Source organism: Arthrobacter sp. efr-133-TYG-104 (assembly GCF_030208915.1).
Lineage (GTDB): Bacteria > Actinomycetota > Actinomycetes > Actinomycetales > Micrococcaceae > Arthrobacter.
On record NZ_JARVTA010000001.1, the window covers coordinates 170,877 to 286,219 of the forward strand.

Sequence of the window (115,343 nt, forward strand, 5' to 3'; positions counted from 1 at the left end):
GGATCTTTGCCGATGAGCTTGGAGCGGTGGCTGCGGTGGAGGTCCTCGTTGCCCAACCATGGCGGCATGACGATCCTGGCGGCGTAGTCAGGGTGCGCGGCCTGGGGTGCGAATTCGGCGATGTTGTCCCGCGTGTTGTCCGGGTGGCCGCGTTCCATCCATTCGTCCGCCATGGCCAAGCCGTACATGGTCAACGCGGGGACGTGCCCCATCCACATGCGGACAGCGGGGTGGGACTGCCAGCCGTACTCGGGAATCACGAGCGCGCGGAGAACTTGCAGAGCTTCGACGCGCTGCTTGCCGAGCCTTGAGGTGTCGAGCGCGGCGGCGCTCTGACGGAAATCGGCAAAGGGGAGGAAGGTCTGCATCCTTTCAGTTTGACGGTGCTGCGCCTGAGAACCAAGTTGAGTGCTCCGGGACACGTCCGCGGATGGGGCCTAGAGTTGTCGGGTGGAAACTTTTGGCGAGAAAACGACGACGACGGCGCCCCCGGTTGCCGAACTGCACCTGCACATCGAAGGGACTCTCCAGCCGGAGCTGATCTTTGCCCTGGCCGAACGCAACGGCATCGACTTGCCCTACGAGGACATCGACGAGCTCCGGGAAAAATACGAATTCACGGACCTGCAGTCCTTCCTGGACCTCTACTACGCCAACATGGCAGTCCTGCGGACTGAGCAGGACTTCACCGACATGACGCGGGCCTACCTGAAGCGGGCAGCCGCCGGGGGAGTGCGCCATGCCGAAATCATGATGGATCCACAGGCCCACACCTCGCGCGGCGTTGCATTGGAAACGTGCGTCAATGGTGTGGCCAATGCCTTGGCGACATCCGAGGAAGACTTTGGTGTTTCGACGCTCCTCATCGCCGCTTTCCTGCGCGACATGTCCGAGGACTCGGCACTAGAGGTACTGGACCAGCTCCTGGCCATGCACGCACCGATCGCGGGTATAGGCCTGGACTCCGCGGAGGTGGGCAATCCGCCGTCGAAATTCGAGCGGCTTTACCGGCGGGCCGGCGAAGCGGGGCTTCACCGAATCGCCCACGCTGGCGAGGAGGGGCCGGCGTCGTACATCACCGAGGCCCTGGACCGTTTGCACGTTGAAAGGATCGATCACGGCATTAGGTGCATGGAGGATACGGCCGTTGTCCAGAGGCTCGTGGCCGAGCAAGTGCCGCTGACGGTCTGCCCGCTCTCCAACGTCCGTCTCCGTGCAGTGGACAAACTCGCTGACCATCCGTTGCCCGCCATGCTTGCCGTTGGCCTGAACGTTTCGGTTAATTCGGACGATCCCGCGTATTTTGGTGGTTACGTGGACGATAACTTCAAGCAGATGGGGGAAGTCCTCGGCTTTTCCGTGCCGGAACAGGCAACGTTGGCGGCAAACTCCATCAGGTCCTCGTTCGCCAGCGACGCCCGAAAAACCCAGCTGCTCGATGAGGTGACGCGGTGGGTCCTCGCCGCTAGCTGAGAGGCGTGAACCACTTGGGCCCGTTCTGATGTCACACTCGGTCACGACACACGGTGTTTACGTTCCGTAGGCGCGGGAATTAACAAATCATTGGCAAACTGCTGTGGAGTATCCACCGTTGAAGGAGAAGCATGGGCGCGAACACCGCCGAAAACACCACCCTTCGTCTGAAGGCCGTTTTGGACATCCTCGCTGAAAGCGTGTGGGCCGGAACGACGCTGAACGCCGGGGAGGTACTGGCTGAAGCGACGGCCCGGGTCCCGTTCAATGACCACGAAGCCGAGTTGCTCAGCGGTGGCATCCCGCGGGGCCACAAGACCCTGACGTCGGCTTCGGCTAAGTTGGTCAAGGCCGGCTGGCTGGTCAAGGGCCGCTCCGGCTGGACCATTCCGGAGGACGGACTGCGTGCCACGGTCGCCTTCGCGGATCCTGCGGCTTTTGCAGCAGCGCTCGACGCCGGAACACCGGTTCCTGCCGACACCCCTGTTCCGACCGCCCCGCCGGTGAATGCCCAAGCGAAGAAGGCTGCCACCAAGCGCGCCTCGGCCAAGAAAGTTGCCGCCCCCGCTACCGCCCCTGCCGAGGCGGCAACCGACGTCGCTGAGCCCAAGGTCGCCGCGGCCAGGATCTCCGCTCCCAAGGCCGCCGCTACCAAAGCTGCTGCCGCTAAGAAGGCTCCTCGCAAGGGGAGCGGCAAAGCCTCCGCGGCTTCCGCCGTCGGGACCTTGCCGCAGCCGGACGCCGTCGCCGTGGCGGGGGACTTCAACACGGTCCTGGGTGCGCCGGAGGACTGGGCGCCGCAGCATGACGAGGCCCAGATGACGTTCGATGCCACCGCGCAGGTCTGGACACTGACGGCTGACTTGCCGGCCGGGCACTACACGTACAAAATCGCGCTGAACCGCTCGTGGGACGAGAACTACGGTGCGTTCGGTGCCCGGGACGGTGCCAATCACGAACTGCACCACGACGGCGGTCCCGTCACCATCACGTACAGCCACGAGACCCGGGACATCGTGATCAGCTAGGTATTTTGTGGTCGAATCCGGCCCTTGTTCTCCCCGCCGCCTTTGAATGGTGAGTGGGACGAACAAGGGCCGGTTTCGTTGGTGCCCGGTTCCAACTCCAAATTTGCTCCAAGTTGGAGTTGGGACTTGGAGAAAGCTTGCCTTACGTGACATGGCACTGCGCGTTACATTGGCTCCATGGCTCTTGGGCATCACTCCAATATTGACGACTACTCCGTCCGGCTCACGGCACGCGTCTCGGGCGTCGTCCAGGGCGTGGGCTTCCGTTATTGGACGGCACGAAAAGCCGGGGAACTCAGGCTCAGGGGAAGCGTTTCCAATCGCACTGACGGCACAGTGGAGTTGGTAGCCGAAGGGCCTGCGCGCGAGGTTAGTGAGTTCACGGCCTGGCTCCACTCCGACCGGGCGCCCGGGCGCGTGGAAAACGTTGACTTCACGGTCTCTGACCCAACAGGAGAGTTCGACGATTTCCGGATAGTGGGGTAGCCCAGTGGGCTACGTGCCTGGGGACGTCGTCGTGATCCCAGTTTCCACGGCTGCAAGGAGTAACTCCGAGTCGTAAGCGAGCATACTGTCGGCCTGGAGCCGGATAGCTGTTGCCAGATGAATGGCATCAGCACTCCGAAGTTGTCTTGGCATGGCGGCGGCATACATAAGATCTGAGCGGGTCACATCCACCAAATTGATTCCGGCCAGCGCCGCATTTACGACCTCGAACGGGATGTGCCTGCGACGGGCCGCGCAATGCATTTCCGTGTAGAGGAGCATGGAAGCCACGAGGTGTCCGCCCGATCCAGCTACGTCGGAAAGGTATGCGGCGGTGGCGGACGATTCCCGCTCTTCGACTACCAGCTTCAGGAAGGCAGACGTGTCAATATAGAGGATCACCGATCGCCACGCAGATCGGCCAGGATGTCGGCTGTGGACATTTCGCTCTTGATGCGGGGAAGAATCGCGAAATCCACCGGAGCCTCGCTGGCTGGGCGGACGCTGCCTGCTTGGAGTAAACGCTCAAAGGGTGAAGCCGACGGCGGAATAAGCGTGGCCGCTACCTCGCCGTTGTTGGTGACGTCGATAACTTCGCCGTTCTTGACACGTTCCAGGATTTTACTGCTCTGGTTGCGTAGTTCACGGTGCGGGATAGTTGTCATGTTATCGCCTCCGTAGCAATCGTAGCACCCTGGTGCCGGAAGGCCTCTCAGTCTCTTTAGCCGAGCTCCTCTGCGGGGTGAGTCGCCTCGATATAGTGCGTCAGCGGCTTCAAGGCCGGCTGGGATGCCGCATCTCGAACGGCGTCCGCGCCCACGGCATTGGCGACGGCCAGGGCGTGCCCGTATTCCAGCCCGGGCTGGAGTGCCAGGACCAGCGCAGCGCAGAAAGCATCTCCGGCTCCGATGGTGTTGGCAATGTCTGTGACCTTCACCGCTGGAGCTTCGGCAACCCGTTCGCCGTCGACGAAGATAGCTGAGCCGTCGCCACCGTAGGTCACCGCGACCAGGGGAGCCTGTTTGAGGGCCGGGATCAGCTCATATTCCGTCTCGTTCACGATCACCAGGTCGCACCGTTCCAAGAGCCCTGGAATGAGTGGTGCTGCCGGGGCGGCGTTCAACGCGAAGAACCCCTTGCACTTGCGGGCGGCTTGGAGCACTACCTCCTGATCAACCTCCAGTTGGCAGAGGACGGCTTCATCGTCACTGAAAGAGACACCTTCCAAGCGCACGGAAGCATTGGCGCCGGGGCAGACGACGATCTGGTTTTCGCCGTCGCTGTCCACCAGGACCAAGGCCGTGCCGGTGGCTGCGTCCACCCGGCGCACGTCGCTGGTGTCGACGCCGGCGCTCGCCATCGCCGCAACGAGGCTCCGCCCGGCGTCGTCCTGACCCACCGCCCCCACCATCCGGGAACTGCCGCTCAGCCGCGCAGCCGCCACGGCCTGGTTGGCGCCCTTGCCGCCGGGCTGTTGCCGGAGGACGGCCCCGCCGACAGTTTCTCCCGGCGAGGGGAGGCGGCTGGCAGTGGCCGTGATGTCAAGGTTGATGCTGCCGACGACGGTCAGCGCGCAGGGCGAAATGGGCGCAGAAGGGTCAAGGGACTCAAGGTGCGTGCTCATGGAAAGATCCTTTTCGGGAGGAATGCGGCAGGGGATCAGGAGGACTGGATGACGGAGAGGTGGCCCGCCCGGGCAGCGACCAAGCATTTGGCCAAGTAGAACGGGGCGTTGTTTCGCCGGACATACTGGGTGAGGACCAGGACAGGATCCGAGGGCCGGAGCGCCAGCAACTTTGAACGGCTGGGCCCGGCCGTGCTCAGGCTGATCTCGCACTCGCCGGGGCCTAGGTTCACGCCAGCGAGACCGCTCAGCACTTCCAGCAGTGTGGAAGCCGGGAGGGTGGGAGCTTCGGCGGCCTCGGACAGCGCCGCCGCTTCAGGGATTGCTTGCGACACGTTTTCCTGGAGGTGGGCTACCGGTTCGCCGTTGCGGATGAGGACGCTTTCCCAGAACCAGACGTCGACGCCGGGCTCAACTCCGATGCCGGGCGCCACGAATTCCGAGGCTGGCTGCTTGATGGCAGCGACACGTTTGACCTGGATGTCCTGGTCCGGGCCGCCGAGCAGTTGGTCGAAGGGGCGGATGTGCTCTATCCCGATCCGGGGCAGGGAATCGGCCACGAACCGGCCCACTCCCCGCCTTGCCCGGGTAAGGCCGTCTTCCTCAAGCAACATCAGGGCTTCCCGGATCACGGTGCGGCTGACGTCCATCATGGTGCCCAGTTCGGTCTCCGTAGGGAGCAGCGAGCCCGGTGGCAGGACCTTTGTCCGGATGGCCTCGGCGATGCGGGAGTAAGCCGCGACGCGCAGGGGCTGACCGGGCGTGGTGGCGATGGGCCGGGACAAGAAGCGGACGGCGTTGTCGGTCAAGGGTGCCTCACAAGTATTTGGGTTACCGACACTGTACCGGATGCATGTGACAGGTTGCACAAGCACGTAATACATGCTTGTATAACAACTCACATCTTGTGGCGCCCACCGCGCCCTCGGACAAAGGAGTTTGATGTGAACATCCCCAACACCGCTGCAGCGCCGCCCACCGGCGATGAATACCTGGACGGCGTGAACCCGGGCCCGGTCAAGGTCGAGGGCCGACGCGCTGCCTTGCTCATCAGCACCTTGGTGCTCGCCGTCCTGGCATTCCAGCTCAACGCGAGCATGATCACCCCGGCGTTGCCCCACATCGGTTCCTTCTTCGGGGAAACGCCCGAGGCCGTGGCGCAGGTGCAGTCCATGTTCTTCCTCGCCGGCGCAATTGCGGGGCCAGTCATTGGAAGGTGGAGCGACTTCATCGGCCGCCGCACCGCACTCCTGTTGGTGCTGGGCATCATGGCCGCCGGAACCGTGCTCTGCATCTTCGCACCAAGCCTTCCGCTCCTTGTCGCAGGCCGCTTCATGCAAGGCGTCTCCAGCGCCATCTTCGCCCTCTCCTACATCATCCTTAACGAGTACCTGCCGGCCCGCCTCTTCGGGACATCCATCGGAATCATCGCAGCGATCAACGGCGGCATCGGCGGCGTGGATGGCTACTTCGGCGGCCTCATGGCTGAAACCCTCGGCTTCCAGTCCATCTTTGTCGCGATCCTTGCCCTGGCCGCGATCGCCGTCGTCTGCGTCATCAAAGTCGTCCCCGGCGGTAAGTCCGCCGTGGCACCCGGCCGGATGGACTGGTGGGGCGCAGGGTCCCTGTCCGTGTTCCTGGTTTTCATCACCTACTTCGTATCCACAGGATCTTCGGCCGGGTGGACCTCCCCGGCGGCCCTTGGCCTGCTCGCAGGAAGTGTCGCATCCTTCGCCGGCTTCTGGCTGATCGAAAAGAAGCGCTCAACACCGCTCGTTGCAGTACATCACCTGCGCTCGCGCCAAGTGTGGCCGGTCATCGCCACCACCGTGCTGACTCTCGCCGGAATTTTCGCCATCATCAACTTCACCGTGGTGCTGCTCAGCCAAGATAAGGCAAACGGCTTCGGCCTCTCCGCGTCCGTTGCCGCGCTTCTGTTCCTCACCCCGGCAGCGCTGATTGGTGTCTTTGCCGCACCCCTCGCGGGGTGGATTGCCGACCGTCGCGGTTGGATCAAGACTGTTCGCGTGGGCACGGCAACCAGCCTTGCCTGCGCCATCGTTGCAGCGGTCTTTGCCCACAACGAAGTGGCTGTCCTCATCGCCATCGCGGCGCTGGGAGTCTTTTATAACGGCCTCTTCCTCACAGCCATCAACGGTCTGTCCGTTTTGCTGTCGCCAAAGGAAGCGCCCGCCGCTTTGCCGAGCATCAACGGCGCATCGTTCGGTATCGGGGCGAGCCTCGGCGTCGTGGTGGTCGCACCATTCGCGGGCTTGGGTACCTCGGCCGGGTACTCGACGGCACTCTGGATCTCCGTGGCCATCACCGCCCTGGCTTTCGTCGTCAGCTTGTTCATCGCAGCACCAAAGGGCGAAAGGATCTAACGTTCGACGCCGACGCACGGCTTCCGTACCTGCCTCACCACATCCGCTCCACCTGAAACGAGAGACCCATGACCCAGCCCGCTCCCTTCTACCTCGACTGCGACACCGGCATCGACGACGCCTTGGCCCTGGCCTATCTCTTGGCTTCACCACGAGCAGACCTGGTCGGCATCGGCACCGTCAGCGGCAACGTCTCAGCCGCTGGCGGTGCCCGGAATACCTTGGATTTGCTGAGCCTCGCCGGCCACCCCGACGTTCCGGTGGCAATCGGCGCCCACGATCCCCAGGTGGGCACATTCCACGGCGGTGCACCGCACGTCCATGGCGAGAATGGCATCGGCGGGGTGGATCTTCCCGCCTCGGACCGGGAACCCATCGAGGCATCCGCGGCCGAGCTGTTGGTCCAACTCGCTCACCAGTACCCGGGGGAGTTGCAGGTGGTGGCCATCGGCCCGCTGACCAACATCGCCCAGGCCCTGCGTCTGGAACCCAAGCTGCCCCAACTCGTTGCTGGGATCACCATCATGGGCGGCGCCGCATTGGCACCGGGCAACATCACTCCAGTCGCTGAGGCCAACATCGCCAACGACCCGGAAGCGGCGGCAGAAGTTTTCGCGGCGGACTGGACCGTCACCATGGTGCCCTTGGACGTCACCATGACCAACGTCCTGGAGGAGCATCACAGGCAGGAGCTCCTCGCTGCCGACCACCCCGTCCCGCGGGCACTGGGTGAAATGCTGGGTTACTACTTCGGCTTCTATGTGGACATCTTCGGGAGGGCTTGCTCGGCGATGCATGATCCGCTCGCCGCAGCCATCGCCGTCGAGGGTGTCGACCTGGCACTCGCGCCCACCGTTCGTGTTCAAGTGGACACCACGGATGGGCCGGGCCGTGGCCAAACGGTATGTGACCTTCGCGGACAGTATGCAGGGTTCCCTGCCCAGCGCGGCGCCCGATGCCGTGTGGTGCTGGCCATCGGCGAGGACTTCGCTCCGCACCTTTTGGGAACCCTGCAGGCCGCGTGGCTACCCGCTACGCGTACATAAGGGAACCCGGCGTCGTGAGCGTTTCGCCTGTCTCGAGCCAGGTTTTCAAGCCGGAGAGGATCATAGGCCAACCGCCGTAGAGCTGCTCATTGGCGCCCTCGCGGAGTTGATCGTGTGTGACGGTGAGATGGCACGAATCTCCCACCGGCTCGATCTCCCAGGTGATCCGGGAGGTTCCCTCGGCCTTCACGTCCTCGCCCCACAGCGCTCGCATGGTCTGGACGAGCCTCCGCGGCGGGTCCACTTCGATGTTCTCGCCCTCGCCCAGGGGCGCGTCGGCTTTGCCGTTGTGCATCTCGAAGTGGCCGCCCGGGGTCCAGTCGGCGGTGAGGGTGTTCCCGAACTGGTACTTGCTGCGGATCTCACTGGTGGTGATGGCCTCCCACAGCAACTCAGGGGTGGTCTTGATGTAGATCTCGAAAATTCTTTCCATGGGACTTTCCAATCTGGATTTGAGGTCGCTGAGGGCAGCGGCCCATGGTTCTGCATATTTGCTCACCCAGCGATCGTGGATGAGGCGGATGGGGACCGGGTTCAGGAAATGCAGCTTTTCACGCCCCCGACGGCGCGTGACCACCAGTCCGGCGTCCTCGAGCAGTTTGAGGTGCTTGGCGATGCCGAACCGGGTCATCTCGAACCGGGCTCCCAGGGCCGAGGCGGATTGTCCGTCTTCGCTGAACAGCTCATCAAGTAGTTCACGACGGGTTGGGTCGGCCAAGGCCTTGAACACGGTGTCCATGGCTTCAGGATAGGTGACTATTTGGTCACGTGTCAACGGATTTTGGTCTGCGTGCGCGCCTGGGTTTCTCTGCGTTGCCTCAGGGTTTTAGGCACGCGTGGACAGGATCTGTTCCCGCAAAATATCCGCATGGCCGCAATGCTGGGCCAACTCGCGGAGCATGTGCAGGTACACCCAGCGTAGGGGTAGCGGTCCGCGGCGATTGCCCATCACTAAGTCGTCCAATCCCAGCGGTGCCGCGGCCAGGCGGGACGCCTCGCACGCCTCGCGGTGCGCTTGCCGGATGCCGGCAATGGTGTCGCCGTCGTCAAGGATGAACGACTCGTCAGGGGTTGCGGGGATGCCGATCTCGGCACGGGTCCTGCAGTTGATGGCTTCGTCGAACCAGACCCTTTCGACGAAAATGGCATGTTTCACCAAGCCGAGCAAGGTGGTCCGCGACGGCACCAGGGATCGCCGAGCCTCCTCTTCCGTCAGCCCCTCCAAGGACGCGTTGAGCATCTGGCGGTGGTCGTCCAAGAAGGTGTCCAGTTGCGTGCGGAGATTCTGGTTGAAGGTATCGGCGGTCATTGCCTTGTGCTGGTCCATAGGGGACATGTTAACTACCCGGTACCGCTCCGGTCAGCCCTGTTGAGCACCCGTCCGCGCCGGTGGGAGGATGAACTTGTGCATGACTTCTTCGACTTCCTTGGGCGTTTTTGGTGGCTGATCTTTCCTATCGGTGGCATGGCCGGCGGGTGGGCGCGGTCGTGGTCACGGGCTACCGAAGAGCGGCACCGCCGCAAAGTCGAGTTGTACAAGCTCAAAAACCAGCTGGCCGTTCACGAGGAAGCCAACCAAGCCGAGGTCGTCGCCCTGATGGCGGCGCACGATGCCGTGAACCGCAAGTGGCTGGAATACGAGCTCGACGTCGGAAACCTCATCGACTTCCCGCTGATGACAGACGTCCGGGAACCCCTCACCGTCGCCTTCCTGCGCGCCAAAAAAGAGGCAGACGGGTTACGGCCCGCCGCCGCGGAAGAAATCACGACGCCGGCAAGGCTGGCCGAGTACCGGGCCGCAGTCCACGGATTTGAAGTGGCCTTCGATGTTGCCGAGCGCGAGGCCAGGCGCATCAAGGACGGGAAGTTCACCGGGCCAGAGCGACAACGTTTGGCCACGGCCCGGAAACTCCTGCGCATCGCCGAGGATTCAGCGGCGACACCGGCCGAACGGCAGACTGCCTATAAGCGCGCCCGCAAGGAATTGGACGGCCTTATCGTCCTGCCGGAGGCCACTGTGGCGGCGCTGGAAGGCAAGATTGCGGGGATGTTGGCTTAGCTGCCTTTCCCTTGGCTCGGCGCTTTGGTGCTTAGCGCTTTGGTGTCTAGCCTCGGCCCATGCTCGTGGATGGGTCTCCGCCGCCCTCCGAGGGATCGGCCCGCAGGTTGTCGGGATCACCACTTGGCAGGCCAGCCGGACCGGCTATGTCGCCCGAGGCTATGTCGCCCGAGGTGACAGGGGCGTCGTCGTCGGTCGATTCATCCTGGTGGGTTCCACCGTCGTTAGCTTCGGCTTGGCCCTGGGGTTTGTGGTGCTCCGTGTGGGGAGTGTCCTTGGGTGAGAGGTCCTCGTCCATGGCGTTGGAACCCTCGCTAATGGAGGAGTGGACCTGGATGTCGTCGTCTTTCTCGCCGGGATCGGGCACCTCGGCGTCGTTCACGGGTTTGGACGTGCCGGCCAGATCTTCCATAGCATTTTCTGCAGCGTTCCGGATGCTGTCTTCTAAGCCCATCAGGTGACTCCTTTCGCCAAACGGTCCGGCGGTCGGATCCGCTTCCCATTCATAAGCCTACTTAGTTGTTGCCGGATGTGACACCCCGCAGCACCAGACGGTGGGCGCCGGTTCAGCTGCGTGCGCGTCAAGCAGTGGGCTGAACTTTGTACCGTTGATCGTTGGGCGATAAGGTATTGCCAGACCGTTTTGCAGAGGGCGGCAATATTCGCTCCTTTGGTGTCTGCTGGGGACGCATTTCAGTCAGTAGGAACGTGTCAAATGGTTAACCCCCGTCCCGAGCAGGAAGCAATCCAGAACGGATACTTCCTGGACCTCGTCTTGGGCAGTGAAGATGTCGAGGCTTTCCTCAGCGACCTCGCCGCTTTCTCCGCAGAGAGCCTGTCCGAACCTTCGGCTCCGGTCTTCTGCGGCATCACAGTGTTGCGCCGCAAGAAATCGGCCACCGCGGCAAGCAGTGACGAGCGTGCCCGCGTGATGGACGAGCTGCAAAGCACCTTCGAAGGCCCCTGCCTCACGGCTATGGACAAGCTGTCTGCCGTCCTGGTTCCGGATCTCCAGAATGAACTTCGCTGGCCCGACTACGTCCAGGCAGCCGCGCAGCAAGGGCTGCGCTCGATCCTCAGCGTGTCTCTCCTTGTGGAGGAAGAGACCCGCGCCGCGCTGAATCTCTACTCCGAGCGACCCAATGCTTTCGACCAGAGCGACGTGGAACGCGCCGAAGTCTTTGCCTCCCATGCCGCGAAATCGCTCCGGCTTGCCCTGAAAATCGCCCAGCTCAGCGACGCGCGCAATGACCTGGCGGCGGCAATGCAGTCCCGCACGGTAATTGACTTGGCTATCGGCGCGATCATGGCCCAGAACCACTGCAGCCAAGACGAGGCCTTCACCATCTTGCGGACGGCATCCAGCAACCGCAACATCAAACTGCGCCATCTGGCCCATTCGATCATCGCGGCCGTCTCCTCGGGCAAAGTCAGCACCCACTTCGAGGAGTAGGGCCTCCTTTTTCGGGCCCATAATCACGTATCCGACATATTGGATATCTTCTGCGCGTTTTTTGCTGGATCATCGATTCACGCTTGCCCAGCGCCCGCGGGATGACGCGGTGGCGGCGCATCGCCGCGTGCGATGATCCAGCAAAATCTTGCTGGCTCCCGTTTCGTAACCCAAGGCAACCATGTACCAGACTGAGAACGTGACGAACAACAAATCCCGCCCAGGCCTCGCCATCGCCGCTTTGAGCCTGGGGACGGCGCTGAACCCCCTGAACTCGTCCATGATCGCGGTCGCGTTGGTGGTCCTTCGGGAGCATTTCTCGCTCGACGTCGCTACGGTCACCTGGGTGATCACCTCGTTCTACCTTGCCTCGGCTGCGGGGCAGCCACTCATGGGCCGGCTCGCGGACAGATTCGGCCCCCGCCGACTGTTCATCTTCGGCATGGCATTGGTGGCCTTGACCTGTGCGATCGCGCCGTTCCTGCCTAACTTCGCCCTGGTCTGCGTTGCCCGCGCCCTCATGGCCGTGGGGACCGCGACGGCGTACCCGTCCGCCGTCGTGATGGTCACCGAACTGAGCCGCCTGGCCAACTTGCCGCCTACCCGTCCGCTGGGCCGGATTCAGATGGCGACCACGTCCGCTGCTGCTATCGGGCCCGTGGTGGGTGGCCTCTTGGTGAGCCTGGTGGGATGGCAGGCCCTGTTCGCGATCAACGTACCGCTGGCGCTGATCGCTCTGTTTGCGGTGCGCCAGACCGCGCCCGCCGACTCGGGCCGTGAGAGCGGCAGGCTCGGTCAGTTGGTGCGCGACTCGGACGTGCCTGGCATCCTCGCGTTTATCGCGTCCTTGATGCTTGCGATGATGGCCCTGCTCAACGTTGCGCCGGGCTATCGCTGGTACCTGTTGGGCGCAGCCGTTGTGATCGCTGCGCTCTTCGCCGGGCGTGAGCTTCGCTTCAAGCCGCCATTCCTGGACCTGCGCTTGCTCGGGGGAAACCGCCCGCTCCTGTTGGTCTACTTGCTGTTCGTGGTGTTTAGCGGCGTTTACTACTTTGCTTTCTTCGGCCTTCCGCAGTTGCTTCAGGAAGCAGGCCATTACGACGCCGGCGTGGTCGGCCTGCTCATGCTTCCCCTTGCTGCGTTATCGGTGGTGGTGACCCCGGTGACCGTGCGGAAGATCGAGAAGCACGGCGTACGTCCCGTATTGATCGCCGGAGTGGTGGTGCTTGCGGTTGCCTCTGGAGCTCTGGGTATTTTGACGGTCTCGCTCTGGGTGCCCGTGGTGTTCCTGTTGACCGCGCTGATGGGGGTCCCATACGGCCTGGTGAGCACGGCCTCGAACCAAGGCTTGTACGTTTCAGCGCGGCCCGAGGAAAGGGGAGTGGCCGCTGGGATCTTCCAGACATGCCGCTACCTCGGCGCGATCACGGCGACCGTACTGATCGGCGTTTTCTACGGCCCCGGGGTCAACCAGGCGAATTGGGGATTGATGGTGTTGGTGATGCTAGGACTGAGCGCGCTGGTGCTGGTGCTGGCCCTGATGTGGCGGAAGCCCGCTGTTTAGTGGGCTGATCCTGCGTTGCGGGGCCTAGTCTGCAGGGAATTGTGGGGTTTGGGCGTGTAGAGCGGGCCCCACAACGCATGGGCGAGCCAGCGGCGCCCTTGACGAAATAACTGAGCGTACTCATAATTGAGTTAACTCAGTTATTTCAATCCAGGAGAGCCCATGCGAGCGTTCGCGATCACCAAGTACAAAGAACCGTTGCGGGAGGTGGATGTCCCCGAGCCCGCGGTGGGTGATCATGACGTGCTCGTGCAGGTCTACGCTGCTGGACTGAACCAGTTGGACGAGAAGATCCGGTTGGGGGAGTTCAAGCAAATCCTGCCGTACCGCATGCCGTTGATCCTGGGCAACGACCTGGCCGGTGTGGTGCTCAGCGTCGGTTCCAAGGTGACACTGTTCCAGCCCGGTGACGAAGTGTTCGCCCGCCCTGACAAGGGCAGGATCGGCACCTTCGCTGAGCGGATCGCGGTGGCGGAAGCGGATCTGGCCATCAAGCCCGCATCCATCAGCATGGAAGAAGCAGGCGCCCTTCCGCTGGTCGCTTTGACGGCCTGGCAGGTATTGGTGGAACGGGGCCACGTGGGTCCGGGATCCAAGGTGCTCATCCACGCCGGCGCTGGGGGAGTGGGATCTATCGCGATCCAGTTGGCCAAGTATCTCGGGGCCACGGTAGCCACCACGGTGAGCGCCGCAAACGGGGACTTCGTACGTGACCTGGGTGCCGACGTCGTGATTGATTACCGCGCGGAGGACTTCAGCGAGAGCCTGCGCGACTACGATCTTGTGCTCGACAGCCTCGGAGGCGAAAACCTGGAACGTTCCCTCAAGGTCCTGAAGCCGGGCGGGAAAGCGATCGGCATTTCGGGGCCGCCGGACGCCGGATTTGCCCGTGAACTGGGCGTGAACCCTGTGCTGCGCGGAGTGATGTCGGTGCTCAGTTCCGGCATTCGGCGCAAAGCGCGCGCCCTGGGGGTTACGTACGAGTTCCTCTTCATGCGTGCCGACGGCGGCCAGCTCCGCCAGATTGCCGCACTCATCGACGCTGGCCACATCAAGCCCGTTGTAGGCCGCGTGGCGTCATTCGATGAGACGCCAGAATTGCTCACCGCTCTGGAAAAGGGTGGCGTCCGCGGCAAAACCGTCGTCACCCACAACTGACACCGAACCTCAGGAAGAACATTATGAACACTGCATACAAGGACGCACCCACCAACACCATCACCTCCGGCGGCATCACCTACGCCTACCGCGAGTTGGGGCCGAAGGGCGGGGTGCCCGTGATTTTCCTGGTCCACTTGGCCGGGAACATGGACAACTGGGACCCGCGGGTCATCGACCCTATCGCTGGGAAGCATCACGTCATCACTTTCAGCAACAGGGGAGTGGGCTCGTCCACGGGAACCGTCCCGAAGTCCATGGAAAGCATGGCCGACGATGCCGTGGCCTTCATCAAGGCCCTTGGTTACGAGAAGGTGGATATCTTCGGGTTCTCCATGGGGGCGATGATCGCCCAAGCGTTGGTGCTGAAGCATCCCACGCTGGTCCGGAAGCTGATCCTCGCTGGAACAGGCCCTTCCGGTGGGAAGGGCATCAGCAAAGTGGTTGTCACCACGTATTACGACATCCTCCGTGGCGCGTTGACCAGGCAGGATCCCAAGGAATTCCTTTTCTTCAACCGCAATGCCACCGGCAAACCGGCCGCGAAGGCGTTCATCGAGCGGCTCAAGGAGCGTACCGACCACCGGGAAGCGCCGGTCACCATCAGGGCCCTCCAGACGCAGCTCACGGCCATCAGGAACTGGGGGCGCTCGCAGCCGAAAAACCTCGCCGCCATCACGCAGCCAACCCTGATCGCCAACGGTGACAACGATCGCATGGTCCCGTCCATGCTTTCCAACACCATGCACCACCAGATCCCGGGCAGCGAGTTGGTCATCTACCCGGATTCCGGGCACGGCGGGATCTTCCAGTTCCACGAGAGGTTCGTTCCCGTCGCGCTTGAATTCCTGAGCCGCTGAGCAGCGGGCACTGAGTAGCCGCCCGCTGGTTGCGGGCCGCTGATACGGTAGCTAGATGCAGCCAGCGCCCCAGACCCTTGGCCGACGTGAACGGAACAAGCAGGAAAAGCTCCAGCGGATAACCGCCGCTGCCCGGGAACTCTTCACCCAGCACGGCGTGGACGAGGTCACCACCCAGCAGGTGGCGGAAAAGGCCGACGTCGCGTCGGGCACCTTGTTCCTGTACGCAAAAACAAAGGCCGAGCTGCTTCTCTTGGTACACAACGCCAAATACGCCGAAGCCCTCGACGCCGGCATTGCAGCTGCGGCCAAGGAGAAGACCCCGATCGACGCCGTGATGGCCATCATCCGTCCCATCATTGAATGCAACCGGGTGCAGATCGAGAACGGCAGGACCTACCTGAAGGAAATCGTCTTCGGTGATCCGGCTGAGCCGCACCACGCAGAAGCGATCGCCCTGACCCAACAGACGGAAGCCGCCGTCGTCGATGTCCTGAAACGGGACCCTAAACTGGCGGAACGCGAACCCGCGAAGCTCGCCGCCATCATGTCCGCGGTGATGTTCATCAGCATGACGTCCGCCGCCAACCTGGCCCTCACGGACGCCGAAGTTGGCGACGAAATACGCGGCCAGATCAGCGTGCTTCTTGGCTAGCGAAATGTAGCATCTGAAGGAGACGGTGGAGCGCCGTGTCCTTCCGAGAAAGCAGAATTTCGATGACAACCAGTCCCGAGGGAACCGCCACCACTGTCAGCAAGACGTTCAGCCGGAGTACCCAGGTGGCCACCACCATCGATGCGGCCCCCACGACGGTATGGCGTCTACTAACCACGGCATCGGAGTATCCGCAGTGGAACTCCACGGTCGTGTCGCTGAAGGGCGAGATCACTCCCGGCTCCAGCATCCAGCTGGTGTCCACACTTGATCCCAGCCGCACGTTCAAGCTCAAGATCAAGGAGTTCGAGCCTCCGCGCCGGCTCGTGTGGGGCGATGCACTCGGCGCCCGCGTCTACACCCTCACCGAAACCAATGGCGGGCAGACCCTGTTCGACATGACTGAGCGCATCGGCGGCCCCGTCTTCCCGCTGTTCGCCAACAAGATCCCATCCTTCGACGCCAGCTTTGAACAGTTCGCCGCCGACCTCAAAGCAGCCGGGGAAGCGATCACCGAATAAAGGGGCACGACGGCGGCGGTCACCTCGTGCGTCACCTGCCTGGGGCGCTGAAGGTTAGCGGTTCAGGAACGCCTCATGCTGCCGGTGTGCCTCGGCCACCTGCTCGCGGATCTTTTCGACGTCCTTGGCTTTGTTCCGGTATTTGAGCGGCATCTGCACGATCTGCGCTTCCTCCGCTGTCAGCGCGCGGTAGATGCGTTCGCGCTCGTTGGCGTCGGCGGTGTAGTCGAGATCGAGGTAATCGACGGCGTGGCGACGCGCGTTGTTGATGGCGGTCTGGGCCTTCCCCGCGGGGCTGAGCAGCGAGAGGATCACCGTGATCACCAGCGCGCCGATGATCACTGCCAGCGAGAGGCCGGTGGTGATCTCGACGACGTGAACCGGGTCGCCGTCGTTGATGAACGGCAGGTTGTTCTCGTGCAGGGCGTGCAGCACGAGCTTGACGCCGATGAACGCGAGGATGGCAGCCAGGCCGTAGGAGAGGTAGATGAGCCGGTCCAGCAAGCCGTCGATCAGGAAGAAGAGCTGGCGCAGGCCCATCAGTGAGAACGCCGTGGCGGTGAACACGACGAACACGTTCTGCGTGAGGCCGAAGATCGCGGGGATGGAGTCGAGCGCGAATAGGATGTCCGTGCCGCCGATTGCCACCATCACCAGCAGCATGGGTGTGAGCGCACGCTTGCCGTTGAGGGTGGTGAAGAGTTTGTCGCCGTCGTACTTATCTGTGGTGTGGAAGAACTTCCTGGCCACCCGGATGATGAAGTTATCCGCCTGGTTGTCCCCGTGGTCATCGGGCTTGAGGAGATTGCCGGCGGTGATCAGCAGGATCAGTCCGAAGAGGTAGAACACCCAGGCGAACGAGTTGATCAGCGCGGCGCCGAGGAAAATGAAACCGGTCCGGGCGAGAAGTGAGAAGACGATGCCGAACAGCAGGACTTTCTGCTGGTCTTCACGAGGGACCCGGAAGCTGGACATGATGATGAGGAAGACGAACAGGTTGTCCACCGAGAGGGCCTTCTCGGTGATGTACCCGGCGAAATACTCCGAGCCCATCTGTCCCCCGCCGAAAACCAGGACCCCGATGCCGAATAGCACGGCGATGCCTACGTAGATGGAGGACCAGAGGGCCGCTTCCTTCAGAGTGGGGACGTGAGCCTTGCGGACGTGGAAGAAGTAGTCGAACGCGAGCAACGCCACGATGATGGCGATGGTGACGCCCCAGGCCAGGGGAGAGACGGTCATGTGATCCTGCTTTCGTGAGGCGCGGCGTGGTGCCTACCGAGGGTCAACGGTCCTCACTCCAAACTACCGGGACCGGCCTGCGGGCGGTAACCGGGCACCCGGGCTAGGTTCTGAGGATCATCGCTGGATCAGCACGGGCCGCGACGATTGCCGGGTACACGGCTGAGATCGCTCCAGTCAGCACCCCCACCGCAATTCCGAGGGCCGGCATGGTGGGGGTGATCACCGGGGTCCATCGGTTGGCGGCCGCTATGGCTACCACCGCGCTGGTGCCAAGGACGCTGCCCGCAAGGCCGCCTGCCGAGCCGATGATGATCCCTTCGACAAGAAACATTCGTGCAATGGACCATCTGCTGGCACCGAGCGCTCGTCTCAGCGCAACCTCACCGGATCTCGCCTGAACTGACAAGTACATGGCGGTGGCGGCCGTCAGCGAGGCCAGGATGAGGAGAACGCCTGACACGAGGCCAACCATCACCCCGAGCTCAGTCCCAATACCTGTCTTGAGGTTCCTCAGGTCCGCGACAGTCTGAACGTTGATGGCACCCGGATTGTTCGGACTCAGGGCTAGCGGAATGGCTTCGCTCAGGGGCGCTGGAAAGCCAGGCTTCGTCCTTGCCACATAGGTGGGCTGCAGGTTCTTGATGCCGGACGCGGCCGGCGGGTTCAGGAAAACCTTGTCCTCGGCGGAGGCATCCCGTGGGCTGTTCTCGACGACGGCGACGACGGGTACAGCGTTCCCTGCTACCCAGATAACCACGCCCGGGGCAGCCCGCTGGATGCCAATCGTCGCGGCTGCCTTCGCCCCGATCACAGCGGCTGGCATCTCCGGGAACGCCGCCAAATTGTTCAGTGCCGTGTGAGGGGTCATGTCGCCGTCGAGAAGCTCCAGCCGGTTCGCGTCGGCAAGCTCGATGGGCCCGTTGAAGTACGCCGTGGAAGGAAATGAGCGGGTTATGGGAGCATCGGCCGGCGCGATGATGGAGGTCAGCCCTACACGCTCGACGCCGGCCAGCGCACCCACGGCCGTGTACGTCGCTTGCTGCTCGGCATCGGTAGGCACCGTGCCGGTCGGAAGCCGGTTGTCCGTGAACCTCAGCTCGTCCAGCGCCGCGAGATCGAGGCGTTCTGCTACCTGCCTGGATGTGGTTTGGGTGAGTCCAGTCGCCGCCACCAGCCCGCCCACGCCCAGAAGAAATGCCATCAACAGCAACGCAGTCCGCAGCGGCCGGGAAGAGAGCGAATTGAGGCCATCAGCCATCGATTCAAGCGTCCGCAAGAGGACCGACCCGCGCTTGCCCGGCCTTACGCCTAGGTCGGTTTGCGGCCGTAAGCCTGCTGCCGGCGTCGTCGAGGCTTCTTCGCTGAGTATCCCGTCCGCCAACGTAAGACGACGGTCGGCGGCCGCAGCGACCTTGTCGTCATGGGTGATGACGACGACGGCGACCCCGCGGCCTGCCATCTCGCGGAGGTCATTGATGACCAGCGACGTGTTTCGTGAATCCAGGTTGCCGGTGGGCTCATCGGCGAGCAAAATCTGCGGCCCGGGTGCCATGGCCCGGGCAATGGCCAGCCTCTGACGTTCACCACCAGAGAGAAGGCTCGCTTGGACCGGCGCCCGGCCGGAAAGACCAAACTGCCGCAACACGGAATCCACCGTGGCAGATCGCTGCGCCAGCGGAACGCCTTGGATCCTTAGTCCGAGGGCGGCGTTCATCCCGGCAGGCTCATGCGGCAGCACGTAGGAGTTCTGGAAAACGAAGCCGATGGTCCCTGACCGTAACTCGTTCCTTTCACGTTCGGTCAAGGTCCCAACTGACCGGCCGGCTATCTCGAAGGTGCCGCCCGTAGCTTTGTCCAAGAGCCCCAAGACGTTGAGAAGAGTGCTTTTACCTGAACCGGAGGGGCCCACAATGGCGATGAACTCCCCGGCACGCACCGTGAAGCTGGCCTCTTTCAGGGCCACGGTGGGAACCGCGCCACCGAAGACGCGCTGCAAGCGTTCTGCCCTCATGACGACGGCGGCCTCCACCGTCGTCACGGTACGCGGACCTGCTGCCCAACCGACAACGGGATACTCGATTCAACAGCCGCCCAGCCGGAGGACTGCGTGGTGACTGAGATGTCGACCCGCTGGAAGGTCGGTGCTTGCGAGCGGGTGCTGGAGCTTGATGTCGGGCGCGTGCCGGGGCTCGATGCCGGCTGTTCGATGTCGATGAAAGATCCCGCGCCATCGTGTTGGATCGCAATCAACGGAACTGCAAGCCTCGGCTGCGGGTCTGTGGTGCCCTGCACGTTGACCAATTTGTCGGGTACCAACCAGGCCGATCCCTCGGGCGGAACGGAGATAGTGATGTCCTTTCCGGGTCCTTCCCCGGACGCTCCGGCCTTGTCCGTGAAAGCTCCGACAGACAACACGGTGCTCTCTACAGACTGATCGCCCACTGACAGCCGGACTTTGCCCCCTGCCGAGAGGCTATCGGCGTCAACCACGGTGGCACGCGCCGTCACCACATCCGGCGTCGTTTGTAGTACTAACAGCGGAACTGTGCCGGTGACCAGGGTTGCAAGCCCGGCTGAACTGGCCACTACGCCTCGGTCGCCGGGGATCTGGGCAAACTCCTGCGCGCGAAATATCGGCTTGTCGGGAGCTGTGAGGCCGTCCCCGCTGTAGATCCGCTTGACGGCGTCGCGGGAAGCCGCGTCAAACTTCCCCGTCGCCGTGACGGCGGCGAAGCCCATAGCCTGCAAGGCTTTCTGTAGTTGGACCACGTCATCCCCGGAATCGCCGACGTCGAGATCCCGATAGAAGGGGACATCGTCCGGGAGGAGGAAAACGGGTCGTCCGCCAACGGAGCCGAGGAAGGACCCGGGTGCGACTTCCGTTCCTGGCGCCGGTCCGGGCTTGGTGACCACCTGCCTGGCGGCGCCGGGAACAGCAGGTGGGCTGATGGCTGTGGTCTGTCCGCGAACCACGGTTCCTTTGAGTGCCAGTTGCCTGTCGACGACTTTCATCGACAGCGGGAAAGTAACGGGAACGGACTTTTGCGCGTTGTCCACTGCCACGTCGCTGGGAGCTTTGACCAGTGTTCCAGCCCAAAAAGCCGCCGCCAGGAGCATCAAACCAGTGAGAAGGAAGGCCCAAATCCTCAACGGATGCAGGATGCGCCGCGCTCGCAGGGGGAGTTCGGTGGTTTCATGGCTCGGGGCGCCTGTGGAGTGCGTCGACAAAGCTGCCTAACCGCCGTCGAAGGCAGTGACGGTTTGGGTGGCTTCGCTGAGCGTTTGGTCAACTTTCTTCCGCTCGGCCAACAAACCGGCTTCGTTTTCCTTGATCAGCGTCTCTTGGTAGGAGGCCTCGATGTCAGCCATTTGTTGGACGAAGTTCAGGTCTACTTTGCATTGCACGTCCGCGACCGCCACGCGGATGGCCGTTTCTTTGTCACCGTGTGCCTCGACCGGACTCCAGGGATCGCTCCCGTCGAACGTTCCGCCGTGCGCTTGGACGCACGATTTCCACTGCTCAATGAGCCCCTTGGTCTGAGGATCCTTCGCCGCGGCGACCTTCGCTTTCCCGGCAAGTTGGACGGTGAGTGCGTTGCGGTCGGCTCCGTAGCTTGTTGAGGGAAACGCTTTGCTCAGGCAGGAGTCCCACTGGTGGTTGAACTCGGGTGTTTTCGTTTCGAGCTCCGGGACGCCAAGGTTCTCTTCCGCGCGGCCGTACCCGAATTGCTCGGCACTTGCCATCAGCCAGATTCCGTAGGGGCGCTCAGCTGCTGAGGTCCTGTCCTTGAAAGTGGCCATGAGATCGATCGGCTGGCCGTTCTGGGACATGCACTGTTGGATCCTGATGCTTCCGGCCCGCTCGATCAGGTTCAACTCCTGCGTGGAGACTGAGTATTTGTCGAGCGGGTATTCGATGGATTCGATGTCCGACCGCAAAAGGGCGCTGGCTTTGGTTGGCGTGATGGTGGCATCGGGTTGGGCCGAACCAAGGCCGCACCCCGTGAGCAAGGTTGCCACGAGGGCGGCTATAGCGAGAAAGTGGCGACGCTGCATGTTCTCTGAGCTAGATGGACAAGCTCGAGATGATGTCCGAGTACGTGTAGGGCCAGTGGCCGGGCACGCCGTAGTCGGTGAGGTACCCGACGTCCTCGCCCGGTGCCAGTTGCAGCCACGTGCCGGCCCAGTTCGCGTCCGCGTACAGAGTGGAGACCCTGGATGACCGGCTGTCCACGGAACTCGCCTGATCGTTCATGGCAGAGCCGACGTAATTCACAGAGCCGCTGTAGCTCACCTTGAAGCCGTTGTAATTCGTGTCCTGCCACAGGCATAGTGCGTATTGGCAGTCATAGGCGGCGTGTGCGGGCGCGCTGGTCAGTGCGATACCCGAAGCTGCCAAGAGCAACGTCGCTGTACTGGCCGCGGCGCCGCGAATGCTGGATTTCTTGTTCATTTGGATCCCCCTCATTAGGGCCGCTCCGAGCTGCCCAGACAATGTTCACTTGTCGAAACACCCCGAGAGCTCTGCCCAACAAGGCGCTGCCACAAACATCGGCGGCCCAGGCGGTGTGCCGACACCTATGCTGCCGCGCGCAACAGGGCTTAGGTGGTGAAATGACTCGTCTAGGTGGCGGTTTCGGCCAAATTTAGGTGGAAGAAACGGAAATCACGACGCCGAAAGTGGTCACGTAGGTGGTGGGGGAACCAGGGTGTCCACGAGCACCGCGGTGTTGACGGGCACCGTGGTGTCGACGAGTCAGCCGACGTTGACCAGAACTTGGTCGATACGGGCGATGAGGCCGGGCCAGCCGTTGCCCATGCCATGGAGGGCCTGCTGTCCCATGGGGGTGTCCAAGCGGAAGCCGGCGTGCTCGAAGTGAAGGGTGGTGCCGCCGTCGACCGTTTCAAGCGTCCACGTGATGGTGGTGTCCAGGACGCCTTCGGCGAAGGCGAAGCTGATGGACGTGCCGAGCTCGACGGCGAGGACCTCGCATTGCTGGACGCCCCAGCCTCCCATGTCCAAGGTGAAGCGGTGCCCGACGACGGGTGCGATGTCTCCGGGGGTCCACCAGCGGGCGAGGAGTTGCGGCGTCGTCAGGGCCGCCCATACTGACTCTTTGGGGTGCGGGAAAGTGCGTTCGAGGCGGATGGCGTTTTCAGTCATGGGGGTTTTCCTTGTTCTGTGGGTCGGTGTCTAGTAGATCGGCTAGGGCGTCGAGGCGCCGGTTCCAGTACTGCTCGTAGTGCTTGAGCCAGCCGCTTACCTCTTGCAGACCAGCGGGCTGGAGGTGGTAGATCCTGTGCCGCCCCTTCCGCTCCTCGCGGATCAGGCCCGCCTCTTTCAGGACCGTCAGGTGTTCCGAGGCGGAGGAGCGGCTGAGCTCGAGGCGTCCCGTGAGGTCCCCAGCGCTCAGCGGCCCTTGGAGGAGGCTGTCGAGGATGGTGCGCCGCGAAGGGTTCGCGAGGGCGCCGAAGACGTCGGAAGGCATGCGTTGATGATATGTCGGAAAAATCCGAAATGACAAGTTTGGGGTGGGTCGCTGGCACCTACATGGGGTTGGTCGCCACTCATTTGTGGTGCTTTCGCCACCTAGATTCCTTGGTTTCACCACCTAGGCGAGCCACTTCTGCCCCTAGACGGCACCACGCGGGGCAGGCTAGCCGGCGTGTCGGCTGAACTTGGCGAAACGTAAGGAATAGCAGTTGAAAAAGGTTCCACCTCGGTTGCAGGTTGTAATGTTCTTCGCGATGGCCATCATCTTCGCAACCTGGCAGCCGTTTGTTTGGTGGCGAGGCGTTGGAGGAGCAATTCTGCTGGCCTGCGGCTTTTACGGCTGGTATCTGCGGAGGCAGAACAAACGGAATGATGCCAGCGGGTAATTCTCGTGGAATTGAGGTTTGGTTCCGCGCTGAGCGTCCAATTGCTCACTGTCAGTCATACCCAATACCCTGGCGCTGTGAACACATTCGATGGGGGACCGGGCCGGGCAGCGCTACCTGAAGGGCTTTACGAACTTCTGCAAACGGCCGATCTTGAGTCCAGGCTGGCTCTGGTGCCGGAACTCAACGCTACGGTCGCCGCCGTCGAACATGATGATGCTCCGGACGTGCTGTCCCGCCATGTCGCGGAAGTCGTCAGGGCTGCATTATCCGTGGCTAAACCGGACGAACGCGTCGCTCTTGTCAACAGGCTGTTGTCCCAGATCCAATCTGACAACGAAGTCACGCCAGGGCCGAGTCAACTTCTCTCGCTGCACAGAGCGGATTCCTTGAAACGTCGCCAACTTAGGCGGCCCACAACCAAACTGAGTGATTCAGCGTTGCTCACCAACGGCAAGGACGACCCCAACCTTGCAGCTGAGCTGCGAAGCGAGATTGAATCCGCCAATACCGTTGACCTTCTTTGCGCTTTTGTGCGTTGGACGGGCCTCCGGCTGCTCGAGCCGGCCCTTGAGCAGTTGAATCAACGTGGTGTGAAGTTCAGGGTCATCACCACCACCTATATGGGTGCCACGGAGCGCCGGGCTATCGATGAACTCGTCCGGCGATACGGCGCTGAGGTGAAGATCAGCTACGAGACTCTGGCTACCAGGCTCCACGCCAAAGCTTGGCTTTTTCGCCGTGAAACGGGCTTCGATACTGCATATGTAGGCAGCTCGAATCTGAGTCAAGCTGCCCTGCTGGATGGCCTTGAGTGGAACGTTCGCCTGAGCTCCATTGCCACGCCGGAACTACTCAAGAAATTCGAGGTCACGTTCGATAGCTATTGGGAGCAACGCGCATTTCAAAGCTATGACCCGGACAGAGACGGCGAGAAGCTCGACGCTGCTTTGGAGCGTAATGGTGGAAAGCGTACGGCGGCGCCCAACGCTCTCACCGGGCTTGAAGTCGTACCGTTTCTCCACCAGGAAGAAATGCTCGAAGACCTTGAAGCGGAGAGATCGAAGGGCTTCAACAAGAACCTTCTCGTGGCGGCGACCGGCACGGGAAAAACCGTCATAGCGGCGCTCGATTACAAGCGGCTTTGCGAAGCAGCTGGGAGGCCCCTGTCCTTGCTGTTCGTGGCTCATAGGCAGGAGATCCTGAAGCAATCTCTCCGCACGTACAGAAACGTGCTCCAGGATGGGGCTTTTGGTGAACTGTACGTCGGGGACCACAAGCCTCAGCAATGGACGCACCTCTTCGCTTCAGTGCAGTCTCTGGCCTCCCTCGGGGTCGAAAAATTCGAGGCTAGCCAGTTCGCTGTCGTCGTCATCGATGAGTTCCACCACGCGCTGGCGCCTACCTATCGGCAACTGCTTCAGCACTTGCAACCTCAGCAACTTCTCGGTCTAACCGCAACGCCGGAACGCGGCGACGGCGGAAACGTTGCCCAGGAGTTCTTCGACGGGCGGACTGCCAGCGAACTCCGTCTTTGGGACGCACTGGACGCCGATCTCCTGGTCCCATTCCACTACTTCGGGGTCTCGGATGACGTGGATTTGAGTCGGGTGGAGTGGAAACGTGGCAATTACGACACCGCTCAACTTGACCAGCTGTATACGGGCAACGATGCGCGTGCTGCAAAGGTGATCCGCGAGCTTCGAGACAAGGTGGTCGGTACCGACCACATGCGCGCCATTGGCTTCTGTGTCTCGGTTCAGCACGCGCACTACATGTCGAGGGTGTTTAACGACGCCGGCATCGCCTCAGTTGCGGTCGACGGCGGCACCGGCGAGGCTGCACGGGCGGACGCTTTGACCAAGCTGCGCAACAGAGAAATCAACTGTATTTTCGCCGTGGACATCTTCAACGAGGGCCTGGATATTCCGGAAGTGGACACTATCCTCATGTTGAGGCCGACCCAGAGCGCCACGATCTTCTTGCAGCAGTTGGGTCGCGGCCTTCGCCGTGCAGACGACAAAGCTGTACTCACGGTGCTGGACTTTATTGGACAACAGCGCCGTGAGTTCCGCTTTGATCTTCGCTACAGAGCACTTACGGGCTACGGACGAAAGCAACTCGAAAAGGCCGTTGAGGAGGAATTCCCATACCTCCCGTCGGGCTCACAAATCGTGCTGGACCGCGTGGCACAGAAGGTCGTTCTGGACAACGTCAAAGCCCAGCTTCGTTATAACCGCAGTCAATTGACCAAAGACATTGCCTCGTATGGAAAAACCGAGCTTGCTGAGTACCTGGAGGAATCGGGTAACGACGTCAAGACTATCTACCGCTCCACCCGGGACTCCTGGACGGGCTACCTTCGCCAAGCCCAACTCATTGATGGATTCTCCGGTCTCGAATCAGTACTCAAGGGCATCCACTACGACCGTTCTGAGGCTGAGGAGAAGAAGCTCCTCGGACGGATGGCCGCCCTCATCCACGTCGACGATCCGGAACGCGCTGAGGCATATTCCATGCTCGTTTCCGCGGACGCGCCCCGCTACGCAGAGCTGCGCCCGCGAGAGCAGACCTTCGCAAGGATGCTCTTCTACACACTTTGGGACGACGGCGGCGGTTTCACGACCTACGACGACGGCCTGGATCACCTTCGCGCGTACGGGTTCGTGTGCAGTGAAATCAGACAAATCGTGCGCCTGGGCGTGGCGGCGTCCAAGCACGCCGCCAAGGGTCTCGGCGCTGGGCTGCAGCACATCCCGTTGCTGTCGCACGCAACGTATCGACGCGAAGAAGTTCTCGCTGCGCTTCAGTACGGGTCGCTGGAACAAGGCCGGAACGTGCAGCACCGCGAGGGAGTGGCGTGGTGCAAGGCGACGGCAACAGATGCCTTCTTCGTCACCTTGAATAAGGATGATCGCAAGCACTCTGCGACGACGATGTACAAGGACTATGCGATCAGCCCCGAGTTGTTTCACTGGGAATCGCAAAACGCGACTTCGACAATGAGCCCAACGGGCAAGCGGTACTTGGATAGGAAGGCTAACGGATCGCAGATCCTGCTTTTCACCAGGGATACTGCGGACGATGAAACAGGCTTGACGGTTCCGTACACATGCCTTGGGCAGGTTGATTACGTTGAACACAAGGGCGAGAAGCCGATCGCCATTACGTGGCGGCTGCATCGGCCGATGCCGGCTGACGTCTTTTCTGGAGCGGCAGCTGTGGCGCGCTAACGTTCTTCACCTCTACCGTTTGGTCGCGGATCAGGCGAGGCAAGCGGGCCTACATGTTCTAGGCAGGCTCCCGCCCTCTGAACTTTTTTGATCGAAGTCAGCGGGTGGTTTTCCATTGCGAGTTGTTGTGCTGCCCGCGCGAGTGCCATGGGAAGTGCTCTGGGAGTGACTATTGCGAGTTCCAAGTCCGCTCGTGTTTGTGATGTGTGCAGTCTGCCAACGGAGCCTGACCTCGCCACCAGCGTCGTTGTGAGGTGCGGGTTGAGCAGCCGCATTGGCGACGCTCCTGTGTCGTCTGCGGATTCGCGCATATGTCGTGCTAGATATGTAGGTAATGCAAGATTCCGGTCTGTTGGGGACCCAGGTCCACCCTCACAACATGTCGGCTGAACAGAAAATGGGGTTGCTGGATGTCCCGCTGTGTGGAGTTCGAATCTTTGGAGAAGTCTAGGGCGGATGCAGCGTGACCGATCCCCAGTGGCATCAGTTCATGGAGTTCGCTGCCCTATTCTCGAAGACGGTCGACTTGGACGCTGACGAGTACAGCTACAAGCTCACTGTGTCCGAAAGGCTCAGGAGGACCAGAGAAATTTTCTTACAGCGGGATCCGGAATGGTTCGAAGTGCTTCGGCGGGACATCTCGTCATCCGGATTGATGAATCAGTACTTCATGATGCGGCTGGTTGACCTAGGTCGGACTAAGCCAGGTGACCTGTGGCAAGTGATCGCATTGCTCTGGGAAGGCGATTTGGATACCCGGCGCATCGATGAATTCACACTTGCTCTTCGCCCATATAACCAAGAGCAGTTCTCCGTCGGCGGCATCATAGGTTTCGCTTCGCTGCTGCTGATGGGGCGGGATCCATACACCTTCCCGCCCTACAGGGCACAAGCAGTCAAAAGGTTTCTGAAACTGGTTGGGTGGGATGATCGAGGTGCCAACGGAGATCCTGCTCGCCGGTACGAACTTCTACTGGAAGCGCTCGACGAGATCCTCCGGCTGGCACCTGAATACGGAATCCAGCTCCGGGACCGGCTAGACGCGCAGGGATTGATGTGGACGGTAATGAATGTAGATCCCACTGACGAGTGGGCTGCCCCTGACCGCCACGGGTTCCGGGTATGGCGGGGCGACAAAGTTGACAAGGAGTCGATTCCAAGCGAGCGTCCCTTCGGCCCATTCCCGCCAACTGAAAAGGCCGCTAGAGCCATCATCGATGCTGGTTTGCTCCAGCTACCTTCGCCGTTTGGTGGTGGAGCGCCCACATGGACAGTGGAAAACGCCGAAGAGATCATCCGACGGGTTATTGATGCCCCTGACATCGGTGAGGGCAAATTTCTTGACAAGCTGGAGCATCAACTGAGCGGTGCAGCTGACGGTGTAATTCGGCTCGCAGCAGAACTGGTTGCACTGCAAACGCTGCCTCTCTCGAACTTGACAGGCTCTACCCGCCGGGCACGAGTGAACCGAGTGTTGTCATGGCTTGAAACTGAAGCAGTCGTGCCTGACGAGATTGACGAAGGACTCAGTTCCACCGGAGCTTTTCACGGAGGAACAGGCTTCAACATGTATCAGTGGAAGCATCTGGGGTGGCTCGCACGTTTGGTGATTACGATTCGGGAAAGGGTAGCGGAGCCCCTTGGGCTGTTGGTTGACCCCGAGCAATTTCTGCGGACTACGCAATTAGTAAGGGAAGACGTTCAGGCGATTCGGTACGCAGTCGAATACTTGGCATGGCCGTCATACAGCGAACCTATCGTCAGTCGCGGGCACCGCGTTCGAATACGCAAGGCATTCGCCCACGTAATTGGTGGCGAGAGCGGACATTCAGACCTCGAAATTGCCCGGGACCTAATGCATATTCAGGCTGCCATGGCGGAGCGTGACGGGCATCGGATCGAATGGTATGACGAGCCATACAGGTTTGAGTGGCTCGGACATGCACTGCAAGGTCAGCGGGCCTGGCTTGTGCGTCAGAATCAAGGGGGCGTGGCGATGGCGAGCAGGTGGCGAGCGGACGAGTTCGTGTCCACTCGCGCCCAGCATTTGGGGACGCCGAGTCCGGGTTCCAGCTATGAGGAAGTTCAAGCGGCCGTACACGACGGCTATCAGCACATCGACTACTCCGAGCGTAGGGTCCGAGCATTGGAGTATTTTCGTTTTCTGAGTCAGATGAAGGTGGACGACTTTGTTCTGACGGCATTCGAAAGCAACCTTTACCTAGGCGTCATCATCGGCGAAGCGGAATACGCCGACGACGAGACGTCCCGTTTGCGGCGCCAGGTTGCCTGGCGAAAGGAACCCATCGCGAATGATGACCTTCCGGCTCCTCTGCCGCGGCTGTTGGAGGAGCAAGGTATTGTGGTCGACCTGACCGATGGTCTCTCAACAATTACTGCATGGTTCGAAGCCGAACCGGTCGCGGGCAGCACCAAATCGGAGCGGACGGCATCGCAACCTGCCGTCGTACCCAAACTGCCAGAGGCAACCACCGATCTCGCGACCAAGCTGTATGTTCAACGCGACGATATCCAAGAAGTTATTCGCCTGCTTCAGACAAGGCAGCAAATCGTGTTTTACGGACCTCCCGGTACCGGAAAGACATACTTGGCAGGCAAAATCGCACGTTACCTGGCAGGTGATGAACACGGAGACCATGTCAAGACGGTGCAGTTCCATCCGTCGTACGCTTATGAGGATTTTTTCGAGGGGTACCGTCCAGTAAAGTCCGACGGTGACAATGTCGGCTTTAGTCTGGAACCTGGCCCTTTACGGCGAATCGCCGCCGAGGCGTCGCTTGACGGGAATCGCGACAAGCCCTATTTCCTGATCATCGACGAAATGAACCGTGGCAACCTAGCGAAGATCTTTGGGGAGCTGTACTTCCTTTTGGAATACCGCGACCAAGGCATCAACCTGCAGTACAACCCGCAGCAGACATTCGTCTTGCCTCCGAATCTGTTTATCATCGGCACGATGAATACTTCTGATCGGTCCATTGCCATGGTGGACGCTGCCATTCGCCGCCGGTTTGCATTCGTGGAACTACATCCCCAGGAGGGCATGATCTCTGGAATGCTTGAGCGGTTCTTGGAGACGTCCGGCAAACCGGCCCTACGAGCTGAACTGTTGAATGCGTTGAACGGCGAAATCGAGGCGACGAACCGGGATTTGATGATCGGTCCCTCGTACTTCATGAAGCCCCACGCCGAGTCGGATCAAGGTCTGGCCGAGATTTGGAAGTATGAGCTGCTGCCATTGCTTGAGGAGCAGTACTTCGGGCGGCTGAGTCGGGAAAAGATCCGGGAACGATTTGGTCTTGAGGCAATCCGGCGCAAGGCGCGTCTGGACTCCGGACGTACCTCTGACGTGCCGCATCCGCCTAAGTCGGAATTTGGCGACGAAGCTGCCGTCTGATGCCGGCCGAGATCGTTCTCGATGAGTTGCAGGGCTATTCGGAGCCAGTCGAGCTGGACCGTGAGGTGGCTGCCGCGCTGCGGGATACCGGCTTAGTTTCCGTTGTGCCTGCGCAAGGGGGTGGCTGGTCCCTATTGCCCGTCGGGAGGGTTGGGGCAGTTCAGATCGACGACTTGTTGGTTCGCGTGAAGCCCAAGGAAAAGGTGGGTCTGAGCAGGCTGCTATTTCTACTGGGTTATGCAGCTGACCCAGGCTTTCGTCCAGACAATGTAATCGGGGCTGAGGACGAGGATCTCTTTGCTGCTTTGGCTGAATCGCTCGCGAGGCACGCAGAGCGGGCACTGGAACGTGGGCCGTTGAATGGTTACGTGTCCGTGGAAGAGGCGCTACGGACGGTCAAGGGCCGAATCCGCGTCGGTGACCAGATGAGCCGGCGCCCCGGACTGCTCCTGCCCCTCGAAGTTTCATACGATGATCACACGTCTGATGTTGTCGAGAACCAGATTCTCCGGGCTGCGATTCGGACGATGATGCGGGTCCCTCGGTTGCCTGAGGCCCTCGTGGGACGACTCGCTCACGTGGAGTCGAGGCTTGAGGGTGTTTCTGCTTTGAACCAAGGGGCCGTGTTGCCGGCCTGGACCGAATCCAGAACCAACAGCCACTATGTGCCGGCACTGAGGTTGTCTGAGATCATTCTGCGCAGCCTGTCCGCCGAGTCTGGAGTGGGCCATCGCATGGTCGCCTCCTTCGTCGTGAATATGGCCACGGTGTTTGAGGACTTTGTAGCCACTGCTTTGAAGGAGGCGCTGGATGCTTATCCAGGGCTAACAGAGTGGCAATATGAAGCATACTTGGATAAAGCGGAACCTGGTTTTCGGACAAATGAGCGGGTGCAGATGTTTGTGGACGTCGTCCACTTCGTCAGCGGCCGGCCGTACATGATCTTCGATGCAAAGTACAAGGCAGCGTCCGCAAACGGCGCTTATCCCAACGCTGATCAGTACCAGATGCTTGCGTACTGTACAGCCCTAGGGGTGTCGCGTGCCTGGTTGGTGTATGCGGGGCGCGGGGAAACGCGCTTTCGCCGGATTCGGAATACGGGGGTGTCCGTGGTGGAGTTTCCGCTAGATCTTTCGCGGGATCCGGAATCGCTTTTAGAGCGAGTGAAGGAGCTCGCGCAGCGCTCCTATACGACGGCATTTCCAAGTAGTTTGCCAGGTGCTAACCGCTGAATTGTTGATCTGCGTGATTCTTCCTGCCGAATTTAATTCTGTCTGAAACCTTACGATTTTCGGGTACCTAACCTTGCGACGCCTCCCTGCGTAAGCTGTAATTTCTTGGCGTCGTGAGCTTTCGACATGCGCGGGTTGAATTCCTGTTGTACTTTCGGTAAGTCTTCGCCGACGCCCGCCCGCCGTCGTCGAGCGTCCCCTGACCGTTGCCTCCAGGTGGTTCCTGTGCGAGCCTCAAGGTGATCCTGTCGCCGGGGTGACGACGGGCAGCAGGGAAGGAACCCGACATGGGACTCATTCACATTGACCTGTTCACCACGCTCGACGGAGTTGCTCAAGCGCCCGGCGGCCCTGAAGAGGACACCGAAAGCGGGTTCCAGTTTGGTGGCTGGCAGGCGCCGCTCATCGATGAGGTGGTGGGCCAGCAGATCGAGGCCGGCATGGAAGGTATGGACGCGCTGCTGCTTGGGCGGCGAACGTACGACATCTTTGCTTCGTACTGGCCGCACGAAACTGGCAGAATCGCGGAACTGTTCAACCGCATCCCCAAATATGTTGCGTCGCGTGGGGCTCAGACCCTGGACTGGGCCGGGACCACGCAGCTGGGCCCGGACACGGTGGCCGCGGTGAACGAGCTGCGCGGCAAGCACGAGAACATCCACGTTATCGGGAGCCTCGACTTGGTGCAGACCCTGTTCGCCGAGCGACTCTTTGATCAGCTCAATCTTTGGGTTTACCCGATCCTGTTGGGCCGCGGGAAGAAGGTGTTTGCCGATGGAGTGGTGCCGGCGAACCTCCGACTCATCGAGCCTGTGATTGCTTCACCAAAGGGGGCAGTGATGCAGCGCTATGCCTTGGTTGAGGGGACGCCGAAGGTAGGGGACATGGCGGAGACCGATCAGGCGGGAAGGTAGAAAGCCGCCGACGCCGGACCGGACGTCTGTAGCGGACCTTGTGGTGATCAGGCACTACTACTTCGTTCAGAAGACTGGGAAATGCTCCACGCCACCGGGTCTACCAGTAACTCGTGCGAGTCGGCTTCCCCCGTTTACTTCTTTCTTGCCCGAGGCTTCGGCTCTTTGGGCGGCATCTGGGCAATGTGGGCGAAGGCTTTGGCCACCCAAGGCTCCGCTTGCGAGGGGTCGTCGTTCCACTCTTCCGGGAGGCCGACGTAGCCGCCCATGGGACGTTCTTCGGGGCCGAAGGGCTGCGTTGTGTGTGCTGACTCGAGCTCGGACTTGTCCTCTTCTGAGAGTCGGACGCCAATGGTGGGGCCGAACAGCCCTGCGAACATGTTGCCGTTGACGAAGGCACCCAGGTTGCCGAACATCGGTTTCACGACGACCTCGGGATGATCCGGGACCACCGACCTGAAGCGTTCCTTGTCGGCGTCGGACGGCTTGGGCATCTGCATGGAACTCCTTTCCGCGGAGTAGTGGGCGGTGCGGTCTGCCTGCAGCATACGGCGTGGGGGTGCCGCAAGGTAGGGGACCGGTTGGCTTCGTGGCGTTCCCTCAAATGGATAAATTTGAGAAGAAGTGTGACTGGCGCTTCCCATCTCCTTAAATCTCTGTACACTTGAGACTGTTGTTGTGTTTGGCATTTGGTAGTTCAGGCAGTCCCCGCAGTCCTTCCGGATTGCGATGTTCTGAAGTAACGGTGGAGAACACCCCACACCGGAGACCCGAAAGTCGGGATCATCTCCACCTTCAGTTAGGACTGAAAAAATGGCTACAGGTACCGTGAAATGGTTCAACTCCGAAAAGGGCTTCGGCTTCATCTCTCCTGAAGATGGCAGCCAGGACGTTTTCGCTCACTACTCCGCTATCAACTCGGGCGGCTACCGCTCCCTCGAAGAGAACCAGAAGGTTTCCTTCGATGTTGAGCAGGGCCCCAAGGGTCCCCAGGCTGTAAACATCCAGGCTCTCTAAGCTTCGGATAGCTAAAAACAGGATCGGTCATTGACCGGTCCTGTTTTTTGTCTGCCCTCCATTAGAAGATATGTTCTAGTGCTTGATATACCTATCGAACACATATCCACATAGCGAATTACACCCATGTAATTTACCCCGGCCCCTCCGTAGCGTTGAAGAAAGCACTCACTACGGCAAAGGGACCGCGATGAACAACTCGAGCACCGAGTCCACTCCACATGAAAAGCGCGCCCACCACCTAGACGTCGCTTCCGAGCACCTAGATTTGCCCAAATCACCACCTAGAGAAGCCATATTCGGCCTGTGCAAGGCCGTTTTAACACCTAGTCCCGTTGCCGCGTTCTAGTCTGCGAAGTGAGCCGCATGCCGGTGATCCCCAGAAACAGAAGGTTGGGCCGAGTGTTCGATTCAGAGGTTCAACGAATCCTGGACTTTGTTGCACGCGGCATCGGTGTCCGGGTTGTGGGCGCGCCCGGCAGTGGCAAGAGCACAGTGGTGCGCACCGTGATCTCCAATTTGGAGAAGACCGGCGTCGATGTTCACTTCATCGCCGGACTCCGCACCCACCGGGCCCTACCGTACTCCGCCATCAAAGGCCTTGGTCTAGAGCTGCGTCCCGGCCGCGGGGGAGTCTTCGACATAGCGGACGTTTTGGCCAGCCAGTTGGCAAAGGCCGGAAAACACGTGTTGGTGGTGGATGATCTCCATTTGGTGGACAACGAATCACTGGCGGTTTTGGAAGCCGTCAGGCGGAGGTCCGACTGTCCCATGATTGCGACGGCTCCCAAAACGCTGGCCTACTCCAGGGGACAGCTTGCCGTGCTCAACAGTGGCCGCGAGGCGCTCCTGCAATTGGACCCGCTCCACTACGAACAGGTGAACACCCTCCTCGCCCAAGTGCTCGGTGCGCCCGCAGATGCCGAGACGACAGCCCGGATCCTCACCAAGTCTGCCGGCAATCCCCGCCTTATCGCCCGGATCGCCGAGACCGCTTCACTGAGTGAGCTGCTGGTCATGAAGGGCAGGCAATGGCACATGGCTGCCGAGACTCTCTGGAACGAGCACCTGAGCGGGACGCTTGAGGCCCTGCTCGCGGAGCTGCCGCCCGAGGAATTCGAAGCCCTGCACATCATGGCCATCCTTGGAACCGCGCGTGTGGACGTCCTGCAGAGGGTGGTTCAACCTGATGTCCTAGAAAGCCTCGAGCGGCGCGAGTTCCTGTCGGTTCTGGACGACCAACACAACGGAACCATCGCCGCCATCAGCCCTCCAGTCATCGCCGACTACTTCCGCCGCGAGAAAATGCTCCGCGACAGGCACCTGCTGCGCAGCAAAATAGCCGGCCTACTGGAAGCACCAGCACAGACGGCCCACTCCAAGACCTCGACGTCGGACAACTTGCCTCGCGCGCTCTCCTCCTTACGTATGGAAAAGGGTGACGACGACGCCATCACCGCCCGCCATATCCACGAGCACAACGCTGCCAAGGAACGCCTCCGTTTCGAACGCTGGGAATCCAACAAGACAGCCTCCAACGCGGCGGCGTTGCTTCGGGTCTATTGGGGCGCCCCCGTCAACGTTACGAGGGCAGCCCGTGTGTGCGCGGAAACAGCCACCACAGGCGGCGATCCCGCTGATCTTCTTTTCATCACTATCACCAGGGCCATGCTTGCCATCCATAGAGGGGAAGGACCGGCGGCGACCGTCGCCCTCCTCAGATCCTTTGCCGAAGAGAACCCCCAACAGGCGGAGGAAGTTGAAAACGCTATAACTTTTATCAGTGCCTCCCACGGCCGGCTGCCTGCACAGGCCAACCCTCCGAGCATCGACCCGAACGCTGGCCCGTCGCCGTCGTCGGGAATGACCGATCTGGTGCGCGGGCTCCTGGAGTTGTACCGCTTTCAGCCAGCCGCTGCGTTGCAATCCGTGGACGGCGATGATGAGGACGACGCCTTTCCCCAATTGCGTCCGTTCATCCGCGGCTTCGCACTATTCGCCGCGGGCCGGATTGAGGAATCGCTGGTGTTTGCGCTGGATTGGCGCGCCGAGGCCAAAAGGAAACTGGACCAATTCGGTGTGATCACCAGCAGCTATGTCGCCGTACACGGGCTCCTCTATCGCGGTCACTTCGAGGAAGCCGAGTACCTGATGAGCAGCGTCTTTGCCATGGGCCGTCCGGGCTTCGTGGTCGACTCCCTGTACGACGCGATGCTGCGGCTTGCAGGTCTGCGCCACACCACCACCGCCCTTCCGCCTGCGCTCTCCATTGCCGCCCAGGCTCGGACAGAAGTTGCCGACGTCGGACCCTTGCCGGGTATTGGTAAAGGCGCGTATCAGCTGATCGCCCACAACAGCGCCCACCCTGCGACGTTTGACCGCAAAGCTGCCGCGCTCGTCAAGCGTCAACTCAAGAGCGGTTACGTCCTCGAAGCGGTGATGACCGCGCTTCTGTGCACGTGCCTGTGCCCGGGCAGGCCCGTCCTGGACCTTTTGCAGAAAGCCCTTCGCGGGAGCGGTGTCACCGTTCACGATCAACTCTTGGCGATCGCCGGGGCCGTGGTGGAGGGAGATCATCAGCTCCTTGGACTCCTCCTGAAGCACTACCAACCCGACGGCGACACCTACCAGGTGGGCATGCTCCTCCGAGGTGCATTGAGACGCCACGTGATCGACGGCGATTCCGCCGCCGCCGATGCGATGGCGCAGGCTTCGTCGATGTTCGCCGCACGCTTCCCCTCAGCAAATGAGCAGCTCTCTTTCAATTCCTTCCGCTCAACGCCTCTGACCGAACGCGAAATTGAGGTGGCCATCTTGGCGGGGCATCGAACGAATGTCGAGATTGGCGAGCACCTGGGAATTAGTGCGAGAACGGTGGAGAACCACATTTCAAACGCCCTGAGGAAGACCGGTGCGACATCCCGTAGCAGTCTCTTCATGCTGGTCGGGAATTCGCTACCGCCACGGTAAGACGGGATACGCTCGGACTAAGCCCTGATGATCGCGGTGCGTCATCAGCCCTGATACTTCGATGCCTGAAGGATATTCGTGAGCAGTTCCCCGGCTTTGGCCCGACGACTCGGCACCTTCGATGCCTCCCTCATCGGCCTCGGTTCCATGATCGGCGCAGGAGTGTTCGCCGCATTCACGCCGGCCGCGGCAGCCGCAGGATCAGGCGTCCTCATTGGCCTCGTGGTGGCAGCTTTCGTCGCGTTCTGCAATGCCACATCCTCCGCTCAACTGGCCGCCGCGTATCCGACGTCGGGCGGCACCTACGTGTACGGCCGCGAGCGACTGGGCCAGTGGCCCGGGTTTCTAGCCGGTTGGGGATTCGTGATCGGCAAAACAGCCAGTGCAGCAGCCATGGCCATAACCTTCGCCGCCTATGCAGCCCCGCAAGGGTGGGAGCGCCCAGTGGCGATAGCCGCCGTCGTGATTCTGACCGCTGTGAACTATCACGGTGTGACTCGGACGGCGGGCCTGACCCGGATTTTGGTGATGGCCGTTCTGGCTGCGGTTGCCATCACAGTTGCTGCGGTGTGGGGTAGTTCCGGGCCGCAGTTCGGCAATATCGCGGGGGAGGGGCTGCTGGCCCACGGCTTGTACGGGATCCTGCAATCCGGTGGGCTGCTGTTCTTCGCCTTCGCAGGGTATGCGCGGATCGCGACCATGGGCGAAGAAGTGCGGGATCCGCGCCGCACGATTCCGCGGGCCATCGGCATTGCTTTGGGGATCACGATCGTGGTGTACACCGTCGTCTCGGTGACCGTTTTGGCAGCATTAGGGCCCGACGGCGTGGCGGCCAACGCGACTCCGCTCGCGGCCGCCGTCGACAATGGGACGCTGAGGTGGGCCGCGCCCGTGGTCCGCGTCGGAGCTGCGGTGGCATCGCTCGGGGCTCTCCTGGCGCTGATCGCGGGCCTCGGCCGGACCAGTCTCGCCATGGCGCGCGAGCACGACCTCCCCAATTGGCTCGCCGCGGTCCACCCGCGCTACAAGGTGCCACACAGAGCGGAGACCGTGATCGCCGTGGCCATCTGCGTGATCATCTCTGTGGCGGATCTTCGCGGGGCCATCGGGTTCTCCTCGTTCGGGGTGCTGCTGTACTACTTGGTGGCTAACGTGGCAGCGTTCACCCAACCGCGCGAGGACCGGCGCTATCCCAAGGCGCTGCAGGTGGCGGGCGCGCTAGCGTGCGTGCTTCTGGTTGCAACACTGCCGCCCCTATCCGCCGCGCTGGGTGTCCTGATGTTCCTTGTGGGCATTCTCTACCGGTTCGTGCGGCTCAAACTTTCGGCTGTCCGTGACTGAGTGAACGGTTTATGGGCACGACTCCACCTGGGGGTAGGTGGGTGGAGCCGTGCCGTAGTGCCTCCACATCAGGACGGGTGGGGATTCCCGCCGGACACCGGGAACCCGTCCCGGAGGCACAACAGGAGACTATGCGCCGTTTTGGGCACTAGGGGTTGAAAAAGGCGGACTAGGTGTTCCTCGAAAGGAATCTAGGTGGAATTTCGGAGGAACTGGTTCCTCACGGCGCGTCCCTAGGTGGTCGCTGTGCCGGGCCAAGGAAAAGTCCGCTTTGAATTTAGTGTGACAAACCCGCTAGGCCCGCGCAGCCCGCTTCTCCACACTCCGCGCCGCTGGCGCACGTTCCTCGAGCACACCGCTACCCGCGCCTAACGCGCGAACCGTCCACCCCGCATTTCGCCAAGCCTCAGCGTCCAGGACGTTGCGTGCATCCAGCACCATTCGACGTCGTACGAGCGCCCCAGCCTCAGAAGGCGACAGGGCGGCGTATTCGCTCCATTCGGTGAGCAGCAGCACCAGTTCGGCGCCTTCGAGGGCGCGTTTGGTGGAGGCCTCGAAGCGGAGCTGCGGGTAACGGATCCAGGCGTTGTTGATGGCTTTGGGGTCCGTGACGGTGACGTGCGCGCCAGCGGCGGCGAGTTGTTGGGCGACGTCGAGCGCGGGCGAATCCCGGATATCGTCGGTGTCCGGTTTGAATGCGGCGCCGAGGACCGCCACGGTGCGTCCGGACAGGAATCCGCGGCACATGTCGCGGGCGATTTCCACGGTTCGTGACCGTTGATCGAGGTTCACCGAATCAACCAACGCCATCCATTCATCCACGGACGGCACCGAGAGCTCGCGCGCTTGGGCCCGGAACGAACGGATGTCCTTAGGCAGGCACCCGCCGCCGAATCCGAGACCGGCGTGCAGGTACCGGTTCCCGATGCGCGGGTCAAGCCCCATCGCCTCGCTCAGCTCACTCACGTCCGCGCCCGACGCGTCGCACAGCTCAGCCATCGCATTGATGAAACTGACCTTGGTGGCCAAGAAAGCGTTCGACGCCGATTTGATCAGTTCCGCCGTCGCGAAGTTGCACACCAATCGCGGGATGCCGGCGCTAATCAGTGGCTCGTACACCGCATCCAAGACGGCCGTGATGGGGGCGCCGGCAGCGGCACCCTTACCGCCCGGAACGCCGTAAACCAGCCGGTCCGGAACCAGGGAATCCTTGACGGCGGTGCCTTGCCGCAGGAACTCAGGGTTCCAGCCGAGCAGCACGTCCGAGCGCCTGGCCAGCAGATCGCGCAGCTTATCCACAGTGCCTACCGGCACCGTTGACTTTCCCACGACGGCGGAGCCCACGGCCAAATGCGGCAAGAGGCTCCTAGTAGCCCCGACGAGATAGGAGAGGTCCGCCGTGTCCGAGGTCTTGGACTGCGGGGTGCCCACGCAGAGGAAATGGACCTCAGCATCGCCGGCCAACGAGAAATCCGTGGTGAACTCTAGCCTGCCCGTAGTGCGACCATCCCGGAGCAACTCGTCCAGGCCGGGTTCGTGGAAAGGTGCGAGTGCCTTGTTGAGCTGTTCCACCTTGGCGGAATCGACATCGATCCCCACCACGGTGTGGCCCATGGAAGCGAGCGTTGCGGCGTGCACGGCGCCGAGGTAGCCGCAGCCAATCACGGAAATCTTCATAAGGAGGGTCCTTTGCTGGGGGTAAGTTCTGTGGGGTCGGCTTCGGCTGCGAAAGTAGCTATGGCTTCTTCGTAATGCCGGACCAGGTCGGCGCTCAGCACAGGCCACGTCCGCCCCTGGACCGAGGCGGCTGCGGCCGTCGCGAACGCTCGGCGCTTGGCGTCGTCGCCCATGAGGTCCTGTACGTAATCGTGAAGCTGACAGAGATTCCCGGGCTCGTACAGCCACCCGGTGCGCGAATTTTCGACGAGGTCCAGGGGGCCGCCGCGGCCTGTCGCGACCACAGGAACGCCTGATGCCATGGCCTCCTGGATGGTTTGGCAGAAGGTCTCGAACTCGCCCGGATGGACGAAAAGGTCAAAGGAGGCCACCGCCTCAGCCAGGGCCTCACCGCCGAGGAATCCCATAAACACAGCGTCAGGGAGCGCTGCCTCCAGTGCCGAGCGTTGCGGCCCGTCGCCCACGATCACGAGCTTGGTGTTCGGCAGATCGGCCAGCACTGCGAGGTCCTCCACCTGCTTTTCGACGGCGAGCCGGCCGACGTAGCCGATGATCCGTTGACCGCGGGGCGCTACTGAGCTGCGCCACGTCGTCGAACGTTTCGCGGGGTTGAAGCGTGCGGTATCCACACCGCGACGCCACATGTCCACGCGCAGGATGCCGCGTCCGCGCAACTGATTTAGCGCGAATGTGGACGGCACCAGGGTTCGGGTGGCAAGGAGGTGGATGTTGTCCACACGGTTCCAGGCCCAGTTCTCCAGGAATGGCACGCCGTAGCGGGCCGCGTAGCTGGGAACCTCGGTTTGGTAGATCGCCACGCTCGGGATGCCGAGTTGATGGGCGGCCTGCACTGCGCGCCAGCCGAGGACGAATGGTGAGGCGAGATGCACGACGTCGGGCGAGAAATCGGCAAGGATTCGCTTGACCCGATTCACACCACCCAGCGCAACCCGCACATTCGTATAACCGGCCAGCGGCACCGAGGGAAGCCGGTGCACGTACGCACCCTTCTCGACGCTCGAAACATCAGTGTCCGACGTCGACGGCGCGATCACCATCACCTCATCCCCGCGCTCCTGCAGATGCTCCAGCACCCGCAGTATCGAGTGGGTTACCCCATTCATCAGTGGCAGGAATGATTCGGCGACGATTGCGATCCTCACGCCTTCAACGGTGGTGCGACCGGTTGGCGTGGCGGGTGCGGGAGGGTGGCCTGTGGAGGAAGAGTGGGTTAACAGGTGGGGGTCTCTTCGTCCGAGCACGCGCGTAGACTTCCGGTAATCGACGTGCTGGGCGTCGTGAGCTCTGGGGGTCTTGCCATGTTTGCTGCTGGGGGTAGTTCGCGCGCGCTTGGTGGAGTACGACGGCGGCGCCGGGCGGCGGCGGGGGCTCTCGCCGTCGGACTGGCCTTGGGTCTGTTGGTGGGAACCTTTGGTGGGCCGGTACCGCCGGCCGCGGCTGATGCGGTGACACATTTCGTTCCGATTGGGGACCGGCCGTCTGCTATCGCCGTGAACCCAGTGACCGACAAAGCATACGTTGCTACGTTCGAGGGTATTTCGGTTATTTCCGGCGTAGCAGGAGGCGGCTACCTGAACACCGGCGATATGCCAGTGGATGTAGCCGTCAACACCGTGACGAACAAGATCTACGTGAGCGAGATCGGCGGCAAAGTGACGGCTGTTGACGCCGCGACCAACGCCATGACGTCCGTGGCGGTTGGCGCGGAACCGTACCTCCTCAGGGTAAACGAGTCGACGAACAAGATTTATGTGGGAGTCAAGGATGGCGTGACGATCATCAACGGTGCCACCCTGGCCACCTCGTTCGTTGCACTGGCTGGGGGTGCGCAGGACATCGTGGTGAATCCCGTAACGGGCAAGGCCTACGTCTTATCCGGCGGATCCATCAAGGTCATTGGGGCTAACGGTACAGTCGTGGGGGACCACATCGTTGGGGCGGCCGGCGTCCTCGCTCTGGCAATCAACCCGGCAACGAATAAGGTCTACGCGACAACCAGCGTCAGGTATGGTCCCAGCTTGCTGGTCATCGATGGCACCAGCGACACGACAACGTCTACCATCCCTTCTTCGAAGAGGCTCGGAATAGTTGCCGTGAACCCGGCAACCAACCGAATCTATGTCGCAACAGACTCAACATCATCGAGCGGCGGGATAATCGTCTTCGACGGAGTCACCCAGGCAGAAACCGCTACAATAACCACCGATACGACGGTCAAAGCGGTGGTGGTAAATCACACTAACAACAAGATTTACGTGCCGACGTACAACGGTGGAACTACTGTCATCGACGGACGGACCAACAGCCATTACGCCGTCTACACGGGAAGTTTGCCTGTTGCCGCTGCCGTCAACACCACCACCGACAGGGTCTACGTGGTCAGTTACGGCCGGGCGTCAGTGGGAATCATTGACGCAACCGTGGAGCGGCCAGTCAAGAACGACTTCAACGGCGATGGGTTTGCTGACGTTTTGGCTCGGGACGCTTCTGGAGTGCTGTGGCTCTACCCGGGTGACGGCACCGGTGGTTGGCTGCCTCGCGTCCAGGTTGGGCAAGGCTGGAATGTCATGACTGCTTTGGTTGCACCCGGTGACTTCAACGGCGACGGCAACGCTGATGTCCTCGCGCGTGATGGAGGTGGGTTGCTGTGGCTCTACCCTGGCAACGGCTCAGGCGGGTGGATGCCTCGCGTGCAGGTCGGCACTGGTTGGGCGGGCATGACCGCGATCGAGTCCGTTGGTGACTTCAACGGCGACACGTTTGTCGATGTCGCTGCCCGGACCGCCTCCGGTGTGCTGTGGGTGTACCGGGGAAATGGCTATGGTGGCTGGCTGCCGCCGATTCAGTTCGGTACGGGCTGGAACGGAATGTCCGAGATCACCGGCGTCGGGGACTTCAACGGCGACGGGGCGCCCGACGTCGTTGCCCGTGACGGCGGAGGTCTGCTGTGGCTCTACCCTGGTAACGGATCCGGAGGCTGGCTGCAGCAGCGTTGGACGGGGAGTTCCTGGAACGGTCTGGACTCTCTTGTTGGACCGGGCGACTTTAACGGCGATGGTCAGTCGGATATCCTCGCTCGAAACTCTGCTGGCGACCTCTGGCTGTACGCAGGTACCGGGGGAATAGTGTGGCCTACGGCGTCTCGAGTTGGTACGGGCTGGGGCGGAATGACGGCGATTCTTTGACAGCCCGTAAGGCCGACAGCCGGGTCAGGGCGTGTGGCTGTGCCGCTTCTTCGGAACCTCCAGCTGCGTGTGCCCGATGTCGTCTACCACTTGCGAGTAGTGCACAAGTCCGGGCTTCCCGGATACGCCTCATGCACACTTCACGTCAAGCTGGACGCGTGGAACCCACCGCCTCATCTACTGCGGTGTCAGCGACGGGTCTGCTCTCCTAAAATGTGTCTCACCAACAGTGTTCTGCTACAGCCAAATTAAACAGGTACTTGTCAGACATGCAATCGAGACGCATCTCCGGCTTGTGAGTGTGCTGTTAGTGTCTAGCAAAACAAGGTGTCTTAAATCCCATGGCTTACGAAACATGGAAGCTGATTTTTGCTTGCAATGACAGGCTTGCCAGGATCAGGAAAAAGCACCGCGTGGGGAACCGTGGAAGATTCAATAAATCCTTTAGCATGGGGGAGGAAATTCCAGCAGAGAAAAAATAGGGGAACATTCGTGTCGAACTCAATAAAGGCATCCCGTCCATGGTTCAAGAAGAAGCGGTGGTGGCTCGTCGGCATCATCGCCCTGATCATTATCATCTCAAGCACGTCCCACAAGGACTCCAGCCAGCCGGTTGCCGCCTCCACCCCGACGGCCACCACGTCGGCCACTGCGTCGAAGGCGCCTACGGTAGCCGCCGCGGCCACCCCGGCACCGGTCCCGACACCGACCAAGACGCCCACCCCGACGCCGCCCCCGGCTCCCCCGGCTCCCCCGGCTCCGAAGGTCCCGGCCGAGTACCAGTCCGCGCTGAGCAAGGCGGGATCCTACTCCAAGACGATGCACATGAGCAAGCAGGGCATCTACGACCAGCTCACCTCGCCGTACGGTGAAAAGTTCTCGGCCGAGGCAGCACAGTATGCAGTCGATAACCTCAAGACGGACTACAACGCCAACGCCCTGGCCAAGGCCAAGAGCTACCAGACGACGATGTCCATGTCCCCGGCGGGGATCTACGACCAGCTCGTCAGCGCGTACGGGGAGAAGTTCACCCCTGCGGAAGCGCAGTACGCGGTCGATAACCTGGGCTAGAAGCCCTCTAAGTGGAAGGGGCTCCCTTTTGGGGGCCCCTTGCCGAGTGCAATGTAACCGTCGGATCGCTCTCGGGAAGTGTGCGCAATGGCTATGAAGCAAAGACGGGAAGGGCGGGCGGGTAACCCACGGCCAATAACTTCGCCCCCCGGTCGTCATAGCGCCCTCTGCGCGTACGCTTTGGGAAGCGGCGGATCGCTGCGAATTCTCACAAATACTGGGATGCAGCCCCATCGGGCGCTCAATTCTGGGGTGTTTTTACGCGGGCATGGTTTTTACAGCTAGCAGCAGTCCGTATTTCCTTGCGAACACCATTACGGCGGGAGCCTCAGCAGCGGCCCAGTTCATAGATGGGCCGCGTCGGCGCCGCTTCAGTTTCTCGTTCTCGCCACGCCTACCCGGCTCCAAATGAGCCGGGTTGCAGCATGAGGGATTGCAATCCTTGGCCATGTGATCCAGTTCGTAGCCCGGCTTAGGGCCGCCCGCCAGCAAGTTCCATGGCACCCGATGCAATGTCCACTGGGCGGTGTTGGCTCCTTCCGGGATGAAAGCAACGTACCCGCCCTTCTTGCCCAAAACGGGACCGCTGGCAATCCAGCATCCATTAAGCGGTGTGATCTTGGCGGCCAGCCTGACGAGGTTGGCGTGTTCAATGTCCGGCGTCCACCGAGGATGCTCCACCTCATGTAACCGGCAGAAGAAAAGCACCTTGATTCCGTGCTTCATTCGGCGTCCGCCGTCGTCTTGGAAGGTGCGACAAGTTCCCCAGGCGCAACGTTAGGTTCTCGTTCTTGTAGTACCAGATGTCGTAGTGCGGTTGGCACCGGAGCCGCTTCCCGGCGGGTTCCTAGCAGGCGCGTTCCTTGCACTGACCGAGGGTCTTAGCCCTGGCCAAATAAGCCTCCGGGGAATTCTCTGCATTCCACACCTATTATCGGTAGAGTCCGTTAACGAGTGCTGTCTTTCCCCGTGATTCAGGGGCGGAGGGCAGCTTATCGCGCCCAAAACCACCCGCCGCATTATTAGGGCTTTCGTGTGCAGCCGGCGTTGGGCCACGGAGCCATAGCGCAATGGCCCTCAGGGATGATTAACGCTGTTGGTGTGGCTGGCCAGGCACTCCCCGTGTCTCCGTTAGGCTCGGTGGCCCGGAGACGATCAAACGCCACAAGGTGAACTACGGGAGGCCAGCGATTTTTCCAGAGCTCGGGACGACGCCACGCCGCTGCGCCGGGCAGGGGTATTACCTGAGCGAGCGCGAACGTAATGCACTCGATACGCACCTCGCGTTTCTGGTCCCAGACAAGCGCAACGGCGCCGATCCCAATGCCGTGGCGGTGGTCCGTGACGACTTTCGAAAGGTGGGGTATCTTTCGGAAACGCAGGCCGGACGCTTGCGCCCATCCTTGGAGGGCTGGAAAGCCTGCAAGTCTCCTGCCGTGTGGATGGTTCCCGGCTGTGGCTGGACCTACCAGCCCCAGCGGCCTTGAGAAAGGCCTTGAGTGTCAAGTGAAGGCTGCGGCTTAGCGGCGAACAGTTAGCCCTGCCGACTTGGAGCGGTTGCAGGGTCCGCACAGGATTTGCAGGTTCTCAGCATTGTTACTCCCGCCCATTGCCAGCGGGATGATGTGGTCGTACTGAAGGTCGCTTGTGGATCCGCAATGCCGACACGATCCAGCGTCGCGCCGCATGACGTATACCTTTACGTCGTCAGGTATTGCTTTACGGCCTGAGGACAGGCGTCGGGCAGAGCCCAAAGCATAGTTTGTCTGCGCCGTTTCGATTTGTCGCCTCTTACGTTGCTCCTGCATGACCAAAAGCGCCTCAACCTCACTGGCGTTAAGGCCTTCGGACTCCCAGTAAAATCTGTTTCGAAACTGCCAATACCGGCGGCCGTTGATGCTCGCTATAAACATGGGGAATTCCAACTGCGCCTTCAGGCGGTCAAGGAAAATCTCTTCCTTGACCTTGCCAATGGAGTAGCGCTTCTTTCCGACGGTGATAACGACGTCACCTTTGCTGGTCCAGAAGCCCCGCTGATGGCCAAGTCTGACGTTATCGGCCTTGCGTAACATCCCCAATACCTACCCTGCTATTGACCGAGCGGGCGAGCCCGCTGGGCTGTTCTGAAGTTTGACAGCAGTTTACTCGGTGCCGCCGACAAACGGTCGAGCGGGCGTTTGCTGTCTTCATCTGATATGTGCCTGATAGGTATTCGGTCTTACCGGGCTGGAACTCCGGGTGGTGCCAGACGTTATCGCGCCAGTAGCCGGTCACGGTTCTGGTCTCGCGACTACGCCACTCAGTAGGCCCAGTGGCAGCCTAAGGACTTTATCACCAAGAAAGTGAGAAACTATCCCCAGCATCGGAACACTGTCCCTGCACGCACTACCAATCACTCGTTCTGTAACTAGGGGAATCAGCTTGAAAAAATATGTCTTGGCATTGGGAATTGCCGGATCGACCATTGCACTCGCCAGTTGTGGCGGAAGTCCTCAGGCGGCCCCCACCGTAACAGCCACCCAGACGGTCACCGCCACTCAGACCGTCACCGCTCCCGCGCCGACAGTAACTGTCACCCAAACAGTGGCACCTGCTGATGCACCTGCCCCGGCAGCGCCTGCCGTAGCCACGGCGGTCCTGCCCGCCGATGCTGCAGGCCAAAACGCGCAGGCTCTCAGTGACGAACTCCAAGCACTCGGGTTTAAGCATGTTGTCTGGAACTCAGATACCGGTAACTCCGTGTTCCTATTGTCCAACTGGACAGTTACGAGCTTGGAGAAAGCCGGGGAAAGCGTCCCATTGTCCAAGACAATCGTCGCGCATGTAACGAAACCTGGGCAGTAGCGGTCCGACCTGCCGCGCATCTGTGCCAAGTAGCTCCTGACGGAAGCGATCCAACAAGGCCCCTGGCTGACAGCGGGCCTGTTGCGCAGCTGATCAGGTCCATAAGGCGTGACATTCGCCGTCCTCCGTGGCCAACGTCTAGTGGGGATCTCCCTGGACATAGCAGACCCCCAGGCCCAGACCTGGGGGTCTCCGCAGGCGCAAGAGGTGAGTGAGCCGTCCACGGCTACCCCTGCCACACTCACCGAACCGGCGGGTGTGCGAGCCTGAGCAACCCGCGGTGAACACGACAAAGGGCAGGCCCTCCGAGAGCCAGACGACACCGGTCAGCAGGCCCGAGACGACAAAGCCCCGACGCTAGTCAGGCCGTCCAATAATGGTTGGGACTCAAGGAATTGCAGGCAAGCCAAATGAGGCCGACGCCGCCTGTGAGGAGCGAGATGATGATCCACAAGGTCGAGCAAAAAGGCCTGCCGCTGGTGGCCCTTTAGGCCGCACCTCTGACAACCTCACGGGATTCCCGAGAAGGACTTGCGTCAGGCGATCGAGGCGCCCGCGGCGTTGCCCCTACTCCCGGCTATCAGATGGAGGGCCTGCGCGCCGGATAGATATTGCGCAGCGATTCAACATATTCCGGCCTCTCCGCTATGTGCGCAACTCACCTGCTTGACCCTCAGTCCCCACCCCTCGCTCGCCTCAAATCCCTCCGCAGCCCCTTGTTGTCCGCCCGGAGTTCGCGGTTATCGTCCGCCAACCCCCGGTTGTCCTCGGTCAGCCCGCGGTTTTCCGCCTCCAGCTCGAGAACGAGTTTCACCCCGGCCAGGTTGAGCCCTTCGTCCAGGAGCGCTCCGATTCGGCGCAAGGTCGCCAGGTCCGTTTCGCTGTAGCGGCGAGTGCCGCCGTCGGTCCTTTCCGGAGTGAGCAAACCTTTGCGTTCGTACTGCCGGATGTTCTGTTGCCCGGTACCGACCAGTTCCGCGGCAACGGAAATGGCGTAAACGCCCATCGCGTCCCGTTCGCGAACGTCCCTCCCGCCGTCGTGCTCCACTGCACCTGAGCCGCCAGAACCAGCCATCAAACCCCCTCAAAAATCTTCCAAAAATCCACTTGCACCACTCTCTCACCAGTGCTATAAAAAATCTATACCAGTCAATACAGATCCATCCGGAAGACTGGTACGAACAACAGATCAGCATCACGATCAAAGGAGTGAGAACAAAATGCTGATGCGCACTGACCCGTTCCGCGATTTCGACCGGCTCGCCCAACAGGTTTTTGGCACAACAGCACGCCCGGCGGGCATGCCCATGGACGCTTGGCAGGAGGGCGAAGAATTCGTTGTCGCGTTTGATCTGCCCGGTGTCAGCCCCGATTCCGTCGACCTCGACGTCGAACGCAACGTCCTGACGGTCAAGGCGGAGCGCAAGTCGCCAGCTGGCGAGAACACGGAACTAATCGCCGCTGAACGCCCCCAAGGCGTCTTCAGCCGGCAACTGATCCTGGGCGACACGCTGGATACCGACGGCGTCAAGGCCAGCTACGACGCGGGCGTGCTGACCCTCCGCATCCCGGTTGCAGAGAAGGCCAAGCCGCGGCGCATCGAAATCACGTCGAACGGACAAAGGCAGGAGATCAACGCCTAGTCCGGCAGGACCGGGAGCATCGGACCGACCGCATCGGAAAAGTTGGGCGCAGGCTTCGTGCCACCCCACAGCGCATCTTGCGCAAAGAAAACGCGGCCCCCGACGTTGCTTCCCGATGGATGGCCCTCGGCTCACGCCGGGGGCCATCTCCAAACCCGTACCGCACCGGAAGCAAACGCACGGAAACAACAGTGAGCAACCAACCCGATTACTACGCGATCCTGCAGGTGGCCCCCGACGCGACCGCCCGTCAGATCACCCACGCGTACCGCTCGCTGCTCCGCACGCACCACCCGGACACACGCCAAGCGGACGACGACGGCGACGCACTTTCCGCGGCCGACGTCCAGGAATTGCACGCCATCATGCAGGCGTACGGCGTTTTGTCGGACCCGAGGAAGCGGGCGGCTTACGATCTCGCGCGCTCTGGCCTGCCCGGTCGGACTGCAGGGACGCCTGTGAGGGTTCGCGTTCACCGGACAACGCCTCCCGACCCCGGCAATCCGGACCAGCCGCCCCTATCCTTCGGCCCACCGCGTTGGGCTCCGCCGTCTTACAACACCCGAACACCAAGGAGTCATTCATGAGCGCATGGCGTCCCTACGACGGCCACATCATTCCTGCGTTTTACGAACGGTTCGAGAAGCGCTGGGGGAGGGGGACGGCGCCGTTCCTGGATCCCGAGGTCCACGAGCAACCCATGCCGCGGGCGCAATGGATCAACCCGGACACGGGTGCGGCGGTGGCTGTAGTGCCGATCTGGGCGGACGACCCGGAACACCGATCGTTTGGCGTGTTCTATCTTCCGCCCGCAGGGGATATCTGGATGCTCCGCCCCGGGCCCACAACATTCATGGAACCCCAAGGCGGAGCAAGCCAAGAGCACGTGACCCTGCGCAACGATGCCTTCAAGAAGGCCGTCAACCATGCCAAGGAGTTCATCTACGGCCCACAACTATGAGTTGCACTCCGTCGATGAAACTCCTACTCCCTTAAAACCTCCGGCAACTCATCCACGTACACCGTCTGGGGCGGCTCGTAGTAGATCACCAGCACCTTCTCGCCCACCGGGAACACACTCGTCTTGTCGAACGGGTGGGCGAAGAACGCACTCGTGCCTCCTTGGAAGGGGAGCATGACCTCGCCTATGGTGCCAGGTGCGATGGCGCCGGTCACCCGGCCGATCTTTCCGGTCAGGCTGCGGTTAACGTCCTTATGCATTGGGAGCTTTCGACGGCGGAGACGCTTCCTTTCCGCGCAGCGACGCCGCCAGCGAGGGCAGGAAGCTACCGACCTGCGACAGGATTCCACCCACCATGCTGTTCAGGCCCTCGCCGCCGTTGAGCACTGTGAGCTGCCCAATGCGTGAGAAAGGCTCGGCCGCGGCGGATACGATCGCTGGCATATTTTCTGCGATCTGCTGGGTGATCACCGCATCCTGGTTGGTCCCCAAGGCTTCACCACGAGCCTTGATGCCCTCGGCTTCAGCCAGTGCCTTGGCCTTCACCGCCGAAGCGGCAGCGTTGCCACGCGCCGTCGTCGCCGCTGCCTCTGCTTCACCGGTCAGGCGAGTGGCACCAGCCATTGCCGCAGCCGCGCCTGCATTCGCCTGGGCTTCCAGTTCAACGCGCCGCGCATTGGCCTGGGCGTCAAGCTCGGTACGCCTGGCAAGTGCTTCCGCAGCACTGATATCCGCCGCCTTTTTGGCTTCGGCTTCCGTCCGCTGGGCGTAGGCCTTCGCGTCGGCGGGCTTGCGGATGGTGGTTTGTAGTTTCTGCTCTTCGCGGTCGGCCTCGAGTTTGGCCACTTCCGTTTCCTGGACCACCACTTGTTGGCGGGCGGTGGCATCGGCCAAAGGACCCGCCTGGGCTGCATTCGCGCGAGCCTGCTCGGCGTTGGCCTGGGCCGCGGATTGCTTGATGGCCGAAAGGCTTTGGGCATCGGCGATCAGCGCCGCAGCTTCTGCCTCCTTCTCCGCAGCTTCGCGGTTCCGGGTGGCCTCGGCGATCCGGGCTTCCATCTTGACCTGCGCAATGTGCGGCTTGGCGAGGTTTTGGATATACCCGGTGGGATCCTGCAAATCCTTGATTTGCAGGGAATCAACCACCAATCCGAGCTTTTCCATCTCCACGCCGCTGGCGCTCCGGACCAGAGAGGCAAGCTTGTCCCGCTCCCGGATAATCTCCTCCACGGTCATGCTGCCGATGATCGAGCGCAGGTGCCCTTCAAAGACGTTGTACACCTGGCTTTCCATCCGGGGCTGCTGGCCGAGGAACCGCCGCGCCGCGTTGGCGATGAACGGTGGAGCATCACCGATTTTGTAGATCACCACGCCATCGACGATCACCTGGATGCCTTGGGAGGTCACACAGGAAACTTTGAGCTCTGTCTCGTTCAGCGTCAGCGCGAGGGTGCGCACTGTCTGAAGTCCCGGAACCACCAGTGCGCCCTTCCCGGTGACAATCTTGAAGTCCATGCCATCCGTGTTTTCAAGTGTCCCGTGCGTCAGGCCCGAGATGATCAATGCCTCGTTGGGCTCGGCTACCTTCCACATTGCCTTGGTGGCCACCCACACGAAACCGATAACAAACAGGACGCCGAGAATCATGGCGATCAGTGGAAAGAATGCAGCAAGGTCTTGCATCGACCTGTCCCTTCAGAAGGTGAACCGCCCACACTGGTTGACCCCCATAGGCCAAGTGGTTGCTCGTGTACACAGTCTTGTTCTGAGAGAGCTACTAAGTCCAGCACGTTTGTGCGTCATTTGTGCCGGTTCGTCCGAAGGCTGTTGCAACAAGGCAAAAAGAAGGCTGGTGCAGCCGGTCGAATGAATTCGAAGGGCGGCTGCACCAGCTGCTAGTACGACTTTCTGTTATGCGTTGTGACACCTGTCCATTGGCCGCTCCTAGTTCCCGGCTTCGATTAATTTCCGGGCCTTCAACGCCTGCGCATCCCCCTGGGAACACCTCCCATCTTACGGCGGACCCCCGCAAAAAGCGCTGAATTTCCGGTCAGCCCAGGGGCGCCTGCCGGGGGAGGGCTGCGCTCCGTGGCACGATAGATCACGATGAAACTGCGCGCTGATCAGACCGGAAACCGTGGCCTCCCCATGCCCCTTTGGCTACAGGGCGGTTTGGAAGCGGTGCAAGCAGCGTTCATCTCAGCCATCGTGGTGGTGCTTCCACTGCTGGGCGTCTGGGCAACCGACGGTTTCCAGAACCGCAACGTCGATTTTCTGGCCCGGCTGGCTGGCCAAGCGTGGCTCCTGATCCACGGCGTTTCCTTGAACCTGGCACAGGTCAACCCAGGCACCGTCGCCCAACAGGGATCTGGGGTTCTGTCCCTGATCCCGCTGGGCTTGACCCTGATTCCATTCCTGCTGGCATGGCGGACAGGCCGTCGCCTGGCCCGCGCGTCCTACACCGACCAGCTGTGGCAGGCATTCTTGGGAGCCCTCCTGGTGTACGGTGCGTTCGGGATAGCCACCGGCTTCGTCTGCCGGACACCCGAAGTAGTGATCAACCTCTGGTTCGCCATGACCATCCCACTGATTCCCTTCGGGGTGGGGATAGTTGTTGGAGCGCGACGTGAAGCGGGCTCGTGGAGCCGCCTCATCGGCGTCGACGCCGTCACGTGGCTCGCACGCACCAGCCAACACTCCCGCTGGGCCGGATCCTACGTGGGGTCGGCCATCAAGGCAGGTTTCGTTGCCGCCGTCGGCTCTGTCTGCCTGTCCGCGGTGTTGTTGGCCGTGACCATCGTGATGCACTGGACGGATATCATCGCCGTCTACGAAGGGCTCAAAGCCGGTGCCATGGGCGGTGCGGTGCTGACCATCGCGCAGCTGGGCTTCCTGCCGAACCTGGTCTTTTTCGCCCTTGCCTGGTCCTCCGGTGCGGGGTTCTCCTTAGGCGTCGGTTCGCACGTGGGTCCGCTTGGCACCGCCGTCGGACCGCTCCCGGCCGTCCCCATCTTCGGTGCGCTTCCCTCCGGACAGCTCGACGCCGGACCGATGGCGCTCGCGCTTCCGGTGGTCGCTGGCATCCTTGCCGGCTGGTGGTTCCTGCGCGCAGGCGAGAACCACTTTGACGAATGGCTGTCCATCAAAATCAAGGCCCGTTGGTTCACGGCAGCCGTGTCCACGCTGTTCCTCGGGGCGTTGGTGGGCGCGATCGCCGGTGCCCTCTGTGGTGTTGTGGTGTGGATTTCACGCGGTTCTGCCGGCATTGGGCGGCTCACGGAAATCGGCCCCGACCCGATCAGGACGGCGCTCTGGCTGGCCACGGAAGTGGGGATCGGCGTCGTGATCGGTTATGCGGTGGGGCCGTGGCTGGAACGCCGGCAGAAGCTGCGCGAGGCGGACCTGGACCACGCAGTTTACGACGACGAACACGCCTAGCGCAGGGCCGCCGGCATCGATTTTTCCAACTGGGTGAGGCACTGCGTCTTGGCGGATTCCGTCAATGCGGCCCGTGAACAAGCCTGGTAGGTGCTGACCTGGGTGAAGAACAGGGTGGTGGTGAGGATCAGCAGGCACATGACCGCGGTGACTATGAGCCCGGAAATGGTGCCGAACAACACCAGCCGCGGGTGCCTGAACTTTACAGTCCGCACCAGGACAACCACGCCAAGCACCAAACCGATGACCGTCAGCAAAGCGCTCAGCCACACGTAGTTCACGTTCAGGGAGAACACGAAGAAGGATCCCAAGGCAGCCAACAAGAAGGCGCGGAACAACGTCTTGGTCACGCCAAAAGCGGCTTTCTCGGCCTCACTGTACGGTTGTTTGCTCCGCTTGGGGCCGGCGTCGGAATTCATGTTTTCCAGCCTACGCGAGCCGACCATAAGCTAGTGCAATGCGAATTGTTGTCCTCGTCTCCGGTACCGGCTCCAACCTCCAGGCTGTCATCGACGCCGTGAAGTCGGGTGAACTGGATGTCGAGATCGCCGCCGTGGGAGCGGATCGCCCCGACACCTACGGGGTAGAGCGCTCCGAAGAGGCCGGGATCGAAACGTTCGTGGTCAACTTCAACTCCTTCCAGACCCGCGCCGAGTGGGATGCAGCGCTGCGGGACAAGGTCCTCTCCTACCAGCCCGACGTCGTGGTTTCCTCAGGGTTCATGCGCATTGTCAGCGCCGACTTCATCGATGCTTTCGGCGGCAAATACGTCAACACCCACCCGGCCCTGCTCCCGTCGTTCCCCGGCGCCCACGGGGTTCGCGACGCCATGGCGTACGGCGTCAAGGTCACCGGGTGCACCGTTCACTGGGCCGACGCCGGAGTGGACACCGGGCCGATCATCGCCCAGGAAGCAGTGACTGTTCTTCCCTCTGATACTGAGGAGAGCCTGCACGAGCGCATCAAGGTGGTGGAGCGGCGCCTCTTAGTCCAGACCCTGGCTAGCCTGGCAGCCTCCCAATCCACCCCGGCTCCCAACTAGGGGACAGATAACGTCGCCCTGAGCCCTCAGAGGGCCCGGAGCTGTCCCCTAGTTGGGCGTTGCGCGCCCGGGCCTGTGGATAACAGAACGCACGGCCGTTGATTTTGCCAGCATGGGCCCATGAAGATCGCACGGCCGCTGCCCGCAAACCTGGCTATGAAGCCCTTCATTGTCCAGGAAGCGCTCGACGCCGGCGTCACAGCTGGGCGCCTACGCTACAGAGATCTGGCCTCGCCAAGCCGTCAGATCCGCATGCCTAGAATAGTGGACGACCTGACGGTTGCCGATCGTGCCCGGCCTCTGACCCTGGTTACTCCGTTCTCAGCTGCGTCACATGCAACGGCATTCCTGCTCTGGGAGTTTCCCGGATTCCTGCCTGGGAGTCACGAGACGAGTATCCACATTTCGCGGCCCGACACCATGGGGAGACCTCGCCGCAAAGGCGTCACTGCGCACAAGGGGCAGTTCTTCGCGGACGAAATCACTACGCTGAACGGACTCTTCGTAACCAGTAGGGCCCGGACATGGCTGGACTGCTCCCGGAAGATGGACATCGACGAGATCACTGTCGTGGCCGATCATTTGCTCCGTGTTCCGAGGCTGGAATTCGAAAACCGATCCGAGCCATACTGCACCATGGATGACCTTGAAGAGATGCTGGACCGGCACTGGGGGACACCAGGTATCCGCAAGGCCCGCCTCGCCTTGGAGCAGGCGGTGGTGGGCGCCGACTCTGCTCCCGAAACTCGACTGAGGCTGGCGCTTGGGCGGGCTGGGCTTCCCACCCCGGAGGTCAACGTGCGCACGGTGTTGAGTCCCGGCGTCGTACGTCAACCAGACCTTGGTTACCGCGAGTGGCGGGTCGGCGTCGAATATGAGGGCGAGGGCCACTCGGACCCCGCGCAGGTGGTCAGGGACATTGCCCGCGAGGAAGACTACAGCCGCGCGGGCTGGAACCTTGTGCGCATCTCAAAGCGCCATATGAGCACCGGCGCAATCACGGCGGTGGCCAAGGTGAGGCGTGCGCTGGAGCAACGCGGGTGGTCGCCCAACTAGGGGACAGATAACGCCGCTCTGAGCCCTGAGTGGAGCAGGAGCTGTCCCCTAGTTGGGGGCCGCTAGTTGGGGGAGGGGCGGCGTCAGGCGAGGACACGCTGCTTGGTCTCCGGCGCCATGAAAGCCATCCACAGCACGGAGAGCAGCACCAAGCCACCGGCCATCGCGAAGGACTGGGCCAGACCGAACTCGGGCCAGAAGAATGATGCGAACACCAAAGGCCCAAAGCCTGCTCCGATGCGGGAAAAGCTGGAGGCCCATCCGAAACCGGACCCCCGCAACTCAGTGGGGTAGAGCTCGGACACGTACGCGTAGAGCACCGGAATCGCCACCTGCACCACAAAGCCGAACACCAGCAGCCAGAACACCGCGGCAGCCGGTACGTCCACCACAAACGCCACGATCACGAGCGTCAGCGCGGACAGCGGGCCGGTCACGGCGAGGATCCACTTGCGGCCCACGCGCTCCACCAGCAGCGCTGCAGCCACCACGCCCAGAAGCCCGACGGCGGCCATTCCCGCCGTCGTAAGGAACGCCTTGTACTCCTCGAAGCCGGCTCCAATGAGAATCCGGGGCATCCAGGTCAGCGACACGTAATAAACCAGCAGCACGGAGAAGAACAAAGCCCAGGCCGCCGTCGTAATTTTCCAGTCGAACTCCCAGATGAGTCGCAGCTGCTTCCAAATGCTTCCAGCGGACAGCCGCGGCGCGGCCTGGGCCGCGGGCAACCGGTAAGCCCGCGGTTCCATGCCGGTGGCGGCCACTAAATCGTCGATGACGGCCGCCGCTTCAGCACGCCGTCCTTTCCGGATCAGGAACATCGGGGATTCAGGCACGCTCCGGCGGATCCAGAAGACGAGCAGTGCCGGCACCACCATGACCAGCATCGTCAACCGCCAGTCTGCAAAGGCAGCGACGAACCACGCTGACAAGAAGCCGCACAAGGCAGCGCCCACGGGCCACCAGCCGTCCATGGCGGTGAGGACTTTGCCCCTTTGCTTGCGTGGCGTGAACTCACCCACCAAGGCGTAATCCACAGGAATGCATCCGCCCAAACCGAAACCGGCCACAAAGCGGAAGATGCAAAACCAGACGACGTCGGGCGAGAAAGCGCCCAGGACGGTGAAGATGCTGAAGATCAGGAGGGTGGCGCTGAACGCCTTCTTGCGTCCAATGGTGTCAGCGATAGTGCCCCAGGCAAACGCGCCCACCGCCATGCCGATCAGGTTGGCCGTGCCGATCCACGCAGCGTCTGACGGTTGCAGGGACCAGTGCTTGGACAGCAACGGAATCAGGATGCCGTTGAGCGTCACATCCCAAGCATCGAACATGAAACCCAAGCCGCCGATCACGAAGATCTTGCCTTGGACCTTCCACCGCCACGGCAATTCCTGCACCACTTGTTCGCCGCTCGGCACGGCTGTGTATGTATTCATTGGGCCTCCTGCATGAAACTTTATTCGCTCTGCAGCATGCCCTACTTCCGGTTTTCGATCGCCCTTCGCAGGAAACCACCGGCGTCGTCGAGCGCGGTCTTTGCTGAGGAGGGGTCGATGCCCGTGAGCAGCACCAAAATCGCCGCCTTCACCGAGCCCCCGACGGAGTCCAGGGCGGCGGCCGCTTCCTGCGCCGAGACTCCCGTGGCGTGCTGAACGGTCCGCTGGGAGCGGGCCAGCAACTTCTCATTCGTGGCGCGCAAATCCACCATGAGGTTCCCGTACGTCTTGCCCAGCTTCACCATGGTCAACGTGCTGATCATGTTCAGGACCAATTTCTGCGCGGTGCCCGAGTTCAGCCTGGTCGATCCCGCAATGAACTCCGGGCCCACCTCAACGTCGATAGCAACATCGGCCAGGTGCCCGACGGCCGAGCCCTTGTTGCACGCCAACGACGCCGTGAACGCGCCCCTCTTACGGGCCTCCTCCAGTGCGCCGATCACGTACGGCGTCCTTCCGGAGGCAGTGATACCCACGACGGCGTCCGCTTCAGTGACGTTGATATCGTGCAGGTCCCGAGCCCCGGCGGTTGCGTTGTCCTCGGCGTACTCCACAGGTTTTTGGATCGCTTGGACCCCGCCCGCGATGAGCCCGACGACGAGACCCGGCGGAGTGCCGAAGGTGGGCGGGCATTCGCTCGCGTCCAGCACTCCCAGACGCCCAGCCGTCCCCGCACCCACGTAGATCAGGCGTCCGCCGCGCCTAAGCCGCTCCGCAACGGCGTCGACCGTTTCAACGATTTCAGGAGCAGCAGCCGCAACGGCGGCGTGCACTCCTGCACTGTGGGACAGCATGGTCGCGACCAGCTTTTCCGTGCCAAAGGTGTCCAGGGCGTCCAGCCCCTCGGCGGTGGCTTCGGTCTGCAGACCGGCCAGGACGGTGCGGAGATCCGCGAGTTTGTCCGCGTCAGTTGGTTCCGGTTGCTCCGTCACGGTGGATATACCTTTCGTGGATGAGCCCGCGGCGCACCGCTGCGAGGGCAGCACCGTCCAAGCCATCGCCCAGCGGGGTCACCACCTCAATCCCAGCCGAAGAGAGCGAGTTCTGCAAGAGCCCGGCAAAGAACTCCGAGCCCGCCACACCGCCCAGCAGGGCAACGCGCTGCCCAGGGCTTTCTTGGGTGCCGCACGCTCTTTGCACCGTGCGGATCAGGATCCGGCACGCCTCGCCGATGATGTCACGTGCGACGCCGTCACCCGCCTCCGCTGCCTGCAGCACCTGGGGTGCGAAACGGGCCATCGCGCGGTAAGGGTTCTCGTGTGCAGCAAGCCAACCCGGGAGCATGTCCGGCGACTCGACCAACGCGGTGGCCGCAGCCGAGAGGGAGGTGGCGGGACCGCCGTCGTGCGCTTCCAAAACTGCTTGGAGACCTTGCTGACCAATCCACCGGCCGCTGCCGCGATCGCCAAGGTAGGGGCCCCAGCCGTCGGCCCGGTGGAGGAGGCCGGCCTCGTCGAAGCGGAAGGCCACGGCGCCTGTGCCGACGATCAAGACGGTCCCGGTCCCGCCGTCGAATGCACCCAAGTGCGCGGCGGTGGCATCTGAGAGCAGGGCAACTGGGACGCGGAAATGGTGGGCCAGGAGGGCGGCCAATTCGCGGGACTTTTCGGTGGAAGCCTCGACGCCGGCTACTCCGGCGCCTATCCCCGCGAGGCTGTTGAGGGGGAGTGCGGGCACTAGCAATGCCACTGTTTTGAGCAGGAGGTCGAACGCGAGGGCGGGCCCTTGGTCTACGTGAATGCCGGGGAAGCCGTGCTGGTCCGCTGCCGCGAGCAGATCGTGGCCCCTGCGCAGCTCAACGCGGCACCGACTCTTTCCTATGTCGGCAACGAGGATCACGGAGGTGGACGCTTCCATGGAACAACCCTACTTGCGGGACACCCCCCTTTCGTTGTGGGCCACCCCCCTTTCGTTGTGAGGCCCGCTCCGCAGGGTTATTTGGTCGTTTTCCATGCATAGCGCGCCCCAGCCCCGCAACGGGCGGGGTGGGTTTGTGGGGCCTGGTGTGCAGGGATGAGGGGTGGCTGGGCGTGCAGAGCGGGCCCCGCAACGCGCAAAGGGACCACAACGCGACTCAAAAGCGGTGCGCCAACGAAACACGATAAACTCTCCGTATCCCACCACCCGCGACACCACCCGCGACATTTACGCGACCTAAGACGGAGACTTTTGTGAGCTTGACGCAGCTTGACCGTGTTCCCATCCGCCGTGCACTGATCTCGGTTTACGACAAGACGGGACTGGAGGAGCTCGCGAAGGGCCTGCACGCAGCCGGCGTCGCCATCGTTTCCACCGGCTCCACCGCCAAGAAGATCGCCGCCGCAGGCATCCCGGTCAAGGAAGTCGAAGAAGTCACCGGCTCCCCGGAAATGCTCGACGGCCGGGTGAAGACCTTGCACCCCCGCGTTCACGGCGGGATCCTGGCCGATCGCCGCGTCCCTGCGCATATGGAAACGCTTGCCAGCATGGACATTGAAACCTTCGACCTCGTGGTGGTGAACCTCTACCCGTTCGTCGAGACCGTGAAGTCCGGCGCGGCGCAGGACGACGTCGTTGAGCAGATCGACATCGGAGGACCCGCCATGGTGCGGTCGGCCGCGAAGAACCATGCCGCCGTCGCTATTGTCACGGACCCCAACTTCTACGGCGCCGTTGTTGCCGCAGCGCAAGAAGGCGGCTTCGACCTCAACACCCGTCGTCGCCTGGCTGCCAAGGCCTTCGCGCACACCGCCAGCTACGACAACGCTGTTGCTTCCTGGACCGCCAGCCAGTTCCTGGACGAAAACGGCGATGGCGTCATCGATTGGCCTGCCTACGCAGGACTGGCTCTGGAGCGCTCCGAGGTTCTCCGCTACGGCGAAAACCCGCACCAGCAGGCCGCCCTCTACGTGGACCACGCGGCTCCAGCCGGCATCGCCCAGGCTGACCAGCTGCACGGCAAGGCCATGAGCTACAACAACTTCGTCGACGCCGATGCCGCCCTCCGCGCTGCCTTCGACTTCGCCGAGCCCGCCGTCGCGATCATCAAGCACGCTAACCCGTGCGGTGTCGCCGTCGGATCCGCCGACGCCGCAGACCCGATCGCCGACGCCCACGCCAAGGCCCACGCTTGCGACCCCGTCTCCGCTTTTGGTGGCGTCATCGCTGCCAACCGCACGGTCACCGCCGGCATGGCGCGCACGGTTGCGGGCATCTTCACCGAGGTGGTCATCGCCCCGGACTTCGAGCCCGAGGCTGTGGAGATCCTGTCCAAGAAGAAGAACATCCGCCTGCTCGCGCTCCCCGAAGGCTACGGCCGCTATCCCTCGGAGATGCGCCAGGTTTCCGGCGGCGTCCTGGTCCAGATGAGCGACAAGGTGGACGCCGACGGCGACAACCCCGCCAACTGGACCCTCGCCGCAGGCGAAGCCGCCGACGAGGGAACACTCGCGGATCTGGCTTTCGCCTGGACTGCATGCCGGGCAGCGAAGTCGAACGCCATCCTGATCGCTGACAACGGTGCCGCCGTCGGGATCGGCATGGGCCAGGTCAACCGCCTGGACTCCTGCCGCCTCGCCGTCGAGCGCGCCAACACGCTGGGCGTGTCGGTGGAGTCCGACGTCGAAGGTGCTGGCGGCGCCTCCAACGCCGACGCGACCAACGCACCGGAACGCGCACGCGGTGCCGTTGCAGCCTCGGATGCGTTCTTCCCGTTTGCCGACGGACTGCAGATCCTGATCGACGCCGGTGTCCGTGCCGTTGTTCAGCCGGGCGGTTCGGTCCGTGACGATGAAGTCGTCGCCGCAGCCAACGCTGCCGGCATCACGATGTACTTCACCGGCGCGCGCCACTTCTTCCACTGACACGAAACGTCCGACGGCGGCTGGCCCCTCAGGGGTGCGGCCGCCGTCGGGCGTTAACCGCCGGTGAGGGTAACGAACGCGTGATCCCCGCCACTAAGAGGCGTCAAAACGGCCTGCTCGGGTAAGTTAGAGATGTTGAAATCTGCAGACTTTCAGGGAGAACCCCGCCAATGGCCAAGATTATCTATACCCACACAGACGAAGCGCCGATGCTGGCTACTTATTCATTCCTGCCGATCGTGGAGGCGTATGCCTCGACTGCGGGTGTGGAGGTGGAGACCCGCGACATTTCGCTGGCCGGCCGCATCATTGCCGTTTTCGGTGACTTCCTGACTGAAGAGCAGCGCACGGGCAACGCCTTGGCTGAACTTGGCGAGCTGGCAAAGCAGCCCGAAGCCAACATCATCAAGTTGCCCAACATCAGCGCCTCGGTGCCGCAGCTCAAAGCTGCCATCGCCGAACTCCAGTCCCAGGGCTACGCCCTCCCGGACTACCCGGACAACCCCTCCTCGGACACCGAGACGGACATCCGGTCACGCTATGACAAGATCAAGGGTTCCGCCGTGAACCCGGTGCTGCGTGAAGGCAACTCGGACCGCCGGGCACCCCTGTCGGTGAAAAACTACGCACGCCAGAACCCGCACTCCATGGGTGCCTGGAGCCCCGATTCCAAGACCAACGTTGCCACCATGGGTGAGAACGACTTCCGTTCCAACGAAAAGTCCGTGGTCCTGAAGGCTGACGATTCCCTCACCATCCAACTGGTCCGGGAAGACGGCACCACCAAGGTCCTCAAGAAGGGCTTCCCGGTCCTGGCCGGTGAAGTGGTTGACGCTACGGTCCTGCGCGCAGACGCCCTGGACGCTTTCCTCAAGGCACAGGTTGCCCGTGCCAAGGAGGAGGGCATCCTGTTCTCCGCACACCTGAAGGCCACCATGATGAAGGTCTCGGACCCCATCATCTTCGGCCATGTGGTCAAGGCATACTTCTCGGAGCTTTTCGAAACCTACGGCAAGCAGTTGGCTGCCGCGGGGATCAGCCCCAACAATGGCCTCGCCGCGATCCTCAGCGGTCTTGGCGACCTCCCCGAGGACGTCCGCGACGGCGTCAAGGCAGCTATCGCCAAGGGCCTCGACGACGGTCCTGCGCTGGCCATGGTGGACTCGGACAAGGGCATCACTAGCCTCCACGTTCCTTCTGACATCATCGTGGATGCCTCCATGCCGGCCATGATCCGGTCCTCCGGCCACATGTGGGGCCCGGACGGCAAGGCAGCGGACACCCTGGCCGTCATCCCGGACAGCTCCTACGCCGGCGTGTACCAGGTTGTTCTGGACGACTGCCGGGCCAACGGCGCTTTCGATCCCACCACCATGGGCACCGTCCCCAACGTGGGCCTCATGGCGCAGGCAGCCGAGGAATACGGCAGCCACGACAAGACCTTCGAGATCGAAGCAGCCGGCACCGTTCAGCTGGTGGACAGCAAGGGCACCGTCCTGATCGAACACCAGGTCTCCCCGGGTGATATCTGGCGTGCATGCCAGACCAAGGACATCCCTGTCCGCGACTGGGTCAAACTGGCAGTCACCCGCGCCCGCGCATCACAGACCCCGGCCGTGTTCTGGCTGGACAAGGGCCGTGCCCATGATGCCAACCTCATCGCCAAGGTCAACGAGTACCTCAAGGACCACGACACCGAGGGCCTGGACATCAAGATCCTTTCCCCGGTGGAGGCCACGGCGTTCACCCTGGAGCGCATCCGCAAGGGCGAGGACACCATCTCCGTCACCGGCAACGTCCTGCGCGATTACCTCACGGACCTGTTCCCGATCCTTGAGCTCGGCACCAGCGCCAAGATGCTTTCGATCGTTCCGTTGATCAACGGTGGAGGCCTGTTCGAAACAGGTGCCGGTGGATCTGCTCCCAAGCACGTCCAGCAGCTGGTCAAGGAAAACCACCTCCGCTGGGACAGCTTGGGCGAATTCCTTGCCTTGGCCGTCAGCTTCGAGCACCTCGCCACCACCACGGGTAACGCACGTGCCCAGGTCCTCGCGGACACGCTGGACCGCGCAACGGGCACGTTCCTCTTGGAGAACAAGTCCCCGCGCCGCAGCGTCGGTGAGCTGGACAACCGCGGAAGCCACTTCTACCTGGCAACGTACTGGGCCCAGGAACTGGCCAAGCAGACCGATGACGCCGAGCTGGCTGAGGCTTTCGCCTCGATCGCAGACGCCTTGACCTCCAACGAGGAAACGATCGTCGGGGAGCTTGCCGCCGTGCAGGGCCCCGGCGTCGACCTTGGCGGTTACTACCGTCCGGACGCCGCCAAGGCTGCCGAGATCATGCGCCCGTCGGCTACGTTCAACAAGGTCCTCGCGACCCTGAATTAGGCACGAGCAAAACCGGCCCGCAGGCATCGCCTGCGGGCCGGTTTTTCTTTTAAGCCGGTTTTCTTTTAACCCGGTGAATCAGCGGTCCGCGGCGAACCGCGCTGGGGCCGTGCCGCCGTCGACGATGTCCTTCAGGATCCGGCCAATCGCCGGCGTGAACTTGAAACCGTGCCCCGAGAAGCCGGCACCCACCACCATTGGACCAAACCGGTCAAGCACAAAATCCTCATTGGGGGTGGTGGTGTAGGTGCAGCTGATGGGAACCACCGAGGAAGGGTCGACGCCGGGAAGCCACTCCTCGGCGTACCGCACCAGGGCTTCGAGCTGCTGGGGGATGGGTTCGAAAGTGCGCTCGTCGGGGTCCATGACTGGGCCGACGCCGTGCCAGCCCGCCTTGACGCCTTCGCCGGGCGTGAGCATGCCGTAGACAGGGCTGAACCAGTACTCGTAGAGCTCGTTGTTCGGGTCCGGGTCCGGGTTGTGGTTGAAGCTGGGCCACACGAGCGTGTTATCCACGGGCGTGAAGTGGGCCGGTTGTTCCTGGGTGACCACCAATGCGGGTAAGTCCGCGAGCTTGCCGATCAGTTTCGGGGTCCATGCGCCTGCTGTGACTACAACCCGGGCGGCTGTATATTCTGTCTCGTCCGTTACCGCCACCACCGATTCCCCGCCGGTGACTTGGATGTCCCGGACCGGCGTCGAGTACTTGAACGTGGCGCCGTGGGCCTCGGCGGACTTGCGCAGCGCCACGAGCGCGTCGGCGGAACGCACGCGGCCCGATCCCGGGACGAACAGGACGTCGGTGCTGAAGTTCATGCCCTGCCAGCGGTCCGCCGCCTCGGCCGCGGGCAGGAAGTAGCTCTCGATGCCGCGTTCCTGGTGCGCTGCCCGAACCAGCTCCAGCCGGGGGACGTTGCCATGGTTCACCAGGCCCACGAGGTCCAGCAACGGTGCCCCGTGCTCAGCGGCGAGCTCGTCCCACAAGGTTTTGGACTCGGCCAGCAGGTCCAGATAGTCAGCCTCGGCGTAAGCGGTGTTGAAGTTGCGTGTAGCGCCGTGGGAAGCACCGATGTGGTGGCCGGCCTCGAATTGCTCCAAGAGGACCACCGACTTACCGGCCTTGGACAACTGCCACGCTGCCGCCGATCCCATGGCCCCGCCACCAACAACTACAACGTCCACCTGCATACCCGCTCCATCCGTCGATCGCCTTCTCCCATTCTGCCCCCACTGAGCAACTAGGACGTTGGGTGCGGCGGTGTTTGGTGTGCCGCGCCGCGCATGGAAGATTGGAGTGCGTGAAATTCCTGCACCCGTCTCCCGTGTCCTCAGCCCGCGGCATCGCCATCATGCGGGTGGTTTTTGGCGCCCTCATGCTCGTCCACGGCATCCAGAAATACCTCGCCGGGCACGCTGCATTCGCTGCTTCTGTGGCCGCCATGGGCGTGCAGAAGCCCGACGTCGTTGCCTGGTTCGTAATCGCCAGCGAAATAGGGCTCGGGCTGCTTTTGGTCCTGGGGGCGCTGACCAGGGTGGCGGGTTTCCTGGCGGCGTTGATGTTCGCGGGCATCTGGTTCGTCACAGAGGGCGGGAAGCCACTGATCACCGACCAGCCGGGCGTCACGGCCGAGCTGCTGATCGTCTACTTTGCGTTGTCCGTGGCATTCGTATTCCTGGGATCGGGAGCGTTGTCCCTGGACCGCAAACTTTCCAAGGCCCCGGCCCGCAAAGCGCGTTAACCCGGGTGAGCTAACATACGACGCCGGCGCTCACCGCTGTGGAGTTTGCCGATAAATGGCGGCGTTTTGTGATCGCTCTTTGTCGCACCACTGCGCGTCGCCTGTCTTGAATCTCTAGGGTTTCAACACAAAGAGGTTTCGAGACATGCTCGCGCTGGGTGAGGCGTCTCTTTTCCCATACGTTGTGAGGCACTTTGGTTATTAGGCACTTTACCGAGCGATTTTCGGGCTGGTTTGTCACTTTCCGAAGTCGTCTGCGCTGCTGCAATGACGTCCTTGTTTGGGGTTTTCCGGCATCAACGAAGGCCCAGTCTGAGCCTTGGGAAGCCCCTACTCATTGGTCATTAAGCGCTACCGACTCAGGACCAACGGCTCTGCGATTCGCACCGGTGGCTCCGCGAGTCGCGTCACTTTCAGGCAGAGGGCGGTAGCGGTCCCTCCCTTGGCATAGAGCGACAGACGGTTGCTGTCCGGTTCGGGAAATATGAGGCCTGTCATGGTGACCTGGCCGTTTTGGGCGAAGACTTCCACTGAGCAGCGGTCGATGAAGAGGGTGAGAGTGTAGGACCCGTCAGAGGCAGGTTTTAGTGGGGCTGTATCAATCGATGCAAAGGCGTCGTGGAATTCTGTGTTGCCTGATCTTGTCCGGTCCATGATGAGCCGGTTCTCGAGGGGGCGGATGCCGATGCATGTTCCGTCTGTGCCGTTGCCTCGAATGATGAGTCCAAATTCCTCTGCGGATTCCGGGATGAAGGTCACCTCGACGATCTCTACCGGTGCTCCCCCGCCCAGGTGGTGTGTTCCTTCATCTATGGGAAGATCAGACCAAGTGTTCGTGGGTAGTGAGTTGCCCTTTAGATATTCGTCGGCGACCTGTTGGGACAGTCGCGGCTGGCCCTGGTCTGTCACAAGGGATATTTCGCGTACGAGCGACATGGAACTGCGCCATGGCCAGGTCGGGATGGCGGCGCCGTATTGCCAGTTATTCATCCAGCCGACCATGAGACGGCGCCCGTCGGGTGCGTTGTTGAAAGAGACGGCAGCGTAGTAGTCGCGTCCCCAATCGAGCCAGTGGTAGGCGTCGAGCTCGGCCGTTTGGCTGCTGCCGTCGGTAACGGTTGTTTGGGATGTGAAGGCCACGCCGTCGAAGTGGCCGACAAAGTATTGACCGCCTGACCCGCCGTTGGGCCCTCCGGGGTTGAGGTTCAGGGTGAGGACCCACTTGGTCTGCTCTTCGTCGCCGTCCAGTGGCAAAGGGAAAAGGTCGGGGCATTCCCAGACGCCGCCGGTGGCGTTGGCGGGTCCGAAGCTGCTGAGGTAGTGCCAGTCCCGAAGGTTATCGGAGCTATAGATGACCACCTTGTGCTCGTTGGCTTCGACGGCCACCATGACCCAATAGCTTCCCGGGGGCCCGTTATAGCGGAACACCTTCGGATCGCGGAAGTCTGCGGAGTTCCTGTCGAGGACGGGGTTGCCCTGGTGCTTCGTCCAGGTGTAGCCGCCGTCGGAGCTCCAGGCCAGGGACTGGGCCTGTGTGCCCCGGCGGGCTGAGCTGTCTTTGTAGGCGCTGGTGTAAATTGCCACCAGCGGGGCAGTCTGCCCGGTGCCGAGGCCGCTGGTGTTGTACTGGTCGATGACGATGCTGCCGGAGAAGATGTCCTCTTCGGCGTCGCAGAGGATGGCCACGGGCTGCTCGTCCCAGTTGACCAGGTCCGCCGAGGTGGCGTGGCCCCAGGACATGTTGCCCCAGACGTTCCCGAAGGGGTTGTTCTGGTAATAGAGGTGATAAATGCCCTCGTGGTAGACGAGTCCGTTCGGGTCGTTCAGCCAGGTGTTTTTGGCTGTGTAGTGGATGGCGGGCCTGAAGATGTCATCCTCGTGGGCGGAAATAGCAGTCATGACGTTGGGTGCCTTTGTGGTTTATCGGGGGGTACGCCGCTGGCAGATGGGCAGCCGCGGCGGCTGCCAGGTGCCCTCCGGGCAGCAAGGAAACTCCGGTGGGCGGTTGGGGACCGGAAGGGCGGGTTCTCGTTGTGGTGGGACGCGGGCCCCTACGGCCGGTGATTGTTTTGGCGCAGCCGGAGAGGCTGTGATTGTCAGCGGCAGCCGCAGGATGCCCGCAGTACCAGCTCGGCAGGGAAGATTTGGGTTTTCGCTTGGGTCTCCTGTCCGGGCTCCGGGGTTAGGAGAGCGTTCAGGGCTGCCTGTGCCAAGTCCTTTAAGGGTTGGGCGACTGTGCTGAGCCGGGGCCAGGTGTATTCAGATTCGGGCGCGCCGTCGAAGGAGAATACGGCCAGGTCCTCCGGTAGCCGGAGGCCGCCCTCGTGGAGGGCGCAGAGGAAACCGGCCGCTTGTTGGTCGGAGCTGACGAAGACGGCGGTGGGCCGCTCGGAACGGGCCAGCAGCTCCTGTCCGGCATGGAAGCCGCCTTCGCGGGTAAAGGGCACCCGAATGATTGGGCCGGCCGTGAGGCCGGCATCCTGGATGCCCTGATGCCAGCCGACCTCGCGTGCGTCAAGCTCACTGTCGGCATTGCCGCCGATGACCAGTCCGATCCGTTCGTGGCCGTGGCTGATGAGGTGCTCAACAGCTGCCCGCGCTCCCTCCTGGAAGTCCACCCCAACAGCATTTGCACCGTGCCCCTCCGCGCCGCCTTTCGCGACAACGTCGGCAGGATGGTTCAGGAGCACAACAGGAATGTCTGCCTGTTCAAGGTCGATTAGATCAGGCTCGAACAGCACGCTGGAGAGGAACAGGCCGTCCACCCTCCTCGCGGCGAAGTTCTTGATGAGGCGGCGCTCTGTGCGTAGCGAGTCCTGGGAGTCTGCCAGCAGGAGGGTGTAGCCCTGCTCGGCCGCGGCGTTTTCGACGGCGCGGGCGAGCGAGGCATAGAACGGATTGATGGCGTCGGGGACGATCAGGGCGAGCATTTCGCTGGAACCTAAGGCAAGTGCCCTGGCTGCCGAGTTGGGCCGGTAACCCAGCGCTCTGATTGCCTGCCGCACCTTGGCCTCGTTCGCAGCGGAAACCGGCCTCGGCCCACCGTTGACCACGTAACTGACGACGGCGCTGCTGACCCCCGCCAGCCGGGCGACATCGTCGCGGGTGATGGGCTTGGTGTGTGGGGTCGGGTGCGGCATGGCAACCATGCTAGCGGCGTTTCACTTGGCGGACTCGCGAAGTACCGGGCGGGGCAGCTCTGCCGGGGCGTCGCCGAAGTCGGGCACCGGCAGGCGTTCGCCGCCGCGCAGGGCGGACTGGTGGGCAATGATGCCGGGAAGCGTGTAGCGGGCCGCTTCCCAGGCGTTGACCGGAGGCAGGGTGCCGGTGTTGATGGCGGTGACGAAGTCGTCGACGAGGAAGTGGTGGCTGCCCTCGTGGCCGTTGGGCAGGCCGCGGAACTCCGCCGGCAGTCGTCCGGCGTCGTGCACGGAGGCCATGCCGGAAATAAAGGCGTCGCGCAGTGCAGGAGCCACGTCGGCCAGCATGGGGTCATCCGCGTCCATGGTGGCCTGGGTCTCGAGCTGGTCACTGATGTCGGTCACGGCGTGCTTGTCCTGCCAGACGCTGACCAGGGCGAGCTGTTCGAAGCTGGCCTCCGTACCGAAGTAGCGGAAGCGGCTCTCGCGCAGGTGGGAAGGGTAGCCCACCCTGCGGAACTCGTTGATGCGCATGGACCCGCCGCCGGCGAGTTCGAACAGGGCACTGGCGTTGGAGAAGTCGTTGGCGAACATGCTTATCTCACGGTCAAAGACACCGTCGCCGCGCTCATCCCGGACCCCGACACAGCTGACGCTGACGGCGTGGGAGCCGGTTGCTCCCAGCACCCCGCCCACAGAGTGGGTCGGGTAGAGCATGGGCGGGTAGCTGGCGGTGCGCTTCCAGTCTTCTCCGCCGCTGTACTGGTAGGCGTCGTAGAAGCCGAGGTCCATGTCGTGGACGTAGTCGCCCTCAGCGTAGAAGATCCGACCGAAGGCGCCCTCGGCATTTTTCTTGCGGGCAAAAACGGTTGCCGGGTTGTAGTAGCTGGTCTCACCCATCATGTACGTCAGCCCGGTTTCGCGGACCGCTTCGATAATTTGTGCGATCTCCTCTTCGGAGACCGCCATCGGCACGGCGGAGTAGACGTGCTTACCGGCCCGCAGCGCCTGCAGCACCAACGGTCCATGGGTCCAGCGCTGGGTGAAGATCGCTACGGCGTCGACGTCGCTTTCAAGCATTGCCTCGAAGCTGTCGAACGTCCCTGCCGCACCGGCGCTGCTGCTTTGGGCCTCCGCACGCTCAGCGATGATGTCGGTGAAATAGATGTCTGAGATTCCGGGGTGGGCAGCGAAGAGCTTGGCGAATACGCCCGCGAACTGTCCCGCACCAACGATTCCAATTGAAGAAGTCATGGAAGAAGTATGGGCACGGAATCTACGCGCGTCAAGAAGCTGGTTGAATAGGCATAAGTCCGCCTAGTTCTAAAGGAAACTGTTGCATTTTTCTCAGCTACACGCGTAGAGTAGCCGTCAATTGTTACCTGCCTCACAGAAGAGGGATCAAAGATGACCACCATTACCAAGCACCCCCCCGCCGCAGCGCACAAGGCGCCGCAGCGTTCCAACCGGGGCCGTGGCACGGTCAAACTGCGCGACCTGAAGGTCGCGCTGCTGTTTATCCTCCCGGCGATGATCGGCCTCGTTGCTTTTTCTCTAGTCCCGACCATCCGTGGCATCTACTTGAGCTTCACCGAGTACAGCATCCTCGGAGAGCCCAAATGGGTCGGCCTCGACAACTACACGGCGATCTTCAAGGATGAGCTCTTCTGGAACGCGATGGCTGTGACCATCCAGTACGTCGCAATCAACATCGTCTTCCAGACAGTCATCGCCCTCGGCCTGGCGCTGCTGATGCACCGCGTCGCCAAGTCCACGTTCGTCCGTGGCGCCTTGCTGCTTCCCTTTCTGGTGGCCAACGTGATTGTCGCCCTGCTGTGGTTCTGGATGCTCGACTACCAGATCGGCATCGTCAACGAGATCATCAGCTGGATGGGCCTTCCCCGCATTGCCTTCTTCGGCAGCGAGCAATGGGCCATCCCCACCATCGCCTTCGTCAATGTCTGGCGCCACATGGGCTACACCGCCTTGCTCATCTTCGCCGGCCTCCAGGCCATCCCCCAACACGTCTACGAAGTGGCTTCCCTGGACGGGGCTTCCCCCACCCGGACGTTCTGGAGCATCACCATGCCGCTCCTGCGTCCGGTCCTCGCACTGGTCCTGGTGGTCACCGTCATCGGATCGTTCCAGGTCTTCGACACCGTCGCGGTCACCACCGGCGGCGGTCCGGTCAACGCCACCCGCGTCATCCAGATGTACATCTACCAAAAAGCCTTCGGCGAATCGGACTTCGGCTACGCCTCCGCCCTGTCCGTCATTCTCTTCCTCATTCTTGCCCTGGTGGCTTTCGTGCAAATGAAGTTCCTCAAGGGCAACGAATCGGATCTGGATTAAGGAACCCCGCCATGACAACATCAACACCCTCCCGCACGAAGCCAGTCAACTGGCACCGCATCGGGGCGTGGGCCGTCATCGCCCTCGCGCTGGCCGTCACTATCTTCCCGTTCCTCTGGATGCTCCGCACGGCCCTCTCCAGCAACCACGCGCTGGCCTCCAACTCCGGGAACCTTTTGCCGGCGGACTTCTCCTGGGGCGCCTTCAAGCGTGTCTTTGGAATGCAGACCACAGAGGAGGCCATCGCCGAAGGAGGCTCCGGGGCAGCCATCGACTTCTGGCTGTACCTGCGCAACTCGATACTCTTTTCCACCGTCACTACCGCAGCCCAGGTCTTTTTCAGCGCACTTGCCGCCTACGCCTTCGCCCGGCTCCGCTGGCCCGGGCGCGACAAGGTCTTCTCCGTATTCCTGGCCACCATGATGATTCCGGGGATCTTCACCGCGCTGCCTAACTTCCTCATGATCAAGAACCTGGGCCTGCTCAACACGTTCGCAGGACTGACACTGCCCTTCCTGTTCATGTCCGCGTTCGCCATCTTCTTCCTGCGGCAGTTCTTCCTCAGCATGTCCCGCGAAGTCGAGGAAGCAGCCATGCTCGATGGCGCCAAGCACGTGCGTATCTTCTTCCAAATCGTCCTGCCCAACGCCGCCGCACCCCTGGCCACCCTCGCGCTGCTGACCTTCATCGGCCAATGGAACGAATACTTCTGGCCACTGCTGGTCGGCAACGACGAGAGCATCCGCGTCCTCACCGTGGGCCTAAGCGTCTTCAAGTCCCAGTCCCCCCAGGGCGCCCCGGACTGGTCCGGACTCATGGCCGCCACCCTCGTTGCGGCAGTGCCCATCCTCATCCTGTTCCTCGCCTTCGGCAAAAAAGTGGTCAACTCCATCGGATTCTCCGGCATCAAGTAACCCCTCACTTCCCTCCTCCCAAGAAACACCTCGAAAGGTCCACCATGAAGAAAACTATCGGCGTCGCAGCTGCCGCCGCGGCAATCGCCCTCTCACTCTCCGCCTGCGGCGGAGGCAGCACCGCCTCCACCGAGGCCAAGGGTGAAATCAACTACTGGCTGTGGGACGCCAACCAGCTCCCCGCGTACCAGCAGTGCGCTGCTGACTTCACCAAGGCCAACCCGGACATCAAAGTCAAGATCACCCAGCGTGGCTGGGGTGACTACTGGACCACCCTGACCAACGGCTTCGTCGCCGGAAACGCCCCGGACGTCTTCGCCGACCACCTGTCCAAGTACCCGGAATTCGCCGCCAAAAAGCAACTCCTGCCCCTCGACGACGCCGTCAACAAGGACCACGTCGATCTCTCGATCTACAACAAGGGCCTGGCCGATCTCTGGGTGGGCCAGGACGGCAAGCGCTACGGCCTTCCAAAGGACTGGGACACCGTGGGCCTCTTCTACAACAAGGCCATGACCGACGCCGCCGGCATCACGGCCAAGCAGATGGCCGAGCTGAATTGGAACCCCAAGGATGGTGGCAGCTACGAGAAGACCATCGCCCACCTGACCGTTGACAAGAACGGTAAACGCGGAGACGAAGTTGGCTTCGATAAGAACAACGTGGCCGTCTACGGCCTGGGTTTGGAGTCCTCGGGCTCGGGCCAGGGCCAGACCCAGTGGAGCTTCCTGACGGCCACCACCGGCTGGACCCACACGGACAAGAACCCCTGGGGCACCAAGTTCAACTACGACGACCCCAGGTTCCAGGAAACCATCGCCTGGTGGGCCGGGCTGGCGGACAAGGGCTACATGCCCAAACTTGAAACAACGGTAGGCGCCAGCATGCAGGACACCTTTGGCGCCGGCAAGGCCGCCATCAACACCTCCGGCGACTGGACGATCGGCCAGTACACCGGCTACAAGGGCATCCAGACCGGCATCGCACCCACCCCGACGGGACCGAACGGCAAGCGCGCGTCCATGTTCAACGGCCTGGCCGACTCCATCTACGCCGGCACCAAGAACCCTGCCGCATCCGTCAAGTGGGTCGAATACCTCGCCTCCTCAGCCTGCCAGGACGTCGTCGCGTCCAAGGGAGTCGTCTTTCCCGCCATCAAGTCCTCCACCGCCAAGGCTGCCGCGGCCTTCAAGGCCAAGGGCATCGACGTCACCCCCTTCACCCAACAGGTGGAGGATGGAACGACGTTCCTCTTCCCGATCGCAGACAATGCCGCCAAAGTCGACGGCATCATGAATCCCGCCATGGACGCAGTGGTCTCCGGCAAGGCCCCGGCCAGTTCCCTCACCCAGGCCAACGAAAAGGTCAACGCCCTCTTCAAGTAGGGCCATCCGCTTTACCGGCTGCGCGCCGCGGTCGTCGTCTTCCCCGCGGCGCGCAGCCCACCCCTTACTTCCACACCCGCAGAAGGACATCATTTATGGACCCGCTCCACCTCCGTTCCGCCGGCACCAGCCTGGTGATCAGCTTCGACAGCCGGGAGGCCGAGGTCATCCACTGGGGCGCGGATCTTGGCAGCACGCTGCCGGACCTCGCTATCCTCACAGCCGCTATCCCGCCGTCGTCCATCGACGCCGCCGTACCCACTGGCCTCCTGCCCCAGGCGGCATCCGGTTGGCGAGGCCGGGCTGCCCTGCGCGGACACCGGATGGTCGACGGCGTCACGGGCCTTGATTTCTCAGCCCGCCTCCGCGTCGTGACAGTGAGCGTCGAGGGGACCTCAGCGGTGATCGTCCAGTCCGATCCCGATGCCGGACTCACCGTCTCCTCCTCCCTGACACTGCACGACGGCGGCCTGCTGGAACTCCGCCACACCCTCACCAATGACGCCGCCACGCCCTACCAGCTCGACGAACTGGCAACAGTCCTCCCGGTGGCACCCAACGCTACCGAACTCCTTGACCTCACTGGGCGCTGGTGCCGTGAACGCCACCCGCAGCGCCGCCCCATCCAACAGGGCACCTGGGTCCGTACCGGCCGGCACGGCCGCACCGGACACGACTCCTCCCTGCTTTTCGCCGCCGGCACCTCCGGCTTCGGCAACCGCCACGGCAAGGTCTGGGCCACGCACCCGGCCTGGAGCGGCAACCACGAACAGTTCGCCGACAGCATCGGCGACGGCCGCACTATGATCGGCGGCTCCGAGCTCCTGGGCCCTGCCGAGGTCGTCCTCGCCCCAGGCGCCAGCTACACCACTCCGGCGCTCTTTGCTGCGTACTCGGACCGTGGCCTGGACGGCATCAGCGAGGCGTTCTACAGCTGGTTCCGGTCCCGCCCCCACCACGTTTTGCCGGCAGCAAGCACCGGCCTGGCCGCCGGCAAGCCTCGCCCGGTGGTGCTTAATGTCTGGGAAGCGGTCTACTTCGACCACAACTTGGCCACCCTCATCGAGCTGGCTGAGTCCGCCGCGGAGCTTGGTGTTGAGCGTTTTGTGCTCGACGACGGCTGGTTCCGCGGACGCCGCGACGACCGCGCCGGACTGGGCGACTGGTACGTCGACGAGTCACTCTGGCCCGACGGCCTCACACCGCTGATCGATGCTGTGACTTCCCGTGGGATGGAGTTCGGCCTCTGGGTGGAACCGGAAATGGTCAACCTCGACTCCGACGTCGTCCGTGCGCACCCCGAATGGATTGTTGGCCCGTCCGTCCAGAGCTACAAGGACGGCGGCCGGCTGCCACTCGAATGGCGGCAGCAGCACGTCATCGACCTCGTAAACCCGGCGGCGTGGCAATACATCTACGATCGCATTGACGCCCTTCTGCGTGAAAACAACATCAGCTACCTCAAGTGGGACCAGAACCGGGACCTGCTCGAACACGGCCACGCCGGCCGCTCCTCCGTCCACGAACAGACCCTCGCCGCCTACCGCCTCTTTGACGAACTCCGCAAGGCCCATCCCGGCGTCGAAATCGAGAGCTGCTCCTCCGGCGGGGCGCGCGTGGACCTGGGCATCCTGGAACGCACCGACCGGATCTGGGGCTCGGACTGCAACGACGCCCTGGAACGCCAGACCATCCAACGCTGGACCGGCGTCGTGGTTCCGCCGGAGCTGGTGGGCGGACACATTGGCCCCACGACATCACACACCACCGCCCGCACCCACGACCTCTCCTTCCGCGCCATCACCGCCCTGTTCGGCCACTTCGGCATGGAATGGGATGTCCGCAGCGTTCAGGGCGCCGAAAGGGAGGAACTCAAACGCTTCATCGCCCTCTACAAAAAATATCGGAACCTCATCCACTCCGGGCGCATGGTCCGCGCCGACGTTGCCGACGGCTCCCTCATGCTCCACGGCGTGGTGGCCCCGGAGGATGCTGGTCAAGGCACGGCGGCGCTGTTCGCCCTGGTCAGCACACGCACCGCCTTTGCGGAACAACCGGGACGGATCTCCATCCCCGGCCTGGAGCCGGCCCGGGAGTACCGTGTGGAGGCCGTCTTCCCGGCTCCGGGTGACTTCGACTATTCGCACACGTTCACGCAGGTCCGCCCCCCGGCCTGGCTGGCGGACGGCGCCGTCGCGGACGGCCGTTTCCTGGCCGAGGTGGGACTGCCCATGCCTGCCCTCAACCCGGAACACGCACTGCTGCTCGAACTCACCGCACTGTAACAACTGACTGGCAAGCCCCGCCGTTTCCCCCGTTCTCCGCAGCGGCGGAAACGGCGGGGCAGCCTCCGCGCTAGTTAGAGGATGTAAATGAAAATCCTGGTCACAGGTGGCACCGGTACATCAGTTCGCAGACAGGCTTGTACCTAGGAATTCCGTGCCACAGCCGGCCTCTTCCGGCCATCTTTTGGACCAGTTCAAAACAGTTTGAGTCAGGAATAAAGATGGAAAACGAGACTTCAGTCTTGGAAACCCAGGGCACCCTGGAAATACCTTTCTATTCCGCCCCTCCGCGCGTGCGAGGACAAATCCGCAGGACCACCATGTACACCGATGCATCAAAAGAAGACCTCCTCCACGTTCAGGTCCTGGACCGCAGCCATCTCGAGGACCAACTGGACAAAGCAGTGGACATCCTCGCGGCCAGGTCCCCCCTGCATGGCGGCAAAGGGATCCTCGTTTCCCGGAACTCCCCCCGGGACTTCACCGTCCAGCTCCACCCGGATGTCCCGTTCGGCACCATCCAGGAAAGGCAGGAATGGTAATCCGCGATGGGAACAGTCTCCCCTGGCAACCATGACCAGGAAACACTCATCCCACGATGAAAAGCAGCCGGAAACCACCTCAACCAACAGAGAACCCCTTGACTCCGAACCTGCACGTGAGCGGTCCTGACAGAAAGGCACCCATGACTTATTCGGCTGCGGACAACCGCTATGAATCCATGCCCTACCGCCGCGTCGGACGCAGCGGCCTGAAACTTCCCGCGATCTCCCTGGGCCTGTGGCACAACTTCGGCGACGACAAGCGCTTCGATGAACAGCGCGCCATCTTGCGCCGTGCCTTCGATCTCGGCGTCACCCACTTTGACCTCGCCAACAACTACGGGCCGCCGGACGGCTCGGCCGAAATCAACTTCGGCCGCCACCTGCGGGACGATTTCAAGCCGTACCGGGATGAACTCGTCATCTCCACCAAGGCCGGCTACTACATGTGGCCCGGCCCCTACGGCGAGTGGGGCTCCCGCAAATCCCTGCTCTCCAGCCTGGACCAGTCGCTGCAGCGCATGGGCCTGGACTACGTGGACATCTTCTACAGCCACCGTCCGGACCCCGAGACGCCGATGGAAGAGACCATGGGTGCGCTGGACTACGCCGTGCGCTCCGGCAAGGCGCTCTACGCAGGCATCTCCTCCTACACCCCGGAACAGACCATCGAGGCTGCCCGGATCCTGAAAGAGCTCGGCACCCCGCTGCTCATCCACCAGCCCAGCTACTCCATGCTGAACCGCTGGACCGAAAACGGCTCGCCCAACCTCTACGAGGTGCTGGAGCAGGTGGGCGCAGGATCCATCGCGTTCTCCCCGCTGGAACAGGGCATGCTCACGAACCGCTACCTCAACGGCATCCCGGCCGATTCGCGGGCCGCCAAGGAACGGTTCCTGTCAGAATCGGCACTGACCGAGGACAAACTGGACCGTGTCCGCGGGCTCAACAAGATCGCCGCCGGCCGCGGGCAATCACTGGCGCAGATGGCCATCGCCTGGATCCTCCGCGACCAGCCCAAGGGCACCCCCGTCGCGTCCGCCCTCGCGGGGGCATCCAGCGTCAAGCAGCTGGAGGACACCCTGTCCGCCATCAACAATCTGGCGTTCACGGAGGACGAGCTGAAATCGATCGACGAATTCGCCGTCGAGTCCGATATCAACCCCGCACGAGGAAAAGCACAAATATGAACATGACATGCATCACCACAAACTCTCTGGCCGATGGCCGGGAGATCTTCTACTTTGACGACGCAGGCTCCGCCGAGCGGCCCGCCCCATCCCTCGTGGACCACCGGGAACTGCCTGCCCGCCCCAAGCCCGGCGAGCTGCGCTTCGATGCGCTCAGCCGGGAATGGGTGGCCGTCGCCGCGCACCGGCAGTCGCGCACCCACCTGCCCCCGGCGGACCAGTGCCCGATCTGTCCGACGACGCCGGCCAACCAGACCGAGATCCCGGCGCCGGACTACGACGTGGCCGTCTTTGAAAACCGCTTCCCCTCGCTCGGCCCTGACGCCCACGAGATTCCCGCGGCGCCGGTCTGGGGGACCACAGGACCCGCGACAGGCCGGTGCGAAGTGGTGGCGTTCACCCCGCAGCACACCGGGTCCTTCGCCGAACTGGGCTGGCTCCGGACCCGCACGGTGATTGACGCCTGGGCCCACCGGACGCAAGCGCTGAGCGCGCTGCCCGGCATCCAACAGGTCTTCCCGTTCGAAAACCGGGGCGCCGACATCGGCGTCACCCTGCACCACCCGCACGGGCAGATCTACGCCTATCCCTACGTAACACCGCGCGCCGCGGTGCTGGCCGCCGCAGCCGGCGAGTTCGCCGCCACGACGGACGGCACGGCAACGCTCACCTCCTCCCTGCTCCAGGCCGAACGCAGCGACGGCAGCCGCATGGTCCTCGAGGGCGCACACTTCAGCGCCTACGTCCCGTTCGCGGCACGCTGGCCCCTGGAAGTCCACCTCGTCCCGCACCGCCAGGTCCCGGACCTCGCCGCCCTGGACGGGGCCGAGCGCGACGAGCTGGCGGAGCTGTACCCGGAGCTCCTCAAGCGCTTTGACGCCCTGTATCCGACGCCGACCCCCTACATCGCGGCCTGGCACCAGGCTCCGCTGGCGCCCGCCATGCGCCGGGCCGGTCACTTGCACCTGCAGCTGACGTCGCCGCGCCGCGCGGCGGACAAGCTGAAGTACCTGGCCGGATCCGAGGCCGCCATGGGTGCCTTCATCAACGACACCACCCCCGAATCCGTCGCGGCCCGGCTGCGCGAAGTGGCCGCCCCGCCGGCCGGCCTCACAACCCGCCCCGCTCTGGCCCCGGAAGGCGTTTCAGCATGACATCGACAGCACCCAGCAACGCCCGGGCCCACGAGCTGGCGGACCGCTTCGAGGCCACCTTCGGCGCGGCACCGCACGGCGTCTGGGCCGCCCCCGGCCGGGTGAACCTGATCGGCGAGCACACCGACTACAACGAGGGCTTCGTCCTGCCCTTCGCGATCGACAACCGGGCCAGGACCGCCGTGCGGCTCCGTGACGACTCCACCGTCCGGCTGCTGTCCACATCCGGAGACCAGAGGCTCGTTGAGGCCGCCACCACCGCCCTGGCGCCGGGCACCGTCACCCGCTGGGCCAAGTATCCCCTCGGAGTGGTCTGGGCGCTTCAGCAGCACGGCATCGAGGTTCCCGGCTTCGACCTCCTCCTCGATTCCGACGTCCCGCTGGGGGCGGGCCTGTCATCCTCGCACGCGATTGAATGCGCCGTCGCCACCGCCCTCAATGAGCTCACCGGCGCAGGGCTTTCGGCCGAGGAAATGGTCCTGCTGACCCAACACGCGGAAAACGCCTTCGTAGGAGCGCCGACCGGCATCATGGACCAGTCGGCCTCGCTGCGCGGCGCCACCGGCCACGCCGTCTTCCTTGACTGCCGCGACCAATCCGTGGAACTCGTGCCGTTCCAGACCCTCGAGGCCGGACTCGTCCTGCTGGTCATCGACACGAAAGTGGAACATTCACACGCCGACGGCGGCTACGCCTCCCGCCGCGCAGCGTGCGAGCTCGGCGCCGAACGCATGGGCGTAAAAGCCCTGCGGGACGTCGCCGTCGCCGACCTTCAGAACGCCAGCGGACTCCTCGATGCCACCACCTTCCGGCGGGTCCGTCACATCGTCACCGAAAACGACCGCGTGCTGCAAACCGTGGACGTCCTGCAAACCCGGGGACCGGCGCACATCGGCCCTCTCCTCGATGCCAGCCACGCCTCCATGCGGGACGACTTTGAGATTTCCTGCCCCGAGCTCGACCTCGCCGTGGACACGGCCCGGATCCACGGCGCGATCGGGGCACGCATGACCGGCGGCGGCTTCGGCGGCTCGGCCATCGCCCTCACCCCGGTGCAGGACGAGCAGCAGGTCCGCGACGCCGTCACCCGCGCCTTCGCCGACGCAGGGCTCACCCGGCCGGACATCTTCACCGTCACCCCCTCAGCCGGCGCCGCCCGCATCCCCTGATGTGAGGCATGGCCGGCCCCATGAACACGCGACGTTCCAGCCCCCCCATCCCTGAGGAAGCGCCCAATGAAAATTCTGGTCACCGGAGGCACCGGTTACATCGGTTCGCACACCGTTCTGTCCCTGCAGGAAGCCGGCCATGAGGTGGTGGTGATCGACAACCTGGTCAACTCCAGCGAGGAATCGCTGCGCCGGGTTGCCGAGCTCAGCGGCACGCCCGTGGCCTTCCGCCGGGCGGACCTCGTTGATGCGGCGGAGGTGGACGCCGTCTTCGCCGAATACGCGGTCGACGCCGTCATCCACTTCGCCGGCCTCAAAGCCGTCGGGGAATCCGTCCGGGAGCCCCTGATGTATTACCACAACAACCTGGTGGGCACCCTGAACCTGCTCCGGGCGATGGACCGGCACAACGTCCGGTCAATCGTGTTCAGCTCCTCCGCGACGGTGTACGGCGAACACAACCCGATCCCCTACGTGGAGAAAATGGAGATCGGCGCCAACAACCCCTACGGCCGGACCAAGGAACAGATCGAGGACATCCTCGCCGACCTCGGAGCGGCGGACGACCGCTGGCACATCGCCCTCCTGAGGTACTTCAACCCCGTCGGCGCCCACCCCTCCGGCCGGATCGGCGAGGACCCGCAGGGCATCCCCAACAACCTTGTGCCCTTCATCGCCCAAGTGGCCGTGGGTCGGCGCGAGAAGCTGATGGTCTTCGGTGGCGACTACGACACCCCGGACGGCACCTGCCTGCGCGACTACATCCACGTGGTGGACCTGGCCGAAGGACACGTCGCCGCGCTCAACCACGTGGCGGGCCGGCCCGGCGTCTACCGCTGGAACCTCGGCTCGGGCAAGGGCTCCTCCGTTCTCGAGGTCCTGCACTCCTTCGAAAAAGCCGTGGGCCGCCCGATCCCCTACGAGCGCGCCGGACGCCGCGTCGGCGACCTCCCCGCCTTCTGGGCCGACGCGGCCTCGGCCCAGGCGGACCTGGGCTGGTCCGCCACCAAGACTGTGGACCAGATGTGCGAGGACCACTGGCGCTGGCAGAACAACAACCCGCACGGCTACAACGCCTAAGACCGGCATCCTCCCTTTCAGCAACCGTCACAGAGTGACATCGTCATCCGGTCAGATAAATACGCCGCCGCCGTCTGCATGCAGGCGGCCGCATTGCGCCGAGCACCGACACGGTAGCAGCCCCTCTGACCGTTCGATTTCAGAGTCGTGAGCCCAGTGCCGGAGAATATCGTGCCCTGGGCCAATCGGATCCGCGAGGGCGGCTACACCTTTGACGGGGGTCAAGGAGGGGTGCCTTGCGCAAAAGTCGAATATCAGACGCAAACGATTTCGTGGATTCCTAAATTGACTCCTCTACGTGCCTTGCAACCCTTGGGATACGAGACGTCTCACTGACTCTGTCCCGTAAGATCCTGATTCCCGTGGAATCTCGCGACTTTCTCTACGCCCGGCGATTCTCATAACTATGTCTCGAAACCTTCTGCTTGAATTGGTGTACTAATCATTAGTTATGAGACACATTGGAGGCAGGCGTGTCGAAGCCTATTGGCTATGCGCGGGTTTCGACGCGGCAGCAGTCCACTGACCGGCAGCGGGCGGATCTATTGGAGGCCGGCGTTCGGCGTGATGACCTCTACGTTGACCAAGGTGTCTCCGGAGCGCGCGCGTCGCGACCCCAGTTCGATCGAGCACTCGAGGCACTCATGGATGGTGACACCCTCGTCATCACGACTTTGGACCGGCTCGGGCGATCCACTCAGAACATGCTTGCCTTCGCCGACGAACTCCGCAGCAGGGGCGCTGGCCTGCGCGTCCTGAACTTGGGCGGAGGCGAAGTGGACACAGCAACACCGATGGGCTCTATGTTGTTCACGATCATGGCCGCCCTCGCGCAGATGGAACACGAGATCAAGCGCGAACGCGTCACTGATTCCATAATCAAGCGAAGAGAAGCTGGCAAGGACCTTGGCGGCCGGCCCCGCCGGGTTACTGATAGTCAGATCAGAAGTGCTGTTCGCCTGGTCAAGGGTGGCGAGCCCGCGGCGCAGGTTGCCCGGGATCTCGGTATGTCCCGAGCGACGTTCTACAGGCGGTCACGAGCGCTTGCCGACTAGCAGGGCGACATTTAGCGCTGCAAAAAGACCGCCATTTATCGCCGACAGTCACACCTCACCGCGCGTCGTTGGGGTAGCGGATCCCCAGCTGGGACCGCACTCCGTCAAAGAGCCGCATGACGTTGACCGAGTCTTCCCACGGCATGACAGGGCTTTCCGGGAGTCCCTGCTGCACGCAGCGCGTGACTTCCCGGAGCTCGTAGGTGTAGCCGGTACCCACGACGTCGAACTGCTCCCGGCGCGGTTCATCCCACCCGACTCGGATCACCAGTTCGCTGGGATTGTTCACTGATCCGACAGCCTGCAAGTACCCGAGCCCGCCAGCCACCGTAGCTGTCCGCGGACCATGGGCCATCAACGACGACGTCAGCTGCGCCTGGGCGCCGCTCGCATACCCCAAGGTCAGGGCATTCTGTACATCCACGCCGTCCTCGTTCAGGGACCCGATCGCGGTCACCGACTGTGGGAACTCCAACGTCCCGAGCGCCCACAGCAAGGGGTAGACGGTGAGATCCAGCAGTGCGCCGCCGCCGTCGTTCAGCGCCCAAATACGGGCCGAAGGATCATACGGGGCAGGGAATCCCAGGTCCGCGCTGACCCATTGGATCTCTCCGAGTTCGCCGGAAGCCGCTATGGAAATGCCCGTTGCATGCTGGGCAGGAACCGGCTCCACATGGCCTCCATGAAGAACACGTTCCGCTCCCGCGCCAACGTGGCCAGTTGCGCGGCTTCGCGGGCGTTGATGGTCACTGTTTTCTCGCACAGGACGTGCTTTCCGGCGCGCAGCGCCGCTGAGGCAACCTCGAAATGCTGGGCATGGGGAGTAGCCACGTAGACCACCTCGACGGCGGGATCTTCAACCATGCGCTGGTAGCCGGGGACACCGCCGTCGTCGCCGTATGCCTTGGCGAACCCGTGCTCGGCGGCGAAGGCGTCGGCGGCAGCCTGCTTCCGGGAACTCACCGCGTAAAGTTCGGCGTCCTCAAGCAACGCCAAGTCCTTGGAAACGGACGTGGCGATGTTGCCGGTGGACACGACGCCCCACTGCAGGCGCCGGCCCGTGGCTGCCCGAGGATCCTGGTTGGCCTGCGTGGAAAGCCATGGCTGGGCGATAGGGAGCGTCATGCCTGCCATCCTCTCACCCCCGCGGCCCACTTGCCCGGAACCATTCCAGGTTCCCGGCAAGTGGGCCCAACAATCACCGAAGTGAGCCCTTCCTGGCCTCTTCGGTGAGCCGTCCCTGCTGAAGACGGAAGCAGCGTTCGGTCTTTTGCGCGAGGCTGCGGTCGTGCGTGACCACCAGGATGGTGGTGTTGTGGTCCCGGCTCAGCGAGCTCAAGAGCTCGATGATGTGCTCCCCGGTCTGCTCGTCCAGGTTGCCCGTGGGCTCGTCAGCGAGGATCAGCTTGGGCTCGTTCGCAAGCGCCCTGGCAATTGCCACCCGCTGCTGTTCACCGCCGGACAGGCGGTTGACCTTGCGCGTCTGTTTCTCCGGATCCAACTGCACCTGCTCCAGTAACTCCTTGGCCCGCTGCAGCCGCTTTGCTTTGCGCACGCCCGCGAACTCCATGGGCAGCATGACATTGTCCAAGGCGGTGAGGTTGGGGATCAGGTTGAACTGCTGGAATACGAAGCCGATGTCCCGACGGCGGTACTCGGTCAGCTTGCTGTCCGGCAGCCCGGCCAGGCTCACGCCGTCGACGACGACGTCACCACTGGTTGGCTTGTCCAGCGCACCCAGCAGGGACAACAGTGTGCTCTTACCGCTGCCGCTCTTGCCGACGATGGACGCCAGCGTTCCCCGCTCGAGCTCGAAACTGACGCCGTTGACGGGTTTGATGGTCCGGTCACCGGACTTGAACTGACGGACCAGGTCCTTGACTTCAATCACGGCTATTCTCCTCGGAGTACTTCGATGGGGCGGACGCGGGCGGTAAGCAACGCCGGAATCAACGCGCCGATAATTGCTGCAGCGAACACTGCTGCGATGCCGATGGCTATAACTCCCGGCGATGCTGTGGCCGTGACGGAGGTGAGCAGTTGAGACGCACCACCAAACGGGCCGCCTTGACCGCCCCCACCGAACCCGCCGCCACCGAACCCGCCGCCACGCTGGGTGGGGCCGGCGGTCGTCGTGGTGGTGTTCGAACTGATCAAAGCCGAGGCGATCCCGCCGCTGGCGAAGGAAGCGATCGCTGCACCGACAACACTTCCCAACGCAACGAGCACGAGGGCCTCGAGGACGAACTGCAGTCCAATGGTGCGGTTGCGTGCACCGATGGCTTTCAAGACCCCGATCTCACGCCGGCGCTCACGAACCAGCATCACCATGATGAGCAGGATTATGATCCCGGCGGTGGCCAAGGCTGCGATGAAGGCGACCATGGAGATGTTCTTGACGCTGCCCAGCGAACTGACGGCGGTGGCAAGGTTGCGCTGTCCTTGGGTGACGTCGGCTTTGCTCGCACCGAGTGCGTTTTGGACGGCCGTCTTGGTGCTGTCCACGTTGTCCATGCTGTTCACCGTGACGATCATCGAGGACAGTTCATCAGGGGTTGCGGCCAGTGCTTGGGCTTCGGGGAGGGTCACGTAGACTGCGTTGTTGCCGAAGGTCGTTCCCGCATCGAAGATACCCGCGACTGTAAACGTCTTGTCCTCAATGGTGAAGGTTGAGCCGGCCTTGAGGTTGTTCTTCTCCGCCAGCGTGGTCCCTACCAATGCCTTCGCAGAGGCAGCTGTGTAATCACCCAGCCCGGTGCCGCTGGTGATGGCTAGGGCTTTACCAGCGGCATCCACCTCTGCGCCGATTCCCGTAGCAGTGATGGGGAGACTCCGGGCAGGCTGTGTGCCAGTGGTGCCTGCGCCTGTGCCGGTGGAGCCGTTGTTGCGGTTGCCCAGCGTTCCGGCGTCGATCGCTGCCGTCAGGTTGGTGGTAACGTTCGTTTGCTGTCCGCCCGGAGCGGCGCCGCCCGGCCCGGCGGCCTGCGTGGTGTCAGTGGTCGAACCGGTGGTTGCAGTCCGTAGCCGCAAGGCCTTGGTGCCCACCACGGAGGTGACGTTGGTAACGGCCGCGGCGGTCTTCGCTTCGGCGGTGGTCAGTGGTTCTCCGCCGCCTTCAAAGCCTTGGCCGCCGGCCGGATTCACTGTCAGCGTGGTGCCTACCGAAGCGTTGAGCTCCTGCACCTTGGCGCCCACGGCCTGGTTGGCCACGAGCATGGCCAGTGCCAAGCCGATGGCCACGGCCAACACTGCAACTACCGCAGCCGTTCTGATTTTATTGCGGAAGGCATTGCCTACGCTCCTGGCAAGGACGCTCACGTTTCTCCTTTGGACCTGCTGGTGGCCCGCTGGAACGGGGCCGCAGGTCCAACATTGCCCAGCGCCGCTGTGCGCTGAGCCAGCCCAGGCTATGTGTGGGCTGTGAAAGGTGAGCGGGCCACTGCTTTTAGGGCAGTGCAAAAGCCCCAACGCAAAAGCCCCAACCCGCCGTGTGGCGGATCGGGGCTTCCGTGTTGCTTTTATGCGGTGTTGCTTATGATCAATTACTTCGTGATCGGGCCGAGTACCGGATCGTCCACGTAGGCCGTCTTGACGTTGTCCTTGGTCACGATCTGTGGCGGCAGGAGGTACGCCGGAACAGTCTTGACACCATTCTTGTAGGAGTCCTTGTCGTTGATCTCCAGCTGCTTGCCTGCCTGCAGGTCCTTCACCATGGTGATGGCGTGCTCAACGAGCTTGCGGGTGTCCTTGTTGATGGTGGAGTACTGCTCGCCGGCCATGATGGACTTGACGGACTCAACTTCGGAGTCCTGGCCCGTGACGACAGGAAGCGGTTTGCCGGCCGCCTTGACCGAGGTCAGGATGGCGCGGGCCAGGGTGTCATTGGGGGACAGTACGCCGTCCAGCGAAGCGCTGGTGTAGGAACCCGCGATCAGGGTATCCATGCGCTTCTGGGCATTTTCTGCCTTCCAGCCCTGGGTAACGGCCTGTTCGAACGAGGTCTGGCCGGAAACTACCTTGAGGGTACCGTCGTCGATCTTCGGCTTCAGGATGCTCATGGCGCCGTCGAAGAAGACCTTGGCGTTGGCGTCATCCGGGGATCCGGCGAAGAGTTCGATGTTGTACGGGCCGGAGGGCTTCTTGGCCTTCAGTCCGTCCAACAGCGCCTGGCCCTGGAGCACGCCGACCTTGAAGTTGTCGTAGGCCACGTAGTAGTCCACGTTGGCGGTGTTCAGGAGCAAGCGGTCGTAAGCGATGACGGTGGCACCGGCATCCTTGGCCTGCTTGAGCTGCGTACCCAGCTGGGCGCCGTCGATGGCTCCCACAATAATGACCTTGGCACCCTTGGTGACCATGGCGCTGATTTGGTTCTGCTGCTCGGAAACGCCTCCGTTGGCGAACTGGACGTCGGCCTTGAAGCCGGCTCCGGTGAGCCCGTCGTTGAACAGCTTCTCCGCGAGGACCCAGTTTTCACTGGTCTTCTGCGGAAGTGCGACGCCGATCAGCGAGTCCTTGGGGAACGCCTCCGCACCTGCACTGTTGCTGCTGCTGGACCCACTGTCCGTGCGGCCGCAGGCTGTCAGCGCCAGTGCCGCGATGGCAGCGACTGCTGCTGCCTTTCCTGCTTTACCAAACATTCGCATATCTTGGTTCACTTTCTGTATGGGTGGTGGAGCGAGTCGTTGGGAGCCGGTTCTAGGCCTCCCGGGAAATGACCTCTTTGGTTTGGGTGGTTTCGTCCGGCGTGAGCTCGTTGTTGTTGCGCTGGAAATTCTTCAACAACATGCCTGTGATGGACCTCTTGCCTTGGGACTTGTTGTAAACATCGAAGGCCACTGCCGCCAGGAGCACCAGGCCCTTGATGATCTGGGTCAGGTCAGCACCCACGCCCAGCAGTTGGAGGCCATTGTTCAGGACGGCCATCACGAGGCCACCGACAATGGAGCCGATAACGGTACCCACGCCACCGGTGACGGCTGCGCCACCGATGAACACTGCTGCAATGGCGTCCAGTTCCCAGCCGACGCCGTCGAACGGGCCGGAAGCGGTGGACCGGGCAACGAAGATCATGCCGGCCAGGCCTGCCAGGATGGACATGTTCATCATGACCATGAAGTTCACCTTCTTGGACTGCACACCGGACAGCTCCGCCGCGTGGCGGTTGCCACCCACGGCGTACACGTGGCGGCCGAGGACTGTCTTGTCTGCGATGAAGCCGTAGATGAGGACCAGTACCGCCAGAATGAGTCCGGGGACGGGGAACGATGTGCCCGGGCGGCCCGTGGCGAACAGGTAGGTGGCGTATAGGATCGCAGCGCAGATCAGGACCAGCTTGGTGGTATCGACCCACATTTCAGGTACATCGGCACCCAGTGCCTTGTTGGCTGCACGCCTCCGGAGGGACATGATGACCACGAAGGCCGCAGCCAGCACGCCTAGAAGGAGCGTCATGTTGTTGTAGCCGGTGTTCGGTCCAATTTCGGGCAGGTACCCCGAACCAATGAACTGGAAGTCTTCCGGCACTGGAATGGTGTTGGACTTGCCCACGAACTGGTTGAAACCGCGGAACAGGAGCATGCCTGCCAGGGTCACGATGAAGGCGGGGATGCCCACATAGGCTGTCCAGAAGCCTTGCCACGCACCGATCAGGGCACCCAGCGCCAGGCCGAACAGCACGCCCATGTACCAAGGGATGCCCCAGTCGCGGATGGCAAGAGCTACGGAGACACCTACGAAGGCCGCGACGGAACCGACCGAGAGATCGATGTGGCCGGCGATGATCACCAGGACCATGCCGATGGCCAGGATCAGGATGTAGGCATTGCCGTTGAACAGGTTGATCACGTTGCCGGGCGTCAGGGTCCGGCCCTCGGTGAAGATCTGGAAGAAGACGATAAGTGCCACCAGGGCGAATATCATGCCGAACTGGCGGGAATTGCCACCAAATAGCTTCTTGAGCGCGTTCATTGTTTTGGTCCTTGTGTCAGGAAGGGGTGAGGCTGGGCCACGGTCAGGCGGTCTTTCGGGCGGAAGTCATGAGCTTCATGAGGCTTTCCTGGCTTGCTTCGCTTTTATCCAGGACACCGGTAATGGCGCCCTCGAAAATTGTGTAGATACGGTCGGACAGGCCCAGGAGCTCAGGAAGCTCCGAGGAGATGACGATCACTCCCTTGCCTTGGTTGGCCAGCCTCTGGATGATCCCGTAAATCTCGTACTTGGCACCCACATCGATGCCGCGCGTGGGCTCATCCAGGATGAGGAGGTCAGGGTCAGTGAACATCCACTTGGCCAGGACAACCTTCTGCTGGTTCCCACCGGAGAGCTTGGCCACGCCTTCCTCCACCGATGGGGTCTTGGTCCGGAGGGACTTGCGGTATTCCTCGGCCACCGAAAATTCCTTGCGCGTATCAACCACCGAGTGCTTGCTGATCCCCCGTAGGTTGGCAGCAACGGTGGTGGTCTTGATGTCATCGAGCAGGTTCAAGCCCAGTGATTTGCGGTCCTCGGTGACGTAACCGAGTCCGGCGTCGATCGCTGCGCGCACGGAGCGGAGCTGAACCGGCTTGCCGTCCTTGTAGACCTGGCCCTTGATGAACTTGCCGTAGGAGTGTCCGAAAATTGAGCGAGCGAGTTCGGTCCGGCCGGCGCCCATGAGACCTGCGAAACCGACGATCTCGCCGCGGCGGACGTAGAAGTTCGAACCCTTGCAGATGAGCCGGTCCTGGATCTGCGGGTGCCCGACCGTCCAGTCCTTCACCTCGAAGAACACCTCGCCGATCTTCGGCTCGTGATCCGGGAAACGGGACTCGAGCGTCCTGCCCACCATGCCCTTGATGATGCGGTCCTCGTCAACACCATCGCGCTTGACGTTCAACGTCTCGATGGACTTTCCGTCGCGGATGATGGTGATCTCGTCCGCGATCTGTTCGATCTCGTTGAGCTTGTGGGAAATCATGATGGAGGTGATGCCCCGGCCCTTGAGCCCGCGGATCAAGTCCAGCAGGTGCTGGGAGTCGGATTCGTTCAGCGCCGCAGTCGGCTCATCCAGGATCAGGAGCTTCACGGATTTGTTCAGCGCCTTGGCGATTTCCACCAACTGTTGCTTGCCGACACCGATTTCCTTGATGGGGGTGTCCGGATCGTCGCGCAAACCGACGCGTGCCAGCAGGTCCAGCGAACGCTTACGCGCCTCAGCCCAGTCAATGACGCCCCATTTGGTGGGTTCATTGCCCAGGAAGATATTCTCCATGATCGAAAGTTCCGGAATCAGGGCCAGTTCCTGGTGGATGATCACGATGCCGGCTGCTTCACTGGCGCGGATGTCTTTGAATTGCTGGGTTTCTGCCTGGTACACGATGTCGCCGGTGTAGCTCCCGTAGGGGTAGACACCGGACAGAACCTTCATGAGCGTCGACTTGCCGGCGCCGTTCTCACCGCAGATCGCGTGGATCTCGCCGGCCATGACCCGCAAGCTCACGTTCGACAAGGCCTTCACGCCCGGGAATTCCTTGGTGATCGACCGCATCTCCAAGAGGATGGGATCACCTTGCGTGTTGAGGGTTGTCATCAGCCCTTACGCCTCCAATGCAGACTTCGTTGTCGGCCCCGCAAACGGCGGAGCTGTCTGATGAAAAAGTAAACTGGATCACCCGTCTTGTCGTCAAGACTTGAACGCATGATGAAGCTAACGATTTCGTTACCTACCGGTAATACCGGCATGTTGAAACACCAAAGCGGCTGCTCCAAGAGCTTCCGCACGAGCCCCCAAAGAGGACATGGCGAGGTGCGTTGTCTCGCCCACCACCGGCACCGCATGGCGAATCAGGCCCCGGCGAATGGGCTCCAGGAGGAGGTCCCCGAGTCCCGCCAAGGGGCCCCCAACAACAATGACTTCCGGGTTGATGAGGTTAGTGACGTTGCCCAAAGCGCGCCCCACGGCCAAGCCGGCGTCGTCCACCACGCGCTGGGTGGCGGAGTCTCCGGCGAGGCAGTTGCGGACGATGTCCTGCGGGGTCAACAGCCGGTCTTGGCCGCGTCCCAGCAGTTCGATCATGGTGGTGGTGGACGCTATCGTTTCGAGGCAACCGCGGTTCCCGCAACGGCACACCAAGCCGTGCTCATGGATGGTTGCATGACCGATTTCCCCGGTGATGCCCACGTTCCCGTAGTAAGGGAATCCGTTGAGTATCAAGCCTGCGCCGATGCCCGAGCCGACCTTGAGGAACATGAGGTTGGAGACTCCGCTGTGCGGCCCCCAAGTCACCTCGGCCAAGGCACCAAGGTTGGCGTCGTTGTCAACAAAGACGGGGCAATCCAGCGCTTCCTCCAAGCGGTGGAGGATGTCGATGCCCACCCATTCGGGGAGGATGGCGCCTTGCGCCACGGTGCCGGTCCGGCGGTCGATGGGGCCTGGTATACCGGCGCCCGCACCCACCACCGCGCTGCGGGAAATGCCGTTGTTCTCGAGCAAGGTATCCAGCAGTTGAACCGCCGTCGCAATGCCTTCCTCTGCTTGGTGCCCCAGCGGCAGTTCGACGTAATCCTCGGCAATAACGTGGTAGCCCAATGAGGCCAGGACCACGCGTAAGTGTCGGCGGCCGAAGTCGATTCCGACGGCGACTGCACCGTTGCTGTTGAGCCGTACATTTGTTGCGCGGCGCCCCGAACTCGTGGTCGGCTCCGTTGCTACCAGCCCGGCGTCCTGCATGATCTTCACGATGTTGGACACTGTTGCGGTGGAAAGGCCGGTCTGCCGGGAGAGCTCCGCCTGCGTGGATGGCCCGCTGAGAAGGCATTCGATGATTCGTTGCTGATTCTGGTGGCGCAAGGCTGACTGCGAGCCGGGTTTTCTCGGCTGGCTCTTCGTTGAGCGCTGGGTAGCGGGCATGACAAGAGAGTGCCCCAAAAACGTTGTTGTAGTCAAGAAGTGAACGCAAGGAGTCAAGGTTCCCCGACATACTCCAACGCATGATCTGCCCAAATCTGGCGTTGTGGGGCCCGCTATGCTCCCTGAAAAGCGCGAAAGGCGTGTAGAGCGGGCCTCGCAACGAAGGGTAGGGGTGTCGACAGCGTGCAATGCGTCTCGTATGGTCCGCCCTCGGGTCCAAATGCCCGGGTGGCGCCCCAACCGAGGCGCCTAGGCTGGAAGGGAACAAAGAACACACTTCGCGGAACACCCTGGGCCGGGAAGCGAACACAAGGTGGTAATGATGCTGCTGTCCCTCCTGCAAGCAAACGCGTCGGTCCTCGACGTCGATGCCAACCTTCGCGTCATTGACGACGCCGCCAGCCGGGCTGCGCGGGCAGGGGCTGGGTTGCTCCTCACCCCCGAGCTGTTCCCTGTGGGCTACGCGCCCCTGCGCCTGCACGCCGAATTCGACCCCTCCACACTTCCCGGGATCCGGGCCCGCCTCGCCGAGATCGCAGCCAGGCACAACATCGGACTCGTGTACAGCCTTCCCGCCCTCGGCAACGACCAAAATGCCTGGAATATCACCGCGACTTTGCTGGATGCCGCGGGTAAGGAAGTCCTCAACTACGCCAAGGTCCATCTCTTCGGTCCGGAGGAACACAAGGCGTTCGTCGGCGCCCAAGAACCCCCTGCCGTCGTGGACTTCATGGGAATCCAAACCTCGATGCTGATCTGCTACGACGTCGAATTCCCCGAAGCGGTGCGGGCTGCGGCCACACGCGGCGCCGAGCTCCTGCTGGTGCCCACCGCGCTGTCGGCAGGATTCGACAATGTGCCCCAGGTGCTCATCCGCGCCCGTGCGCTGGAGAGCCAGCTCAACGTGGCGTACGCCAACCACAGCGGACACGAGGACGTGTACGACTTCCTGGGCGGCAGCGTCATTGCAGGACCGGACGGTTCCCTGCTGGCTGCCGCGGGGGAGTCTGCCGCGCTCTTGTTCGCCGAGATCGGCACAGACGCCGTGAAAGCCGCCCGCGAGGAAGTCCCGTACCTGCGCGAACGCCGGCCGGGCCTGTACGCGCAGTGGGACCCGCAGGCCTAGGTGTACTCGGCCACCAGCTCCTCAACGTACTGCAGCGCAAACCACAGCTCGGCGCGCACCTGCGCGGCGTTGAGGTCCATGTCCAGGAGTTCGCCCACGACGCCGACCTGCCGCCGAACGCTGTTACGGTGCAGTCCCAGCAGTTTGGCCGAACCGTCCCAACTTCCGTTCTCGCTCAGCCAACCCCGGAGGACAACAAGGAGTGGATCCCTGCGCTCCGGTTCAAGGGAAAGAATGGGCGCAAGCAGCCGTTCGGCCAGCAGGGTCCCCGCTTCACGTCCCAGAAGGCCTGCGACAGACCAGGAGACCTCCTCCACACGCGCGCTTTTGCCGGTTGAAAGAACCCTGCTTCGGAGCGAGCTGACACGCTGATAGGCAGCGCTGAGTTCCGTCATCTCGGTCGGTTCGCCGATGACCAGGCGCCAGCCCAGCTTCTCCACATCGGCCACGAGGGGCTCATCAACCCTGAGACGCGTGATCGCGGCGAAGCCGTACTCGGTGATCTCCACGAGTTTGGTATCAAACAGCCTTCGCCACTGAAGTAGTTCGCGCACGGGCCCCTCGTCGGCGGCGTCGAGCCTGATGCCTTGCACCACGCGCATCTGGGCCGAGCGGGTTGAGGACAAACTCTGGGCCAGCAGGTCCTTCAAACCGTTCACTTGGTTGGTCCCGCCGGATACCAGGGACTCCGGGTGCAGCAGCGCCGCGGTGGCAAGTTGGCTCGGAGCCAACGAACCGCTGGTCCGTTGCCGCACCAGAAGTTCCAGCAGCCCCACGGCAGACTGCACCACGTTGTTCTGGGCAGGCGTCAGGGGAGCGTCGGACCCGAGGATCAGCGCACCGAGGTTCGCGTCCTTGGTGCTGCGCAGCGGGTGCCCAAACACCAGCGCGGACCCGGGCTGGTCAAAGCCCTCCATTTCCACGCGAGGCCCACTCCCGGACAACAACCGTTCCAGCATGGGCGCCAGCAATGAATGTTCGACGCCGGTGCTGCCGGCGCCGTTGCTGCCACGGGCGTTGCTGCCGCGGGCCCGCACCCGCCCGTCCGCCCCGACCAACAGTGCCCACACCGGAACCCGCTGCACCAAGGCAGCCAACAATTCGTGCTCCGGCCTGGGGGAGAGGACTGCCCGCATGAGCTGCCTGTTGGTCTCGGCCAACTGTCGGAACACCCTGGCGTTATCCGACTCAAGGAGTTGCGAGAACTCCAGCCCGATCGCAGCAAACGGCAGCGATTCGGGGACCTCGAACAGGGTCAGGTTGTGCTTGCGGCAGGCGGCCAGCAGTTCGTCCGGGACGGCGTCGAAATAAGGGCGGATACCAAACCCTAGGGCGGCCACCTTCGCTCCGACGAGCCGCTGGACGTACTCGTCCACCTTCCGCGCCGAGCCGCCCTCCCCAAGGAAGGGCAGCCCGGCGGTGAGCAGGAACTCGCCCTCCGGGAGGTAAGGCGTGGGATCCTCGAGCTCACTCGGTTCGACCCACCGCAGCAGCTCGCCGCCGCTGCCGCCGTCGTGAAGCGTGACCAACCCGGGCGGCAACTTGGCCAGGAACTGGTCGAGCGTGACGAAGCTCAGGCGGGCGGTGGCGGGCTCAGGCGTCATGGACCTGCCCGGCGGCGGCCGGCTCCTGGTAGTCGGGGCACTGGTACGCGGTTTGTCCTTCTCGGTTCGCCGCGTAGACCCGGGGCAGCCGGGGTGCGATCCTGTTGATGATTTCGTCGCCGTGGCTGCCGATTGCCGCGCCCCAGTCGTCGGCGCTCGCCGCCCCTCCCTTCGGATCGCCGAACAACAGGGCGGTATCGCCGACGTCGATCCCCGAGGCGTCGGCTCCAAGGTCCACCATGAACTGGTCCATGCATACCTTGCCGATCACGGGCACGCTACGGCCGGCGATGGTAACCAACGAACGGCCGCTGATACCTTTCGGAATGCCATCCGCGTACCCGAGGGGGATGAGGCCCAAGTAGCGCGGTTCGTAGGTGATGGCCTGGTGTTCATAGCTGACTCCGGTGCCCGCGGGGACTTTCTTGACCATCACCAAAGGCGCGGTGACGCTGAGCGCCGGGCGGAGTCCGAAGTCGGCAGGATCCAAGTGGTCGGCCGGCGCGAGGCCATAGATGGCCAGCCCTGCGCGGACCATGTCGAAATGGAATTCCGGGCGCTCCAGGATGTTCGCCGAGCTGGAAACGTGCCTGAGCTCGGGGCTCAGTCCAGCCTCACGGGCCTCCTGGACAGCGTCTTCGAACTCCACGACGGCGGCGGAGTTACCTGGGTGGGCTGGAACGTCGGCCCAGGCCAAGTGGGTCCAGATTCCGCGGACCTGCACCGTCCCGTCGAGCTCGGCCAACCGTGCCTGGCTGGTCAGTCCGCTCCAGTCCTCCTTGCGGGCGCCACCGCGGCTGAGGCCGCTGTCCAGCTCGAGATGCACGACGGCGGGGCGTCCCAGGCCGCGGGCGATGCCCGCCAAAACCTCGAGCTGGCGGACGCTGCCGAGGGACACATCGATGCCGTATTCGAGAGCTTCGCGAATTGTGGCACTCGTCTGGGATGCCAGATAGAGCCATGAGAGGATCGGCACTTCGATGCCGGCTTTCCGTAGGGCAATCGCCTCGCTCAGCTGCGCGGTGCCCAGCCAATCTGCGCCGGAATCGACGGCGGTCCTAGCTACTTCGACGAGTCCGTGTCCGTAGGCGTTGCCCTTGACGACGGCCATGAAGTGGGGTGCCCCTGTGCGCTCCTTGAGGACCCTGATGTTGTCTGAAATTGCGGACAGATCCACTTTGACCTGACCCGAGAGGGCTGCAGCGGCATCCTCTTGATAATGTGCATTACGTCTCATGGATGATCACTATAGGTCATTTTGCACCACATTGAGAGGTGGCTCACATGCCAGTCTTGTGGAGGGGAAATCGGAAACTACTTTGAAGGGACGTCAAAGGTGACTGTGCCTGTGAACACCCAGAACGCACTTACTGACAGCGTGGCAAGGCCCCGTCTGGGCACCCAATTGCTGCGCCGCAAACCTATCGGCCAAATGGTCAACGAAGCCGGCAGCGGTGAGGGCGGGACGCCCTTGGTTCGCAGCTTCGGTGTCCTCCAACTGACCATGATCAGTGTTGGTGCGACTCTCGGCACCGGTATCCTGGTCATCCTTGGCGAATCCGTGCCGCTGGCCGGCCCGGCCATCTGGATCTCGTTTGTGGTGGCCGGCCTGGCCGCATTGCTCTCTGCTGTTTCGTACGCGGAGATGGCAGGCCTGGTGCCCGTGGCCGGCTCCAGCTACTCCTACTCGTACGCCACCATGGGCGAGGGCATGGCCTGGATCTGTGGCTGGTGCCTGGTGCTGGAGTACGCAGTGTCCGTGGCCGCCGTCGCGGTTGGCGCCGGGCAATACGTCAACGAAGCGCTTTCAGCTTTCGGCCTCGTGATGCCCGACGCCGTTAGCCAACCACCGGGCGACGGTGGCCTGGTGAACGTCCCGGCTATGGTGATCGTGGTCTTGGCCATGATCCTGCTGGTGCGGGGCGCTCGTGAAAGTGCTTGGATCAACACCACCATCGTCATCATCAAGATCGGCATCCTGCTGTTCTTCTGCGTCGTGGCCTTCAGTGCCTTCAACGCGGGCAACTTCGAACCACTGATGCCGATGGGCGCAGCAGGGGTATCAGCGGCCGCTTCCAGGGTCTTCTTCTCCTACATCGGCTTCGATGCCGCCTCCACCGCAGGTGAGGAAGCCAAGAACCCCAAGCGGGATTTGCCCCGAGCCATCCTTCTTTCAATGGTGATCGTGACCAGCATCTACGTTCTGGTTGCGGTCGCAGCCATCGGCGCCCGCCCGTGGGGCTGGTTCGACGGCACCCAGGCTGCGTTGGTCCAGATCCTGGACGAGATTACGCACCAGCCGTGGATCGCCTTGGTGTTCTCCGTGGGGGCCGTCCTGGCGATCGCCAGCATCGTCCTGACGGTGCTCTACGGCCAGACGCGCATCCTTCTGTCCATGTCCCGCGATGGCCTGGTGCCCAAGGTCTTTGGCCGGATCTCTCCGCGCACCGGCACTCCTGTGGCCGGAACGCTGATAGTAGGCACCGCCGTCGCCCTCACTGCGGGCCTGGTCCCGCTGGGTGCCCTCGCCGATGCCACCAGTATCGGTACCCTTTTCGCCTTCGCCTTGGTGAACGTCGCCGTTATCTACCTTCGCCGCAACCGCCCTGATCTTGAGCGGCCGTTCCGTGTTCCGCTGTACCCGGTCGCGCCTGTGCTGGGCACCTTGATGTGCGTTTACTTGATGGCAAACCTCGGTGCGGACACCTGGGTTGTCTTTGGTTGCTGGATGCTCGTGGGAATAGCCATCTACTTCGGCTATGGACGCCGGAATTCCAAGGTAGCCGCGCTCAGCGAGCAGGACTACCGTGAAATGACAACCAGGGCCGTGAGCCCGGAACCTGTGAAAGCAGCAAACTGATGACCATCGCCACCGAACTTCCACTCTCCGACGCCGCTGCCTCCGCGGCGGAGGACGAGCGGGGGCCCATCACTATGCTGAACCCGGACTTCCCGTTCAGCTATGACCATTACCTGGCCCACCCCGCGGGCCTGGGCACCGTACCCGAGGACCTGTACGGCACCGAAGTTGCCATCATTGGCGCCGGGCTTTCCGGACTGGTCACCGCCTACGAACTCATGAAGCTGGGCCTCAAGCCCGTTATCTACGAGGCCGACCAGATCGGCGGCCGCCTGCGGACTGCGAGCTTCCCCTCAGCTCCGGGCGTCGTGGCCGATCTTGGTGGGATGCGCTTCCCCGTCTCCGGCAAGGCGTTCTACCACTATGTGAACCTGCTCGGGTTGGACACCAATGATTTCCCGAACCCCATGGCCCCGGCCACGTCCAGTACCGTGATCGAACTCGCCGGCAAGAAGCACTACGCCACCACAGCCGAGGAACTCCCGGAATTCTTCCGCGAAGTCGCTGACGCGTGGAAGGCGGCCGTCAATGACGGGGCTGCCTTCACTGAAATGCAGGAGGCCATCCGGGCTCGCGACACCGCCCGGATCAAGGAAATCTGGAACGAACTGCTTCCCCGCATGGACGAGCAGACGTTTTACGGATTCATTGCAGCGAGCAAGTCCTTCAAAGAGGCCGGCTTCGCGCACCGCGAGGCGTTCGGTCAGGTGGGATTCGGAACCGGTGGCTGGGACACTGACTTCCCCAACTCCATCCTTGAAATCCTCCGCGTTGTTTACACCGACGCCGATGACCAGCACCGCTCCATCGTCGGAGGAGCGCAAAGGCTCCCCGAGGCACTGTGGAACCACGCGCCGTCGGACCTTAAGTACTGGCCGCAGGGCACGTCCCTGGCATCCCTGCACTCCGGCTCCCCGCGGGGAGCAGTTTCCAACCTCCGCCGCGCGGCTAACGGGGACCTCCTGGTCCGCGAGAGCTGGGGGCGGGAGGCAACCTACCCTGCAGTGGTGACCACCTGCCAGTCATGGTTGCTGTCCACGAGGATCCACACTGAGGAGGCGCTGTTCCCGGCTGAGCTGTGGACCGCGATCGAGCGCTCGCACTACATGCAGTCGTCAAAGACCTTCGTGATGGTGGACCGGCCGTTTTGGAAGGACATCGACCCGAAGACCGGCCGTGAAGTCTTGTCCATGACCCTCACCGACCGCCTCAACCGGGCCACCTACCTGCTCGACGACGGCCCCGACAAGCCCGCCGTTATCCTTCTGTCTTACACATGGAACGACGACGCCTTGAAGTGGCTCGCCCTCACGGCTGAAGAGCGGGTCAAGCTCATGCTGCACTCCCTGGAGCAGATCTACCCTGGAGTGGACATCGCCGGCCACATCATTGGCCAGCCCATCACGGTGTCCTGGGAGGCCGATCCCAACTTCATGGGAGCCTTCAAGGCCAACTTGCCGGGGCACTACCGCTACCAGCAGCGGCTGTTCACGCACTTCAAGCAGGACCAGCTTCCGGAGAGCCAGCGCGGCGTCTTCCTCGCCGGGGATGACGTGTCCTTCACTGCCGGTTGGGCGGAGGGCGCTGTAACCACGGGGCTGAACGCTGTGTGGGGCGTGGTGAACCACCTGGGCGGTTCCTCGGTTGATGGCAACCCGGGTCCGGGCGAGCTGCTGGATGAGCTCGGCCCTATCTCCCTAGACTAATCTCCGCGTTGCCAGGCCCGCTCTGCACCCTAAAACCCTTGGTAAGTGCGCAGAGCGGGCCTGGCAATGGTCGTTTAAGCCCGGTGCATCGCCCTGTGCGCGGCAGCGAGTTCCTTGTAGTGGGCAGCGTTGCGCTTGACGCCGTCGAACTCTTCGTCCGTCAGTTCGCGCCGCACTTTGGCCGGCACCCCGGCGACGAGTGATCGTGGGGGAATAACCGTGCCCTCCAGGACAACGGCGCCAGCGGCAATAAGGGAGCCGGCGCCGATGACGGCACCGTTAAGGATGGTTGCGCTCATCCCGATGAGGCAGTCGTCCTCCACCGTGCAGCCATGGACGACGGCGCTGTGCCCCACCGAAACGCGCTCGCCCACCGTGCAGGGGAAACCGGGATCCGCGTGGAGGACCACGTTGTCCTGCAGGTTCGATCCCGATCCAACCTTGATGGCCGCGGTATCAGCCCGGACGGAGACGCCGTAGAAGGCGCTGGAATCCTGGGCCAGCGTGGCCTTTCCGATGATCGAGGCGGTGGGTGCAACAAAAGCGGATTCGTCGATGTCCGGGGTATCCCCGGCAAATGTGTAAGAGGGAGCCATGAGCCCAGCTTATTTCCCAACTAGGGGACAGCAAACGTCGCTACGAGCGGTCAGAGGGGCGTTATCTGTCCCCTAGTTGGGTGTGGGGGCTTAGTTGGGTGCGGGGGTGCGAAGGACCAGGAACTGGTAGTGCCGCCCGGGGCTGCCGGCGCTGGGGCCTGACTCCACACCGGCATCCTCCGGCCACGTCCGGAAGCGTTCCACAGTGCCGTGCTCCCCAAAGAGCCGATTGACGGTTGGGTCGCTGCGGTGGCTGAGGAAGCGCCGGGGTTCTTCGGGGTCCTCGAGGTTCAGTGTTTCGTCATCGTCACCTGACCAAAGCCCGACGGCGATTGGCGCGCCAGGCGCCGTGACCCGCACGAGCTGGCTGACGACGTCGTGAATCCCGCTGTTGGGCACGTGCTCGAGGGTGTCCATGGCCCACGCGGCTGAAAACGAACCATCCACGAAGGGCAGGTCCTGGCCGCCCGCAACCGAAGCGTTGAGCCCGGCGCCCCGGGCCAGCCGAACGCTGTCGTCGGAGCGGTCCACACCGCAGTAATGCATCCCGGCACGGACGAACGCCAAACCCTCAACGCCCGCACCGCAGCCCAACTCAAGCACAGACCGCCGGTGCTCGGACTTCAGCAGCTGGATGAACCATTCCCGGCACTCCACCCGCTCCGGCGTCAAGGATTGGACCGGTCGCATAGTTACAGCTTAGTTCGGGGGACGGCAGCGGGGCCGGGTGAGGGGTTAGTTGAACACGACCGTCCGGTTGCCATCGAGCAGCACACGGTGCTCGGCGTGCCACTGCACGGCCTGAGCCAAGGTCCGGCCTTCCACGTCCCGGCCCATCTGAACGAACTGGGCGGGCGTCCGGGCGTGGTCAACACGGATGACTTCCTGCTCGATGATGGGACCTTCATCCAAGTCCGCTGTCACGTAGTGGGCGGTGGCGCCGATGATTTTCACGCCGCGGGCATGGGCCTGGTGATACGGCTTGGCTCCCTTGAACGAGGGCAGGAAGGAGTGGTGGATGTTGATGGCCCGGCCATTCAATTCGGTGCAAAGATCGTTGGAGAGGACCTGCATGTACCGGGCAAGGACGGTCAGTTCGACGTCGTTCTGCGCGATCAGCTTCAGCAGCTCCGCCTCTGCCTGTGGCTTGGTTTCCGGCGTGACCGGGATGTGGTGGAAGGGGATGCCGTAGAAGTCGGCGAGTTCCTCAAGGTCCCGGTGGTTGGAGACGATGGCCGGGATCTCGATGGGCAGGGTTCCCGTGCGCTGGGCGAACAGGAGGTCATTGAGGCAGTGGGCATCCTTGGAACACAGGATGATGGTGCGGACCTTCTGGCCTACCGGGTTGACCTGCCACGTCATGCCGAACGACTCGGCGACCGGCTGCAAGGCCGCCCTCAGCTCCGCTTCGGTTGACGACGTCGTTGCCTCCACCCGCATGAAGAAGTTACCCGTGCTGGGGCTGCCGTACTGCTGGGAGTCGGCGATGTTGCAACCGGCGCCAAGGAGGGCTCCGGCTACAGCATGGACGATGCCGGGAAGGTCGGGGCAGGACAGTGTTACAACAAAAGCGGTGGAGTCAGTCACGCCGACAAGCCTACCCGTGCTGCCTTGTTGTACTGTTAACGGGTCGCAACTGGCGTTGGGTGGACTACCACCAGGGAGCGGCAATTATGAAGACCACGGATCGTACGCCTGGGCCGAGGGTCATGTCTTACCGCCGCACATAAACGTGACCGATTCCGCCGTCATCAACGCGACTCGGGAATGCAGCTGCCGGTAGCCTGACCTGTAGCACTACCCGTTGCCTAGCCAGGAGATCTCCGTGACTACCACAACCACTTCCGCGTCTGTCAGTAACCAGCCGCTTGCCGATCTCGATCCCGAGATCGCAGCAGTCCTCAACCAGGAACTCGGCCGCCAGCGCGGCACCCTGGAAATGATTGCGTCCGAAAACTTCGCACCCCGCGCTGTCATGGAGGCACAGGGCTCCGTCCTGACCAACAAGTACGCCGAGGGCTACCCGGGCCGCCGCTACTACGGCGGTTGCGAATACGTCGACGTCGCTGAGCAGCTCGCCATCGACCGCGTCAAGGAACTGTTCGACGCCGAATACGCCAACGTCCAGCCGCACTCCGGTGCACAGGCTAACGCGGCAGCCCTGTCCGCCATGATCACCCCGGGCGACAAGATCCTTGGCCTGTCCCTGGCCCACGGTGGCCACCTGACACACGGCATGAAGCTCAACTTCTCCGGCAAGCTCTACAACGTAGCGGCCTACCAGGTTGAAGAAGACACCTTCCGCATCGACATGGACAAGCTCCGCGAGCAGGCCATTGCCGAGAAGCCGCAGGTCATCATCGCCGGTTGGTCCGCGTACCCGCGCCACCTCGACTTCGCCGCTTTCCGTTCCATCGCCGACGAAGTTGGCGCACTCCTGTGGACGGACATGGCGCACTTCGCCGGCCTTGTTGCAGCAGGCCTGCACCCGAGCCCGGTGCCGCACTCCGACGTCGTTACCTCCACGGTCCACAAGACCCTCGCCGGTCCGCGTTCCGGCGTGATCCTCGCTAAGCAGGAATGGGCCAAGAAGCTCAACTCCAACGTCTTCCCGGGCCAACAGGGCGGGCCGCTGATGCACGTCATCGCAGCCAAGGCCGTTGCCTTCAAGATCGCCGGCAGCGAAGAATTCAAGGAGCGCCAGGAGCGTGTGCTTGAGGGTGCCAAGATCATCGCCGACCGCCTGAACCAGTCCGACGTCGCCGAAGCGGGCGTCTCGGTCCTCACCGGCGGCACCGACGTTCACCTGGTCCTGGTTGACCTGCGTAACTCGCAGTTGGACGGCCAGCAGGCCGAAGACCTCCTGCACTCCGTGGGCATCACCGTGAACCGCAACGCCGTTCCGTTCGACCCCCGCCCGCCGATGGTTACCTCCGGCCTCCGCATCGGTACCCCGGCCTTGGCCACCCGCGGATTCGGCGCCGCCGAGTTCACCGAGGTTGCCGAGATCATCGCCACCGCCCTGAAGGCAGGCTCCGCCACGGATGTCGAAGCCCTCCAGGCCCGCGTGGACAGGCTCGCCGCGGACTTCCCGCTGTACCCGCAGCACGAGCAGTGGTAACGGGTTACCACCAGAAAGAGCAGATGGAATGACACAATCCACCGCACAGGTCCTCGATGGCAAGGCCACCGCCGCAGCCATCAAAGCAGAACTGACCACTCGCGTCTCCGCACTGGCGGCCAAGGGAATCGTTCCCGGCCTGGGCACCATCCTGGTGGGCTCGGACCCGGGCAGCACTTGGTACGTCGGAGGCAAGCACAAGGATTGCGCTGAGGTTGGCATCCAGTCAATTCGCAGGGACCTGCCCGAGGACATCAGCCAGGAAGACCTCCTGAAAGTTGTCCGCGAGCTCAACGAGAACCCGGAATGCACCGGGTACATCGTCCAACTTCCGTTGCCAAAGCACATCGACCAGGACGTCATCCTGGAGGCCATGGACCCTGACAAGGACGCCGATGGCCTGCATCCGATGAACCTTGGCCGGTTGGTGGCAAATGTGAACGGTGAGATGAAGTCGCCGCTTCCCTGCACGCCCAAGGGTTGTGTGGAGTTGCTGCGCCGCCACAACATCGAGCTCAAGGGCAAGCGGGTCCTGGTGGTCGGCCGTGGAGTGACCATTGGCCGTCCGATCGGGCTCCTGTTGACCCGCAAGGAAGTCAACGCAACGGTCATCCTTGCCCACACCGGAACGGTGGACCTGCCCGCAGAACTCAGGCAGGCCGACGTCGTCATCGCGGCAGCAGGTGTGCCGCACATGATCAAGGCTGAAGACCTCAAGCCGGGTGCGATCGTGCTCGACGTCGGCGTCAGCCGTGTGGACGACGGCAACGGCAAGGCTGTGGTCACCGGAGACGTGGACCCGGCCGCGGCCGACGTCGCCGCCTGGCTGTCCCCGAACCCGGGCGGTGTTGGCCCGATGACCCGAGCCATGCTGCTCGCCAACGTGGTGGAGAGCGCCGAGCGCCAAGCCGGCATCGCGTAACAACAGCAGGGCTTAACGACTGCAGGGCTTAAGAGCAGCAGGGCGCCTACTCCCCACGGAGTAGGCGCCCTGCTCCGTTAACCTGACGCCGCCCGGACCACCCGCGGCTAGGCTCGGTGTATGCAGCCGAGTTTTCCTGAGTCTCCGCGCGCAGCTGAGCCCCGGAGAAATCGCCGTTTCGCGGGTCCGCCCACCAGCTTCGTCGTGATCACGGTGGCGGCCATCCAAGTGGTGGGAACACTGATCTCCGCGCGCCATCAGGACTCGGCCCGGCCACTGGACATCGCCGCGATGCTGCTGCTCCTGGCCGGCCCCGCCGCTTTGGCTTTCCGCCGCCGTGCACCTCTTGCCATGTTCCCCGTTGCCTTCGTGGCCACGGCAAGCTACCTCGCCCTCGGCTACGCCTGGGGTCCGATCGCGTTATCCCTGGCCCTGTCCATCGTCCTGACGGCTGCCGCGGGCCTGCGGTGGCAAGCGTGGCTCGGCGCGGGGATCGCTGCGGGAGCCGTCGTCGTAGGCGCGGCGGTGAGCGGCGATCCGAACTGGCCCCTGCGTGCCTCCGCAGGTGTGGCCTGGGCTGCCATCCTGGTGCTGCTGGGACAGGCATTCCGGCGACGCGGCGAACGGTTCGCTGAGTACCGACGACGGCGGGAGGCGGCCCAGAAAGCGGAACGGGATGAATACCGGCTCACCCTTGCCCGGGATATCCATGACGTCGTAGCCCACTCCCTCTCCATGATCAATGTGCAGGCATCCGTGGCGTTGCACGTTGGCCCGGACGATCCCGAGAAACTCCGGCCTGCGTTGGAAGCCATCAAAGCAGCCAGCAAGGAGTCCCTGACCGAAGTCCGCCAACTCCTTGGCGTGCTGCGCGAAGACGCCCCGTTGGTCCCCGCGGCCAAACCCACCTTGGCCGGACTTCCAGCGCTGGCCAAGAACGCAGAGTTGGGCGGCCTGGGGGTCACGCTGCAGGACAACTCGGACCATCAGCTCATCGGCCCCGCCCAGCAGGAAGCCGCGTACAGGATCATCCAGGAAGCCCTGACCAACGTAGGCAGGCACTCAGGTGCCAGCTCCGCCGTCGTGCGTCTTGACCAGACCGCCGAGGCGCTGACGGTGACCGTCGACGACGACGGCGGCGGCATGCGTGGATCGCTCCCGGGCAATGGTTTGACCGGGATGAAGGAGAGGGCTGGCGTCATGGGCGGTACCCTCACTGTGCGTGAATTGCAGCCGGGCTTGCGGGTGGAAGCGACCCTCCCGATACACCATGAAGGGGACCGCCCGTGATCCGGATCCTATTGGCCGACGACCAAACCCTGATCCGGGCGGGTTTTCGCGCGCTCCTTGACGCTGAGCAGGACATGGAGGTGGTGGGGGAGGCCGGAACCGGGGCCGACGCCGTTCGCCTCGCCGCGCGCGAGCAACCAGACGTGGTCCTCATGGACATCCGCATGCCCGGCGGGGATGGCCTGAACGCCACCCGCGAGATCCTGGCCAACCCGTTGTTGGCGGGCACGCGGATCATTATCCTCACCACGTTCGAGCTGGACGAGTACATTTCAGAGGCCGTGCGGGCTGGCGCGGCGGGCTTCCTGGTCAAGGACACCGAACCCGCGGAATTGATCCGGGCCGTCAGGGTGGTCCACGACGGCGACGCCCTGCTTTCGCCCTCGGTGACACGTCGCATCATGGCGCAGTTGGCCTCGCAAAGCCGTGCCGCGGGCAAGGCGATCCCCTTGGACCAAGTCACAGACCGCGAGCGGGAAGTCCTGGCCTTGGTGGGCGAGGGGCTGAACAATGCCGAAATCGCGGAGCGGCTGTTCATTACACCGCTCACTGCCAAGACGCACGTTTCGCGCATCATGACCAAGCTCATGGTCCGGGACCGTTCACAACTGGTGGTCCTCGCGTACGAATCCGGGCTGGTGCGGCCGGGTTGGAGCAGCTAGGCGGTTGGAGCAGCCAGGCGGTGTAGGGAGACTACCGCCGGAGTAGCGGTGACACCCCAAGTGCCTCCCGACGGCGGACGCCGTCTCAGCCGCCGCCGGGCAGACTCGAACCAGAGCCGAAAGCCGGCTCGCGCCGGGCACCGGCGGCAAGAGTTTGGATCACTGATATGTTCACCGCACTGGCATCACTAGCAGGGCAGGCAATAAGCACAGGGCAGGCATCAATTGCAGGGCAGGCAAGCACCGTGGGTGGTGCGCTGGCACAGATGCACGATGCCGCCGTCGTCCACGGCCCGTGGGCAGGCGGACCCGCTTGGCCCTTCTTCCTCCTGTTCCCGCTGTTCTGGATCCTCGTGATCGGCACTCTCATTTTCGTAGGACGCAGGACGTGGCGGCGCAATCACCACTGGGCCGCAACACAGGGCGCTGAAAGCGTGCTGCGTGAGCGCTACGCACGCGGCGAAATCGATGAGACGGAGTTTCGGCAACGGTTGGAGGTCCTGCGCTCGCAGCCGGGGAAATAGCTCCCATGTTCGCCATGCGTGGAAGGGGCCCGGCAGCCATTTCGAGTTTGCGACAATTGAGGTATGCAATCTCTTGGTGACTCGCGCCCGTCCACGTCCGCTGCCGGCAAAGGCATGTTCAAGGGCTTCCGCATTGGCGGCTTGGGCATGACTGTTTTGCTGATCGCGTTCGTGGTGGCAGTGATTTTCGCTGCCAACAGGAACGACGTCGTGGGCTGGGTTGTGGCGGTTGTTGCCTTCGGCTGGCTGGTTTTGGCCACGTTCGTGGTGCTCAGCATCCGCACGGCCGCCAAGCGTGCCGGTGCCAAGTTGACCGAGGCGCACAATGCGTTCACGGCGGCGACCGGCCGCGCGTCGTCGGGTGTTGCAGACAACGGCGGAACTCGGGTGGTAGCCGAGCGGAGCCACAATGACGATGTCAGGGACCTGAAGCTGGACCACTCGTTCAAAATCGTCCAGGTCCAGGTGCGGGTGGTGGAGCAGGAACGCGCCAAGGGCGACGCCGCCGACCAGGACACCATCAACCGGGCGCTGGAAACAATAGCCATCACGGCGACCAATGCCCGGGACATGATGAAGACGGGCGACCCCTCGGACGAGCCCGTGGCCGGAACCATCATCGACTAGAGTAGAGCGGGTGAGCACGGCATTGAAGAAGGATTTCCTTCGCATCGCATCGGTCAACGTCAACGGCCTTAGGGCTGCCTACAGGAACGGCATGGCGGAATGGCTGGAGCCTCGCGAGGTAGACATCCTCTGCTTGCAGGAAGTCCGTGCTCCTGATGACGTGGTGAGGGCGTTGCTCGGGGATGGCTGGCACATCCTCCACACCGAGGCCGAGGCAAAAGGCCGCGCAGGGGTGGCCATCGCTTCCCGCGAAGAGCCCACAGCCACCCGGATCGGGATCGGCGACCCCTACTTCGATACCTCCGGACGCTGGGTGGAAGCGGATTACATCGTTAGGAACACCGCGGGGGAGTCCAGCACCCTTTCCGTGGTCAGCGCCTATGTGCACTCCGGGGAAGCAGGAACTCCCAAGCAGGAGGACAAATTCCGTTTCCTGGACGCCATGACCACACGGCTTCCGGAACTCGCGAAGCACAGCGACCACGCCTTGGTGGTTGGCGACCTCAACGTCGGACACACCGAGCTCGACATCAAGAACTGGAAGGGCAACGTCAAGCGTGCCGGCTTCCTCCCGGAGGAGCGCGCCTACTTTGACCGCTTCTTCGGCGAAGAAATCGGATGGAGGGATGTTCACAGGGGCCTGGCAGGTAATGTCGCCGGCCCCTACACCTGGTGGTCCCAGCGCGGAAAGGCCTTTGACACTGACACAGGCTGGCGCATCGACTACCACATTGCCACACCGGATTTCGCGGCAGCCGCCTTCTCGGCTGTAGTGGACCGGGCGCCGTCGTGGGACACCCGCTTCTCTGACCACGCACCGCTGGTAGTGGACTACCAGCTCTAAGCTTCCGAAAGTATCCTCCATGACTAGTTCCACTACGACTGAAACCGGCTCGGACGTCACTGCAACGGCCGTCCGGGCAGCGGCGTCCAGCAAGCCGGCCGCCGGAGCCAAGCACCGCGTCCTGTCCGGCATGCAGCCTTCCGCCGACTCCCTGCACCTCGGCAACTACCTTGGCGCCTTGGTCAACTGGGTCAGGATGCAGGACGAGTACGATGCCGTTTTCTTCATCCCGGACCTGCATGCCATCACGGTTCCGCAAGACCCCGCTGAGCTGGCCCGGCGCACACGTGTCACTGCCGCCCAATACATCGCCGGCGGCGTGGACGTGGACAAGTGCACCTTGTTCGTCCAGTCCCAGGTCCCGGAGCATGCCCAGCTTGCCTGGGTGCTGAATTGCATCACCGGAATGGGCGAGGCCGCCCGGATGACCCAGTTCAAGGACAAAGCCCAGAAGCAGGGCTCGGACCAGGCAAGCGTGGGCTTGTTCACCTACCCCATCCTGCAGGCCGCTGACATCCTCCTGTACCAGCCTCACGGAGTTCCGGTGGGCGAAGACCAGCGGCAGCACGTTGAATTGAGCCGGGATCTCGCGCAGCGCTTCAACAGCCGGTTCGGGGAGACATTCCAAGTCCCCGAGGCCTTCATCCAGAAGGAATCGGCCAAGATCTACGATCTGCAGAACCCCACGGCCAAGATGTCGAAGTCCGCGGAATCGCCAGCCGGGCTGATCAACCTTTTGGATGATCCCAAAACGGTGGCCAAGCGCATCAAGTCGGCAGTGACCGATACCGAGACGGAGATCCGTTACGACCGCGAAAACAAGCCGGGCGTGTCAAACCTGCTGAGCATTTATTCGGCGATCAGCGGCCAGCCGGTGCAGAAAATCGTGGCTGACTACCAGGGAAAAATGTACGGGCACCTCAAGGTGGACCTGGCGGAGCTGGTCTCGGGGCACCTTGCACCGATCAGGGAACGCGCCAACGAACTGCTCGCGGATCCGGCAGAACTTGACCGTCTCTTGGCCCATGGGGCGGACAAGGCACGGGAAATTGCATCCGCCACCCTCGCGGACGTCTATTCGCGGGTCGGGTTCCTTCCCTATCGTGGAATTGCTTCAAACGGCGAACAGGGAGTCCGCTAACTCCATGTGCGCAGCTGGCCAGCTCAACGTCCGGACCGACACCCGCAGGGGTGCCGGTCCGGACAATGCGCGGCAGACCGCCGTCGCCGGTATCGACTGCGGTGCCGGCGACACCATGTGCGTGGGAGTGATCCTTGGCTTCCCGGCGGACGTGGCCCGCGAACTGAGGGAATGGCGGGCCTCGTTTGGCGATCCCATGGCCGAGGTCATCCCTGCCCACATCACGTTGATCACCACAACCCCCACGCAGGACTGGACCGCTACCATCGAGCACGTCCGGGAGGTTGCCCGCTGCCAGGAGCCTTTCACCGTCACCATCTCGGGCACAGGATCATTCCGGCCTGTTTCACCGGTGGTTTTTGTCAATGTCGAAGACGGCTTCGAGGAGTGCGTGAAATTGCACGAGAAGCTCCAAAGCGGTCCTCTCGAACGAAGCCTTCCCTTTCCGTACCACCCCCACGTCACGGTCGCTCACGACGTCGGGCAGGAAAGCCTCGATGAGGCCGAGACGGTGCTCAGCGATTACCGCGCCACCTTTCCGGTGGTTAGCATGGGACTTTACGAGCACGACAGCAACGGAATTTGGCAGCTACGGGAAGAGCTCGACTTTGGCGGCGATACTGACCAAGCACGGTAAGCGGAACCCGGCGAAAGAGACGGACGGTCCGCCACTTCCGACTGAGCGGGCGCAACTGAAACTTGAGTTCCTGCGCAAGAGGCAAGACTGGGGCCAAGCGAAACTTGCCGGCGATGCGTTGCCTAAGAAGGCCGGCGTGTTCGTTGCGTTGGTCCTTGCGAAGCTGAACACCAACCGCGCAATGCGCTCGTTCCAGCAGTACACCCGCCAGCACGGACCCCTGCTGAGTGCCGGTATCGGTTTCAACATGTTCTTCTCGGTAACCGGCCTGCTGACTACCGGATTTGCCGTCACCGGGATCGTCCTCGGTGGTGATCCGGTGCTCGAAAGCGCCGTGATCAACAGTGTCGCGGCTGCGGCGCCTGGCCTGCTTGCAGTCAACGGGGCAAAAGGCTTAGTGGATCCGCAGTCGCTGCTCAATCCGGCCGGGCTTGGCTGGACCGCAGTCATTGCCGCCGTCGTCACGGTCTTTACCTCCCTGGGCTGGATTGCCAGCGTCCGGGAGGGCCTGCGCGCCGTGACAGAGGCCGGGCCCCTGCAACGTAATCCCATCCTCCAAAAACTCATCGATGCAGGAACCCTCCTACTCCTCGGGGTGCTCCTGGTGGTCAGCTCAGGGGCGTCACTGGTCTTCGGCACCGCGGCGGACTGGGTCATCAGTCTTCTGCCATTGGACGAGGCCGTGTCTGCGCCCCTTGCCGCAGTGGTCAAGATCGTGGTTCCGCTCTTGCTGAACTGCACGACGGCGGCGGTGCTGTTCCGCGTCGCAGCCGGGCTGGCGTTGGGTCGCCGGGCGTTCGTCGAAGGAGTGGTCTTCGCCGGGGTGGGAACCACCATACTGCAGCTTTTCAGCACCGAACTCCTGGCGCGTGCCGGTCACAACCCGGTCCTCGCCTCGTTCGCCATCATCATTGGTTTGCTGATCTGGTTTAACCTGGTCAGCCAGGTCTACCTTGTCTCGGCCTCGTGGTCCGCTATCCGGGTGGCCGACGACGGGTCAGGCACCGCCCAGCGAACCAAAATCCTTGGCGCGCGGCGTGTAACGCCCCACACGTAGGAGCTAGACGGTTACCGGGAGTTCCAGATACGGGTCTGCCCACGCGCTGATGATCCGGGCAACCCGTGCAGCTTGGCCCTTGCCCGTGAGCAAATGTTCGCTGCCTTCCAGCGAGATGAAGCTCCGGGGATGCCTCGCGGTTCGGAAGATCTCGCTGGCATTGTCGATTCCCACCGTGTTGTCGGTGGGGGAGTGCATCACCATCAGAGGCTTGTGGAGAGTCCGGATGCAGTCCCGCAGATCGGCCTTTTCCACGTCCTCGACAAAGTGGCGGCGGACTTCCATGGGGCGCCCGCCCAGATCCACTACCGCGCTGCCGTCGCGAAGGATGGCGTCTATTTCGGTGTCGAACATGTGCTCGACGTGCTTGGGTTCATAGGGCGCGCCCACTGTCACCACAGCATTCAGGCCCGGGATGTCGCGGGCAGCGGCTAGCACTGCTGCCCCTCCAAACGAATGTCCTACCAGCAGGCTGATCCTGCGGCGCTGTTCCTGCATGAACGCCGCAGCCAAGATGGTGTCCGCAACCTTCACACTGAACGATCCCGCGGACCATTCCCCGCCGGAGCCTCCCAGCCCCAGGTTGTCAAAGCGCAGCATGCCAATGCCTTGCTCGGCCAGCCCTTTGCAGATGCGTGAGGCGGCGGGGCTGTCCTTACCGAGGGTCAGTCCGTGCGAGTACACGCCCCAGCCCCGCAGGGGACCCTCAGGAACGTCCACGACGCCGGCCAGCACATCGCCGGTACTTCCAACGAAGCTGATCTTCTCAGGGCGCGACACGCTGTTCTCCTAGGGTTTGGGCTGCCTTGTTGTGAACTGACTGGGGAGTCCGGATTAACGACGTCGGCGCCGTCACCAGCAGTGGTGAGCGGCGCCGTCGTCGTGCTGTTCTTTAGTGCGGGCGAACTAGATCTTGCGGGACAGGATTGCCTGCTTGACCTCGGCAATGGCCTTGGTCACCTGGATGCCACGCGGGCATGCTTCGGAGCAGTTGAAGGTGGTGCGGCAACGCCACACGCCTTCTTTGTCGTTCAGGATCTCAAGGCGCATGTCGCCGGCGTCATCACGGGAATCGAAGATGAAGCGGTGGGCGTTCACGATCGCTGCCGGGCCGAAGTACTGACCGTCGGTCCAGAAGACCGGGCAGGACGAGGTGCAGGCTGCACACAGGATGCACTTGGTGGTGTCATCGAAGCGTTCACGGTCCTCAACGGACTGCAGGCGCTCCTTGGTGGGCTCGTGGCCCTTGTTGATCAGGAACGGCATGACTTCACGGAAGGACTGGAAGAACGGCTCCATGTCCACAATCAGGTCCTTCTCCACGGGGAGGCCCTTGATCGGTTCCACCGTGATGGGCTTGGACGTGTCCAGGTCCTTCAGGAGGGTCTTGCAGGCGAGGCGGTTGCGGCCATTGATGCGCATGGCATCGGACCCACACACGCCGTGGGCGCAGGAGCGGCGGAAGGAAACGCTGCCGTCAATCTCCCACTTGACCTTGTGAAGGGCATCCAGCACACGGTCCGTGCCGTACATGGTCAGCTTGTAATCATCCCAGCGTGCCTCTTCCGAGATTTCCGGATCGTAGCGGCGGACGCGGAGGGTGATGTGGAAGGTGGGGATTTCACCGTCGCCGGCGACGCTTGCCGGGAGCTCGATTTTGGAGGCGGGCTCTGCCATTTCGGTCGTCATTAGTACTTACGCTCCATCGGCTCGTAACGGGTGAAGATGACGGGCTTGGTCTCAAGACGGATGCCCGCAACCGATTCCGCCGAGGAAGCGGCGGTGACGGAAGTGTCAAGGTATGCCATGGAGTGCTTCATGAAGTTTTCATCATCGCGTTCGGGGAAGTCCTCGCGGTAGTGTCCACCGCGCGATTCTTCGCGGTGCAGCGCACCGACGGTCATGACCTTGGCCATGTCCAGGAGGAAGCCCAATTCCACTGCTTCCAGGAGGTCAAGGTTGAAGCGCTTCCCCTTGTCCTGGACGGTGACGTTCTTGTAGCGCTCCTCGAAGGACGCAATATCCCGAAGGACCTGCTCCAAGGACTCCTTGGTACGGAACACCTGCATGTTGGCGTCCATGGTCTCCTGCAGTTCCTTACGGATCTGGGCGACGCGTTCGGTTCCCGTACCGGTCAACAAACCGTTCAGGATGCTGCGGGTCATCGCTTCGGGGTCCGCCGGCAGCTCCACGTAGTCAGCCGTCTTGGAGTACTCCGCAGCGGCGATGCCGGCACGCTTACCGAACACGTTGATGTCCAGGAGCGAGTTGGTGCCCAAGCGGTTGGAGCCGTGCACGGATACGCAGGCAACTTCACCGGCAGCGTAAAGGCCCGGAACGATCGTGTCGTTGTCCTGCAGCACCTCGGTGGTGATGTTGGTGGGGATGCCGCCCATGGCGTAGTGCGCCGTGGGGAATACCGGGACCGGGTCCGTGAACGGTTCCACGCCGAGGTAGGTGCGGGCGAACTCGGTGATGTCCGGAAGCTTGGCTTCGATGTGCGCCGGCTCAAGGTGCGTCAGGTCCAGGAGGACGTAGTCCTTGTTCGGGCCACAGCCGCGACCTTCACGGACTTCGTTCGCCATGGCGCGGGCCACGATGTCGCGGGGAGCCAAGTCCTTGATGGTGGGGGCGTAACGCTCCATGAAGCGCTCACCCTCGGAGTTACGCAGGATGGCACCTTCACCGCGTGCACCCTCGGTGAGAAGGATACCCAAGCCGGCAAGACCGGTCGGGTGGAACTGGAAGAACTCCATGTCCTCCAACGGGATGCCGCGGCGGAACGCGATGCCCATGCCATCACCGGTAAGGGTGTGGGCGTTGGACGTGGTCTTGAAGACCTTGCCGGCACCACCTGAAGCGAACACCACGGACTTGGCCTGGAACACGTGCAGTTCGCCTGATGCGAGGTCGTAGGAGACGACCCCGGCAACGCGCTTCTGCTTGTACGGGGTGCCGTCCTCGCGAACGGCGTCCTCTTCGACGATCAGCAGGTCAAGGACGTAGTACTCGTTGTAGAACTCAACGTTGTGCTTGACGCAGTTTTGGTAGAGGGTCTGCAGGATCATGTGGCCGGTACGGTCTGCGGCGTAGCATGCCCGGCGGACGGGGGCCTTACCGTGGTCACGGGTGTGGCCACCAAAGCGGCGCTGGTCGATCCGGCCTTCGGGCGTGCGGTTGAACGGCAAACCCATCTTCTCCAGGTCCAGCACGGCGTCGATGGCTTCCTTCGCCATGACCTCGGCTGCGTCCTGGTCAACCAGGTAGTCGCCACCCTTGATGGTGTCAAAGGTGTGCCATTCCCAGTTGTCTTCTTCAACGTTGGCCAGCGCTGCACACATGCCACCCTGTGCCGCACCGGTGTGCGAGCGGGTGGGGTAGAGCTTGGTCAGTACCGCTGTGCGTGCACGCTGACCGGACTCGATCGCGGCGCGCATGCCGGCGCCACCTGCACCGACAATGACGACGTCGTACTTATGGACCTGCATACCAGATGCTCTCTCTTTCAAAAATTCAGATGGTCGGCGGAGGCTGCTCCGCTACTTCAGGCGTGGCCAGCCGCAGCGGAAAGCCGCGGCGCGGTCCGCTAAGGCGCCGGGCAGAAACCGCCGGGCAGCTGAACGCCGTTGACGACCGGGCACGGGTTGAAGGTGAAGATCACCAACGTGCCCAGGATGATGATGACGAAGGCTGCAGCGTAGAGGACACCCTTGAGCCAGAAGCGGGTGGCGTCCCTTTCGGCGTAGTCGTTGATGATCGTGCGGACGCCGTTGGTGCCGTGCAGCATGGCAAGCCACAGCATGGCGAGGTCCCAGAACTGCCAGAACGGATCGGCCCACTTACCTGCAACGAAGCCGAAGTCGATCGCGTGGATGCCCTGGCCCACCATGAGGTTCACGAACAGGTGACCGAAGATGAGGACTACCAGGACGACGCCGGAGAGGCGCATGAAGAGCCAAGCGATCATCTCGAAGTTGCCGCGGCTGTGACCACTGCGGTTGTACTTCGGGGCGATCTTCCCTGAGCCGATTTTTCCACTGCGTGGGGATTCGATGGTGGTCATGGTCAGTGGCCTCCCAGTGCCAGGGACAAGTGGCGGACGGCGAATGCGCCGAAGACGACCACCCAAAGAATAAGCACGGTCCACAGCATCTGCCGCTGGTACTTGGCACCCTTCTTCCAGAAGTCGATGGCGATGACGCGCAGGCCGTTGAAAGCGTGGAAGACAATCGCAGCGACCAAGCCCGTTTCACCAATGGCCATCAGGGGGTTCTTGTAGGCGCCAATCACGGCCGTGTAGGCCTCAGGGGACACGCGCACCAATGAGGTGTCCAGCACATGGACCAACAAGAAGAAAAAGATCACTACACCGGTAATTCGGTGTCCAACCCAGGACCACATGCCTTCACGGCCGCGGTACAAGGTGCCAGCTGGTTTTGTCGGCACTGATTAAACCTTCCTGCAACACAGCGGCGCTGGCATGGGATCCACGCGGGGAAACGCCTGCTGCGAGAGCACTCGTAGCTCACGCCTAAATCTAGGCTTCGCTAACAGCTTATTCAATTTAGGCCCTACTTCGCTCGTTCATGGTTCAACCACTCCGCAGTGTTCTAGGCAGTTTTGGTCATTCCCTGAGACGAACGCCACATGTGTCGCGTTCTGCAGGGCTTGCCGGTGCTGTCGGATAAAGTGTTGCGGTGAGTACAGACGACGCGAAAATCCAGGAATCGCCCTTGGGCCGCTTCCACGCCGTGATCCCGGCGGGTGGTGTGGGGACCCGGCTATGGCCTCTCTCGCGTGCCGCTGCCCCTAAGTTCCTGCATGACCTGACAGGTTCCGGCAGCACCTTGTTGAGGGCCACCTACGACCGACTCGAACCGCTGGCGGGTTCCCGCGTGCTCGTGGTGACCGGCGAAGCCCACCGGGCAGCAGTGTGCCGCCAGCTCCCGGAAGTAGGCGAGGACGAGATGGTTCTCGAAAGCGAACCCAAGGACTCGGGCGCCGCGATCGGACTTGCTGCTGCGATCTTGCACCGCCGCGATCCGGAAACAATCATGGGCTCCTTTGCCGCGGACCAGGTCATCAGTCCCGACGACCTCTTCCAAGAAGCCGTTCGCGAGGCGATCTACACGGCCGCCACCGGCAAGATCGTCACCATCGGTATCAAGCCGACGCACCCGTCCACGGGGTTCGGATACATCCGCTCCGGGGCGGCACTCAACGTCGAAGGCGCCCCTAACGCCATGGCTGTCGCGGAATTCGTGGAAAAGCCCAGTCAGGAAGTTGCCAACAAGTACGTCGAGGCCGGCGACTACGTCTGGAATGCAGGGATGTTCGTTGCGCCCGTGGCGCTCATGCTGCGGCACCTGGAGGCCAACCAGCCCGAGCTCTTCGCGGGTCTGCAGGAAATCGCGGAGGCATGGGACACTCCCCGACGCGCCGAGGTTACGTCCCGTATTTGGCCCACCTTGCCCAAGATTGCCATCGACTACGCAGTGGCCGAGCCCGCAGCGGAAGCTGGCGACGTCGCCGTCGTGCCCGGTACTTTCCGTTGGGACGACGTCGGCGACTTTGCCGCCATTGGCCGCCTGAACAACGCGGGCGACGTCGACGAGGTCACCGTTCTTGGTGAAGGCGCCCGCGTGTTCGCGGAAAACGCCAGCGGCGTGGTGGTTTCCGATACCAAGCGCGTTATTGCCCTTATCGGTATCAAGGACGTCGTCATCGTGGATACTCCGGACGCGCTGCTGGTGACCACCAAGGAGCACGCGCAGCTCGTCAAGGGCACGGTGGACGCGCTCAAAGCCAGCGGCGATACGGACGTGCTCTAACGCTGGGGTAAACACCGGTACTTGTGCCGGTGTTTATACCGTGAGACACCTCCTTGGTTGTCCCGCAGCTGAACGTGGCGTAACCAAGAGGTTGCTTTCGTTCCTCCGAGCGCTTGCATGGCTAGAGTTGTGACGTGCGCAATTACACGACTGAAACCGAGCCGGCCCCCGTTGTGAGTCCTTGGGTTGACGAGCTCCTTCCCGGACTCATCGAATTCCGGCGTGACCTCCATGCGCACCCCGAACTTTCCTTCAAGGAATTCCGCACCACGGACAAGCTCGTGGAGCGCCTGGAAGCCGCTGGGCTGAAGCCACGGCGGCTCGAAGGTACCGGGCTGACGGTTGACGTCGGTGAGGGCCCGATTGGCACAGCCCTCCGCGGCGATATCGACGCACTTCCGATCATCGAGGAGACGGGGCTGCCGTTCGCGTCAAAGAACCACGGCGTTACCCACGCCTGCGGGCACGACGTCCACACCACCGCCATGCTCGGGATTGCCCTGACGCTGCAGCGGATGCACAAAAACAATCCGCTCGGCGGTACGGTCCGGATCATCTTCCAGCCTGCCGAGGAAACCATGCCCGGCGGGGCCTTGTCCTGCATCGAACAGGGCGTCTTGGAGGGTGTGCCGCGGATCCTCGCCTTGCACTGCGATCCGCGAATCAACGTGGGCCAGATCGGTACCCGCATCGGCGCGATCACCTCGGCGTCGGACACCATCAAGATTGAGCTTTCCGGACGAGGCGGGCATACCTCCAGGCCACACCTGACCGAAGACCTGGTGTTCGCACTGGCACAAATTGCCGTCAATGTTCCCGCCGTGCTCTCGCGCCGCGTGGATGTGCGCAGCGGTGTTTCCGTGGTCTGGGGCCAGATTTCCGCAGGTTCGGCCCCCAATGCCATTCCCGGGTCGGGTTACATGGCCGGAACCATGCGTTGCCTTGACCGCGAGGCCTGGCACAGCGCGGGCGAGTTGCTGGACGACGTCGTGAAGCAGGTGGCGGCACCGTATGGCGTGGACGTGCATCTCGAGCACACCCGCGGCGTGCCTCCTGTGGTCAACTCGGAGCATGAGACGGCCCTGATCGAAGCCTCCGCACGGGCCGAGTTGGGTGAGAAAGCGGTGGTCCTGACGCCGCAGTCCATGGGTGGCGAGGACTTCGCGTGGTTCCTCGCGGACCTTCCCGGCGCCATGATGCGCCTGGGCACCCACACGCCCGGCGGCGAGGAGTACGACCTCCACCGTGGTGACTTCATCGTGGATGAACGCGCGCTCGGCTATGCCATCCGCGTCCTCACTGCCGCTGCCCTCCGCACTATCCGCGATCTGGAGCAGTAGTTCCAACCTAGGCCCGTACTTAGTTGTGTGGACCATGAGAGTGCGTGAACCGCATGGAGTTGAGTTGTGCACAATTGAATTGTGCACTATCGTTTGGATCATGAGTGATGCACCCAGGCTCCGCCACCAAGTCTGTTTCGCGCTGTACTCGGCATCCAAAGCGGCGACGGCGGTCTACCGGCCGGTCCTGGAAGAGTTGGGGCTGACCTACCCGCAGTACCTGGTCATGCTGGTGCTCTGGGAACAGGAACCGCGGAGCGTGCGGGAACTCGGGGCCGAGCTTGGTCTCGATTCCGGCACGTTATCGCCCCTGTTGAAGCGGCTTGAGGGCATGGG

At 62.7% G+C, this 115,343-nt stretch carries 104 protein-coding genes, 1 pseudogene and 1 riboswitch (2 of these 106 cut by a window edge); of the genes and pseudogenes, 57 read left to right on the forward strand and 48 right to left on the reverse strand.

The genetic code is table 11. The annotated features are described in order from the left end of the window. On the reverse strand, nt 1-368 hold the 5' portion of the coding sequence (locus QRN04_RS00800; RefSeq protein WP_284974241.1) for an MSMEG_6728 family protein. The gene continues 544 nt to the left of window position 1, outside the view; the window shows 368 of its 912 coding nt (coding positions 1-368); it begins with the start codon at nt 366-368; the stop codon falls past the left edge of the window. Nucleotides 369-450: 82 nt separating this feature from the next. Here QRN04_RS00800 and QRN04_RS00805 point away from each other — a divergent pair, with 82 nt between their 5' ends. The 3 genes from QRN04_RS00805 (at nt 451) to QRN04_RS00815 (ending at nt 2,987) form a co-directional block, all read left to right on the forward strand. Beyond that, nucleotides 451-1,473: an adenosine deaminase gene (locus tag QRN04_RS00805; RefSeq protein ID WP_284974242.1), complete on the forward strand. Its 1,023-nt coding sequence runs from the start codon at nt 451-453 to the stop codon at nt 1,471-1,473. A 131-nt stretch (nt 1,474-1,604) separates the two neighbouring features. Further along, a complete protein-coding gene (locus QRN04_RS00810) occupies nt 1,605-2,501 on the forward strand; it encodes a pullulanase X25 domain-containing protein (protein ID WP_284974243.1) in 897 nt (298 codons plus the stop codon). 177 nt (nt 2,502-2,678) lie between these two features. Then, nucleotides 2,679-2,987: an acylphosphatase gene (locus QRN04_RS00815; RefSeq protein ID WP_284974244.1), complete on the forward strand. Its 309-nt coding sequence runs from the start codon at nt 2,679-2,681 to the stop codon at nt 2,985-2,987. 9 nt (nt 2,988-2,996) lie between these two features. Here the strand turns inward: QRN04_RS00815 and QRN04_RS00820 are convergent, their stop codons facing one another. Genes QRN04_RS00820 through QRN04_RS00835 form a run of 4 tightly spaced genes read right to left on the reverse strand, consistent with a single transcriptional unit; the run spans nt 2,997 to nt 5,420 of the window. Next, a complete protein-coding gene (locus QRN04_RS00820) occupies nt 2,997-3,389 on the reverse strand; it encodes a type II toxin-antitoxin system VapC family toxin (protein WP_284974245.1) in 393 nt (130 codons plus the stop codon). Continuing rightward, on the reverse strand, nt 3,386-3,652 hold the full coding sequence (locus tag QRN04_RS00825; protein WP_284974246.1) for a type II toxin-antitoxin system Phd/YefM family antitoxin: 267 nt from the start codon (nt 3,650-3,652) through the stop codon (nt 3,386-3,388). Before QRN04_RS00825 ends, QRN04_RS00820 begins: the two co-directional genes overlap by 4 nt. A 56-nt stretch (nt 3,653-3,708) precedes the next feature. Beyond that, a complete protein-coding gene (locus QRN04_RS00830) occupies nt 3,709-4,611 on the reverse strand; it encodes a ribokinase (RefSeq protein ID WP_284974247.1) in 903 nt (300 codons plus the stop codon). A 35-nt stretch (nt 4,612-4,646) separates the two neighbouring features. Continuing rightward, nucleotides 4,647-5,420, reverse strand: a complete 774-nt coding sequence (locus QRN04_RS00835) for a GntR family transcriptional regulator (protein WP_284974248.1) — start codon at nt 5,418-5,420, stop codon at nt 4,647-4,649. A 135-nt stretch (nt 5,421-5,555) separates the two neighbouring features. On the opposite strand from QRN04_RS00835, the gene QRN04_RS00840 reads away from it, so the two are divergent. Next, nucleotides 5,556-6,995 carry an MFS transporter gene (locus QRN04_RS00840; RefSeq protein ID WP_502868742.1) on the forward strand — a complete coding sequence of 480 codons (1,440 nt, stop codon included), beginning with the start codon at nt 5,556-5,558 and terminating at the stop codon, nt 6,993-6,995. Between the two features lie 68 nt (nt 6,996-7,063). After that, complete coding sequence (locus QRN04_RS00845) at nt 7,064-8,041, forward strand: nucleoside hydrolase (protein WP_284974249.1); 978 nt, start codon at nt 7,064-7,066, stop codon at nt 8,039-8,041. On the opposite strand, the gene QRN04_RS00850 is transcribed toward QRN04_RS00845, so the two are convergent. After that, nucleotides 8,028-8,780 carry an ArsR/SmtB family transcription factor gene (locus QRN04_RS00850; protein ID WP_284974250.1) on the reverse strand — a complete coding sequence of 251 codons (753 nt, stop codon included), beginning with the start codon at nt 8,778-8,780 and terminating at the stop codon, nt 8,028-8,030. The genes QRN04_RS00845 and QRN04_RS00850 overlap by 14 nt on opposite strands. 87 nt (nt 8,781-8,867) lie before the next feature. Next, on the reverse strand, nt 8,868-9,368 hold the full coding sequence (locus QRN04_RS00855) for a DinB family protein (RefSeq protein ID WP_284974251.1): 501 nt from the start codon (nt 9,366-9,368) through the stop codon (nt 8,868-8,870). Between the two features lie 78 nt (nt 9,369-9,446). Between QRN04_RS00855 and QRN04_RS00860 the strand changes: the two genes are divergently transcribed. Next, nucleotides 9,447-10,100, forward strand: coding sequence for a hypothetical protein (locus QRN04_RS00860; RefSeq protein WP_284974252.1), 654 nt, complete (start codon nt 9,447-9,449; stop codon nt 10,098-10,100). A gap of 46 nt (nt 10,101-10,146) precedes the next feature. Here QRN04_RS00860 and QRN04_RS00865 read toward each other — a convergent pair whose 3' ends face one another. Beyond that, nucleotides 10,147-10,554 (reverse strand): hypothetical protein, encoded by a 408-nt coding sequence (locus QRN04_RS00865; protein ID WP_284974253.1) that lies wholly within the window; start codon nt 10,552-10,554, stop codon nt 10,147-10,149. Nucleotides 10,555-10,815: 261 nt separating this feature from the next. On the opposite strand from QRN04_RS00865, the gene QRN04_RS00870 reads away from it, so the two are divergent. The 6 genes from QRN04_RS00870 (at nt 10,816) to QRN04_RS00895 (ending at nt 16,311) form a co-directional block, all read left to right on the forward strand. After that, entirely contained in the window at nt 10,816-11,553 is a 738-nt protein-coding gene (locus tag QRN04_RS00870) for a GAF and ANTAR domain-containing protein (protein WP_284974254.1), read from the forward strand. A 199-nt stretch (nt 11,554-11,752) separates the two neighbouring features. Next, nucleotides 11,753-13,117 carry an MFS transporter gene (locus QRN04_RS00875; protein ID WP_284974255.1) on the forward strand — a complete coding sequence of 455 codons (1,365 nt, stop codon included), beginning with the start codon at nt 11,753-11,755 and terminating at the stop codon, nt 13,115-13,117. A 162-nt stretch (nt 13,118-13,279) separates the two neighbouring features. Beyond that, the gene (locus QRN04_RS00880; protein ID WP_284974256.1) at nt 13,280-14,275 is read left to right on the forward strand and encodes an NADP-dependent oxidoreductase; all 996 of its coding nucleotides are present in this window, start codon (nt 13,280-13,282) and stop codon (nt 14,273-14,275) included. Between the two features lie 23 nt (nt 14,276-14,298). Continuing rightward, nucleotides 14,299-15,135, forward strand: a complete 837-nt coding sequence (locus QRN04_RS00885) for an alpha/beta fold hydrolase (protein WP_284974257.1) — start codon at nt 14,299-14,301, stop codon at nt 15,133-15,135. Between the two features lie 55 nt (nt 15,136-15,190). After that, nucleotides 15,191-15,790: a TetR/AcrR family transcriptional regulator gene (locus QRN04_RS00890; protein ID WP_284974258.1), complete on the forward strand. Its 600-nt coding sequence runs from the start codon at nt 15,191-15,193 to the stop codon at nt 15,788-15,790. A 62-nt stretch (nt 15,791-15,852) separates the two neighbouring features. Then, entirely contained in the window at nt 15,853-16,311 is a 459-nt protein-coding gene (locus tag QRN04_RS00895) for an SRPBCC domain-containing protein (RefSeq protein ID WP_284974259.1), read from the forward strand. A 54-nt stretch (nt 16,312-16,365) separates the two neighbouring features. Here QRN04_RS00895 and QRN04_RS00900 read toward each other — a convergent pair whose 3' ends face one another. From QRN04_RS00900 to QRN04_RS00930, 7 genes are all read right to left on the reverse strand, one after another. Further along, nucleotides 16,366-17,553, reverse strand: a complete 1,188-nt coding sequence (locus QRN04_RS00900; RefSeq protein WP_284974260.1) for a TerC/Alx family metal homeostasis membrane protein — start codon at nt 17,551-17,553, stop codon at nt 16,366-16,368. A gap of 103 nt (nt 17,554-17,656) precedes the next feature. Then, the gene (locus tag QRN04_RS00905; RefSeq protein ID WP_284974261.1) at nt 17,657-19,594 is read right to left on the reverse strand and encodes an ABC transporter ATP-binding protein/permease; all 1,938 of its coding nucleotides are present in this window, start codon (nt 19,592-19,594) and stop codon (nt 17,657-17,659) included. Then, complete coding sequence (locus tag QRN04_RS00910; protein ID WP_284974262.1) at nt 19,591-20,784, reverse strand: peptidoglycan-binding domain-containing protein; 1,194 nt, start codon at nt 20,782-20,784, stop codon at nt 19,591-19,593. The genes QRN04_RS00905 and QRN04_RS00910 overlap by 4 nt, the downstream gene beginning before the upstream one ends. A gap of 6 nt (nt 20,785-20,790) precedes the next feature. Further along, the gene (locus QRN04_RS00915; RefSeq protein WP_284974263.1) at nt 20,791-21,576 is read right to left on the reverse strand and encodes a hypothetical protein; all 786 of its coding nucleotides are present in this window, start codon (nt 21,574-21,576) and stop codon (nt 20,791-20,793) included. A 46-nt stretch (nt 21,577-21,622) separates the two neighbouring features. After that, nucleotides 21,623-22,009 carry a peptidase inhibitor family I36 protein gene (locus QRN04_RS00920; RefSeq protein WP_284974264.1) on the reverse strand — a complete coding sequence of 129 codons (387 nt, stop codon included), beginning with the start codon at nt 22,007-22,009 and terminating at the stop codon, nt 21,623-21,625. A 303-nt stretch (nt 22,010-22,312) separates the two neighbouring features. Then, nucleotides 22,313-22,720, reverse strand: coding sequence for an SRPBCC family protein (locus QRN04_RS00925; RefSeq protein ID WP_284974265.1), 408 nt, complete (start codon nt 22,718-22,720; stop codon nt 22,313-22,315). Continuing rightward, nucleotides 22,713-23,045, reverse strand: coding sequence for an ArsR/SmtB family transcription factor (locus QRN04_RS00930; protein WP_284974266.1), 333 nt, complete (start codon nt 23,043-23,045; stop codon nt 22,713-22,715). The genes QRN04_RS00925 and QRN04_RS00930 overlap by 8 nt, the downstream gene beginning before the upstream one ends. Before the next feature lie 468 nt (nt 23,046-23,513). On the opposite strand from QRN04_RS00930, the gene QRN04_RS00935 reads away from it, so the two are divergent. The 4 genes from QRN04_RS00935 to QRN04_RS00950 all read left to right on the forward strand — a co-directional run bounded on the left by QRN04_RS00935 (nt 23,514) and on the right by QRN04_RS00950 (nt 32,233). Continuing rightward, the gene (locus tag QRN04_RS00935) at nt 23,514-26,669 is read left to right on the forward strand and encodes a DEAD/DEAH box helicase (RefSeq protein WP_284974267.1); all 3,156 of its coding nucleotides are present in this window, start codon (nt 23,514-23,516) and stop codon (nt 26,667-26,669) included. Between the two features lie 463 nt (nt 26,670-27,132). Further along, entirely contained in the window at nt 27,133-30,087 is a 2,955-nt protein-coding gene (locus QRN04_RS00940) for an McrB family protein (RefSeq protein ID WP_284974268.1), read from the forward strand. Beyond that, a complete protein-coding gene (locus tag QRN04_RS00945) occupies nt 30,087-31,319 on the forward strand; it encodes an McrC family protein (RefSeq protein WP_284974269.1) in 1,233 nt (410 codons plus the stop codon). The genes QRN04_RS00940 and QRN04_RS00945 overlap by 1 nt, the downstream gene beginning before the upstream one ends. Before the next feature lie 287 nt (nt 31,320-31,606). Beyond that, nucleotides 31,607-32,233, forward strand: coding sequence for a dihydrofolate reductase family protein (locus tag QRN04_RS00950; protein WP_284974270.1), 627 nt, complete (start codon nt 31,607-31,609; stop codon nt 32,231-32,233). A gap of 134 nt (nt 32,234-32,367) precedes the next feature. Here QRN04_RS00950 and QRN04_RS00955 read toward each other — a convergent pair whose 3' ends face one another. Beyond that, on the reverse strand, nt 32,368-32,733 hold the full coding sequence (locus QRN04_RS00955) for a TfoX/Sxy family protein (protein ID WP_284974271.1): 366 nt from the start codon (nt 32,731-32,733) through the stop codon (nt 32,368-32,370). Nucleotides 32,734-33,046: 313 nt separating this feature from the next. On the opposite strand from QRN04_RS00955, the gene cspE reads away from it, so the two are divergent. The 3 genes from cspE to QRN04_RS00970 all read left to right on the forward strand — a co-directional run bounded on the left by cspE (nt 33,047) and on the right by QRN04_RS00970 (nt 37,561). After that, the gene (gene cspE, locus QRN04_RS00960; protein ID WP_284974272.1) at nt 33,047-33,250 is read left to right on the forward strand and encodes a transcription antiterminator/RNA stability regulator CspE; all 204 of its coding nucleotides are present in this window, start codon (nt 33,047-33,049) and stop codon (nt 33,248-33,250) included. A gap of 402 nt (nt 33,251-33,652) precedes the next feature. Further along, nucleotides 33,653-36,220 (forward strand): helix-turn-helix transcriptional regulator, encoded by a 2,568-nt coding sequence (locus QRN04_RS00965; RefSeq protein WP_284974273.1) that lies wholly within the window; start codon nt 33,653-33,655, stop codon nt 36,218-36,220. Between the two features lie 78 nt (nt 36,221-36,298). Further along, a complete protein-coding gene (locus QRN04_RS00970) occupies nt 36,299-37,561 on the forward strand; it encodes an APC family permease (protein ID WP_284974274.1) in 1,263 nt (420 codons plus the stop codon). Nucleotides 37,562-37,855: 294 nt separating this feature from the next. Here QRN04_RS00970 and QRN04_RS00975 read toward each other — a convergent pair whose 3' ends face one another. Continuing rightward, complete coding sequence (locus QRN04_RS00975; RefSeq protein WP_284974275.1) at nt 37,856-39,238, reverse strand: UDP-glucose dehydrogenase family protein; 1,383 nt, start codon at nt 39,236-39,238, stop codon at nt 37,856-37,858. Next, nucleotides 39,235-40,401 (reverse strand): glycosyltransferase family 4 protein, encoded by a 1,167-nt coding sequence (locus QRN04_RS00980; RefSeq protein ID WP_284974276.1) that lies wholly within the window; start codon nt 40,399-40,401, stop codon nt 39,235-39,237. Before QRN04_RS00980 ends, QRN04_RS00975 begins: the two co-directional genes overlap by 4 nt. A gap of 348 nt (nt 40,402-40,749) precedes the next feature. On the opposite strand from QRN04_RS00980, the gene QRN04_RS00985 reads away from it, so the two are divergent. Further along, nucleotides 40,750-42,444 carry an FG-GAP-like repeat-containing protein gene (locus QRN04_RS00985; protein WP_284974277.1) on the forward strand — a complete coding sequence of 565 codons (1,695 nt, stop codon included), beginning with the start codon at nt 40,750-40,752 and terminating at the stop codon, nt 42,442-42,444. 492 nt (nt 42,445-42,936) lie between these two features. Beyond that, on the forward strand, nt 42,937-43,515 hold the full coding sequence (locus QRN04_RS00990; protein ID WP_284974278.1) for an Ltp family lipoprotein: 579 nt from the start codon (nt 42,937-42,939) through the stop codon (nt 43,513-43,515). A gap of 258 nt (nt 43,516-43,773) precedes the next feature. Here QRN04_RS00990 and QRN04_RS00995 read toward each other — a convergent pair whose 3' ends face one another. Both QRN04_RS00995 and QRN04_RS01000 read right to left on the reverse strand, forming a co-directional pair. Continuing rightward, nucleotides 43,774-44,241, reverse strand: a complete 468-nt coding sequence (locus tag QRN04_RS00995) for an HNH endonuclease family protein (protein ID WP_284974279.1) — start codon at nt 44,239-44,241, stop codon at nt 43,774-43,776. Between the two features lie 794 nt (nt 44,242-45,035). Beyond that, entirely contained in the window at nt 45,036-45,587 is a 552-nt protein-coding gene (locus QRN04_RS01000) for an HNH endonuclease (protein ID WP_284974280.1), read from the reverse strand. 349 nt (nt 45,588-45,936) lie between these two features. Between QRN04_RS01000 and QRN04_RS01005 the strand changes: the two genes are divergently transcribed. Continuing rightward, complete coding sequence (locus tag QRN04_RS01005; protein ID WP_284974281.1) at nt 45,937-46,359, forward strand: hypothetical protein; 423 nt, start codon at nt 45,937-45,939, stop codon at nt 46,357-46,359. A 673-nt stretch (nt 46,360-47,032) separates the two neighbouring features. Here QRN04_RS01005 and QRN04_RS01010 read toward each other — a convergent pair. Beyond that, nucleotides 47,033-47,434, reverse strand: coding sequence for a MerR family transcriptional regulator (locus QRN04_RS01010; RefSeq protein ID WP_284974282.1), 402 nt, complete (start codon nt 47,432-47,434; stop codon nt 47,033-47,035). Nucleotides 47,435-47,579: 145 nt separating this feature from the next. On the opposite strand from QRN04_RS01010, the gene QRN04_RS01015 reads away from it, so the two are divergent. The 3 genes from QRN04_RS01015 (at nt 47,580) to QRN04_RS01025 (ending at nt 48,963) form a co-directional block, all read left to right on the forward strand. Further along, the gene (locus QRN04_RS01015; protein WP_284974283.1) at nt 47,580-48,002 is read left to right on the forward strand and encodes an Hsp20/alpha crystallin family protein; all 423 of its coding nucleotides are present in this window, start codon (nt 47,580-47,582) and stop codon (nt 48,000-48,002) included. Between the two features lie 191 nt (nt 48,003-48,193). After that, nucleotides 48,194-48,589, forward strand: a complete 396-nt coding sequence (locus tag QRN04_RS01020; protein ID WP_284974284.1) for a J domain-containing protein — start codon at nt 48,194-48,196, stop codon at nt 48,587-48,589. After that, nucleotides 48,586-48,963, forward strand: a complete 378-nt coding sequence (locus tag QRN04_RS01025; protein WP_284974285.1) for a hypothetical protein — start codon at nt 48,586-48,588, stop codon at nt 48,961-48,963. Before QRN04_RS01020 ends, QRN04_RS01025 begins: the two co-directional genes overlap by 4 nt. Nucleotides 48,964-48,986: 23 nt before the next feature. On the opposite strand, the gene QRN04_RS01030 is transcribed toward QRN04_RS01025, so the two are convergent. Continuing rightward, complete coding sequence (locus tag QRN04_RS01030) at nt 48,987-49,223, reverse strand: NfeD C-terminal domain-containing protein (RefSeq protein WP_284974286.1); 237 nt, start codon at nt 49,221-49,223, stop codon at nt 48,987-48,989. Continuing rightward, nucleotides 49,216-50,646, reverse strand: coding sequence for a flotillin family protein (locus QRN04_RS01035; RefSeq protein WP_284974287.1), 1,431 nt, complete (start codon nt 50,644-50,646; stop codon nt 49,216-49,218). Before QRN04_RS01035 ends, QRN04_RS01030 begins: the two co-directional genes overlap by 8 nt. A 423-nt stretch (nt 50,647-51,069) precedes the next feature. On the opposite strand from QRN04_RS01035, the gene QRN04_RS01040 reads away from it, so the two are divergent. Continuing rightward, entirely contained in the window at nt 51,070-52,401 is a 1,332-nt protein-coding gene (locus tag QRN04_RS01040; RefSeq protein ID WP_284974288.1) for a cell division protein PerM, read from the forward strand. Here QRN04_RS01040 and QRN04_RS01045 read toward each other — a convergent pair. Beyond that, on the reverse strand, nt 52,398-52,847 hold the full coding sequence (locus QRN04_RS01045; protein ID WP_284974289.1) for a hypothetical protein: 450 nt from the start codon (nt 52,845-52,847) through the stop codon (nt 52,398-52,400). The genes QRN04_RS01040 and QRN04_RS01045 overlap by 4 nt on opposite strands. Nucleotides 52,848-52,858: 11 nt before the next feature. Between QRN04_RS01045 and purN the strand changes: the two genes are divergently transcribed. After that, on the forward strand, nt 52,859-53,443 hold the full coding sequence (gene purN / locus QRN04_RS01050; RefSeq protein ID WP_284974290.1) for a phosphoribosylglycinamide formyltransferase: 585 nt from the start codon (nt 52,859-52,861) through the stop codon (nt 53,441-53,443). A gap of 120 nt (nt 53,444-53,563) precedes the next feature. Next, nucleotides 53,564-54,499: a putative endonuclease domain-containing protein gene (locus QRN04_RS01055; protein ID WP_284974291.1), complete on the forward strand. Its 936-nt coding sequence runs from the start codon at nt 53,564-53,566 to the stop codon at nt 54,497-54,499. A gap of 83 nt (nt 54,500-54,582) precedes the next feature. On the opposite strand, the gene QRN04_RS01060 is transcribed toward QRN04_RS01055, so the two are convergent. From QRN04_RS01060 to QRN04_RS01070, 3 genes are read right to left on the reverse strand one after another with little or no spacing between them, the layout of a single operon-like run. Continuing rightward, nucleotides 54,583-55,935, reverse strand: a complete 1,353-nt coding sequence (locus tag QRN04_RS01060; RefSeq protein WP_284974292.1) for an MFS transporter — start codon at nt 55,933-55,935, stop codon at nt 54,583-54,585. Between the two features lie 41 nt (nt 55,936-55,976). Beyond that, entirely contained in the window at nt 55,977-56,927 is a 951-nt protein-coding gene (murQ, locus tag QRN04_RS01065; protein WP_284974293.1) for an N-acetylmuramic acid 6-phosphate etherase, read from the reverse strand. Next, entirely contained in the window at nt 56,902-57,852 is a 951-nt protein-coding gene (locus QRN04_RS01070) for an N-acetylglucosamine kinase (RefSeq protein WP_284974294.1), read from the reverse strand. The genes murQ and QRN04_RS01070 overlap by 26 nt, the downstream gene beginning before the upstream one ends. Nucleotides 57,853-58,166: 314 nt before the next feature. Between QRN04_RS01070 and purH the strand changes: the two genes are divergently transcribed. Together purH and QRN04_RS01080 are read left to right on the forward strand one after the other, a co-directional pair. Next, a complete protein-coding gene (purH, locus tag QRN04_RS01075; protein WP_284974295.1) occupies nt 58,167-59,837 on the forward strand; it encodes a bifunctional phosphoribosylaminoimidazolecarboxamide formyltransferase/IMP cyclohydrolase in 1,671 nt (556 codons plus the stop codon). 170 nt (nt 59,838-60,007) lie between these two features. Then, nucleotides 60,008-62,227, forward strand: coding sequence for an NADP-dependent isocitrate dehydrogenase (locus QRN04_RS01080; protein ID WP_284974296.1), 2,220 nt, complete (start codon nt 60,008-60,010; stop codon nt 62,225-62,227). Nucleotides 62,228-62,305: 78 nt separating this feature from the next. Here the strand turns inward: QRN04_RS01080 and QRN04_RS01085 are convergent, their stop codons facing one another. After that, complete coding sequence (locus QRN04_RS01085; protein WP_284974297.1) at nt 62,306-63,415, reverse strand: FAD-dependent oxidoreductase; 1,110 nt, start codon at nt 63,413-63,415, stop codon at nt 62,306-62,308. Between the two features lie 110 nt (nt 63,416-63,525). Between QRN04_RS01085 and QRN04_RS01090 the strand changes: the two genes are divergently transcribed. Next, entirely contained in the window at nt 63,526-63,966 is a 441-nt protein-coding gene (locus QRN04_RS01090; protein WP_284974298.1) for a DoxX family protein, read from the forward strand. Nucleotides 63,967-64,317: 351 nt separating this feature from the next. On the opposite strand, the gene QRN04_RS01095 is transcribed toward QRN04_RS01090, so the two are convergent. From QRN04_RS01095 to QRN04_RS01105, 3 genes are all read right to left on the reverse strand, one after another. Beyond that, the gene (locus QRN04_RS01095; RefSeq protein WP_284974299.1) at nt 64,318-65,865 is read right to left on the reverse strand and encodes a glycoside hydrolase family 32 protein; all 1,548 of its coding nucleotides are present in this window, start codon (nt 65,863-65,865) and stop codon (nt 64,318-64,320) included. A 197-nt stretch (nt 65,866-66,062) separates the two neighbouring features. After that, nucleotides 66,063-67,115 carry a LacI family DNA-binding transcriptional regulator gene (locus QRN04_RS01100; protein ID WP_284974300.1) on the reverse strand — a complete coding sequence of 351 codons (1,053 nt, stop codon included), beginning with the start codon at nt 67,113-67,115 and terminating at the stop codon, nt 66,063-66,065. Nucleotides 67,116-67,127: 12 nt separating this feature from the next. Further along, complete coding sequence (locus QRN04_RS01105) at nt 67,128-68,360, reverse strand: Gfo/Idh/MocA family protein (RefSeq protein WP_284974301.1); 1,233 nt, start codon at nt 68,358-68,360, stop codon at nt 67,128-67,130. A 153-nt stretch (nt 68,361-68,513) separates the two neighbouring features. Here QRN04_RS01105 and QRN04_RS01110 point away from each other — a divergent pair, with 153 nt between their 5' ends. The 10 genes from QRN04_RS01110 to QRN04_RS01155 all read left to right on the forward strand — a co-directional run bounded on the left by QRN04_RS01110 (nt 68,514) and on the right by QRN04_RS01155 (nt 80,232). Beyond that, on the forward strand, nt 68,514-69,458 hold the full coding sequence (locus QRN04_RS01110; RefSeq protein ID WP_284974302.1) for a carbohydrate ABC transporter permease: 945 nt from the start codon (nt 68,514-68,516) through the stop codon (nt 69,456-69,458). An 11-nt stretch (nt 69,459-69,469) separates the two neighbouring features. Continuing rightward, entirely contained in the window at nt 69,470-70,372 is a 903-nt protein-coding gene (locus QRN04_RS01115; protein WP_284974303.1) for a carbohydrate ABC transporter permease, read from the forward strand. Between the two features lie 44 nt (nt 70,373-70,416). Continuing rightward, nucleotides 70,417-71,757 (forward strand): ABC transporter substrate-binding protein, encoded by a 1,341-nt coding sequence (locus tag QRN04_RS01120; RefSeq protein ID WP_284974304.1) that lies wholly within the window; start codon nt 70,417-70,419, stop codon nt 71,755-71,757. 95 nt (nt 71,758-71,852) lie between these two features. After that, nucleotides 71,853-74,042 carry an alpha-galactosidase gene (locus QRN04_RS01125; protein WP_284974305.1) on the forward strand — a complete coding sequence of 730 codons (2,190 nt, stop codon included), beginning with the start codon at nt 71,853-71,855 and terminating at the stop codon, nt 74,040-74,042. Between the two features lie 221 nt (nt 74,043-74,263). Further along, nucleotides 74,264-74,584 (forward strand): hypothetical protein, encoded by a 321-nt coding sequence (locus tag QRN04_RS01130; RefSeq protein ID WP_284974306.1) that lies wholly within the window; start codon nt 74,264-74,266, stop codon nt 74,582-74,584. Between the two features lie 143 nt (nt 74,585-74,727). Next, nucleotides 74,728-75,774, forward strand: coding sequence for an L-glyceraldehyde 3-phosphate reductase (gene mgrA, locus QRN04_RS01135; RefSeq protein ID WP_284974307.1), 1,047 nt, complete (start codon nt 74,728-74,730; stop codon nt 75,772-75,774). A gap of 2 nt (nt 75,775-75,776) precedes the next feature. Then, a complete protein-coding gene (gene galT, locus QRN04_RS01140) occupies nt 75,777-76,928 on the forward strand; it encodes a galactose-1-phosphate uridylyltransferase (protein WP_284974515.1) in 1,152 nt (383 codons plus the stop codon). After that, nucleotides 76,925-78,097 carry a galactokinase gene (gene galK, locus QRN04_RS01145; RefSeq protein ID WP_284974308.1) on the forward strand — a complete coding sequence of 391 codons (1,173 nt, stop codon included), beginning with the start codon at nt 76,925-76,927 and terminating at the stop codon, nt 78,095-78,097. Before galT ends, galK begins: the two co-directional genes overlap by 4 nt. Nucleotides 78,098-78,163: 66 nt before the next feature. Continuing rightward, entirely contained in the window at nt 78,164-79,177 is a 1,014-nt protein-coding gene (gene galE / locus QRN04_RS01150) for a UDP-glucose 4-epimerase GalE (RefSeq protein WP_284974309.1), read from the forward strand. A gap of 473 nt (nt 79,178-79,650) precedes the next feature. After that, entirely contained in the window at nt 79,651-80,232 is a 582-nt protein-coding gene (locus QRN04_RS01155; protein ID WP_284974310.1) for a recombinase family protein, read from the forward strand. 55 nt (nt 80,233-80,287) lie between these two features. Here QRN04_RS01155 and QRN04_RS01160 read toward each other — a convergent pair. From QRN04_RS01160 to QRN04_RS01190, 7 genes and pseudogenes are all read right to left on the reverse strand, one after another. Continuing rightward, nucleotides 80,288-81,357, reverse strand: a pseudogene (locus QRN04_RS01160) (Gfo/Idh/MocA family protein). 73 nt (nt 81,358-81,430) lie between these two features. Next, nucleotides 81,431-82,123 carry an ABC transporter ATP-binding protein gene (locus tag QRN04_RS01165; protein WP_284974311.1) on the reverse strand — a complete coding sequence of 231 codons (693 nt, stop codon included), beginning with the start codon at nt 82,121-82,123 and terminating at the stop codon, nt 81,431-81,433. Between the two features lie 2 nt (nt 82,124-82,125). Continuing rightward, nucleotides 82,126-83,550, reverse strand: coding sequence for an ABC transporter permease (locus tag QRN04_RS01170; RefSeq protein WP_284974312.1), 1,425 nt, complete (start codon nt 83,548-83,550; stop codon nt 82,126-82,128). 224 nt (nt 83,551-83,774) lie between these two features. After that, nucleotides 83,775-84,875, reverse strand: a complete 1,101-nt coding sequence (locus QRN04_RS01175) for a substrate-binding domain-containing protein (RefSeq protein WP_284974313.1) — start codon at nt 84,873-84,875, stop codon at nt 83,775-83,777. Nucleotides 84,876-84,927: 52 nt separating this feature from the next. Continuing rightward, nucleotides 84,928-86,199 (reverse strand): multiple monosaccharide ABC transporter permease, encoded by a 1,272-nt coding sequence (mmsB, locus tag QRN04_RS01180; RefSeq protein WP_284974314.1) that lies wholly within the window; start codon nt 86,197-86,199, stop codon nt 84,928-84,930. A 43-nt stretch (nt 86,200-86,242) separates the two neighbouring features. Continuing rightward, nucleotides 86,243-87,799: a multiple monosaccharide ABC transporter ATP-binding protein gene (mmsA, locus tag QRN04_RS01185; RefSeq protein ID WP_284974315.1), complete on the reverse strand. Its 1,557-nt coding sequence runs from the start codon at nt 87,797-87,799 to the stop codon at nt 86,243-86,245. A 129-nt stretch (nt 87,800-87,928) separates the two neighbouring features. Further along, nucleotides 87,929-89,119, reverse strand: a complete 1,191-nt coding sequence (locus tag QRN04_RS01190) for an ROK family transcriptional regulator (RefSeq protein WP_284974316.1) — start codon at nt 89,117-89,119, stop codon at nt 87,929-87,931. 319 nt (nt 89,120-89,438) lie between these two features. Here QRN04_RS01190 and QRN04_RS01195 point away from each other — a divergent pair, with 319 nt between their 5' ends. Beyond that, the gene (locus tag QRN04_RS01195) at nt 89,439-90,245 is read left to right on the forward strand and encodes a carbon-nitrogen hydrolase family protein (protein WP_284974317.1); all 807 of its coding nucleotides are present in this window, start codon (nt 89,439-89,441) and stop codon (nt 90,243-90,245) included. On the opposite strand, the gene QRN04_RS01200 is transcribed toward QRN04_RS01195, so the two are convergent. Both QRN04_RS01200 and alr read right to left on the reverse strand, forming a co-directional pair. Beyond that, nucleotides 90,242-91,849: a PucR family transcriptional regulator gene (locus QRN04_RS01200; protein ID WP_284974318.1), complete on the reverse strand. Its 1,608-nt coding sequence runs from the start codon at nt 91,847-91,849 to the stop codon at nt 90,242-90,244. The genes QRN04_RS01195 and QRN04_RS01200 overlap by 4 nt on opposite strands. Continuing rightward, entirely contained in the window at nt 91,839-93,086 is a 1,248-nt protein-coding gene (gene alr, locus QRN04_RS01205) for an alanine racemase (protein WP_284974319.1), read from the reverse strand. Before alr ends, QRN04_RS01200 begins: the two co-directional genes overlap by 11 nt. 195 nt (nt 93,087-93,281) lie before the next feature. Between alr and QRN04_RS01210 the strand changes: the two genes are divergently transcribed. Both QRN04_RS01210 and QRN04_RS01215 read left to right on the forward strand, forming a co-directional pair. Then, on the forward strand, nt 93,282-94,709 hold the full coding sequence (locus tag QRN04_RS01210; RefSeq protein WP_502868748.1) for an amino acid permease: 1,428 nt from the start codon (nt 93,282-93,284) through the stop codon (nt 94,707-94,709). Continuing rightward, the gene (locus QRN04_RS01215; RefSeq protein ID WP_284974321.1) at nt 94,709-96,415 is read left to right on the forward strand and encodes a flavin monoamine oxidase family protein; all 1,707 of its coding nucleotides are present in this window, start codon (nt 94,709-94,711) and stop codon (nt 96,413-96,415) included. The genes QRN04_RS01210 and QRN04_RS01215 overlap by 1 nt, the downstream gene beginning before the upstream one ends. Nucleotides 96,416-96,489: 74 nt before the next feature. Here QRN04_RS01215 and QRN04_RS01220 read toward each other — a convergent pair whose 3' ends face one another. The 3 genes from QRN04_RS01220 to purU form a co-directional block, all read right to left on the reverse strand. Further along, nucleotides 96,490-97,011, reverse strand: coding sequence for a gamma carbonic anhydrase family protein (locus QRN04_RS01220; protein WP_284974322.1), 522 nt, complete (start codon nt 97,009-97,011; stop codon nt 96,490-96,492). Between the two features lie 90 nt (nt 97,012-97,101). Continuing rightward, nucleotides 97,102-97,701: a class I SAM-dependent methyltransferase gene (locus QRN04_RS01225; RefSeq protein WP_284974323.1), complete on the reverse strand. Its 600-nt coding sequence runs from the start codon at nt 97,699-97,701 to the stop codon at nt 97,102-97,104. 45 nt (nt 97,702-97,746) lie between these two features. Beyond that, the gene (gene purU / locus QRN04_RS01230) at nt 97,747-98,598 is read right to left on the reverse strand and encodes a formyltetrahydrofolate deformylase (RefSeq protein ID WP_284974324.1); all 852 of its coding nucleotides are present in this window, start codon (nt 98,596-98,598) and stop codon (nt 97,747-97,749) included. Nucleotides 98,599-98,633: 35 nt separating this feature from the next. Then, nucleotides 98,634-98,719: riboswitch (ZMP/ZTP riboswitch) on the forward strand. A 117-nt stretch (nt 98,720-98,836) separates the two neighbouring features. Here purU and glyA point away from each other — a divergent pair. From glyA to QRN04_RS01280, 10 genes are all read left to right on the forward strand, one after another. Further along, nucleotides 98,837-100,132 carry a serine hydroxymethyltransferase gene (gene glyA / locus QRN04_RS01235; protein WP_284974325.1) on the forward strand — a complete coding sequence of 432 codons (1,296 nt, stop codon included), beginning with the start codon at nt 98,837-98,839 and terminating at the stop codon, nt 100,130-100,132. A gap of 28 nt (nt 100,133-100,160) precedes the next feature. Then, nucleotides 100,161-101,054, forward strand: a complete 894-nt coding sequence (locus QRN04_RS01240; RefSeq protein WP_284974326.1) for a bifunctional methylenetetrahydrofolate dehydrogenase/methenyltetrahydrofolate cyclohydrolase — start codon at nt 100,161-100,163, stop codon at nt 101,052-101,054. 120 nt (nt 101,055-101,174) lie between these two features. After that, nucleotides 101,175-102,344 (forward strand): sensor histidine kinase, encoded by a 1,170-nt coding sequence (locus QRN04_RS01245; protein ID WP_284974327.1) that lies wholly within the window; start codon nt 101,175-101,177, stop codon nt 102,342-102,344. Beyond that, on the forward strand, nt 102,341-103,006 hold the full coding sequence (locus QRN04_RS01250) for a response regulator transcription factor (protein ID WP_284974328.1): 666 nt from the start codon (nt 102,341-102,343) through the stop codon (nt 103,004-103,006). Before QRN04_RS01245 ends, QRN04_RS01250 begins: the two co-directional genes overlap by 4 nt. A 167-nt stretch (nt 103,007-103,173) precedes the next feature. Further along, a complete protein-coding gene (locus QRN04_RS01255; RefSeq protein WP_284974329.1) occupies nt 103,174-103,530 on the forward strand; it encodes an SHOCT domain-containing protein in 357 nt (118 codons plus the stop codon). Between the two features lie 63 nt (nt 103,531-103,593). After that, the gene (locus QRN04_RS01260; protein ID WP_284974330.1) at nt 103,594-104,157 is read left to right on the forward strand and encodes a hypothetical protein; all 564 of its coding nucleotides are present in this window, start codon (nt 103,594-103,596) and stop codon (nt 104,155-104,157) included. Between the two features lie 10 nt (nt 104,158-104,167). Beyond that, nucleotides 104,168-105,001 (forward strand): exodeoxyribonuclease III, encoded by an 834-nt coding sequence (locus tag QRN04_RS01265; protein ID WP_284974331.1) that lies wholly within the window; start codon nt 104,168-104,170, stop codon nt 104,999-105,001. A 19-nt stretch (nt 105,002-105,020) separates the two neighbouring features. Then, nucleotides 105,021-106,142, forward strand: coding sequence for a tryptophan--tRNA ligase (gene trpS, locus QRN04_RS01270; RefSeq protein WP_284974332.1), 1,122 nt, complete (start codon nt 105,021-105,023; stop codon nt 106,140-106,142). A 4-nt stretch (nt 106,143-106,146) separates the two neighbouring features. Then, complete coding sequence (locus QRN04_RS01275; protein ID WP_284974333.1) at nt 106,147-106,779, forward strand: 2'-5' RNA ligase family protein; 633 nt, start codon at nt 106,147-106,149, stop codon at nt 106,777-106,779. Then, on the forward strand, nt 106,751-107,836 hold the full coding sequence (locus QRN04_RS01280; RefSeq protein WP_284974334.1) for a YihY/virulence factor BrkB family protein: 1,086 nt from the start codon (nt 106,751-106,753) through the stop codon (nt 107,834-107,836). Before QRN04_RS01275 ends, QRN04_RS01280 begins: the two co-directional genes overlap by 29 nt. Nucleotides 107,837-107,839: 3 nt before the next feature. On the opposite strand, the gene QRN04_RS01285 is transcribed toward QRN04_RS01280, so the two are convergent. From QRN04_RS01285 to sdhC, 5 genes are all read right to left on the reverse strand, one after another. Further along, nucleotides 107,840-108,616: an alpha/beta hydrolase family protein gene (locus QRN04_RS01285; RefSeq protein ID WP_284974335.1), complete on the reverse strand. Its 777-nt coding sequence runs from the start codon at nt 108,614-108,616 to the stop codon at nt 107,840-107,842. Between the two features lie 126 nt (nt 108,617-108,742). Beyond that, nucleotides 108,743-109,525 (reverse strand): succinate dehydrogenase iron-sulfur subunit, encoded by a 783-nt coding sequence (locus tag QRN04_RS01290; protein WP_284974336.1) that lies wholly within the window; start codon nt 109,523-109,525, stop codon nt 108,743-108,745. Continuing rightward, nucleotides 109,525-111,324 carry a succinate dehydrogenase flavoprotein subunit gene (gene sdhA, locus QRN04_RS01295; protein ID WP_284974337.1) on the reverse strand — a complete coding sequence of 600 codons (1,800 nt, stop codon included), beginning with the start codon at nt 111,322-111,324 and terminating at the stop codon, nt 109,525-109,527. The genes QRN04_RS01290 and sdhA overlap by 1 nt, the downstream gene beginning before the upstream one ends. 98 nt (nt 111,325-111,422) lie before the next feature. Beyond that, nucleotides 111,423-111,899, reverse strand: a complete 477-nt coding sequence (locus tag QRN04_RS01300; protein ID WP_284974338.1) for a succinate dehydrogenase hydrophobic membrane anchor subunit — start codon at nt 111,897-111,899, stop codon at nt 111,423-111,425. Nucleotides 111,900-111,901: 2 nt separating this feature from the next. Continuing rightward, nucleotides 111,902-112,282: a succinate dehydrogenase, cytochrome b556 subunit gene (gene sdhC / locus QRN04_RS01305; protein WP_284974339.1), complete on the reverse strand. Its 381-nt coding sequence runs from the start codon at nt 112,280-112,282 to the stop codon at nt 111,902-111,904. A 251-nt stretch (nt 112,283-112,533) separates the two neighbouring features. Between sdhC and QRN04_RS01310 the strand changes: the two genes are divergently transcribed. From QRN04_RS01310 to QRN04_RS01320, 3 genes are all read left to right on the forward strand, one after another. Further along, a complete protein-coding gene (locus QRN04_RS01310) occupies nt 112,534-113,667 on the forward strand; it encodes a mannose-1-phosphate guanylyltransferase (RefSeq protein WP_284974340.1) in 1,134 nt (377 codons plus the stop codon). Between the two features lie 134 nt (nt 113,668-113,801). Next, nucleotides 113,802-115,007 carry an amidohydrolase gene (locus QRN04_RS01315; protein ID WP_284974341.1) on the forward strand — a complete coding sequence of 402 codons (1,206 nt, stop codon included), beginning with the start codon at nt 113,802-113,804 and terminating at the stop codon, nt 115,005-115,007. 100 nt (nt 115,008-115,107) lie between these two features. Beyond that, nucleotides 115,108-115,343, forward strand: the 5' portion of a protein-coding gene (locus QRN04_RS01320; RefSeq protein WP_284974342.1) for a MarR family winged helix-turn-helix transcriptional regulator. It continues 199 nt past the right edge of the window; 236 of the gene's 435 nt are visible here — the first part of the coding sequence; the start codon lies at nt 115,108-115,110; its stop codon lies off the right edge, out of view.

Excerpts from the sequence above, each read along its gene's own strand:
- QRN04_RS01200 (WP_284974318.1), bottom strand. The coding sequence starts at position 91,849 with ATGACGCCTGAGCCCGCCACCGCCCGCCTGAGCTTCGTCACGCTCGAC.
- mmsB (WP_284974314.1), bottom strand. The coding sequence starts at position 86,199 with ATGAACGCGCTCAAGAAGCTATTTGGTGGCAATTCCCGCCAGTTCGGC.
- alr (WP_284974319.1), bottom strand. The coding sequence starts at position 93,086 with ATGAGACGTAATGCACATTATCAAGAGGATGCCGCTGCAGCCCTCTCG.
- QRN04_RS01290 (WP_284974336.1), bottom strand. The coding sequence starts at position 109,525 with ATGACGACCGAAATGGCAGAGCCCGCCTCCAAAATCGAGCTCCCGGCA.
- QRN04_RS01215 (WP_284974321.1), top strand. The coding sequence starts at position 94,709 with ATGACCATCGCCACCGAACTTCCACTCTCCGACGCCGCTGCCTCCGCG.
- QRN04_RS01240 (WP_284974326.1), top strand. The coding sequence starts at position 100,161 with ATGACACAATCCACCGCACAGGTCCTCGATGGCAAGGCCACCGCCGCA.
- trpS (WP_284974332.1), top strand. The coding sequence starts at position 105,021 with ATGACTAGTTCCACTACGACTGAAACCGGCTCGGACGTCACTGCAACG.
- QRN04_RS01120 (WP_284974304.1), top strand. The coding sequence starts at position 70,417 with ATGAAGAAAACTATCGGCGTCGCAGCTGCCGCCGCGGCAATCGCCCTC.
- QRN04_RS01015 (WP_284974283.1), top strand. The coding sequence starts at position 47,580 with ATGCTGATGCGCACTGACCCGTTCCGCGATTTCGACCGGCTCGCCCAA.
- QRN04_RS01080 (WP_284974296.1), top strand. The coding sequence starts at position 60,008 with ATGGCCAAGATTATCTATACCCACACAGACGAAGCGCCGATGCTGGCT.
- QRN04_RS00810 (WP_284974243.1), top strand. The coding sequence starts at position 1,605 with ATGGGCGCGAACACCGCCGAAAACACCACCCTTCGTCTGAAGGCCGTT.
- QRN04_RS01220 (WP_284974322.1), bottom strand. The coding sequence starts at position 97,011 with ATGGCTCCCTCTTACACATTTGCCGGGGATACCCCGGACATCGACGAA.
- purN (WP_284974290.1), top strand. The coding sequence starts at position 52,859 with ATGCGAATTGTTGTCCTCGTCTCCGGTACCGGCTCCAACCTCCAGGCT.
- QRN04_RS01110 (WP_284974302.1), top strand. The coding sequence starts at position 68,514 with ATGACCACCATTACCAAGCACCCCCCCGCCGCAGCGCACAAGGCGCCG.
- QRN04_RS01000 (WP_284974280.1), bottom strand. The coding sequence starts at position 45,587 with ATGTTACGCAAGGCCGATAACGTCAGACTTGGCCATCAGCGGGGCTTC.
- QRN04_RS00945 (WP_284974269.1), top strand. The coding sequence starts at position 30,087 with ATGCCGGCCGAGATCGTTCTCGATGAGTTGCAGGGCTATTCGGAGCCA.
- QRN04_RS01095 (WP_284974299.1), bottom strand. The coding sequence starts at position 65,865 with ATGACTGCTATTTCCGCCCACGAGGATGACATCTTCAGGCCCGCCATC.
- QRN04_RS01175 (WP_284974313.1), bottom strand. The coding sequence starts at position 84,875 with ATGCGAATGTTTGGTAAAGCAGGAAAGGCAGCAGCAGTCGCTGCCATC.
- QRN04_RS00850 (WP_284974250.1), bottom strand. The coding sequence starts at position 8,780 with ATGGACACCGTGTTCAAGGCCTTGGCCGACCCAACCCGTCGTGAACTA.
- QRN04_RS01060 (WP_284974292.1), bottom strand. The coding sequence starts at position 55,935 with ATGAATACATACACAGCCGTGCCGAGCGGCGAACAAGTGGTGCAGGAA.
- QRN04_RS01245 (WP_284974327.1), top strand. The coding sequence starts at position 101,175 with ATGCAGCCGAGTTTTCCTGAGTCTCCGCGCGCAGCTGAGCCCCGGAGA.
- QRN04_RS01130 (WP_284974306.1), top strand. The coding sequence starts at position 74,264 with ATGGAAAACGAGACTTCAGTCTTGGAAACCCAGGGCACCCTGGAAATA.
- QRN04_RS01035 (WP_284974287.1), bottom strand. The coding sequence starts at position 50,646 with ATGCAAGACCTTGCTGCATTCTTTCCACTGATCGCCATGATTCTCGGC.
- QRN04_RS01275 (WP_284974333.1), top strand. The coding sequence starts at position 106,147 with ATGTGCGCAGCTGGCCAGCTCAACGTCCGGACCGACACCCGCAGGGGT.
- QRN04_RS01105 (WP_284974301.1), bottom strand. The coding sequence starts at position 68,360 with ATGACTTCTTCAATTGGAATCGTTGGTGCGGGACAGTTCGCGGGCGTA.
- galT (WP_284974515.1), top strand. The coding sequence starts at position 75,777 with ATGACATGCATCACCACAAACTCTCTGGCCGATGGCCGGGAGATCTTC.
- QRN04_RS01025 (WP_284974285.1), top strand. The coding sequence starts at position 48,586 with ATGAGCGCATGGCGTCCCTACGACGGCCACATCATTCCTGCGTTTTAC.
- QRN04_RS01115 (WP_284974303.1), top strand. The coding sequence starts at position 69,470 with ATGACAACATCAACACCCTCCCGCACGAAGCCAGTCAACTGGCACCGC.
- QRN04_RS00885 (WP_284974257.1), top strand. The coding sequence starts at position 14,299 with ATGAACACTGCATACAAGGACGCACCCACCAACACCATCACCTCCGGC.
- QRN04_RS00895 (WP_284974259.1), top strand. The coding sequence starts at position 15,853 with ATGACAACCAGTCCCGAGGGAACCGCCACCACTGTCAGCAAGACGTTC.
- QRN04_RS01100 (WP_284974300.1), bottom strand. The coding sequence starts at position 67,115 with ATGGTTGCCATGCCGCACCCGACCCCACACACCAAGCCCATCACCCGC.
- QRN04_RS01045 (WP_284974289.1), bottom strand. The coding sequence starts at position 52,847 with ATGGTCGGCTCGCGTAGGCTGGAAAACATGAATTCCGACGCCGGCCCC.
- QRN04_RS00920 (WP_284974264.1), bottom strand. The coding sequence starts at position 22,009 with ATGAACAAGAAATCCAGCATTCGCGGCGCCGCGGCCAGTACAGCGACG.
- QRN04_RS01010 (WP_284974282.1), bottom strand. The coding sequence starts at position 47,434 with ATGGCTGGTTCTGGCGGCTCAGGTGCAGTGGAGCACGACGGCGGGAGG.
- QRN04_RS00880 (WP_284974256.1), top strand. The coding sequence starts at position 13,280 with ATGCGAGCGTTCGCGATCACCAAGTACAAAGAACCGTTGCGGGAGGTG.
- QRN04_RS00890 (WP_284974258.1), top strand. The coding sequence starts at position 15,191 with ATGCAGCCAGCGCCCCAGACCCTTGGCCGACGTGAACGGAACAAGCAG.
- QRN04_RS01210 (WP_502868748.1), top strand. The coding sequence starts at position 93,282 with ATGGTCAACGAAGCCGGCAGCGGTGAGGGCGGGACGCCCTTGGTTCGC.
- QRN04_RS00925 (WP_284974265.1), bottom strand. The coding sequence starts at position 22,720 with ATGACTGAAAACGCCATCCGCCTCGAACGCACTTTCCCGCACCCCAAA.
- QRN04_RS00845 (WP_284974249.1), top strand. The coding sequence starts at position 7,064 with ATGACCCAGCCCGCTCCCTTCTACCTCGACTGCGACACCGGCATCGAC.
- QRN04_RS00995 (WP_284974279.1), bottom strand. The coding sequence starts at position 44,241 with ATGAAGCACGGAATCAAGGTGCTTTTCTTCTGCCGGTTACATGAGGTG.
- QRN04_RS00870 (WP_284974254.1), top strand. The coding sequence starts at position 10,816 with ATGGTTAACCCCCGTCCCGAGCAGGAAGCAATCCAGAACGGATACTTC.
- QRN04_RS01040 (WP_284974288.1), top strand. The coding sequence starts at position 51,070 with ATGAAACTGCGCGCTGATCAGACCGGAAACCGTGGCCTCCCCATGCCC.
- QRN04_RS01070 (WP_284974294.1), bottom strand. The coding sequence starts at position 57,852 with ATGGAAGCGTCCACCTCCGTGATCCTCGTTGCCGACATAGGAAAGAGT.
- QRN04_RS01085 (WP_284974297.1), bottom strand. The coding sequence starts at position 63,415 with ATGCAGGTGGACGTTGTAGTTGTTGGTGGCGGGGCCATGGGATCGGCG.
- QRN04_RS01030 (WP_284974286.1), bottom strand. The coding sequence starts at position 49,223 with ATGCATAAGGACGTTAACCGCAGCCTGACCGGAAAGATCGGCCGGGTG.
- QRN04_RS00930 (WP_284974266.1), bottom strand. The coding sequence starts at position 23,045 with ATGCCTTCCGACGTCTTCGGCGCCCTCGCGAACCCTTCGCGGCGCACC.
- mmsA (WP_284974315.1), bottom strand. The coding sequence starts at position 87,799 with ATGACAACCCTCAACACGCAAGGTGATCCCATCCTCTTGGAGATGCGG.
- QRN04_RS01125 (WP_284974305.1), top strand. The coding sequence starts at position 71,853 with ATGGACCCGCTCCACCTCCGTTCCGCCGGCACCAGCCTGGTGATCAGC.
- QRN04_RS00950 (WP_284974270.1), top strand. The coding sequence starts at position 31,607 with ATGGGACTCATTCACATTGACCTGTTCACCACGCTCGACGGAGTTGCT.
- QRN04_RS01300 (WP_284974338.1), bottom strand. The coding sequence starts at position 111,899 with ATGACCACCATCGAATCCCCACGCAGTGGAAAAATCGGCTCAGGGAAG.
- QRN04_RS01255 (WP_284974329.1), top strand. The coding sequence starts at position 103,174 with ATGTTCACCGCACTGGCATCACTAGCAGGGCAGGCAATAAGCACAGGG.
- QRN04_RS01055 (WP_284974291.1), top strand. The coding sequence starts at position 53,564 with ATGAAGATCGCACGGCCGCTGCCCGCAAACCTGGCTATGAAGCCCTTC.
- QRN04_RS00865 (WP_284974253.1), bottom strand. The coding sequence starts at position 10,554 with ATGGGCTTAGAAGACAGCATCCGGAACGCTGCAGAAAATGCTATGGAA.
- cspE (WP_284974272.1), top strand. The coding sequence starts at position 33,047 with ATGGCTACAGGTACCGTGAAATGGTTCAACTCCGAAAAGGGCTTCGGC.
- QRN04_RS00975 (WP_284974275.1), bottom strand. The coding sequence starts at position 39,238 with ATGAAGATTTCCGTGATTGGCTGCGGCTACCTCGGCGCCGTGCACGCC.
- QRN04_RS00900 (WP_284974260.1), bottom strand. The coding sequence starts at position 17,553 with ATGACCGTCTCTCCCCTGGCCTGGGGCGTCACCATCGCCATCATCGTG.
- QRN04_RS00815 (WP_284974244.1), top strand. The coding sequence starts at position 2,679 with ATGGCTCTTGGGCATCACTCCAATATTGACGACTACTCCGTCCGGCTC.
- galE (WP_284974309.1), top strand. The coding sequence starts at position 78,164 with ATGAAAATTCTGGTCACCGGAGGCACCGGTTACATCGGTTCGCACACC.
- QRN04_RS01225 (WP_284974323.1), bottom strand. The coding sequence starts at position 97,701 with ATGCGACCGGTCCAATCCTTGACGCCGGAGCGGGTGGAGTGCCGGGAA.
- QRN04_RS00955 (WP_284974271.1), bottom strand. The coding sequence starts at position 32,733 with ATGCAGATGCCCAAGCCGTCCGACGCCGACAAGGAACGCTTCAGGTCG.
- QRN04_RS01195 (WP_284974317.1), top strand. The coding sequence starts at position 89,439 with ATGATGCTGCTGTCCCTCCTGCAAGCAAACGCGTCGGTCCTCGACGTC.
- QRN04_RS00855 (WP_284974251.1), bottom strand. The coding sequence starts at position 9,368 with ATGGACCAGCACAAGGCAATGACCGCCGATACCTTCAACCAGAATCTC.
- sdhA (WP_284974337.1), bottom strand. The coding sequence starts at position 111,324 with ATGCAGGTCCATAAGTACGACGTCGTCATTGTCGGTGCAGGTGGCGCC.
- QRN04_RS00830 (WP_284974247.1), bottom strand. The coding sequence starts at position 4,611 with ATGAGCACGCACCTTGAGTCCCTTGACCCTTCTGCGCCCATTTCGCCC.
- QRN04_RS01190 (WP_284974316.1), bottom strand. The coding sequence starts at position 89,119 with ATGCCCGCTACCCAGCGCTCAACGAAGAGCCAGCCGAGAAAACCCGGC.
- mgrA (WP_284974307.1), top strand. The coding sequence starts at position 74,728 with ATGACTTATTCGGCTGCGGACAACCGCTATGAATCCATGCCCTACCGC.
- QRN04_RS00825 (WP_284974246.1), bottom strand. The coding sequence starts at position 3,652 with ATGACAACTATCCCGCACCGTGAACTACGCAACCAGAGCAGTAAAATC.
- galK (WP_284974308.1), top strand. The coding sequence starts at position 76,925 with ATGACATCGACAGCACCCAGCAACGCCCGGGCCCACGAGCTGGCGGAC.
- QRN04_RS01260 (WP_284974330.1), top strand. The coding sequence starts at position 103,594 with ATGCAATCTCTTGGTGACTCGCGCCCGTCCACGTCCGCTGCCGGCAAA.